Source organism: Bacillus sp. FSL W8-0519 (assembly GCF_038005585.1).
Lineage (GTDB): Bacteria > Bacillota > Bacilli > Bacillales > Bacillaceae_G > Bacillus_A > Bacillus_A paranthracis.
The window spans coordinates 596,867-712,209 of the sequence record NZ_JBBOTL010000001.1 but is presented as its reverse complement, the minus strand read 5'-3'; the positions used below and the strand labels follow the sequence as shown (position 1 = coordinate 712,209).

The window sequence follows — 115,343 nt, the reverse complement described above, 5'->3', positions numbered from 1 at the left end:
ATATAGAAAATCAAAACTTTAAATTTATTTTACTGGATATTATGATGCCAAAGATGGACGGATGGGAAACGTGTAAAAAAATCCGCTCATTTAGTAACGTTCCTATCATTATGGTAACAGCTCGTGATCAAACGGTAGATGTCGTCCAAGGATTAAAAATCGGAGCAGATGATTACGTAACGAAACCTTTCCATGAAGAAGAGCTTTTCGCGAGAATTGAAGCTGTTTTAAGGCGAACGAATCAACGGACGCAAATCCAATATCACGGCATTTTATGGGATGAGGCAAAGCATTTCGTTTCTGTCTATAACGAAGAACTTCTTCTTACACCAATTGAATTCTCTTTACTCGGATTATTTTTACGTCATGTGAACTACGTATTGAACCGTGATCAGCTCATTGAACGAATTTGGGGATTAAATACAAATACAGAAGATAGAACTGTCGATTCACATATTCGTAATTTGCGTGATAAATTACGAAAAGTAAATTTCCCTATTGATGATCATTTAAAAACTGTGTACGGAGTTGGCTATCGATGGGTTGATACTTTAGATTAAGGAGCAAAGCAATGAAGCGAATTTCTATTCAGCTCGGATTTTATTTTTTGATTGTTACACTTTTAATCGAAAGTGTTCTATTTGTCTCGCTTTATTATAGTCTTGTCAACAATAGAGTAAATGAAGAAATGACAGCTTTATTAAAGCGCGGAAATAGTCACAGAGATGTCCTTGAAAAGTATTTTGATAAGCAAACAATCTCTCATGTTGCACTAATGGAATCCGAAGCCGAAACCACTGTTGTTATTACAAATGCAAATAAGGAAGTACTAGCTAAATCCAATGAAATAAATACTACTATAAAAAAGCATATTGAAAAGATGCAAACACGGACAGATCATGACGGAGCAATTATAGAGAATCACTGGAAAACATCTAATTATATATGTACGGTTAGTCCCATCATAGTAGCTGGAAAACATGAGGGGTATGTGTATATGTTTCTTGGGACAGAATCCATTGAAAAGTTGGTGAATGGATTAACAAAACAATTCATTATCGCTGGTGCCATCACGTTTCTACTCACAGTCATTACCATTTTTCTTTTATCTCGGTTATTAACAAAACCATTGTTACACATGAAACATGCCACTGAAAAAATGAGTAAAGGAGATTTATCAGTTTCATTAACGACTACTCGAAATGATGAAATTGGTGAACTAGCATCATCTATTCAAACACTCGCAAATGATTTACATTATATGAAAACAGAGCGAAGTGAATTTCTGGCAAGTGTTGCTCATGAATTACGAACACCATTAACATACGTAAGAGGTTATGCTGACATTGCTTCAAAAGAAGCAACATCTCCTGAGCAACGTTTGCGGTATTTATCTATTATAAAAGATGAGTCTGATTACATCACAAACTTAGTTCAAGATTTGTTCTCCCTTGCACAAATGGAACAACATAACTTTTCTATTCAAGTAAAGGAAGTGCATTTACACACCTTCCTTACGCGTATATGTGAAAAAGTAAACGCCATGTATAAAGAAAGGTACATTACAGTTTCTTTCTCTTGTCCTCCTACACTGCTAGTAAACTTAGATGAACAACGATTCGAACAAGTTGTGGTGAATATTTTAAATAACGCTTATAGACATTCAAAAGAGCATTCTCATATAAACATTTCTGTTACAGAAGAACATAAAAGTATTTCCATTGCAATTGAAGATGAAGGCGAAGGTATTCCGCTTGAAGACCTCCCTCACATTTTCGACCGCTTTTATCGAGTTGATAAAGCGAGATCACGAGCTACAGGCGGAACTGGTTTAGGATTATCTATCGTGAAAGAAATTGTAGAGCTGCACGGTGGGAATATTACTGTAACGAGCGAAGTTGATCACGGATCTTGCTTTATTATTTCATTGCCATCTATACAAAAACACGACTACCATCAGTAGTCGTGTTTCTTTATCATTTTACTTTATAATATAAGTTTACAAATTGCCCAAAACGTTTCGTATCCGTTAAAGTTAAATGAATTTCTGGGTTCTTGTCTTGAAATAACGGAACTCCAGAACCTAATATATGCGGTGTAATCGTAACAACATATTCATCAATTAGATTATTCTTAAAGAACTCTCTCAGTAGACTCCCTCCACCGACCATCCATATTTTAGATCCTTCTTGCTCTTTCAACCTTTTTGTAAACTCCACTACATCTTCATTTACAAACTCCACGTGTTCGTTCGAACCTTTTTCTGAGTTAGAGAAAACATAACATTTTTTATCTACATACGGGAATGTTTCCATATGCTCTACTACATAATCGTACGTTCTTTTTCCCATGATTATCGTATCAATTGTTTCATACATTTCTGTATAACCGTTATCTCCCTCTCCTTCTGTTTCCATTAACCACTCTAAATCATCATTTTCTTTCGCAATATATCCATCTAAGCTCGCCGCAATAAATAAAACTATTTCACGTGACATATCTTTTCCTCCTTGCATCTCATCTTGATAATCATCTTGATAACATATGATGTAAACAATATACTAACAATAAAACATGACAATTTATGTCATGTTAAAAAGAAAAAAGGTGATACATTTGTCAAAAGCTAAACGCTTATTAGATATTCTTATATTTGCTTCTGCCAAAAAGACATTTACAGCGCAAGAAATAGCTGATGAATTTAATATCTCCGTTCGTACTGTCCATAGATACATTTTAGATTTAAGTGATATGGGGTTGCCCATTTACGCAGAACAAGGTCGTAACGGCGGCTATAAAGTATTAACGAATAGAGTCATTCCACCTATCTTATTTACGGAAGAAGAAGCAGTCTCCATCTTTTTTGCTTTTCAATCTTTAAGTTACTATCGAGACTTGCCTTTTAACACAGAAATCAATTCCGTTACACATAAACTGTATAGCTCCCTACAACATGATGCGAAAGTGAAAGTTGATAAAATACGTTCTTACATCGCCTTTTGGAATCCGAAGCGTACAATTGATACACCTCTTTTAAACGAAGTACTAACTGCGGCTATTGAAAATAAAAATTTACAATTTCAATATGAATCTAAATCGGGGATAAAAACAAAACATGTTCATCCTATCGGTGTATATGCTCATGACGGACTATGGTACTTACCATCCTATGACTTCAGTAGAAAAAAAGTATTACTGTATCGCGTTGATCGTATTCTTTCTATATTATCAACGGAAAAAAATGAAAGTACATTCATGAATTTAGCAGAATGGTTTGACTCTAGCTCTAACGTCGTACACATTCCTACGCAGTTACATGTTTTACTGACAAAAGAAGGTGTGCGCCAATGTAAAAGCGTGCCTTACCTTGAAGAATTCGTTGTAGTAAACGAGGACGGGACAGGATATATACATTCAACAATTGATAAAGGTGAAATAAACTTTATTATCCCTTTATTTTATAGACTTGGAAAAGATGCAAAAGTGTTAGAACCGAAAGAATTAATAGATGGTTTACGTATACGTGCGAAAGAAATTTTACATATGTATGAAGACGAAAAAAGCTGCTAGATGTAAGCAGCTTTTTAGTCTCTTTGTTACTATTGACGAATATCAATCCACCAACGATGTTTCGCATTCATATTTTCAGTGTCGCCAGTTCCTCTGTAATTGAAAGCATCCAAAAAGATTGAATCTAGTTTATCCTCATCTACAAAATAACCTAAGTTAACCTTCACCGTTTCTCCTGGTCGGATACTACCAATATTGTAGAAGCTTTTTCCATCTCCATGAGGCTCTAAATAATCAACTTCGCCTGTCATAATATTTTTTTCTGCGATTCCATCTTCTTTAGCGTAGTTCCATGCATTACCTTCAAATTTAAGCTGTTTTATAGATGGATGCATATAGATTTCTTCTGTCGACTTTTTACCAATATTTTTTACTGTTGTTTTTAAGTAAACAAACTTAGGATTAATTAATTTTGTTTCTACTAATTTATGAATTGAATCTTTACCATTTCCAAGTTTATATACATCGCGTCTATATGGTATCAATTGTCCCTCTTGATCCAAAGCTTGATTCTTGCTTAATATCTCTAGGCCAAGTTCATTAAAGTTCTCTTGTTTAAAATCTTTGATTGAATCAAAGACTTCAACTTTTTCTATCACATATTCAATTTGGCTGTTATCCATAGATATCGTTACTGGAACCTTTTGCCCTATATGAAATAGTCGTTTGCTATCCTTCTTCAAAGGAATTACCTTAGTTGTTTTACTTTCTTGGCTAAAATACTTTTTATCATAATCGCTTATATATGATGACTTTTCTTTTGACGTGGGCTCAAGTGAAATGCTCCCTAGCACATCTATCATTTGTTCTTCGTTTATATCATTTCCAATATAACTTTGTAACATAATTCCTTCTTCCTCAAAATAGAGAAAAATTACTCTATTAAACATTAAATCTTTATTACCATTTTCTCTATGAACAATTACTGCCTTCTTACCATTTATCTCTTTTTCTTCATAACTTTTCGAGTACAGAGTTGGAAAATCTGAATTCCCTCCTACTCTCCAAAGAACGAATGAAAATCCCCCCATTGCGTAGTTATCTTTAAATGAATATTTCATAGCACTATCATCAATTGCTTCCATATTTTCTGGCAATTTACCTATTTTCAACTTATACCACTTATCACTCTTTTTTGAGTCCTTGTTTGATACCGAAACATTTACTTCGTAATTTTGTTTTTGGACAATCATATTATAGACTTTCACTGCACCAAAAACGGTTGTCGGCATACCAATCAATAAGCAAGCAGCAGCGATTAACATACGATGTTTTTTACGCTTTTTCTGTGGCTTCTCGTCTTTCAGCTTCATTTCTTCCATAAACAATTTCTTTTTGCGCGTATATGTATGTGAAAATTCATGTTGTTCTTCGAGTTTATCAAAATCATCTAAAGCAATTTTTTCAGCAAGTTCATATATTTCTTTGGAGTTCTTTGAATTCGTCATGTTGTATACCTCCTATCATATTTTGGACTCTTTTTCGAGCACGCTCAAACTGCTTTCGGACATTAGCCTCCGTTATCCCCATGACGCTTGAAATTTCTTGATACGTTAAGTTATAGAAGACTTTATACTTAAACACCTGTTTGTTAGATTCATTTAACTCTTTTAACAATGCATCAATTTGAACCTCGGACATTACACGTTTTTCCCACTCTTCAATATTTTCATCTACTGCTTCTGCTGATTCTCTTTCATATTCTTCTAAAAATGTTTCATGTCGTCTATTTTTCCGGTAGCTATCAATCGCCTTATTTTTCGCAACCCTCAAAATGTATCGTTTAAGCTCTTCAGTACTCAAGCTATGGAGCTTTTCCAAGTTCTTATAAAGAGTAATAAACGTCTCTTGAACTGCATCTTCTGCCTGCTGAATATTATTTAAAATAGAATAAGCTACATAATAAATCTTTTGTTCATACAACTCATATAGCTCTTCCATCTTTTCATAATCGTTGTTTGTAACTTTCATATAATTCCTCCTCTCACTCTATATAACGAATGAGCACCATACTTTGTGACACTGCAAAATCTTTTTATAGATAAAATTTAATAATAGAATAAACAAAAGCCCAATTTCTCTATTTTAACTGAGAAATTGGGCTTTTGTTTATTAGAATTTTCCTGAAAACTTCTTTAAAACATCCCTCTTACACTTTTTCATTAAGCAGTATTTGCTCTATCGCCCCTTTTAATAAGCGCTTAGTCTCTTCAAAATTATGATTCTGCTTTTCTCCCGATTGTACCGTATAAAATTCAGCAAACGAGCGCTCTTTATATCTTGGTACGACATGCATATGGTAATGTGTTAACTCGTTAAATACTCCACCATTTTGACAAACTGTAACTCCATCTGGTTTATATAATGCCTTAATCGCTTTTGCAATAAGCTTAGAAGCATCCATAATGGATTTTGCTACAACATCATCTAATTCATCTACTTCTACAACATGCTGTTTTGGCACAATTAAAGTATGGCCTGGATAGAAAGGTTCATGATCTAAAAAACATGTTACATACTCATCTTCGTATACTCTATATATTTTTTCCTCCTCGTTTGCTAATTTACATCCTAAACAATCCATTACACTTTCTCCTCTCTCTAAAACAGAAAAACGTGAGAGCCGTATTCTCACGTTTTTCTGTTTCACTTTATTAGCTCAATCGTTTCCGTAACTTTTATACTATCTTTTACCGATTGAACAATCGTGCAATTTTTCACTGCAAGTTGCAGTGCCTTGTCCAACTTCTCTTCTGTAATGTTTTGTGCTTTAATTTTATAATGCAAATGAACACTTTCAACTGGTTTTGATAATGCTTCACTTCTACCAATTTCCGTTTCAATTGTAAACGTATCGTATGGAATACGTTTCTTTTCTAAAATTGTTCGAAAGACAATTGCACTACATCCTGCGATTGAAGAAATAAGTAATTGTAACGGTGAATACCCGTTTTCTTTTCCAATCGCTAATTGACCATACGATAAATCTGCCTCAATATCATCTTGTTTGATGGTTAGTTTCATTTGTTGTCTCCACCTTCATCGGTTTCTGCCGTTTCTTATTTATATAATAATATATGTAGCAGAAAATGATAAATGGAATACCACAATATAACGCCATTCTTTGTTCTGGAATAAACGCTAAACTAATAACAACGATACTATTTGTAATTAAAGCTAAAATAGGAACAATTGGATATAACGGTGTTTTATATTTTAAGTCCTCTAACTTTCCTCCGCCTTTTATATACTGACTTCTAAAGCGCAGTTGCGACAGGGCAATAATGATCCAACTTGAAACAGCTGATAAACCAGCTATAGATAATAAGTACATGTATACTGTATCTTCTGCAAGGAAACTTGTTAATAAAGATAAAGCAGCTACAGCAATTGTTACGACTAGCGCTGTAATTGGAATACCACGCTTATTTACTTTCTGGAAAGACTTTGGTGCCATTCCTTCATTTGCAAGTGACCATAGTATACGAGTTGCCGCATATAATCCTGAATTCGCTACAGATAGTAACGCTGTAATAATAACAAAGTTCATAATATCAGCTGCATATGGAATACCAATTTTATCAAACACAACTACGAACGGACTTTCAATTACGCCAGCTTCTTTCCAAGAAATTAATCCTACTAAAATCGTCATTGTTAAAATGAAGAATAACATAATGCGCCATACTGTATTACGGATTGCACGTGGAATTGTTTTTTCTGGATTTTCACTTTCTCCCGCTGCAATCCCGATTAACTCTGTTCCTTGGAACGAGAAGTTAACTGTAATCATTGTAAGTAATACGGCAGCTAGTCCATTCGGGAATAACCCGCCTTCGCTTACAAAGTTAGAGAAAAGAGGTGCTGCTTCTTTTCCGTCATATGATATAAATCCTAATAATGCACTACCACCAAGAACAACAAAGGCAAGAATGGTAACTACTTTAATACTAGAGAACCAAAATTCTAATTCAGCATAACTTTTCGCCGAAATTGCGTTTGAAGCATATAAAATAACACCGAATACAAGACACCATACCCAAACATCAACATTCGGAAACCATCTTTTCATCATTAAACCGATTGACGTTAATTCTAATCCTACTGTTACTGCCCAGCCAAGCCAATATAGCCAGCCGATCATAAAGCCCGTTCCTGGTCCAATAAACTTCGTCGCATACTTTTGGAAAGAACCTGAAACTGGCATCGCTACCGTTAATTCTCCAAGACAAAGCATTGTTAAATACATAATAAATCCGCCTACTAAATATGAAAGGATGGCTCCCCCTGGTCCAGCCTGATTAATGGTGTAACCTGAACCTAAGAAAAAACCAGTTCCGATTACACCACCTAGTGCGATCATAAATAAATGTCTACTCTTCATCGTACGATGTAATTTCTCATTCGTTGGTTGCTGCATCTAAATCCTCCCCCTACCAATACCCCTATATCTTGTTAAAATTTTCTGATAATAAAAATATACACGAAAGCGATTACATTTTCTATATAAAATTAAAACTTTTCTGATAAAATAATATAAAAAATTGAATTATTGCAAGATTTAGATTCTATTTAGAGGAAAATAAGGAGAAACAAGGAAAAACCCTTACATATATTGTAAGGGTTAACGAAGTTCTAACCTTCTCGATAAAATTGATAAACTATAGTTTACAATAAAGTACATACAAGCTACTACTATAAACGTTGGAATCATATAATTTACATTTTGTCCGCTAATAATTTGAGCATTATGCATAAGCTCTGGGAGTGATATAACGACTGCTAGCGCTGTATCTTTCAGCAATGAAATAAACTGACTGACAAGTGGCGGGACCATTCTTCTTAATGCTTGTGGTAAAATAATGTGCCAAAGCGCTTGCACATACGTTAATCCTGAAGATCTTGCAGCCTCAATCTGTCCTTTTTCAATAGATAATAGGCCACTTCGAACAATTTCAGATATCATTGCAGCTTCAAATATTGTTAAAGCGACAATTACGGCTGTTATAATTTCTAATTTCAAGCCTGCTTCTGGAAGTGCAAAATATGTGAAAAATATAATTAAAAGTAGTGGTAAGTTTCGAATTACTTCAACGATAACTCCTAATATTTGTGAGAAGACGGGTATTTTTGTGTACCGTACAATCCCTATTACACTACCGATAATAAAGCTAAGTACAATTGCTACGAGCGCTACCTCTAACGTTATAAGTAATCCTTTTAATAAAAACAGAATATGATCACCTGTTATTGCTCCCTTAAAATCCATTTACACCGCCTCCTTTGCTAAGCGTTTTTCTAAATAACGCACTAGCATACTGAGCGGAATTGTTAATATTAAATAAAACATCCCGACAAATATATACACATCGAACGTAACAAACGTCTTCGTTGAAATTAAATCTCCTTGATACATTAAATCAGCACCAGCAATAATTCCGAGTATAGAAGAGTTTTTTACTAAATTGAGAAATTGATTTCCTAAAGGAGGGATTACGATTTTCATCGCCTGGGGTAAAACGACATGGTACATTGCTTGCGTATACGTCAATCCTGAGGAACGTGCTGCCTCCATTTGGCCTTTCGCGACTGATAAAATACCAGCTCGAATGACTTCCGCAATAAACGCTGCAGTATATACGGTAAGCGTAACTGTTCCTGCTACAAAACCATTTAAAGTAATTCCTACTACAGGTAAAGCGAAATAAAATATAAATGCAATTAATACGAGCGGAATATTTCTTACAAATTCTACAATAGCAGCTCCCAACCAATTTAAAATACGAATCGGTGCAATACGCATTACCGCCAATACTACCCCTAAAATAAAACTGCCTATTAATGCGATTACACTAGACAACACTGTATATTTAAAACCCTCTAAATACATATCAATGTTATTCGTTAATATAGAAAAATCAGGCACATATTCTCCCCTCTTTCTTTACAAGAAGAGGATGAGTACTCTCATCCTCTCACTTTTACTATTTATCACTTTACTTCTCTGGTTTCTGCCCAATCCATTTCTCATATAATTTGTCATACTCTCCGCTTGCTTTCATGTCTTTAATTAAATTATTAATCTCTTTCGTTAAATCATCTGCACCTTTTTGCACTGCAATTCCGTACGGCTCATCCGTGAAAATTTTCCCGACAACTTCATAATTCGAATCTTGTTTTGCCATACCGTAAAGAATTGCATTATCTGTCGTTAACACATCACCTTTTCCTGCTTTTAACGCTGTAAATGCCTCACTGTAATTTTCAAATTCTAATACAGTCGCTTCCGGTGATTTTTGGCGAATGTTATTTGTCGATGTTGAACCTTTTACTGCTAACACTTTTACGCCCTTTTTCACATCATCAATACTTTTAATATCGCTTCCTTTTTTTACGAGTAACGATTGCCCTGCTTTAAAGTATACATCTGAAAAATCGACCTCTTTTTTACGTTCTTCTGTAATTGTCATCGTTGCGATAATTGCATCAATGTCACCATTTTTCAGGAGTGGAATACGCGTTTTAGACGTTACCTCTTTTAATTCTAATTTCTTTTCATCTCCAAGAATTTTTTTCGCAAGCGCCTTTGCAACATCAACATCAAATCCTTCTACCTGCCCTGTTGAAGGGTTTTTCAATCCAAATAAGTTCGTATCATTCTTCACCCCAACTACTAATTTCCCGCGCTTCTTAATTTGCTCAACAGCCCCGCCTTGCTTCGTATTCGTTTCTTTTGCCTCATCTTTTTTACTTCCGCACCCAGCAACGACAAGTACGAATAGACATGAAAATACGATTAACGTAAACAACTTTTTCATTTTAAGCATAAAACTCCTCCTTTAATGGTTTAACACTCGGCTTAAAAATAGACGCGCTCTTTCTTGTTCAGGACTCGCAAAAAATTGCGCCGGTGTTGTATCCTCAATAATCTTGCCATCATCCATAAATAAAATCCGATCGGCTACCTCCCGTGCAAATCCCATTTCATGCGTGACAACGACCATCGTCATCCCTTCTTTAGCTAGCTTTTTCATAACATCAAGTACTTCCCCGATCATCTCTGGATCAAGAGCAGACGTAGGCTCATCGAATAGCATAATTTCCGGCTGCATCGCAAGTCCTCTAGCAATTGCCACCCTTTGCTGTTGTCCACCAGATAATTGATGTGGATATACACTGGCCTTCTCCGGAATTCCTACTTTCTCTAAATAAAACATCGCCGTTTTCTCTGCTTCCTCTTTTGAAATTTTATTTACTTTAATAGGTGCTAGTGTAATATTTTGAAGAACCGTTTTATGTGGATATAAATAAAAATGTTGAAAGACCATTCCGATATTTCGGCGTAATTCATTCATATCTGTTTTCGCATTGTGTACCTCCGTATTTTGTACAATTAACTCTCCCTCTGTAATTGACTCTAACTGGTTTATACACCGAAGCAACGTGCTTTTTCCTGATCCTGAAGGCCCAACAACTACTACCACTTCACCTTTTTTCACTTGTACATTAATATCTTTTAAAACTTGAAAGTTACCATAATATTTATTTACATTACGAAACTCTATCAACATACTCCCCCCTTCCCCTAACAAAGCATGTACATTCTTTTTATATTCAAAAATAAGCAAAAAAATAACTTTGATCCTCATTTCACCCATAAAAAAAGCAAAGGGGTTTCCCCTTTGCTTTTTCATCTCTATTCCATTACGATACTTCTTCTTTCTTATCTTTTCCGTATTCATGTTCCCAGAAATCAGCATTTTTAATTCCCAATGTCCCTGGATCGAATACTGGATCTTTTCCTTCTTTCTTCTGCTTTTCATAATCCTTTAATGCAACTAATGCAGGTTTTTGTAACAATAAAATCGCAATGATATTTACCCATGCCATAATCCCTACACCGATATCACCTAAAGCCCAAGCCGTTGCTGCTGTTTTGATACAACCGTAGAATACAGCTCCTAAAAAGACAAACTTTAGTACCATAGACATCCAAGGACGGTCTTTATCACGATTTAAGTACGCGATATTCGTTTCTGCAATGTAGTAATACGCCATAATTGTTGTAAATGCAAAGAATAGTAACGAGATTGCAACGAAACCGTTTCCAAATCCAGGGAAAACAGATTCTACTGCTGCCTGTGTATATCCCGGTCCTGGCTGTGCACCATTTAATTTATTTACGATAAAGTTTTTTCCGCTTGCATCAAATACGTTATACATGCCTGTAATAATCATCATAAATGCTGTTGCTGAACAAACAAATAATGTATCAATGTAAACGGAAAACGCTTGCACTAAGCCTTGCTTAGCTGGATGTGATACTTCAGCTGCTGCCGCTGCATGTGGCCCAGTTCCTTGCCCTGCTTCATTAGAATAAATACCACGTTTTACTCCCCAAGAAATTGCTAAACCGATAATACCACCAAATGCTGCTTCTAATGCAAACGCACTTCTTATAATTAACATAAATGCTTCTGGCAGTTTTTCAATATTCATAGCGACAATAACACAAGCTACTAAAATATATCCAACAGCCATAAACGGTACGACAACTTGCGCTACGTTAACAATTCGTTTTACTCCACCGAAGATGATAAGAGCCAATACAACAACTAATAAAGCCCCTGATAGAGTAGTATTAATTCCAAAAGCTGTCTCTAAACTTACAGCAATACTATTTGCTTGCACGCCTGGTAATAAAAGCCCAGTTGCAAGGATTGTCGCTGCAACGAATACTAATGCATACCATTTAACCCCTAAACCTTTTTCAATGTAATAAGCAGGTCCACCGCGAAACTGTCCTTGATGCTTTGTCTTATAGATTTGCGCGAGTGTTGATTCTACATAAGCTGATCCTGCTCCTAAAAAGGCTACTGCCCACATCCAAAATACAGCCCCTGGTCCACCGAAGGCAACCGCTGTAGCTACCCCAGCGATATTCCCTGTCCCAACGCGCCCTGATAACGAAAGTGCTAACGCTTGGAATGAAGAAACACCAGCCTCTGATTTTTCTCCTTTAAATGTCAGCTTCACCATTTCTCCTACGTGCCTTACTTGTAAAAACCTCGTTCGAATAGAAAAATATAAACCTGCTCCTAAACATAAATAAACAAGTGCTGGACTCCAAACAATATTATTTAACCAATTTACGAAAGCTTCCAATATTCCCCCTCCTTTTTATCAAGAATATTCAGAATATATAAAAATTATAAGTGTATACCGAATCTATGACAATATTATTTTAATAAAACAAACATATTTTTGTATAAAAAAACAAAGTATATATTTGTTTTATATACTTTGTTTTGAACAGAATGTATTATATATTCACAATTGCTTCTTTTTTTATAATTCTTTCGTATAGCTCTTCTGATAACTTTCGGAAATTATCTGGCATATCTTTCCCTTTAAATTTCTTTTGGAGCGTGCCGTATAGACCTATGTCACGCAAACGTAAAAATAGTGGTAATGATTCATACCAGCTATCCGCCAGTCTGTGCTCATACTCATAGCCTTTCCGTAACACTTGTAACTGTTTACGAGCAAAGTCTGTCTTCTCTTCCGCTGTCCACGTTGTAAATAGAACAGAGTAATAAAGAACCATTGCTAAATCGTGTATAAAGTAATTATAAGCCGCATCATCAAAATCAAAGATTGTTAGCTCTTTTCCATCATAATGAAAATTACCTGGATGAATATCACCATGCATAAGGCCGAATGTTTCTCTTTCAATTGGAAGAGCCTTTATCTCATCCATTAATACAGTAGCAATCTTTTTCACTTGATCATCTTCTAATTCATTAACAATCCCACTCTCATCTTCTTCCCACGTATCACGATGATCCGTTTTAGGATAGTTCATTGTTAGACGATGCAGTTGTCCAATCGCTTTTCCCCATGCTTCAAAGTAAGCGTCTCCCCAATAAGGCGATTCCGCTCCTTTTACTTGCTCACCTTTTGCATATGTAAATAAAGAAGCGAAAAAGAAAGTTTCATCCTCTGCTCTGATGTCTTCTACAAGATTTTGAGATGCTGAATAAAGGGGGCCTGCTACCTTTGCCCCATTCTCCGCAACATATCGTAAAAAATCTAGTTCAGCCTCGACTTCTTTTTTAGAGCGATGCGACGAATGCGTTAAACGTAATACATAGTCTTCATCATTATCACCCTTCGCCTTAAAAATATAATTCTCAAAATCTCCAAGCGGCTTGTCTTCCACTGTTACATGAAACAAACTCGCTGCTCTTTTTAAAATCTCTTTCGTAAAAACACGTTCTACAGCTATTTCCATATGTATCCCTCCTATATATCTTCTTAATTCGACATAAATGTTAAAAGTACTGCTATGAAATTGAATAATGCGTGGGCAATCATAGCTGATAAAATAGAATTTGTTTTCTCATATAACCAAGCAAATACTACTCCACTTAAAAAATTCACTGGTAATGTGTTATATGTGGGAATATGAACAACAGTAAATATTATAGAACTTACAAGCACTCCACCCCATATACCATATTTATCACGAAAAAATGTATAAAAAACACCTCGATATAAAATCTCTTCATAAATTGGTGATATAACTGCTGCTCCAATTACCGCGATACAGAACGAATATATTGATTTATCATTTTGGACCGTCTCCGTTTTACTATTTTCAAAAGAAATACCCATTTTCTCCATTATCATTAATACAGCAATACTAACTACAATTAAGGTAATCAATGCTATAACTGTCCATAAAAAATCTTTCCATGAAAGTTTTCGAATTCCAATATCTTTCCAAGACAGTTGATATCTTTTTATACAAAAAAGATAAACTACAGTAGTAAATATCACCGCCATTATAAATCCCATTAATACTCCAGCATATAATGAGTTCCCTATTATCTTTAAAGCATATTCATATAAAAGAGATTCAACTGTTACTGGGACAATAAGAAATACGAAAACTAATAAATATAAAATTTCTTTCCATCCCCACATATACCTCAAAGTCACCTATATCATCCCCTATATCCTATTTTCTATAGTATAAAAGATGACGTAACGTAACTTTCAAGCTACTTTTTTAAAAATAGTCCAAGCATAAATTTCTCGCAAAAAGAACAACAAAAGAGTAAAAACCAAAAGCATATGTTTCCATCACTTCCATATATCCTCTATTCAATTCACCATACATATTAGAAGTACTGCTATGAATACTATAAAAAATCTAAAAACAAAAAAAGGTTGATTCACTAAATCAACCTTTACATTATTAAAAGTTTTATTTATCAATTGATTCTCGTATATAACATTTATTTTTATTTCTCTTCACCTTTTGTCTGCATTGAATTGAAAGTCCAATTTAATTTTAATGAATCTCCTTGAAATACATTTTGCTCTGCATTATTATCTACAAATGTGAACATTACATAGAAAGTATCATCATCACCAGAAGCAAGTCCATTTCCTTCTCGGTCTACAACACCTTTTTGTACAAGATCAGGAATACTTCCATTTTGCGTAGATACCTTTAAATCAGATAATGTAGTAGACCAAATTGGAACCTCATTTTTATCCAAATTCCACAAGAAATCAACACGGATATGATCACCAAAATCAGCATTTCCATTATCTCCTTTAGCATCGATTACACTGTAATCTGTCAGGAGTTTCACATCTCCTATTGCTAAAGTTCCTTTGTTTACTAATTGAAAACCACGCTCCATTTCATCACCTGGTTTAATATTATCGACATTAATAACAACTTCAGGATTCACACTCAAATCTAAAGTCCCCGCTGCAAAAGTGTTTTGTGACACTTCCTTATCACTAAAATACGCATATGTTCCCCCGCCAATTAAAGATAAGCCAAGTGCTGCAGTTACAACACCCATACCAAGTTTTTTCTTAATGCTCATTTCACAAGTCCCCCTATTTTTAAAGTTCAAACTACAAACCTTATTTCCATCCCACAAAATAATTTAAGCAACTACCTTGTCCCACAGCGAAAGTGAACCAACTTTAAACTAGTTACTTCATGTATCAAAACGACTATTACTTTTAAAATAACCGGTAATGTTACCGTAAATTATTACCGGTTATTTGTTAGCCAATCTCATTTCATTTACTATTCATTGTCTGATTGCATTATTTACTCTAGAGTTTTGCCCACTTATTTTTTTGGTTCTAAGCCAATAGAGCGTAAGATTTTATCTAATGTCACCGGACCTACATTTTCTTTCGGTTTCTGATTTTCTTTAGCATCTGAACTCTTTTTCAAGAAGTTTTTCTCAATAAAACGAATATCTGTTTCATCTACAACACCATCTTGATTTATATCTCCATCTTTTACAGATACTTTTCCTTTTCCATACGATAAAGCTGCTATTCTAGCATCTTGAATGTCTACCATTTTATCTCCATTTACATCACCTGCAAGGTTATCATCCATGTCAGCTCTAAAGTTTTGTCCCACTAATTCACCATCTTGCACCTTCCCTATTTTTGCTGTTAATTTACTATTTAAATGACCTGGCATTTCTACGAAAATATCATATTCTTTATCACTTACTGGGACACTATGAATTTCAAATTGCCCGTTATCACCAATCGTTCCTGTATATTTCTTTCCATCCTTGCCAACTGCGTACACTTTTGCTCCTAGTTTTGTATAGTCTTTCTTACCTAAATACCCCTCTTCATTCAAGAAAGCTTCCGGGCCAATATATCCTGTAATCGTTGAATGTTTCGAAACAATAGCAAAAGATTTATCTTTAAACGCAGGAATCTCAATGCCTTCTGATGCACCAGCTTTTGTATAAGAGAACTTCTCTACTCCAAATGCAGTTAAATCATTAAAGTATTCATCGTTCGTCATCTCGAATGTAACATCTAAAAATGGTGTATCTCCATCTAATCCTTTAAATTCTTTTCCTTCTAATGATGCCCCAACTTTCACCTTGTTTTCCCAAGCTCCTTCTTCACTTATCTTCGGATCTTCTAATTTAAGGTTCAGTCCATGTTGTTTTACATATTCCGTAAGTGCTGGATTTGGTTTCACATCTGTAAATTTAAAGAGCTGCTTGTAATAAGGAATTTCAAATGTACCTGACATAAGCTGTTTTACATTATTAAGATTCAAAGTTAACGTAATTTTCTCTCCTAATTTGATTTTATCTTTGTCATAACTTGGAACAGCGTATTCTGTCCCTTCCTTTACAAAGACGTAATCTTTATATCCAGTTGCCATATTCCCTGCAGTTGCAAGATCATATCCAAATAATTTTAAATTTAACGGCTCATTTATTTCCTCTGGAAGTACTCCAAATTTAAAATCACCATTTGCTTGAATTGTATTCAGCCAACCTGATGGAAAGGCTGAGTTTTGATAATATACAATTTGGTTCGCTTTTTGACTATACTGCAAGCCTTTTGCTTTTAATGCATCTACTGTAGAATCATAAATATTACCATGCACCCATAATGCACGTTGGCCGTCTTCTTCTTTAAACATAGAATCATTTACTTCATGTATACCAGGTTGTACATCCTTAAATTTCATTTCCGGTATAACATTATCAATGATAATGCTATCGCCTTTTGTATACGATTTTCCTTCTTTATCATATCCAACGAAGTTCAATTCGTAATCTCCATCAGGCAACATAACAGGTTTATCCCCAATTGGATGAGCTGGGTCTCCTGTGAATGGAAGTACATACCCTCCCATACCAGAAAACATCATATATTCAATATTCGGTGTTAGACTACTTGCATTAAGTGTACCAACGACTCCTAATGCCTTTCCTGTCTTTCGGTCCTTCACAACTGCATCAATAGTTTCAAGAGGACTATTTAGTTTAAATGTCAAAGGCGAACTTGGTCTCTCCATAAACGGATGGAATTTAGATGCATCTGTTGCCATTGCATCTCTCAGTAAATCTACAGACGCAATCCCTTTTTCTGTGAATTTAACTGCAAATGGTACTTGATACACTTCTTTTTCATTGTTTTTATTTGAAATATGAATATAGCCCTCATATCTACCAAATTCAGCGTTTTCTGGAATGATAATTTCAGGGCTAATTTCCTCTGATGTACTAGGAGCTACTTTAATAGAATCTGGTACATTTAGCTTCACACCATTCTTCGCTGCATCTTGCACACCTACACTTGTAGATGAAAACTCTACTTCTAATTTAAACTCTTTTCCATCAGTTTTACTGCTGTTCTTAATTAAGACTTTTCGACTATCTTTAATAGGCCCATTTTCAATTTGATTTTTATACCCAAACGCAATAGAACCTGTTTTTTCTTCAATTTCTACTTCTTCATCATCTACAACGTTTGATGTTTTATCGATAACCTCGATAGATGTATCTGCATGAACTGCACGATATGCATCAATTCGTCCAGAACCCACCTCAAATACAGAACGCTCTTCTTTTAGGTCAACTGCGGTATTCATAAGTGCTTCTTTTACTTCAAATGGACTATAGTTTGGATGTTCTTGTAAAATAAGTGCCGCTACCCCTGCAGTATGAGGAGTTGCCATAGATGTACCTGACATACGTCCATACGCTACCGGATAATTTTCTCCATCTTTTGGATCATTAATATATTCAGGAACAGTTGAGAAAATAGACACACCTGGTGCTACAATATCTGGCTTAATATCATCTGTTTTAGTTGCAGGACCACGGGAGCTGAAATCAGCCAAATGATCTCCCTCTGTTTTTATATTACTAAGTTCTCCAAATGCTAACGACACATCTCCTTGTACAGCTTTTGCTTGCAATTTCTCACCATCTACTTTTGTTAAGCGGAACGATGGAATAGATGAAGTACTTTCCCCAAGATAACTTGTAATTTCCCCATCTACATTGTTGTATACAATTACCGCCTTTGCGCCTGCTTCCTTAGCATTTTTAATTTTTTCATCAAATGTAATCTCACCACGTTGGATAAGAGCTAACTTCCCTTTTACATCTTTCCCTGTAAAATCATCTAATTTCCCAAGTCCTGCATATACAACCGATAAGGATTGTCCTTTCAAATCTTCAATCTTATCAGTAAAGCTTTTTCCAAGTAGCATCATCTTATCTACATGTACATCACCTGCATCGGCGGAAAACGTTGGAATATTCATTGCAGCGTCACTGGCTCCAACTGTAATTGGAAGTGCTGCTGCACTAGGTGATCCTATCGTACCTTCTTCCGGACCACTATTACCAGCTGCTACTACTGTAACAACACCTGCTAACATCGCATTGTTCACTGCAACAGAAGTAGGATATAAAGGATCATTAATAGACGCTCCTAGTGATAAATTGATAACATCCATATCGTCTTTCACTGCTTTATCAATCGCAGCAAGAATACCGCTTGTTTGTCCACTTCCATACGGACCTAGTACGCGATATGAATATAAATCTACATCTGGAGCAACGCCCTTCACTGCATAATCCACACTATTCTGTTTGTCTGCAGCAATTGTCCCGGCTACATGCGTACCATGGGATGTATAATATGCACTTCCCTCATAAATTTCAGGATATCCTCCAGAATTTTGCCAATCCTTATACGTTGTCTCCATTGGATCAGCATCATTATTCACAAAGTCCCATCCTTTTATTGAGTTCGGATCTACTTTACTTGGATCTTCACCTTGTTTTGCACGATATCCTTTATATGCATCTTTCAAATCCGGGTGGTTGTAATCAATACCTGTGTCCAGTACACCTACCTTAATTCCTTTACCTGTTATTTTTTCATCATGCAGCTTGTCCACACCAATTTGCGGTACACTATCTACCATTTTTGGTTCAACAGCAGTCTTAGCTGTTTCTTTCGGCAAATCAATTTTAACCTCATGATCTTCCCATACGCGCTTAACGATACCGGTACGAACTAAGTCTTCGATCATATTTGCTGGTAAAGAAATCGCTACACCATTAAAAGCATTCTTATACTCTCTTGTTATTTTTGCAGATTTTACATTTGTCCCTTTCTCTTTATTCTTTTGAAGCTGTTCAAGCTCTGCTTTAAATCCTTTATGTGATGCCTCTACCTTTTGTTCCGCATTTGAAAGAGCTATCTTTTTCCCTTTAGCCGCTTGTTTTAATACCTCAATTTTGCTAGGCGCTTGCTTAAATTCTATAATCACATTTACATTATTAGGACTTGCTGTATTGATACCTGGCGAAATAACAAAACCTGGTTTTGTATCTAACGTTTTTAAGGCATTACGTTGTTCCTTTGTAAGGCCTTTTAAGATAGCATCTGCATCATCAATTCCAGTTAAAGTAGATGTATTTACCTCTTCCGCTAATACGTTATATGGAATCCCTTGAGACAATAACATTCCAACTGTTAACGTTCCAATAAGAACCTTTCCAAATTTCCCTCGTTTCATATTGCATCTCCCCATTATTCATATTATTTTTGAAACAAATTGATTCTTACATTCCCATGTAGCATCGGAAACTCTATCAATCTTAATCTTTTGTATCATGAAAGATTCCAACACTACTACCATCCCCATACCTCATATAGCTAACCACTCACTTTACTCTTTTTATAAGAGCCCCCCATCATTTGTTTCCAACAAAAGATTTTCATGAAATGAATTATTAACAATATTAAAATGTAATTCTATTTTTATTATTTCACATTTTGATTATTCTGAAAATTAAACAAAAGGAGTATCTTTTCTCTAATTATTCTATGCCTACATAGTACAAAAGAACTATCTTGTCATTTATTCTTTGTGATACAGAATAAATCGACACGATAGTTCTTTGATAAATTTCTTATTTAATCTAGCGGAACCAATTGATTTCGAACTGCATAAATCACTGCTTGCGATCGACTTTTCACATTTAGTTTTTTAAAAATTTTATTGATGTGTATTTTAACTGTTTTATCACTAATATATAAAACTTCAGCAATTTCTTTATTACTAAGTCCTTTTACTAGTTCAAAGAGAATTTCCTTTTCACGTTCCGTCAGTTCATTTTCATTTGATTCTACTTTCATTTTTTGCTGATGATATGTAATTAATTTTTTAGTCATACGCGGATGAATAACTGAATCACCTCGATATAACATTCGAATTGCTGCTACTACCTGCTCTGATGAGGAATCCTTCAATAAATAACCATCAGCACCGGCCTGAAGTGCATCCATTAAATACTCATCATGTTCATACATTGTAAACACAAGTACTCGGCAACTCGGATAAATTTTTTTCACTAACTCTGTAGCTTCAATCCCATTTTTCCCTGGCAGGTTAATATCCATCAAAATACAATCTGGTCCGCATTCTTCTACTTTTCCCAATACTTCATCCCCAGAGCTAGCTTCTCCAACCACTTTCATATCAGATTCATCTTCTAGTATGCTCCGAATTGCATCCCGTAAAAAAGCATGATCATCTACTACTAATATTTTAATCATTTTACGCACCCCTTGTTTGTGAATCTGGAATTAACAGTGTAATTTCTGTCCCCTTTCCTATAGAACTATCAATCTGTAAAGTAGCCCCTAATTGGTCAGCTTGTTCATTCATATGTAATATACCATAATGTGGCTCATTCTTTGTTTTAACCATAGACTCAAATAGTGAAAAGCCAACTCCATTATCCTTAACCCTTAAAAGAACGTGTTCACTTTGATAACTGAGTAAAACATCAGCCTTTTTTGCTTGTGCATGTTTTACAATGTTTTGCAAACTCTCTTGTAATGTATCAAATATAACTCTTTCTTTTGAAAAACTAAGCGCACGTGCATGGCCTCTTTCATGATAGGTAATGTCTAATTCATATTCTCGTTTTAAAGATTTTATTTTACTTGCTATTGCCTGCTTAAGACCTAATTGTTGTGTCGGATATGGTTTTAAAGCATAAATAGAATAGCGAACTTCTCCTAGACTTCCTCTTAAATCTTTTATGCTTTTCTCAACTACTTGCTGCATATCTTTTGGTTTATCATGGTATTTTTTCCGTGCGGATTCTAGTTGGAATATTACCCCCGCTAATGTTTGCGCAATACCATCGTGAATTTCACGGGCAATTCTATTTCTTTCTTCTAAAATCATTCTTTTTTTCTGTTCAGAAATCAATATCCTTGTTTTAACAACGTTAGCTAATTGGTTAGAAAATGTAGCTAACGACTGTACATCTTCCGGAAAGAAACCCGCATTTCTACTTTTCCCTGCAACAAACATTCCGACTAATTCATCATTTACTATAAGAGGAAAATATACAAGTGAGCGTATAACACTATCAAATATTTCATCTCCAGGAGCCGTACCAATTTTCCAATCATTAAATACAAGATTTTTAGAAAGTTCCTCAAACGCCCTTGATATTTCTGAATCATCAGAAATATAAGAGCGCACTTTCCCATCTTTTAATAGAATACTCCAGTTCCCATCATCTTTTGTCCATATTACATATGCTTGTATGCCAAAAAAACCTTTAAGTGCTTGTTTAATATGTTTCAAGTTTCCTCCAGTTAATCCTCGACTAATTTCGGTCGTAATAAGAAATAACTCATATAATCGTTCCTTCTCCATCCTTATCCGTACAGAAAAAGAACTAATAACTGAAGCTGCTACAAGTGGAAAAAAGAAAAACAGTACTGTAATCTCGTTTATTTCCACACTATATATACTAATTAATACATGCATCAGGGCCGCATAAGAGAAACCAAAAGTTTCGCAAAGAAATACCGTTACAGTTTTTTTATACCACTGATATATTGAATATGGCTGTGGAAGAAGTATCATCAACAAATCGTAAAAACGATTGTTGAAAAAACAAAAAAACACGCAAAATAATAACAAAGATATTAAATTTTCATATAGAACTGGCATAACTATCTTATTAAGTAATAAGGACATACATTTGTTTGAAAACCATTCGGCCAAAATCAAACTAAGTGCATGCTGAGTACTATTAAATAACATTCTTTGTATCGGTGAACGACGATGCAGGTGAATAATTAGCGTTACGAATACAATAGCAGTAATAGTTATATGGATTCCAAACTGCCAACTCATAGCGTAAATGATCGGAAAAGTAAGCGAGCTAGTTCCTCTCCAAAATCTTACAGGAAAATACTCTGCAATCCCCATAAATAGTAACAACATTATTAGTATTGTTGGATGAGAAGGGATTTTAATTTCAAGTAAAGATATAGTTATAGTAACCAAACCAAGAAAAGAAATAAAATAAAGATAAGAACTAGCAATCTTTTCTCTCATAAAGATAGAATTTACATCCTTCAAAACAACCCCTTCTTTCTTTATAAAAACTTCATTTTCCCTATTATCCAATAAAAAACCGGCACTGGCAAAATGGAAGAACATCCACTAGCCAATCACCGGCTGTGTACTGTACCTAAAAAGGCAAGACACAATACTAGTATTATAAATCGTTTTTCTTAAATTTCCTATTCATCAAATGATGTAATTATGCATCCCGCTAGATTTACTCTCCTATAGTACAAAAGATATATATTAATATCGCAAATATATACGTTCTTTCCATTTCCCTACTTTTCTAAAAAATCCAAGCATAATTTTCTCACAAAAAACAAAAATTAACAGAAATAATTTCAATGTAAAGGAGATGGAAATTATGACCGAACAGAAGCACTCACAACAAGATAATAACAAAAAGCATATGTTTCCATCACTTCCGGAAAACATTAATTATATCGAAAATAAGCTCTGTCATTCAGACGATATAAAAAAATTAGATCTTCCTTTCCAAAACGGCAAAGGAACAATCTTATATATCGAATCTTTAGCAGATTTAAATTTAATTCACCAATTAGCTCTTGAGCCTTTATTAACTCGGTCGGATTTGTCTTTAGATAAAGCATTTGCCACATTAAGTATGAAGAAAGAAACAAATTTAAATTACGGTGTGCAACTTTTATTACAAGGCAAATCATTATATTTTCATGAACAAGTCGACAGTTTTTGTATTTTCGAAACAGCTTTATCTTTAAAGAGAGATATAGCAGAGCCTGATAATGAAGGCATTGTACGTGGACCACATACTGGTTTTGTAGAAGATTTAGCAACCAATTTAGCTTCCATTCGTAAACTCATAAAAAGTCCAAATATCGTCGTTAAATATTTCACACTTGGTGAAGAAATGCATACGAAAGTGGCAATTGCTTATATGCAAAACATAGCGAATGACGATTTAGTTACAGAAGTAAAAAGAAGGTTAGAAACGATTAAGACAGATGCACTTATGCCTCCAGGATATATACAAGAATTTATAGAGGATACGTCTTTCTCACCATTTCCGCAGCAATTAAATACAGAGCGTCCAGATAGAGTCGCAGCAAATTTAATGGAAGGACGAGTTGCTATTTTATCTGATGGAGATCCAACAGCGCTCATCGTTCCTGTTACATTATTCGCTTTCTATCAATCACCAGATGATTATAATAACCGCTGGATTGTCGGTTCTTTCGTCCGAATGATTCGCTTAGTGAGTTTTTTGATTGCTTTTCTCTTACCAGCTATATATATCGCAACCGTAGCCTTTCATCCTGATGTATTGCCGCTCGAACTTGTATATACAATTAAAGCTTCATTAGAGAAAGTACCACTTCCTCCTATTTTTGAAGCTCTCTTAATGGAGCTAATTTTCGAGTTATTACGGGAAGCTGGTATTCGTTTGCCGAGCAGAGTTGGACAAACAATCGGTATTGTAGGCGGTTTAGTAATTGGTGATGCAATTGTAAAAGCCGGACTCGTTTCTTACACAATGATTATCGTTGTAGCTTTAACTGCAATCTCATCTTTTCTCGTTCCATCAAACGATATGAGTTCAGCAGTTCGGATTCTTCGATTTCCATTAATGCTCCTTGCTGCCCTATTCGGATATGTAGGAATATCGTTCGGTCTCATTATAACTTTCGTTCATTTATGTCAGCTTCATTCTTTTCATACACCATATCTTTCTCCTGTTGCACCAATGCGGATTAAAGATATGAAAGATTCTTTTGTCAGACTACCAATTTGGTCATTTTGGGAACGACCACATGATCCAAAACCGAAAAAAATGCAGCGCCAACATGTAACGAGAGAGGATGAGGACGGTGACAAACACGCAAAGTAAAATTTCGTTAGTTCAATTTACCTTTTTCGTTATTCAGTGCCAAATCGGAGTAGGCATACTTTCTCTACCGAATCGCCTTCACCCGATTGCTAAAGGCGGTGGGTGGATTTCCGCGCTCATCGCCGGGCTTGCGATTCAGCTTATTATTTTACTTATGTGGCTTTTCTTAAAACGATTTCCTGATGCAGATATGTATGAAAGTGTTTGTATGCTATTTGGTAATAAGTTTGGAAAACTATTAGGTTTTGCTTATGTTTTTTACTTTACTCTTATTGGTATGACGGTTATGTTAAACGCTTGTAATGTCATTAAAGTATGGATTTTGCAAGCAACTCCTTGGTACGCAATTCTCATACTATTTACAATAGCTTGTTGCTATGTAGCTTATAATACGTTTAAAGTGATCGTCCGATTTTATGTCATGGCTTCTATTCTCATTTTTCCAATGGCCCTTTTAATTGCACTGGGGCTTACACGGGCTGATTTTTCTTACATTTTTCCAATTACAGAAGCCGGATGGTGGAATATAATTCAAGCATCCAAGGAAACAATTACAGCCATGTATGGTTTTGAAATCATTCTTATCGCTTTTCCAAAAGTAAATGGCAGTTCTGTCGCAAAACTAAAGGCAATTTCTATCGCGAATGGATTTGTAACCCTTTTTTATACTTTTACTGTTTGGATTTGCTTTATCGTATTTAGTCCAAAACAAATTGAGCTTATTCCAGAACCAGTTGCTTACTTATTACGATCCTTGCATATCGGGATTATAGACCGAACTGATTTACTATTCATACCAATTTGGATGATAACAGTTGTAGCTTCTATCGCTAGTTATTACTGCGCTGCTTCTATAGGAATTGGACATATATTCAATCTTGGTAATCATAAAAAGGCTGTCCCAATCGTTGGTATTATTGCTTTTAGTATAGCCCTATTTATCGATACACCTGAAGAATTAAAAGTGATTGCAACTTTCACAGATAAGTTCACCTATATTTTCATCGTTGTCCTCCCTCTTTTATTTCTACTTTATTCAGTAATAAGAAATAAGAAAGGAGAACAGTATGTTCAAAAAAAGAGTTAAATTACTTTTTGTATTATGCACTAGTGCATTCCTTGCTGGCTGTTGGGATCAAGAACCATTAAGGGAAGCAAGGTTAGCTTATAGTATTGGATCTGATATTACAGAAGAGAATCAACTCCAGCAAACAATTGAGCTCGTAAAAAGTTCAAGCGGCGAACAATCTTCATTCGAGAATGAAATACATTCAGCAACCGGGCATAACATAAGAGATACAAGCGATGCACTGAAAAAAAATGTGACTGGAAATATTCGTTATTTTAAATATGGTGTTCAATTACTAGGAACCAAAATTTTAAAAAAAGGTATACTACCTTATTTAGATGTCAGCTTTCGGGACCCAACAAACCCAACTGCTTTAGTAAAACTTATTGCAGTAGATGGTGAAACATCCGAGATACTAGAAAAAAAGAAAGTAGGAAATTTACTAATTGGAGATTTTCTAAAGAAAAAAGTGAAAAGCTTAGAAGATATGAGTGTATTTCCAAAAGAAACTTTAGAAACAGCTGCTACAAAAATGTTAGATCCGGGTAAAGACTTTACCCTCCCTTCTATAAAAATAAAAGGAAAAGAAGTAATTACAAACGGATTAGCTTTATTTAACAATGATAAATTGACCGGGCATTTACCTTTAAAACAATCTGTTTTATTCGTATTATTAACTGGAAAAATGGGAACAAGTGCCCGTATAACCCAAAAACTTACTAGCGATGAATCCGAGAAGACATCTGACTATTTAACAATGGAAGTGAGCAATCGGAAATTAAAACGAGACTTAAAAATAACAACAGATAAAAAAGGAAATGTTTATGCTCACATTAAGCTTCAATTAAAAGTTATAGCCCTTGAAGCTCCGAGAGATAATCTTTACAAAATGGATGAAAGAAAAAAACTAAATAAGGAACTATCCAAACAGCTCACGAAAGAAGCGAAAAAAATAACGAAAAAGTTACAAAAGGCAAATTGTGATGCTTTCGGAATTGGTAGACATCTTATCGCTTATCATCCTGACCTATGGAAGAAAAAAAATTGGAATAAAGATTATGCAAAAGTAAAATTTAAGCCTGAGGTAGAAGTAAGCATTTTGTATAGTGGTGTCTTAAAATAAAAGGTTGTATGCCACGCAGGCATACAACCTTTTATTTCGTATATCGATATACAATTGATTCATATGGTCTTAAGTCAAGGTTTGTAATATCCTTGCTGGAATCTTTATAATTCGACAGTAATACTTCTTGTTGCATTCCATCTAATTGAACGTGCGCTGGTACAGAGTACGTTATTTCCTCTCCATAGAAGTTATTGATAACAAGTAGCACTTCACTTTCTGTAGTACGAGTATATGCCCAAATTTTAGGATCATTTTCATCCAAAATAGCATATTCTCCTTCTGTAATTACATCATACGTTTTTCTAAGTTCTATTAACTCTTTATAATGATAAAATACAGACTCTTTATCTTCTAATGCCTTCTCTACGTTTATTTCTTTAAAGTTTTCAGCCACTGAAATCCAAGGTGTACTTGTTGTAAAGCCACTGTTCATCTCTTCATTCCACTGCATTGGAGTACGGGAGTTGTCACGAGATTTTTGTTTTAAAATCCCGATAATCTCTTCTTTTGATAATCCTTCTTCCAACTTTATATCATATATATTTAACGATTCCACATCACGATATTGTTCAATAGACTCAAAATTAGGATTCGTCATACCGATTTCTTCGCCTTGATAAATATAAGGCGTTCCTTGCAACATATGCATAGCCGTTGCTAACATTTTTGCAGATTCATTTCTATACTTCTCATCATTACCGAAGCGTGACACAATACGAGGCTGGTCATGATTACACCAGAATAACGCATTCCATCCCCCGCCCTTTTGCATTTCAATTTGCCAATTAGACATAATCTCTTTTAATTTAATAAAATCAAAATCAGCCTTCGTCCACTTATCACCATTCGGATAATCAACTTTTAAATGATGGAAACTAAACGTCATACTTAATTCATTACGCTCAGGGTTTGAATATTTAATACAATTATCAATTGTCGTAGATGACATTTCTCCAACTGTAATTACATCTTTCCCTTCAAAAACATTTCGGTTCATTTCTTGTAAATATTCATGAACACGTGGGCCATCTGTATAATATTTACGGCCATCGCTTGTCGCCGTACTTCCATTATCATTTAAGAACTGTTGATCTTTTGAAATTAAATTAATAACATCTAATCGGAATCCAGTTACCCCTTTATCAAGCCAAAAGCGCATCATATCATATACTTCTTCACGAAGTTTTTCATTTTCCCAGTTTAAATCTGCTTGTGTCTCATCAAATAGATGTAAATAATATTGCTCTGTCTTCTCATCATATTTCCAAGCAGACCCACCAAACTTAGATTGCCAATTATTTTTTTCATCACGCCAAATATAGTAATTACGATATGGACTATTTTTATCTTCCTTCGCTTCTTTAAACCACTTATGCTCCGTCGAACTATGATTTACAACGATATCAAGCATAATTTCAATGTTACGTGCTTTTGCTTCTTCTAAAAGCTCTTCAAACTCTTCCATCGTTCCGTAAGATGGATCAATATTGTAGTAATCACTTACATCGTATCCATTATCATTTTGTGGCGATTGGTATATCGGTGTTAACCAAATATAATCTACTCCGAGTTCTTTTAAGTAATCTAGTTTTTCTGTAACCCCTTTTATATCACCGGTTTCTTTATTGTAATAGCTATTAAAGCTCTTCGGATAAATTTGATAAACTACACTTTTATGCCAATCCTTCATGTTTAACTTCCTCCTACTTCTGTTTTACTCGTTTTGCAAATAACCACGTTAACGTAAATGGAATTACAATTGCGATAACCATTCCGACAATAAACATTGGAATCGATTTCGGAATGATAGAAATAAATGCTGGTAATCCACCAATTCCGATAGCAGGTGCTAATACACCATTTAATGTAATGAATATCGCCGCCACAGCCGATCCGATAATCGCTGCATAGAACGGGAATTTATTTCGTAAGTTTACACCAAACATAGCTGGCTCTGTAATACCGAAATATGCCGAGATTGCTGATGTCGATGCCATACTTTTATCATTTTGATTTTTAGAAATCCAGAACATCGCAAGTGCCGCACTACCTTGCGCAATGTTAGAAAGAGCAATCATCGGCCAAATGAATGTACCACCGTGTTGTGCAATTAATTGTAAATCGATAGCAATAAACATATGATGCATACCTGTAATTACAAGTGGTGCATACAATGCTCCAAATAATACTGCTCCAACTACTGGTACTGTTTCATATACACCTACTAATCCTACTGTTAATAAATCTCCAATATGACGTGTAACCGGACCAATAATCCCTAATGCTAATACACCTGTCACAACGATTGTTGTAATTGGTACAACTAATAATTGAATTGCATTTGGTACATGTTTCTTTAAAAAGATTTCTACTTTACTTAATACAAATGCTGCTACTAAAACAGGTAAAATTTGTCCTTGATATCCTACCTTCTCAATTTGGAACAGCCCTAAAATATTGAAGTACTCAATCTTTTGACCATCTAAACCAGTCGCTGCTTTTCCATAGTCCCAGGCATTTAATAAGGCCGGATGCACAAGCATTAATCCCATAACAATCCCTAGTATTGGACTACCACCAAAACGTTTTGTTGCTGACCACCCGACAAGTGCCGGTAAGAATACGAATGCTGTATTCGCCATCATATTAATTAAATCCCAAAGCCCGCCTAAGTTTGGATACACATCTAATAAATTTTTTCCATCAAAAAATAAGTCCTTTGCGCCTAATAGATTGTTAATACCCATTAATAAACCAGCTGTTACGATTGCTGGTAATATCGGCATAAATACATCTGAAAATACTTTTACAAACTTTTGAGCTGGATTTAACTTTTGGTTTCCAGAATCTTTTACATCAGCTACTGTCGCTTCCTTCATACCTGCAAGCGTTATCAATTCAGCATATACTCGATCAACATCTCCTGGACCAATTACAATTTGAAATACCCCAGCGTTATGAAACGCTCCCTTCACTAATGAAACAGACTGCAATTTATCGTTATCTATTTTACTTTCATCCTTTAAAGCGATACGGAGTCTCGTTACACAGTGCGCAGCTTGTTCAATATTGTCTTTCCCGCCAATATACTGCAACACTTCCTCTGCTGTTTTACGATAGTCTTTCCCCATATTCCCGTCCCTCTTTTCTTTTTTTGATACCGTTTACAATTACATATTAACTCGTATATATAAGTTAGTCAACACTCGTATATACGAGTTTGTCATTTTTTTATAAAAAAAGAGATGAAACATTACGTTCCATCTCCTTATTTTCTCCGCGCCACATCCGAAAAATGAAAAATATCTAAGCGGTGGCGGGATTCTGTATATTCGAACTGACTTCCATCATACAAATGCGTAAAGTTTTTCACGACAACAACATAATCTGTTCCATTTAAATCTAAATACTTTCTATCGTCCTCTGTACATGGTTGCACTTCAATTACTCTCTGTGAGTAACTAATATGAAGACCTAGTTCTTTCTCAATATATTTATAAATGGACCCCGCTGCAATCTCACTCGTTAATCCAGGAATATATTCCGATACAAAATGATTAATATCCAAAATTACTTTTTCTCCATCAATATTTCGTACGCGTTTAATATGATCTATGTCTGTTTTCTCTTTCACATTTAATAGCTTTGCAACCTCTTTTGTCGCTTTTACTTTCTCCATTTCCACGACTTCTGTAATACAATGGCGTCCTAAACGTTCATTTTCTTCTTGGAAACTTACAATACCACCAAAGTTGAATTCAATGTTTTTTCGCTTTAAAACAAAAACACCTTTTCCGTGTATTTTTTGAACATATCCACGTTCTTGTAATAAATCTACAGCTTTTCTTACAGTACCGCGGCTCGCTTCATATTGCTTCATTAATTCAGTTTCTGATGGGATTTTGCATCCCTCTTTTAATTGCCTATTATCAATAGAATTACTGATTTCTGTATAAATTTGTTCATACTTACTCATCATCTACAATAGCCCCTTGTCACCTTCTAGTTCTATATGTATTATACCATGCTACACTCTTCTGCCAATCTCTCACTTATTTTCCAGTATAGGAAAAATAAAGGTAAATATTTAATCTCTAAAACGTATTTTTATAAAAATTTTTATATTTTTCTTTTCATTCAAAAAAACATGTAGTATACTAACTTCAAAATCAGAGGAGAAAGGGAGCAAAGAACTATGCTTACTTATACAACAATTGTAGTTACATTTGCACAAAAACATCATCATCATACGTAACCCTTGAAACCTAGCGGAAAAATTACGCGTAGGTACAAGGGTTATTCCCGTTGTACCTACGCTTTGGCGAAGAGCCATGTAGGTATTTTTTATCTACATGGCTCTTTTTTTATTGCCAAAAAGCTAGTAAAAAATGATGTTTAAGCAAATATTACTACAAAGGAGTTAACAAAAATGGAAACGAAAAAATGGGGATTATGGGTTTTAACAGCTTTTGTTATCGGGAATATGGTTGGCGGTGGCGTATTTATGCTCCCAGCAAATTTAGCACAAGTATCAGGTCCAATGGGTTCTACACTTGCATGGAGTATTACAGGACTTGGCGTATTTATGATTGCACTCGTATTTGGAAATTTAGCAATCCGAAAACCAGAATTAAAAGCGGGACCACAAAGCTATGCTCAAGCGATGTTCCCTTCAAAAAAAGCGGGTAAAGTTGCAGGCTATAGTATGGCATGGGGATATTGGGCTGCGAACTGGGCTGCAACAGCATCTGTTATTATTTCCTTTGCTGGATATTTATCAACATTCTTTCCAGTTTTACAAAGTAAGCAAATTCTCTTTTCAACGAACGGATTTTCACTAGAACTTGGAAAAGGGTTAACGTTCCTCGTATGTAGCCTTATGTTATGGGGAATTCAATATATTCTTTCTCAAAATATTGATCGTGCTGGAAATATGAATCTTCTTGCTACTATTGCAAAAATTATCGGATTTACAATGTTTATTGTAATCACATTATTCATTTTCAATGCCTCTAATTTCGGAGACGGGCAAACATTTATGAATGAAGCAGGACAATCAATTTCGTTAGGTGGACAAATCAATTCAGCTGCTATTGCAACACTTTGGGCATTTATCGGTATTGAATCGGCTGTCATGCTTTCTAATCGTGCAAAATCTCAGCGCGATGTAAAAAAAGCGACTATTTTCGGATTAATTATCGCTCTTCTTATTTACATGTCAATTACTCTACTTACAATGGGCGCTCTCCCGCAAGATGCTTTAAAAGAGTCTCAAAAACCATTAGTAGACGCATTAAATTTAGCAATTGGCAATAAAGGCGCATATATAATGGCTTTACTTGCACTTGTATCTTTATTTGGATCTACAGTTGGCTGGATCGTTGTTAGTTCAGAGGTTCCTTATCAGGCAGCAAAAAATGGGCTTTTCCCTAAATTTTTCGCGAAAACAAATAAAAAAGGTAGTCCTTCAAAATCATTATTTATTACAAATGTGATGACGCAAATTTTCTTATTCTCAACGATTTCTGGTACCGTATCAGAAGCTTATAATTTCGCTATCGTTGTAGCAACATTAGCTTATTTAATTCCATACCTTGTTTCTACGCTGTACCAATTCAAATTAGTTATTACAGGAGAAACGTATGATATAATGCCTGGCTCTCGAATAAAGGACGGCATCATTACTACATTAGCATTCATATATTCTATTTGGGTTATCAAAACGGGAACTGCTGATTTAAAAACGTTCTTCTTAGGAATCGGATTGTTCGTATTAGGTCTTATTCTTTATCCTGTACTAATGAAAGACTCACAAAAAATGAATTAAAAAAGGAGAAGCTTCTGGCTTCTCTTTTTTATTAGAAGTCTATAATTAACTTTTCCTTTAACTCTGCTACAGATAAAGGTTTTGCATAATAAAATCCTTGTACATAATCACAGCCCATCGATTTTAATAAGCTTTCTTGCTCTACTGTCTCTACCCCTTCAGCAACTACTGCTAAATGTAAGCTATGGGCAATTTCAATAACAGATTTTACAATCGTTCGCTCTGGCTGTGCATGATCATAATGAAATTCACGAATAAAATTACGATCAATTTTTACTATATCCAGCGGTAGTTGTTTTAAATAATATAAGGAAGAATAACCCGTTCCGAAATCATCTAAAGCAATTAAAATACCCATATTTCTTAATTCTTGTAATGTAGCAATAATATAATCAAAATGACGAACAGCAATGCTTTCCGTTATTTCTAAAATTAAACGATTTGCAGGAAATCCAGTTCTCCTTAAAATGCTACGTACAGATAAAATAAAACGCTTTTGCATTAATTGTTGTATGGATAAATTCACAGATAACTTTAGTCCTTCTTCATACTCTGGCAATGTTTTAAACAAGCGACATGACTTTTCTAATACCCAGTCTCCTAATTTTATAATAAGTCCAGATTCTTCAGCTACTGGGATAAATTCGCTTGGTGAAATAGGTCCTTCTTCTGTCGAACAACGCGCTAAAGCTTCAATACCAGTATATTTCTTCGTTTTCAAATCAATAATAGGCTGCAGTGCCACATCTAACTCTTCATCACGAATTGCCTTTTGCAAAGCAAATTCAATTTTCATTCTACGATTTATTTTCGCACGTAACTCATCTGTAAAGAAACACGCTGCATTTCTTCCCTGTTCTTTCGCACTATACATAGCTAAATCTGAATTCTTCAATAGAGTTTCTACATCTTGTCCATCTTGCGGATATGAGCACAGTCCTAGACTAGCTGAAATGTATACTTCGTGACCTTCAAGTATAAATGGCGCCTGAAAGCATGACAACACAGATGTCGCTAGCTGCCTCATCTCATCTTGTGTATGATTTTTTGTTAACAACACAAATTCGTCGCCACCCAGCCTAGCCAGAACATCTTTCTCTCCTAGCACATAATGCAACCGTGAAGCAACTTCGCTTAAAAGTAAATCTCCTATCATATGACCTAGCGTATCGTTTACTAATTTAAAACGATCCAAATCAAAATAAATCATACCAAACTCTCTTTTATCTGCAATTAATTCGTTAACAGTCGTTATTAATTGTAAACGGTTCGGTAAACTCGTTAAAGCATCATGATACGCAAGCTCCCTATAACGACTTTCGCTTAACCGTAACCTCTGTTCTGCTTCTTTCCTACTACTAATATCATTTCGGATCGCAATAAATTGATATGGCTCTCCTTTTTCATTTAAAAATGGAACAATTGTTGTTTTAACCCAATAATATGTACCATCTTTTGCTTGATTTCGAATCTCCCCTCTCCATACTTTTCCACTCAAAATACGCTTCCATAGCATTTGAAAAAATGTTTTCGGATGATGTCCTGAATTTAAAATACGATGATCTTTCCCTATTAACTCTTCTCGTGTATATTTGGAGATTTCACAAAACTTATCATTTACATATGTAATAAGACCCTTTCGGTCTGTAATCGCAACAATTGAAGACTCATCTAATGCTAACTTTAAATCTCGCAATGAAGATTCATATAATGCATGACCTCTTTGTTCTAGCATGCGCATCTCTCCTTGCTTCCTATCTGACTAAAACACAACTTGTTTCTTTTCATAGAAATAGAGATATTTCATTTCCTAATAATCGTTCTTTACATACATCACGTTTTGAAATATGTCGATTAAAATAACATAATATTATTTGTAATAAAAAGCAATATAATACCGTTTCGATTATAAATAGTAGTTTTTGAATTATAATAACAAAATATTAACATATTTTCACCTTGATTTTGGAAGAATTTTATAAATAAATACTGTATTAAACAAAAAAGAGGATATCCTCTTTTTTTGTTTAATACGGATATGGTGTTGAATAAGTTACTGGGTACGGTGCTGGATATGGTGCTGGATATGGCGCTGGATAAGTTACTGGGTATGGTGCTGGATAGTAGCCTCCACCTGCTGCACCCGTTAATGCGCCAGCTGTAAGCCCACCTAACACACCTCCAGCAAAACTTCCAGGGAAAAATCCACCGCCCCATGAGCCGCCACCCCAGCCCCATCCACCTCCGTGATGGTGATGATGATCATGGTGATTGTGCCCACCATGGTGGTGATGTCCGCCGTTATGATGGTGCCCTCCATGATGATGATTACGATAATACAATCCGTTATTTTCTATATAATTCATATTTCCCCTCTCCTTTTCCATTTTCTCATCTTAATAGGTATTGTAAGAATAATATGGATCTTGTTGGTAACCTGTATAATAAGAATAATCCGAGTAATACGGATAACCATATCCGCCATAACCAAATCCAGGGCTGAGTAATGCACCGGCTACAAAACCTGGGAAGAAACCTCCACCAAAAAATGGTGAATGTCCAAAACCACCATGAAAACCTCCGTGACCGAAACCACCACCGTGACCAAATCCTCCAATTGGACGACCATACATTTTATTCACCTTCCTTTTCTCTTTAAAAACGTAACAATACACTGTATGTAGGACAAATGCGGAAAGTATGGGGAAATACCTACATTTTGTAAAAAACAGAAAACACTTTATAATAAAGTGAAACTTTAATCAGTGGGGGGCTTACTGCCCATTAAAGTGGGATAAAAATGTCACATTACATCCGCTATTTAGGAAGTCTATATTGAAGAAAGATTAGAGGAATTATATAGAAATGAAGAAACCTATTGTCCAATTACTATTAATATTTACAATTGTATCTATCGTTCTTTTCCTATTAAATACATCGTATATTTCGTTATATACATTTGTCGGCGTTCTCTGGTCCATCACAATTGTAGGAATTTCATTCGTTATTTTTATCGAAAATAGGTCTCCTCAAAGTACCTTAGCGTGGTTTTTAGTATTAGCACTTCTTCCCGTTGTAGGTGTACTTTTATACTCTATTTTCGGGCGTAGCCGTTGGAGAAGAAAAAAGCATCTCCACCGTTCAGAAGAACAAAGAAAATTATTCCGTGAAATATTAGAAGGAAAACGACTAGAGTTATCACTCAAAGTCCCATTAAGTGAACGCTCTACCCATTTAACAGAAGTTGTACAAAAATTTGGAGGCGGGCCTGCCGCAGATAGAACAACTACAAAACTTTTAACAAACGGAGATCAAACATTTTCAGCAATTTTGCAAGCGATCGAGCAAGCAAAACATCATATACATATTCAATACTATATTTATAAATCTGATGAGATTGGTACAAAAGTTCGGGATGCTTTAATAAACAAAGCAAAAGCTGGTGTTATTGTACGCTTCCTTTATGATGGATTAGGAAGTAATACGTTAAGAAGACGCTTTTTAAAACCTATGAAAGAAGCTGGGATTGAAATTGTTGAATTTGATCCTATTTTTTCAGCTTGGTTACTTGAAACCGTCAATTATCGTAACCACCGTAAAATCGTCATTGTAGATGGAGAAATCGGTTTTACTGGAGGACTTAACGTCGGTGATGAATATCTTGGCCGTTCAAAAAAGTTTCCCGTTTGGCGTGATAGTCATTTAAAAATCGAAGGAAAAGCGTTATATAAATTACAAGCAATTTTTCTAGAGGACTGGCTCTATGCATCTAGTGGTTTGAAAACCTATTCTTGGGATCAATTTATGAATAGACAATACTTCCCAGGTAAAGAAATTTCAAGTGCAGAAGGTGCCGTGCAAATTGTAGCAAGCGGGCCAAGCTCAGATGATAAGAGCATTCGCAATACATTATTAGCTGTTATGGGCTCGGCAAAAAAATCTATTTGGATTGCTACACCGTACTTTATTCCAGATCAAGAAACTTTAACATTATTACGTTTAAGTGCAATATCTGGCATAGATGTACGCATTTTATATCCTGGTAAAAGTGATAGTATTATTAGTGACCAAGCATCTCAGTCCTATTTCACTCCACTTTTAAAAGCTGGTGCCTCCATTTATAGTTATAAAGATGGCTTTATGCATGCAAAAATTGTACTTGTTGATGATAAAATTGCAACAATCGGAACAGCAAATATGGACGTACGCAGCTTTGAATTGAATTACGAAATTATTAGCGTACTGTATGAATCAGAAACTGTTCATGATATTAAACGTGATTTTGAAGATGACTTTAAGCATTCTACTGAAATTAAATGGAACGCTTTCCAAAAGAGAAGTATCAAAAAACGAATATTAGAGTCTTTTATGAGGCTCATTTCTCCTTTACTATAAGCAATCAATGTACTATTGATTGCTTTTTCTTTTATATTTGTCCCCTCTCCTTTTCTTTGCATACCATATTAAAACAAGTTATCATAAGATGTATTACTTTATGAAAATAATGTTAGGTGGGACATACATGTTAGAACAATTTCATATACATGCTGATTTAAAACAGCAACTTTCTACAATTCACGAAAAGAATAAACAAGAAGCTGGTGAAAATGCACATTTAATCGGTACAAAAATATATAAAGCATCTGATAATAGCATTATCGAAGATGCCATTACAGCACTTCTTCTTGGCAAAAATATTCTATTAAAAGGGCCGACTGGTAGTGGTAAAACCGTACTAGCTGAAACGCTTTCTTCTTTATTCCAAAAACCAATGCATAGCATTAACTGTTCTGTCGATTTAGATGTAGAAGGTATTTTAGGATACAACACACTACAAACGAAAGATGGCGCATCTGAAGTTACATTCGTTAACGGTCCTCTTATGAAAGCAATGAAGAACGGCCATTTCCTATATATTGATGAAATCAATATGGCAAAACCTGAAACGTTACCACTTCTTCACGGTGCATTAGATTACCGTAAAATGATTACAAATCCATTTACACAAGAAGTTGTATACGGTGATGATGAGTATCGTGTAATCGCAGCAATTAATGAAGGCTACGTTGGAACAAGTGAACTAAACGAAGCGTTAAAAAACCGTTTCGTTATTATTGAAGTTCCCTACATCCAAGGTGATACATTAAAAGAACTATTATTAGCAGAATCAAAACTAAAAGACACTGCAACAATTGAAAAGTTCGTTGCATTTGCAAGCGATCTTATGCCTTTAGCTCGTGATGGCCGCGTAAGTGAAGAAGCAGCAAGTATTCGTGGCATTATCGATGCATGTGATTTAGGTGTATATATTCCCGTTATGCGTGCAATTGAACGTAGTATTATCGCAAAATTAAACGATGAAACAGAACAAATGACTGTCCGTGAATTAGCAGAAAGTTATTTCTTTGAGGGATAATTTATGAGACAAATTTTTAGTGACAAAAAAATTGATGCGTCGCTGTTTCTACAAATGGAAAACTTAATGTATGCCCTTCTCAAAGAAGATGATGCCTACCTTGAGTATGGCTATAAAGCATACTACGACGAAATTGAAAAAAAGGTTGTCATTAGTCACTTTTGGGATGATCGAAAAGAAGAGGATACAGTAATCGGATTAAAAAGCGAAGTGTTTTTAAAAGCACTTGGTAATAAACATTACTCGGACATGACTTTAATTCGTTCTTATGCAATTGAATTGCAAGAATCACCCTTAAAAAAGTTTTTAACACAATTATTTGTTCTATTAGAAGATTTACGTGTTGAGGAAATCGTAAAAAACTTACGCCCTGGCACAAAGCATGTTTTTAAAAGAAGAAAAGAAATGTATCGCAATTACTTTAGCTCACAAAATGAAATCAATCGTGTTCGTAACTATCACGGTGATCGTCTATTTTGTCTATGCTATCTTTCATTAACGAGCGATAAATATGAAATGTTTAATAATGAATATTTCGAGCAAATTGAAGCTATTTTGCATGAAACATTCCAAGCTCGTAATACGGAAGATATTATGTATATCGTTGAGAAAATTCGCTATCGCTTAGAGGAGCTTCTTGAAAGTGATATGCTGAACAACTATTTCGGGCATGCACCGCTTTATTTATCTGTCATTGCAGATGAAAAAAACTGTCGCGTCGAAGATTTAGCAAACGATGATACGCAGCTCATAGATGACGATGAAAATAAAAACAAAATGGATGAAAGCTTCTCAACATGGCACCGTGAAAATAAAAACAATGAAAACGAGAACTTTTTACGCTTTGAATTAGAAAGCGGAACAAAAACAAATATGATGGGTGACACTGCTCGCGAATCAGAAGATGGCGACCAAGCACTTGGCTCTGTACAAGGTACTTCTCAAAAAAGTACACAATCTAACTTTGATGGTGCTGACACAAAAGAAGCAAGAGCTTCTCACGCTTCTAGTCAAAATGATGGTGCATATGGTAAATATAACACTGGCGCTTCTCATACATTTAAAGAAGCACGTAAACCAAATCCTGATGAGAAAAAGGATTACCAAGCTATCAAATCAGTCGTTAATAAAGATGTAAAAGAATTAAAGAAAATTATCGAAAAAACGATTGAAAATAAAACGAATGCAAATAGTGATAAATATTACGGAAGACTTCGTAAGAAATTCCTTCGTATTTATACTGAAAAGCAGCCTCGCATGTTTTATAAAAAAGGGCAAGAATCACAAGAGCTCGACGTTGCATTCCAACTATTAGTAGACTGCTCTGGTTCTATGTATAACAAAATGGAAGAAACGAAAAAGAGTGTGGTCCTATTCCATGAAGCGTTAAAATCTTTAAAAATCCCGCACGCTATTAGCGGATTTTGGGAAGATGCTTCTAGTGCTAAACCTGAAGATAAGCCGAACGTTATCCATGAAGTTGTAACGTATAAAAACTCAACGTTACCAAACGTTGGTCCAGAAATTATGCAGCTTCGCGAAGAAGAAGATAACCGCGATGGATATATCATTCGTATCGTTTCTGAAAAGCTTGCAAAAAGACCAGAAAAACATAAATTCTTACTTGTCTTCACAGACGGTGAACCTTCTGCGCTAGACTACCAACAAGACGGTATTTTAGATACGCATGAAGCTGTCAAACTTGCTCGTAAAAGTGGTATGGAAGTAATCGGAATTTTCATCGAAGAAGGCGAAGCGAAAGAAGCAACTTATCAATTAATGAAGAACATTTATAACCATCACTTCTTAGTTGCAAATCACGCTGAAGATTTACGTCTGAAGATTAAACCACTATTGAAAAAGTTATTACTGAAGACGATTGAATAGAAAAACAGGAGCTTTGCGCTCCTGTTTTTTCTATTCAATCACTTTGTTTCTGGTTGAAACTTATATGGAATGGCTACTTCTAATAATGAATCGAATCCTCCATCGTAGAATGGGAATCGTTCATTTGCAATTGCTCTGTCCACCCACTCCATTGCGGAAATTTCTCCTTCATCTGCTGCAACAAGTTCACCTTTTACTACATGCGCTCGAAATGTAAATAATAGCGCATGATTCCCTGGCTCTTCAAAGAATTTTTCATTAATCGCAACAAGTCCACCTGCCACAGCAGTTAAACCTGTCTCTTCTTTTACTTCCCTTACTAAAGCTTCCTCTAACGTTTCACCCTTTTCAACAGCCCCACCCGGCAATGACCAAACATTTTGTTCTACATTATGTACCATTAATATTTTATCTGTTTCTTCGTCATGTATTAGTGCGTATACGACATCAACCCTTTGCATGTTCCTTTTCTCCTTCAATTAACTCATCCATTGTAAATAAAGAATGTAGCTGTAAGCCATCTTCTAATAAGTTTTCTCTTCCCTCTTTTGTTCGTTCAATTACGCCTAAAACATGATGTACCTTCGCACCTAGTTCTCTTAAATCTTTCGTGCTTAATAATATTTGACCACCTGTCGTAATAACATCTTCAACAACACAAACATTTTTCTCAGTAATATTAACGCCTTCTGCTAACTTACATGTACCGTACTTCTTCGCTTCTTTTCTTACAAATACAACTGGTATACCCGTTTGTAAAGATAATGCTGTTGCTACTGGGATTCCTCCCATCTCTAAACCTGCCAGCACTTCTGTCTCAGGAGGAATGAGCTCTTTCAATTGCTTAGCAATTTCTACTAACAATGCTGGATTAGATTCAAATAAGTACTTATCAAAGTATTGATTTGATACTTGTCCTGATCGAAGTTTAAATGTTCCCGTTAAACGTGACGTATTGTAAATTTCCTTTGCTAACTCCCATTTCTCCATTCCCTGTCTCCCCTTTACACACAAATTAACTCATTCTATCACACTTGTAATTATTTGTATATTCCTAAAATACAAATAAAAAGAGTCGATTCCTAAGAATCGACCCTTCCTATTAATTCATCACTAACTCAGCTGTGAGCTTTTTTTTTAACTTAGCCAACATGTCCGTTGTCATTTTGTCTAAATCGTATTCTGCTTTAAAGCCCCACTCTTTCATTGCTGCTGTTGCATCAATAGAGTTTGGCCAACTATCAGCGATTGTTTGACGAGCTGGATCTACAGCGTAGTCCATTCTAAACGTCGGAATGTGTTTACGAATTGATGCTGCGATTTGCTCTGGCTCAAAGCTCATTGCTGTAATATTAAATGCATTTCTATGCACTAACTTACTTGGATCAGCTTCCATTAATGAAATGATCGCTTGTAAAGCATCTGGCATGTACATCATATCCATGTATGTTCCTTCTGCAATGTATGAGGTGTATGTGCCTTTTTTAATCGCCTCATAATAAATTTCAACTGCATAGTCAGTTGTTCCGCCTCCTGGAGGAGCTACGTAAGAAATTAAACCTGGGAAACGTACACCGCGCGTATCAACGCCAAATTTTTGATGATAATAATCACATAATAATTCCCCAGCTACTTTGTTTACCCCATACATCGTAGTAGGACGTTGAATTGTATCTTGTGGTGTATTATCTTTCGGTGTTGATGGACCGAATGCACCGATAGAACTTGGCGTGAAAAACTTACAGTTTAATTCACGAGCTGCTTCTAATGCATTTACAAGTCCGCCCATATTTAAATTCCATGCAAATAACGGATTTTTTTCTGCTGTTGCTGAAAGTAAAGCTGCTAAATGAATAATTGTATCTACTTCATTGCGCTTTGCGATATCATGTAGTTTTTGTCCATCTGTTACATCTAACGTTTCAAATGGACCAGACGTTACTACTTCACTATCTGTTTCACGAATATCTGTTGCAATAACATTTGATGCGCCGTATACATCACGAAGTTTCATTACTAGTTCAGAACCAATTTGCCCTAAAGAACCGGTTACTAGAATTTTTTTCATTTTCCCCACTCCTCATTTGCAAGCTATTCAAAAGATGTCGTTACTTAAATGATGCCCATTTCTTTCCCTACTTTTTCATACTTACGAATTGCTTCATCTAACATTTCTTTCGTATGAGCTGCTGTTGGCATATTACGAACACGTCCTGTTCCTTTAGCTACAGTTGGGAACACGATAGATTTTGCATATACGCCTTCTTCATTTAGACGTTTACTAAATTCTTGTGTTAATACTTCGTCACCAATAATACAAGGTGTAATTGGCGTTTCACTTTCTCCGATGTTAAAGCCAAGTTCTTTTAACCCTTGTTTTAAATAGCGACCATTTTCCCATAAACGATCGTGCAACTCTGTGCTTTCCATTAAGATTTCAATTGATCTCATGCAAGCTGCAGCATCAGCTGGTGTTAATGCTGTAGAGAATAAGAATGGACGTGAACGAACTTTTAACCAGTCAATTAAGTTTTGTTTCCCTGCTACATATCCACCAATTACCCCAATTGCTTTTGATAATGTACCAATTTGGAAATCAACTTTATCAGACAGACCAAAGTGCTTTACAGTTCCTGCCCCTTTACCAAGTACACCTGAACCGTGTGCATCATCTACGTATGTCATTAAATCTAATTCTTCCGCAATCTCAACAATTTCTGGTAGTTTTGCAACATCTCCATCCATTGAAAAGACACCGTCTGTAATTACCATTAATTTATTGTAAAGTCCTGATTCTTTCGCTGCGATTGCTTTTTGGCGTAAATCTTCCATATCAGAATGTTTATAAACAATAATTTTTGCTTTTGATAGACGACTACCATCAATAATAGAAGCATGGTTTAACTCGTCTGAAAGAATCGCATCATTTTTATCCATAACAGCTGAAATCGCTGCCATATTACAATTAAATCCTGATTGATAAGCAATTGCTGCTTCTGTATGTTTAAACTTTGCAATTGTTTCTTCTAATTTAATATGCAAATCTAAAGTACCGTTAATTGTACGAACCGCTCCTGCTCCAACGCCGTACTTATGAATTGCACCAATTGCAGCTTCTTGCAAACGGCTATCTGTTGCTAATCCAAGATAGTTGTTTGAAGATAAGTTAATATATTCTTTTCCGCCAATTGTAATGATCGGTCCATTTGAACTTTCGAGCGGATCAATTACGTTATAAAGCCCCTTTGATTTTAAATCCTCTAAATTTTCTTCTAAAAATTTCGCAAGTGTTTTACTAGACATCGTGAAGCCTCCCATCGTTCATGTAAGCGAATTATTGTCTTAATAGTTCTAATAATCCCTCTACTAGCTTAACACGTTTTCAGAATTTATTATAGAAAAATAGTTTAAAGTAACCGCTTACAATTCTAGATTATATATGATTCATTACAAGAAATCTATCATTTACTTTTCATATTTGGTAGAATAAAAAAAATATGTAAGGGGGCTTCAATCATGGCATTTACTGAATCTGATGTATATGATAACGAAGCGTTTTTTGAACAATATATGAAACGAAGATACCGAGAAAATAGCCCAAATGAATCACTTGAAAAACCAGCCTTCTTTCAACTCATTGGTGATGTGAAAGGAAAGAAAATTCTCGATTTAGGCTGTGGGGACGCAAAATTTGGCAAGGAATTATTAGAAAAAGACTGCCACTCTTACACCGGTATTGAAGGCTCCGAACTTATGTATGAAAAAGCTAAAAAACAACTAGAAAACAAAAATGGCGCCGTTCATTTTTTAAACCTCAAAGACTACACATACCCTCCTTCTACTTTTGATTTAGTAACATCTAGACTCGCCTTACATTATATCGAACATCTTACTATCATTTTTCAAAATGTGTACGAAACTTTAAAGACAAATGGAACCTTTACTTTTAGCGTTCAACACCCTATTATTACCTCTTCATTTGAAAGCTTGCAAACGAGCGGAAAAAGAACGAGTTGGCTTGTCGATGATTACTTTAAACTAGGCAAACGGGTTGAACCTTGGATTGATCAAGAAGTTATTAAATATCATCGTACAACGGAAGAATATTTTACACTATTACAACAAGCTGGATTTACAATTACAAATTTAAAAGAAGCTACACCAGATCAAACTTATTTTCAAAGCGCGGAAGAATATGAACGTCGTTTACGTATTCCCCTCTTTCTCTTATTCTCTTGCCGAAAATAAAAAAGACGATGATTTCCTCATCGTCTTTTTCTTTATCTCATTGCATGAGCAACTTCTTTACGTACACGTCTTCCTTTTCCATGCGGAATACAAAGTGGCGTCCCAAATAACGGATCCGTACTAATTTGACATTCCATTCGGAATACATCACGTACTAGCTTCTCATCTACTACTTCTTCTGGCTTACCTTGTGCATATATTTGTTTATCTTGAATGGCTACAATATTGTCTGCATAACGGCAGGCCAAATTTAAATCGTGTAGTACCATAACAATTGTTCTTTGTTCTGTTTCATTTAATTCGAATAATAAATCTAGCACTTCAATTTGGTGAGTCATATCTAAATAGGTAGTAGGCTCATCCAATAAAATAATATCTGTATCTTGCGCAAGCGTCATTGCAATCCAAGCACGTTGTCGTTGTCCACCTGAAAGAGCATGCACATCACGCTCAGCAAATTCTGTCATACCTGTTGCTGCAAGTGCTTTCTGTACCATTTCCTCATCTTTTTCTGACCATTGCTTCAGCCATGTTTGATACGGATAACGTCCTTGCTTTACAAGTTGCAATACTGTAAGCCCTTCTGGCGCTTGCGGTCCTTGCGGTAAAATTGCCATTTGACGAGCGATTTGCTTCGTTTGCATATTTTGAATGGCTTGATTATCTAACAAAATGTCACCAGCTGTTGGTTTTAATAATCTAGCTAGTGAACGTAATAAGGTCGATTTCCCGCAACCGTTAGAACCGATAAAGATGGTAATTTCACCTTTTGGAATTTCTAAATTCAACTCATCAATAATAATTGTTTCACCGTAAGACAACGTCAAACGTTTCGTCTCCAATGCTTTTTGCATATTCATCTTCCTTTATGAATTCCGACTTTTATAAAGTAAATAAATAAAATAAGGTGCACCAATTGCTGATGTAAATACCCCTGCTGGAATTTCAAGTGGGGTGAAAACTGTACGCCCAATTAAATCTGCAGCAAGTACTAAAATCGCACCGACAATAGCCGCAACCGGGAGTAATGCACCGTATAAAGAACCAACTAGTCTTCGTGAAATATGAGGTGCCATTAAACCGACAAATCCAATTCCACCAGCAAAGGCAACTGCTCCACCAATTAAAGCTGTACTAAGTAATAACATAAATATGCGTGACTTTGTTAAAGGAACACCAAGCCCTACCGCAATATCATCCCCTAGCTCTTGCGCATTTAAATGTCTAGCAGCTATAAATGATATTACCGTTAAAATGAGAACCCACGGCGCAAGTACCATGACGTTTTGCCAAGAAGAACCATAAACAGTGCCTGTAATCCATACATTCGCTTGACTCGCTTGGTAAATTGGCGCTAACAACATAAACAAAGTCGTTGCCGCTTTCGTTAATGCCCAAAAACCAACACCAATTAAAACAAGACTAATCGGTGATAATCCGTCATTTCTCCATGCAAATAAATATACAAAAAGTGCTACAATCGTTGCCCCAATAAAAGCTGCTAACGGCATATAATGAATGCTTACAGTTAGCGCATTATTTTTATCACTAAATATAGCTAAAAATAATACCACTGCAACACTTGCACCACCTGTAATCCCGATGATATCCGGAGAAGCAAGTGGATTTCGAACGAGCCCTTGTAAAATACATCCTGCTACAGCAAGTGCGATTCCTACAAGGATAGCAATTAAAATACGAGGCATACGAAACTTATTTACAACCATATTGGACATCGCATCGCCATTTCCAGTAATCGCTTGCCATACATCATAAGGAGCAATTTTCATGTCTCCCATACCTGCACTCGCAAAAAACAATCCTATTAAAACAACTAGTAAACTGAATAAGACGAGACAAGCTCGTTTGTACATTAAAAACGAGAGCCCGCCTTTTCCTATACGAAACGGAATATACTTCTTCATTTGCTAAGCCCTCTCTTACGTGCAATATAAATAAAGAATGGGGCCCCAATAAATGCTGTCATAACCCCTACTGGTACTTCTTGTGGCATAATGACATATCTTGCTGCGATATCAGCTAAGATCAATAGTATTGCACCTAATAAGCCGCTATACGGTACTCTCCACCTATGATCTACTCCAACAAGAAATCTGGCAAAATGCGGGGTAACAATACCAATAAACCCAATAGGACCTGCGACCGCAACTGAACCACCGGATAACAGGACAATAATAAGTAGTACGAATGATTTCATTAAAATCGTTCTTTGACCAAGTCCTTTTGCAACGTCTTCCCCCATCATCAATGTATTTACTTTCCCTGCCATCATAATAGATGCAATCCAGCCTATTAATAAATACGGGAATACTGATTGTAACATTTCTAACTTTCTTCCTTGCACAGATCCGGCAAGCCAAAATAATACTTCTTCAAGCGCCTTTTCATTTAACACAAGTAATCCTTGTGTTAATGATGAAAATAACGCACTAATTGCCACTCCTGCTAACGTTAATTTAAGAGGCGTTGTCCCCTCTTTTCCTAAAGAGCTAGAAGCAAATACAAGTACAGCTGCAATTGCTGCCCCTAAGAAGGCAATCCACGTGAAAGCTGATAATGATGTCACGGAAAAAATAACAATTGCTACAACGATGAAGAAAGCAGCACCTGAATTTAATCCAATAAAATCTGGAGAAGCAAGTGGATTCTTCGTTAAAGTTTGCATAAGACAACCTGCAATGGCTAAACTAGCACCAACACTCGCTGCAATTAATGCCCTTGGTAGACGCACATTTTGAATAATAATATGTTCATTGGACCCATTAAAATGGAAAAAAGCATCTAACGCTAATTTCCAACTCGTATTTGTATATCCGAAAATAATACTGCCCCAAATACAAGTAATGACTGCAATGATCCCAACAAATAATCCAACCCATTTTGCTCGATTTGTTTTTAATAACATGCAGCGTTTCCCCTTCAATGTATAATGATACGTTGTAAGTGTATTTCAACTTAATTCTCATTGTCAACGGAAATGAGAATTATTTTCAACCGTATGTATTGACAATCTAAAGATAAAGGCTTAATATCATGCTTGCTATTGAAAAAAATTCTCACTATGTAGGGGGTACATAATGAATTTCATGCGAAAGAAATCGTTTACAGTATTTGTATTTTTATTAGCCTTTTCACTACTTTTAAGTGCTTGTGGAAAATCAAATACGAAAGAAGAATCAAAAGAAGATACGAAAAAAGAAATGATTCCTGTGGAACATGCAATGGGTAAAACAGAAGTTCCTGCTAATCCAAAACGTGTAGTCATTTTAACAAATGAAGGTACTGAAGCTTTACTTGAATTAGGTGTTAAACCAGTTGGGGCTGTAAAATCTTGGACTGGTGATCCATGGTATCCACATATTAAAGATAAAATGAAAGATGTAAAAGTTGTTGGTGATGAAGGACAAGTGAACGTAGAAACAATCGCTTCTTTAAAACCAGACTTAATTATCGGTAACAAAATGCGTCACGAAAAAGTGTACGAGCAACTAAAAGCAATTGCACCTACTGTGTTCTCTGAAACATTACGTGGTGAATGGAAAGATAACTTCAAGTTTTATGCGAAAGCATTAAATAAAGAAAAAGAAGGCCAAAAGGTTTTAGCTGATTACGATAAACGTATGAAAGATTTAAAAGCCAAACTAGGTGATAAAGTAAATCAAGAAATCTCTATGGTTCGCTTCATGCCTGGTGATGTTCGTATTTATCATGGTGATACATTCTCTGGTGTTATTTTAAAAGAACTTGGATTTAAACGTCCTGGCGATCAAAATAAAGATGACTTCGCAGAGCGTAACGTATCTAAAGAACGTATTTCTGCAATGGATGGCGATGTATTGTTCTACTTCACATTCGATAAAGGAAATGAGAAAAAAGGCTCTGAATTAGAAAAAGAATATATCAATGATCCACTATTTAAAAATTTAAATGCAGTGAAAAATAATAAAGCATACAAAGTTGACGATGTGATTTGGAATACTGCTGGCGGTGTAATGGCTGCTAACCTACTATTAGATGATATCGAAAAACGCTTTGTTAAATAGTATTTCCCTAACCAGCTCCCCTTCTATGGAGCTGGTTATTTTTCAATTCACTTAAATGTCACATTATTTCATTTTGTATTTTTATTCCCAATATGTTATATTATAAAAGTAAATAGAATATATTTTCTCTATATCAGAATAAATATTTTAATCTAAATTTTCTGATTAATCACTATTTTATTTTCTTTTAGAATTCAATTATTACATTTGAAAACGCTTATCATCTTGTTTTCAGGGCAAAATACAGTAACGGTCGAAGTAAAATAGAACTTTTTTAGAAATTTTCTTTCTATTTCCATATAATTCTATTGACTTCTAAATATTTTGTAAATTAAAATGATTACATAAATATCCGTTATACAGGATTAGGGGGAAACAAAAATGGATGCAGCTTTAAAATTAGACAAAGCTGGAGAGCAACAATCACCAAAAAAACATCCACCAGGATTGTACTTGTTGTTCTTAACAGAAATGTGGGAAAGATTTAGTTATTATGGAATGCGTGGCCTTTTAGTTCTTTACTTAACGACTGCTGCGGTTAGTGGCGGGTTAGGATTTGATAAGGCGTTTGCAGTGCAATTATATGGTACTTTTACAGCGGCAGTATATTTCATGCCAATTATAGGTGGATGGCTAACGGATCATTATATTACAAGACGTCATGCCATTACTCTCGGCGGAATTATTATGGCAATCGGCAACTTTGTACTATTCTCAATGAATACAAAAACAGGACTATTTCTAGGATTAATACTATTAGTTATTGGTAATGGGTTCTTCAAACCAAATATTTCTACACTGTTAGGTGAATTGTATAGTGAAAATGATTCACGTCGTGACAGTGCATTTACTATCTTCTATATGGGTATTAACGTAGGTGCTTTCTTCGCTCCACTTATTTGTGGATTTTTAGCAGAAGATTTCTTTAAAACAAGCGTTGATGGCGTTATGGTTATGGGATATAAATACGGATTCTTAGCAGCTTGTATCGGTATGATTATTGGACAAATTGTTTTCAACTTATTAGCTCCTCGCTATCTTGGTACAGCAGGAACAACAGTTGTTGGTAAAAAAACAAAAAATCAACCTGCAGTCGAAAAGAAACCTTTAACAAAACAAGAAAAAAACCGCACTTGGGCAATTGTAATTTTAACTTGTTTCGTAGTATTCTTCTGGGCAGGCTTTGAACAAGCTGGTAGTTCTTTAACACTTTATACAGATAAATTTGTTGATCGTACAATTTTTGGATGGGAAATCCCAACATCTTGGTTCCAATCCGTTAATCCAGCGTTCATCGTACTACTTGCACCATTCGTATCTATGCTATGGTTAAAACTTTCTAAATCAAAGCGTGGCGATTTAAAAATACCAACAAAAATGGCATTTGGTATGATTTTACTAGGTATAGGTTACCTTGTTTTAACATTAGCGGTTCTAAAAACTGGAAGTAGTGAAGCTGATATAACTGTTAAAGCAAACTTATTATTCATCGTTATCACTTATATGTTCCATACAATTGGAGAACTATTCTTATCACCAATCGGTCTATCAATGGTAAGTGCAATTGCACCTGTTAAATTAGCATCATTACTAATGGGTGTATGGTTAGCTGGTTCAGGTATGGCTAACTGGTTAGCTGGTAAACTTGCTTCCTTTACACAATCATTAGGATACCTTGAAGTATTTGCAAGTATTGGCATTATCGTTATCGTCTTAGGACTTGTACTCCTTCTCTTCTCTAAAAAAGTTGCGAGTATGATGGAATAATACAAAAACAGACGCTTCTAAAATCAGAAGCGTCTTTTCTATTACTTCTCCTCTAAAGCCGTCACGTTCACGTGGACGCTTTCTCCAGGATTAGATACATCATACACTTGAGCAACCCCACTCTGCTCGTCACAGCTCTCAATCCATACTGGTACACCTTCATATGTAACGTCGATTCTACTTGAAGAAGATAAAATTTGTTTCACACGTTTTACATCCATTCTACTATCCCTCCTTTGACTTATTACACTCCTTTCTATCTTTTCTTTTCCTTTTAGAATATATTCCATATAGCAACATTTTAATGGTTAGCCTTTTTTCCTTACATATTAACATTCTTTCTCATATCACCTTCTAACAAATAAAAAAAGACGTAGGTCCCACACGTCTTTTTCCATAATATTCAAATTTTAAGAAAATAATGTTTTTACAACTTCACTTACTTTATCATTATGAATTTGATAATACACTTCTAATCCTCGTCTTTCAAAGCGTACTACTTTATTTTGTTTTAATTTTGTTAAATGTTGCGAAACTGTTGATTGTGGAATTTCTAGCACTTCCTGTAATTGTGTTACATTACATGTTCCACGTTGCATTAGTTCCATTACTAGACGTAGACGTAACGGATGCGCTAACGCTCTTAACATTTGTACATCTTCTTCTGAAATATGACATTCGAATTGATTTTGGCTCATAAAGTTCCCCTCATTTTCGTTTTTATTTTCTTTTTATTTATTTATATATCTGTTCTTATATTTCCTGTTACGACATAACTTTATCAACCTATAAAGCTGAAAAATTTTTCCACCTTTATCAGGAAAGAATTCAGGAAAAATTCCTTGCTGATTTTGAATATTATACTATATGATATAACGAAAAAGCAAAAGTAAGGACTATGAATACTTTGCTTACAAACGTTGTTTTATCAAGCTTTTTGTTATATTTTCACCTCATTGCAACGTACAGTAATTATATTGTAAAATACCGTCTATAATTGATAACCTATCGTAACGTTTTGGGGTTATATTTAACCTCTTTGTTATGCTAAAAGGAATTTTCAGTAAAAAGAGATATCATAACATTAAATTTTAACTTATTGCTTTTTAATTAATATTCAATCGCTTGAACTATGATGGAACACTTCCTATTAAGTACATTTACTGTCCCACCCCTGACTTGATCAAATAGGACAAACGGTACATTCTGCAGCTCTATATTCGATACAAAGACGGTCTCTACTATAGAGCTGTAGTATCAATAATGTATAAACAACTACAAGAAAAGAATATGCAAATAATTTATCTCACCCACTCGAATAGATTTGAGTGGGCTTTTTGTCGACTTTATGAACAAAGCAGTTCTTTTAACACTATTATGGAATAATTATACTTTTTTACGTTGACAATAGTGTTGAAGGAGAATATACTAAGCATGTAAGTTGATTGTGAATAGTTTCACAAATAATGTGAATTTCTTCACATATAATAGATAGGAGTTGTCATTATTATGAGTACTTGGACACAAATTTATGACCCATTAAACAATATTTGGTTATCTGCTCTAATCGCAGCACTTCCAATTTTTTGCTTCATCATTTGTTTAATGGGACTGAAAATGAAAAGTTATATCGCTGGTCTTTACAGTGTGATTGTCGCTATTATTCTTGCTATATTCGTTTATAAAATGCCAGCAACAGTAGCTGTAGCATCTGCCGGATTCGGTATTTTATCTGGATTTTATCCAATTTGTACTATTGTTATCGCAGCAATTTTCCTTTACAAATTAACTGTTAAAACAGAGCAATTCAACATCATTCGTGATAGCATTTCAAGCATTACAAATGATCAACGCTTACAAGTATTATTAATTGCTTATTCTTTCGGTGCTTTCTTAGAAGGCGCAGCTGGTCTAGGGGTTCCAGTTGCTATTACAGCTGCACTACTTGTAGGTATGGGCTTTAACCCATTAAAAGCAGCAGGTATTTGTTTAGTAGCAAACATCGCTGGTGGTGCTATGGGTGCTATGGGTATCCCAGTTACAGTACCAGCACAATTAACTGAACTTGATGCATTAACTATCGGTCGTCAAACTGTTCTTATTCTACCATTCATTAGTATTGTATTACCTTTCTTACTTGTTTCAATGGTCGATGGAATTAAAGGTATTAAAGAAACTTGGCAAGGTATTCTTGTAAGTGGTATTTCTTTCGCAATTACTCAGTTCGTTGTAACTTACTTCTTAGGTGCAGAACTTACTAATATTTTCGCAGCCGTTGTAAGTATGATCTCTCTTGCATTATTCTTACGTGTTTGGCAGCCAAAATCTTCTACTAAAGAAGAAAAACAAGAAGAAAAAGAATCTCATACATTCAATCAAATTTTATATGCTTGGTCTCCATTCGTATTCTTAACTGCATTCGTAACAATCTTTAATTTAAAACCAATTAAAGCGTTATTTGCTCCGGATGGTGCACTAGCAAACTTAGTATTTAACATTCAATTCCCTGGTCTTCATAATGCTGTTATGAAAACTACACCAATTACAAAAGCTGATACACCTTTCGCAGCTGTTTTCAAATTTGATGTATTCTCATCTACAACTACTGCAATTGTATTAGCAATTATCGTTTCACTTATCGTGTACCGCGTTAAAGGTAAAATGGTTAAAGAATTAATGGTTGAAACAATGAAAGAGCTAAAAGCTCCAGTATATACAATCTGTAGCGTTATCGCGTTAGCTTACGTAGAAAACTACTCTGGTATGTCATCTACACTTGGACTTGCATTCTCTTCTACTGGTAATGCATTCCCAATTCTTTCTCCAATCTTAGGATGGATCGGCGTATTCATTACAGGATCAGTAGTATCAAGTGGTTCATTATTCGCACCGCTTCAAGCAGTAACTGCAGATCAATTAAACATCGTTCCTTCTACTCTTGTTGCCTTAAACGTAGTAGGTGGTACAATGGCAAAAATGGTTTCACCTCAATCTGTAGCAGTTGCTTGTGCAGCAGTTGGACTAGTTGGTAAAGAATCTGCCTTATTTAAAACAGCAATGAAATACAGTCTAATCTTCTTAGCTATCATTAGCTTACTTCAATTAAACGCTGTATTTAATATCTTTTAAAATAAAACACCGATCCAAATGGATCGGTGTTTTTTACATTACATCTTCTTATTCTTTAGTAAAGAAGCTCCAGCAATTTCAGGATGCGTCATTTCGAATGGATCTAAAATAATATCCAATTCTTCTTCTGTCAGTACACCATGTTCTAAACATAACTCCCGAACAGATTTTCCTGTTTCAATTGCTTCACGTGCAATACGTGATGCTGCTTCATAACCAATATGAGGGTTAACTGCTGTAATAATTCCAACACTTTTCTCAACATATTGTTTCAGCAGTTCTTCATTTGCTGTAATTCCTTTAATACAATATTCACGGAATACACGGAATCCGTTATTCATAATACTAATAGATTGAATTAAATTAAATACAAGCACAGGCTCCATTACGTTGAGCTCCAGTTGTCCTGCTTCTGACGCTAAGCAAATTGTATGATCATTACCAATTACTTGGAAAGCGACTTGATTAATTACTTCTGCCATAACAGGATTTACTTTACCTGGCATAATAGATGAACCTGGCTGACGAGCTGGTAATTGAATTTCCGCCAATCCAACACGTGGACCAGATGCCATAATACGAAGGTCGTTCGCAATTTTAGACATATTCATCATACATACTTTTAACGCTGCAGATACTTCTGTGTATGCATCTGTATTTTGCGTTGCATCAACTAAATGCTCTGCACCAACAAGTGGGAATCCGCTAAATGTTCGTAAGTGTTTAACCACTTGTTCAATGTAGGTAGGGTTTGCATTTAATCCCGTACCAACAGCTGTCGCCCCCATATTCACTTCATATAAATGTTGGCGAGATTGTTTAATTCTTTTTATATCACGCGCAAGCACTCTGCTATACGCTTCAAATTCTTGTCCAAGACGAATCGGAACAGCATCTTGTAAATGCGTACGTCCCATTTTAATGACGTGATCGAACTCGTTTGCTTTTGCACGGAAAGCAGCATGAAGTTCTTCCATTGTAATAAGAAGTTCTTCTAACATCATAAGAGTTGCAATATGAATTCCCGTTGGGAACGCATCATTCGTTGACTGAGCCATGTTTACATGCGTATTTGGGCTAATTTTTGCATACTCGCCTTTTTCATATCCCATACGTTCTAACGCTCGATTAGCAATTACTTCGTTTGTATTCATATTAATAGAAGTTCCAGCACCGCCCTGAATTGGATCTACGATAAATTGATCATGGAATTTCCCATCAACAATTTCTTGCGCTGCCTCCGCAATTTCATGTCCAATGTCTTTCGCCAAGTAACCAGTATCGATATTTGCAAGTGCCGCCGCTTTTTTCACAATTGCCATTGCCGTAATGAGTGACGGATGGATGCGATATCCTGTAATCGGGAAGTTTTCTACCGCACGTAATGTTTGTACACCGTAATAAGCTCTACTTGGTACTTCCTTTTCACCTAAAAAATCTTTTTCTATACGTATATCCTTCGTTGCTATCATTTTCATCACCTATACTTTTCATTCTAAATCCCTATTTAAAAAATTCGCCCTCTAAAAATACGAGTATCATTCAGAAGAATTTTTCAGTGTCCACCTTCACTATATAGTACCTTTTTTGAAAGCGCAAACATTTAATTTTCTATATATACCTTTTATAGAAAATCATTCTTCTCCCTTCTTTATTTCCACTCGTTTAATTTGATGCATATCTTTTTCCAGAACTTTAAAAGAAAAGCCGTGTTTTTCAATAATATCTCCTTCAGCAACGATTTGCTTTTGTACCATAATCCATCCACCAATTGTATCTACATCATCAGCGATTAAGTGTATGCCAAATAAATCATTTACTTCACTAATAAGCACTTTCCCCTCTACAATTTTACACCCTTCACTTATATGCTCTATAGGCGGGTGTTCATCTTCATCGTATTCATCTCGAATTTCCCCAACAATTTCTTCTAAAATATCTTCTAATGTAACAATCCCAGCTGTACCACCATATTCATCATACAACACAGCTAATGGAATGTGTTTTCTTTGCATTTGTAATAGTAAATCATGAATTGGAATATTTTCTAGCACTTCAATGACCGGCCTTGTATATGGCATAATCGAGCACTCCTCGTCCCGATTACCATCCATATAACGAATAAATAAATCCTTTACATTAACCATTCCAATGATTTCATCTTTATCTTCACCAAATACAGGATACCTCGTATATTTTTCTTGTGCGATTATTTTAATATGTGTTTCAAATGGTTCGTCCTCATATAAACCTACAACTTCCGTACGAGGCACCATAATTTCCTTTGCCACTCTATTATCAAATTCAAAAATATTATTTACATATTTAAATTCCCTTTGATTAATCTCTCCGCTCTCATAACTCTCAGATAAGATTAATCGTAATTCTTCTTCCGAATGAGCAACTTCATGTTCAGAAGCCGGATGTAATCCGAATAACCCTGTTACAAGCCTTGCTGAACCATTTAAAGCCCAAATAAACGGATACATTACTCGGTAAAAATAAATAAGTGGTTTCGATAATAATAAACTAACTTGCTCTGCTCTTTGTATGGCGAACGTCTTAGGAGCAAGTTCACCAATAACAACATGTAAAAACGTAATAACTGCAAAAGCAATAATAAATGAAACGGTACTTGCAATTGCAGAAGATAGGTGTAGTTTTAAAAACAACGGCTCTAGTAAATGTTTTATAGTCGGCTCGCCTAACCACCCAAGCCCTAAAGCGGTAATGGTAATACCTAACTGACATGCTGATAAATATTCATCTAAATTTGAAGTTACTTTTTTTGCTGCCAATGCTCCTCGTCGTTTCTCACTAACGAGTTGGTCAATACGACTGCTACGCACCTTAATAATTGCAAACTCAACAGCTACAAAAAAACCTGTTAATGCAATAAGAATGACTACCATCAGTAATTTTAAAATATCCACATATATCCTTTAGCTTTCTTAGCTAAAGTGACACCTCCTTTAAAAAAGAAGTTTCACTTTAGTTTCTTCATTTACTCAAAAGCAACCCTATATAAAATTCACCAATTTCAAACCTCATACAATTCTAAAGGTAAACCATCCGGATCTTGGAAAAAAACAAATTTTTTCCCGGTTATCTCATCAATACGTATCGCCTCAGTTTCAACACCACATTGACTTAAATGTTGCACGGCTTCTTCTATATTTGTAACAGCAAATGCTAAATGCCTAAGTCCAGACGCTTCTGGAAAACTCGGGCGCTCAGGCGGACTTGGGAATGAAAATAATTCAATTTGATACTCTCCCCCTACACATAAATCTAACTTATAAGAATCTCGTTCCTTTCTATATACCTCATTTACCTCTTCAAAACCTAATATCCTAGTATAAAAATCTTTTGACACATCATAATTTGAACAAATAATTGCAACGTGGTGTACTCTACATATATTCATACTCTCTCTATTCCTTTCTTTACCAAAGATGCATATTCTCCCTTGAAATGAAAAACATATATAGCAGAATATCTCTTTTAGGGGGCTTACTATGAAATTTATTACCTTTTTCTTAGGACTTATCGTCGTCTTCTTCCTTGCTTATATCGCTAGTAACAATAAGAAGCATATTAAATTTAAACCTATTTTCATCATGCTTCTTATACAGTTAATTTTAACCTATTTATTATTGAATACAGAAATCGGTCTCATACTTATTCGGTTCATCTCCAGTTTGTTTACAAAGCTACTCGAGTATGCTGCTGATGGTATAAACTTCGTATTTGGCGGCCTTGCCAATAAAGGTGAAATGCCCTTTTTCCTTACTGTCTTATTACCAATTGTCTTCATTTCCGTCTTAATTGGTATACTACAACATTTCAAAATACTACCATTTTTCATTCGTTGGATCGGTTACTTCCTTAGCAAAATAAATGGTCTTGGGAAATTAGAGTCTTACAATGCTATCGCATCTGCCATTGTCGGCCAATCAGAAGTTTTTATTACGGTCAAAAAACAATTAGCTCAAATTCCAAAACACCGTCTTTATACACTTTGTGCATCTGCCATGTCAACTGTATCTATGTCTATCGTAGGTGCCTATATGACAATGATCGAACCTAAATATGTAGTAACCGCACTCGTTCTCAATTTATTTAGCGGCTTTATTATCGTACTTATCATTAACCCTTACGACGTGAGGGATGACGAAGATATTTTAGAACTAAAAGGCGAAAAGCAAAGCTTTTTTGAAATGCTTGGAGAGTACATTCTAGATGGCTTTCGAGTAGCTATCGTTGTCGGTGCTATGCTTATCGGATTCGTCGCATTAATGAGCTGCATTAATGATCTATTCCTCATTATATTCGGCATTACTTTCCAGCAATTAATCGGCTACGTCTTTGCACCAATTGCGTTTCTTATCGGTGTACCAAGTTCTGAAATTGTCGCGGCTGGTAGCATTATGGCAACGAAGCTTGTAACGAATGAATTTGTAGCAATGATGGATCTTAGTAAAATTTCTAATAGCCTTTCTCCTCGTACAGTTGGTATTATTTCTGTCTTCCTCGTCTCTTTTGCCAACTTTTCTTCTATCGGCATTATTTCAGGTGCGGTAAAAGGATTAAACGAAGAACAAGGAAACGTCGTTGCCAGATTTGGCCTTAAATTACTATACGGAGCGACTCTCGTTAGCATTTTATCTGCAATTATCGTAAGCATTATGTTGTAATTAGGTAAAATTTTATCATTTTCTTATCCCTATCTTTTGTATACAATAACGAATAGATGTCTTTATAAATAATCAAGACATCTATTTTTTATACATGTACAATCGCTTTTATTTAGCGTACAATATTTTTTATGTGTTTAAATGCGCTTCTAGATGTATATACTTTGATAGTTTTAAAGGAGAAAAAATGATGAAATCCGATATGCACAAAGATACTCGAGCCAAAAAGGGACGCTCAAAGAAAAAACGTCTACTTTGGTTCCTTCTTATTCCATTACTGATTATAGCACTTGGAGCAGGAGGCTACTCCTTCCATATATACAGTAAAGCAAAATCAATTCTAAGTAATGCCTATTCTGAACTTGGCCGCGGAGACAAATCCAGCAAACGTGAAAAAGCCGTTAAACCTATGACTGACAACATTTCCGTACTTATTATGGGTGTTGATGAAAGTGATATTAGGGACAAAAATTATGGGAAAGCAACTCGTACAGATGCACTATTACTTGCAACCATTAATAAAAACGATAAATCTGTTAAGCTTGTCAGTATTCCACGTGATTCACGTGTCTATATTAAATCACGTGATAAATACGATAAAATTACACATGCGCACGTATTCGGTGGTGTAGACAGCACGATTGATACAGTTGAGAAATTTTTAGATGTTCCAGTTGATTACTATGTAAAATTCAACTTTAAATCCTTTATCAAAATTGTTGATTCCCTTGGTGGCATTACTGTAGATGTTCCAGTGGAGTTCACAGAACAAAATAGTAAAGATGAAGCAGATGCAATTCACCTTAAAAAGGGACGTCAACATTTAAATGGAGAAGAAGCACTGGCACTAGCGAGAACTCGTCATATCGATAGTGATTATATGCGCGGTCAACGACAACAGCTTGTTTTAGAAGCTATTGCTGAAAAGGCATTATCTCTGAATTCCATTAATAAAATCGGTGGTTTATTAGACGCTGTTGATAAAGACTTAAAAACAAATTTAACTTTTGATGATATGATGACAATTGCGAAAAATTCAATGGGTTCAAACTTAAAAATGGACAAATTGCAAGTAGAAGGTACTGATAAATATATAGGTGGTATTTATTATTACGTTCCAAACGAAAAAAGCGTCGATAATATTTCGACAACACTACAAGAACATCTCGGTGTTACGAATAAAAATGAACATAAAAAATTATAATAAAAAGGCTGCTAGAACTTTCTAGACAGCCTTTTTATTATAATTTTCAACATATTTCTCGTACACATTGTGACAAAAAGAGACAATTATTACAACAGTGTAACATATTTTATAAAAACATTACACACACAGTGAAAATAATAGTATACTAGTACGTACATAATGTTATTTTCATCATTTTTATACAAAAAATGTAATACATATATTTATACAAAAATTTCTGGGGGGAAATAAATGAAGCTAAGTAAAATACTGATCGGTTCTGCAATTGCTGGAGGCATATTACTTTGTGTTGGCGGTGTTGGCGGATATCAATATGTATCCAAACTAAATAATCAATTAGATACTACTGCATTACCCAATACTACATTTGAAGGTATTTCTCTCGATGGAAAAAATAAAAAAGATATTCAAGCTATTATTAATCAAAAAATCACTGAATTAGATCAAAAATCACTTACGTACATATTCCAAAACGATAAACAAACTTACACATGGAAAGATTTAGGGATAAATTATAAAGAAAAAGATATTATCGACAAAATCTTTAAAGAACAAGAAGGCAACGCAATAAATCGTTACAAAATGCGGAAACAAGCTGAGAACGGCGAATTAAAACGTGACTATAAATTAACACCTCAATTAAATACAACTGCTTATGAAAGCTTTATGAAGGATAAATATAATGAAACATTAAAAAATCCTGTTAATGCAGAATTAAGTATTGAAGGCACTACAGTAAATATTAGCCAGAGCCAAAATGGAGAAAAAATCGATAAAGAAAAGTTAACTGATTTAACGCGGCAAGCCATTACTTCTGGCACATCTGACGTTACATTACCCGTTACACTATTAAAGCCTGAACGTTCTACAGAAGATATACAGAAAATGGGGATTAAAGAAGTAATTGCTGAATATTCAACTCCAATGGCTGGCCGTAATGGGAATCAATCCTTTAACGTAAATAAGTCAGCTAATACTTTAAGTGGAGTGATTGTCGCACCTGATGAAACATTTAGTTTTAATGGCCGCGTTGGCGTAACGGATGCTGCTCATGGTTATAAATCCGCAGCTGTATATTCACAAGGGAAAGTTATACAAAGTGCAGGCGGAGGCGTTTGCCAAGTGAGTAGTACTTTATATAGCGCAGCTTTAAGAGCAGATTTAGGAATTGTTTCTCGAAGCAACCATTCTATGCCCGTAAATTATTTACCACTTGGGCAAGATGCAGCAGTAGCAGATTATGGTCCAGATTTAAAATTTAAAAATAATACAGGCAATCATATTTATATTCAAGCATTTTCAAATGGAGGTAGTATTACTACACGTATTTTCGGCACAAATACTGGTAAAAATGTTGAAGTTTCTTCTCAAGTAATTAGTAGGACTAATGATAAAATAACAGCAGTTACATATAAAAAAGTTACACAAAACGGTGAAGTAATATCTAATGGACAAATTTCAAAAAGCGTATATAAAAGCGCTCCAAAACAATAAGACACTATCAAACAAAAAAATTTCAAAAACAAAAAAGGCGTGATCTACTCACGCCTTTTTCTTTTGCAATAATAATAAAAAGGTTGCAAGATGGTCTTTCGTTTCTTCTAACGACCACATACGATTTCCTTGCTTCGCAGCTAGTACGCACGCCTCTTCCCAAGCATCCTTTTTCTTCATATATAATAATTCATCGCGTAATTTCAAAACAATTTCTTCGTCTTCTTGCTCTATAAACTCTTCCATCACGCCTACTATTTCATCTTCATGGATACTTAACGTACAATACGATTTGAAAAAATATTGTAATGTCGTATACATATTTACTCCCCCTTCTTATTTATCAGATGGATAAGAAGTAATGATCTTATATCCTAAATCCCCTGACTTATCTCTCGCTAAAACAGTAACAGTTTTGACTAACTTGTCTTTTACATTCATATTTTTCTTTATTACCGTTTTTCCAACCGGGAATGAATGTGTTGTATTTAATACGAGACGAGCCTCTTTAGAATTTTTTAACCAATCTTGAATTTCCTTATCATGCTGCTTCAAACTATCTTTTACAGCTTTCGTTGCCGTTTCCTTGTCATAGTATGTACTTGCTGCTGATACTTTATCTGTCTTCAAGCGATTCTTCAAATCTTCTTCTGATTTGCCTACATGTCTTTCAATCGTATGACCATTTTTAGGTGGCCCTTCCATTTCGTCTAAAATATTATCACTAATTTTTTCTACTGATGTCGATTGATTCCCTGTTTGTTTCTCTGTTTTTTGTTCTTTTCCTGCACATCCACTTAAGATCAGTATTAATGCCAATAAACTACTCAAGAAAAGACTACTTATTCGTTTCATCATATCACCTCTTTCATGATTATTATCGTAACTTCACTAAAAGTCAATTTCACACTGAAAAAACATACAACATTTTTAAATTCCTCATCTATTTTGCCAAATTACCACCCGTTTTTCATAAAACCGCTATTTTCGCCCTTACATAAATATACCCCTATGTTTTTATGATTATTTCCCGAGTTAAACCTCCCTATAAAACCATCTATTAACCTTTTAAATAAAGGTTTTATTTGTATTTTTTTAAAAATTAAAATATACCCCTTATTTCATATACCTAATACCCATATGAGGTATAATAATGGTGTTTTTTAACGTTTTTCTACATTATGTAAATTTGTACTTGCCTACACAATGGAAATATGGTGTAATGCAAAAAAAGATAAAGGATTTTAAACAATGGCTGAAACAATTCAAAACTTCTTAACAGACTATTATTCAATCGCAATTCCACTTAGTATCTTAATCAACATAGTCATTAGCCTTTTAGGTGTTATCCCTAGTATTTTTTTGACCGCTATTAACATACAGCTCTTTGGTGTAACAAACGGAACCCTTATTTCGATCGCAGGTGAGGCCTTAGGGGCTATTATCTCGTTTTATATTTATCGTATAGGCCTTCAGAAATTCACTCACAGCAAAGTAAATAAGTATCCAAAGGTAGAACGCCTACTTTATGTAGAAGGTAGAGAGGCCTTTCTACTCGTCCTATCGTTCCGCCTCATTCCTTTCATTCCGTCTAGTATCGTGACTTTATTTGCAGCTCTAGGCAAAATGTCATTACTATCCTTCAGTATTGCCAGTACAATAGGTAAAATACCGGCATTATTAATCGAGGTATATTCTGCTTATCATGTCATGAACGGAACAAATGAAGCGAAGTGGATTGTAACAATCGCGGGCGCTATTGGATTGTTTTATTTGTGGAAAAAATGGAGAAAAAAATAAAGAAGGAGCCTATGCTCCTTCTTTATTTTTGAGGTATTTTATTAATAGCTATCCTTTAGATCGTTAGTTAATACCAACAGCACTAAATGATTGCTTAACTGCATTTACTTCAGCAGAGTTCGCACCATATAAATCAGCTGCAGCTTGTACTGCACCAGCACGCGCTTGACTAAATGTAGTAGATTGCGTGAAATATTGTGTGTTTGCACGGTAATAAATTGCACCTAGCTTATCTTTACCAATACCAGTTACAGTTACACCGTAATGCGTACCGCCATTTGCTAATAAATAAGCTTGTTTGTTAATAATACCACTGTTCGTATGAACCCCACCGTTATCACTAGTACCAGTGTAACGCTTAGAATAATGATCTGGATCACCATATTTCGTTGGATCACTCATAGAGCGAAGCGCATCTCCTGCTTTACCAGGCGTATAAATATCTTCACCAATTTCCCAATCTGGGTTACGGTTATCATAGAATTCTACTAAAGTACCAAAAACATCTGAAATAGCTTCATTTAATGCCCCTGATTCATTTTGATAGATTAAATCTGAGCTATACTCTGTAACAGCATGCGTTAATTCATGGCCAATTACATCAATTCCACCAGACAATGAAGTGAATGTTACACCATCACCATCTCCGTATACCATTTGAGAGCCATTCCAGAACGCATTATTATATCTACTTCCATAATGAACTGTTGATTTTAATGGCGCTCCTGCATCATTAATAGAGTTTCTATTAAAAGTAGCTTTATAGTAATCATATGTTTTACCCGCATAGTAATGAGCATCTACCGCTGCTGCATCATACGCTGCATTGAAAACATTATCTGCATCTACCCATAATGTTCCTGGCAATGTAGTACGATTTTTCGCATCATATGTGAAAATCGTTGCTCCGCGCGTATTATCTTGTAAGTAGTAAGATGAGCCAGATAACGTTGTATTAAGCGACTTCGTATCTCCTAATACACCTTTACCAGTACCCACTGCATTTGTTCCTGTTACAGGCTTTACAGCTGGTTTCGCTTCCTGTTTAGGTGCCTCTTGCTTAACTGGTGATTTATCTTCATTTGCTACATGATCAAGTTTATTATATTTATTTAACACTTTACCGCTGTCTGCTTCAATGAAATAGTAGTAGTTTCCTGGACTCGGGTCTAAGAAGTTTAAATTTACAACGTATGCATATGTTGTTTCTTCACCGTTTTGATATACATATAAGTCCGCTTTTGGTTCTACCTCATATTTAGGTGTAATCCCTAAATCTTTTTGCGCAATTTCAATTGCTTTTGCGCCTTCGATCTTATTTTTATTTTTCAATTTTTCTTTTTTGTCTAAATCAGGCGCAACTGTTCCAGACAATACTTTTAAAGAACCATCTTTACTTACGTGAGCTACTTGCGTAGACCCCCATACAGGTACTCCTTCATATACTTGTTGCAAACGTAATACTGTTGAATCAGTTACAGCATCTTTCTTCACTTGTTTCACTTTGAAAGAATCTTGCGCACTCTTTTCCCCTAACTTGTAATCACCTTTTGCTGCGTTTAAGTAATCAAACACAACAGATTCTGCTTTCTTACCAGTTGCCCCAGTTAGATCCCCAGAAACAAACTCCGGTGACTGTACTGTCTCATTGTACTTCTTCGTAGAGAGCACATTTTTAGAATCTGCAAATGCAGAGCCTGTCCCTCCGAACGTTGTAACTGCCATTCCTGTCGCTAACACTAATGCTAAACTTTTCTTTTTCATGAACCTTCCCCCTAATAAATTATTTTTTGAAAAAGAGTAGTTTCATATTAGCATTATGTTTCCACTATTAATATACTAAAAATTCAATTAATTTTTTTCTCAAGTTTTGTAGAATTTTGAGGAACAAATATTGAAAAACCCCTTTCCGGTTGGAAAGGGGGTTTCAATTATGAATTAATTTGTTGAACTGTTTTAGCTTCTTGACCAAGAGTATCTGGCTTCCATGCATACTGAATATCCAATACCACCGCCGCAATCGCCATAACTACAAATGTTCCTGCAATTAACTTTTTCATATTATTTCTCCTCCTTACTCTTCTAATAAATTTATCGCTAACTTATAGTAGCGATTACTTTCTTTAAAATCTGAACATTCTTCTAAGTATTCAGCTAGTTCTAAGTATATTTTCTTTAAATCTTTTATATTTTCCTCTGCTTTAAAGAAAGGAACTACTTCTATTTCTAGAAATTTTTTATAAACATCCCTTTCTTCAAAATGCTTGTATCGTAAACTTAATAATAAATATAGCATCCCTTTATATCTATCATCTTTTCTTGCAGCAATGATGCCTTTTTCAATCCATTTAGCCGCTTCCTCGATTTCTCCTAATTGAATACACTGTAACGAAAGCTCATACATAGCATCAATATAGTTCATATCCTCTTCTTTTTTATACTTTAGGCATTCTATATAGTACTCTTTTGCCTTAGTATAATTTTTTTGACGATAATACAGGTAACCAATATTATTCAAAGCAATAGATAGAATATTATCTTTATCAGCAAAAGAAGTCGCTTCCCTTATGATATGATTATAAATTTCCATAGCTTCGTTATATTGTTTTTTTCTAGTGTAACTAAAAGCAATTAAAAACTTGCAATTAATTATATTTCTGAATTTATATTCACTTTTAAAGCCTTCTAATGCCACGTTAGCAAAGTATAATGTCATGTGGTCTATTTCCATCTGACTATAAGTTAGCGCTAAATTATAATATATTCCTGTTTCATAATAACCTAACTCTTTCGCCATCGCTTCTGTCTTTAACAAGTATTCCAATGCCTGTGTATATTTGTACTGCACAGAATATAACAATGCCTTATTATACGTATATAACATCTTCTGGAAAGGTGAGTATTTCTTATACACCTTTTTCAACTTATCCAATTCTTCCTCTACAGCAGGTAAATCTCGCTTCATCATTAAATACCGCGTATAAAGTAACTTATAATAATTTATAATTTCAAAATCCAAAACATGCTTCATTTCACCTTGTAATTCTTCATATATGCGTTCTACTTGTGGCTTGTCCAAATGAACTAATGCATTTAACCATTCATCCAGCTTCCCCTTCACATCTTCTTCTACATCTCTCAAATCCGTCACGGCAATTTCTAATCTTGCGCAGAGCAATTGTAGAATCTCTTCTGATGCTTCGATTTTTCCATTTTCGATTTTACTTAAGTATGAGACAGAACAAATGCCCTGACATAATTCTTCTTGTGTCATTTTTTGCTGTAGCCGTTTGTAAAAGACTTGTTTGCCTATTTTTTCTAATGTTTGTTGCATTGTCCTCCTCCATTCTCATTTACCCCCATTACTTTAATAATACATAAAATCTTGAGAAATATAAATTGATAAATGTTAATTTTCTAAAAAATATGCAATATTTCATTTTTTTCCCTCTTGACTATACTTTCATATCTATTCTTTGCTACGATCCGTGAAAAATTGGTATACTATAACCAAATTATGGAGGTGTTTTCGCGATGACTTATTATAAAGACGATAGCTATGCCTTACATACAGATTTATATCAAATTAATATGGCTTATACATATTGGAAAGATGGTATTCATAACCGCCGCTCGGTGTTTGATTTATACTTTCGAAAACTTCCATTCGAGAACGGTTATGCTGTTTTTGCTGGCCTTGAAAAAATTGTAGAGTACATAGAAAACTTCAGCTTTACCGAAAGCGATATCGCTTATTTAGCAGAATTACAATTTGAAGAAGAATTTCTTCAGTATTTACAAAATATGAAATTCACTGGGACGATTCGAAGTATGCAAGAAGGTGAAGTTGTCTTTAATAACGAGCCTTTATTACGTGTCGATGCACCGCTCGGCGAAGCACAAATTATTGAAACCGCCCTGTTAAACATTGTGAATTACCAAACATTAATTGCAACGAAAGCAGCTCGTATGAAGCACGCTGCAAATAACGATGAACTTTTAGAGTTCGGCACAAGACGTGCCCACGAGTTCGATGCAGCCCTTTGGGGTACACGTGCTGCCTTTATCGGTGGTTTCTCATCTACGAGTAACGTACGGGCTGGAAAACGCTTTGGGATACCTGTAGCCGGCACACATGCGCACTCTTTTGTTCAAGCTTATCGCGATGAATATGTTGCTTTTAAGAAATACGCTGAAACTCATAAAAAGTGTGTCTTTCTCGTTGATACATATGACACATTAAAATCTGGTGTTCCAAATGCAATTCGCGTGGCAAAAGAGTTCGGGGATCGCATCGATTTTTATGGCATTCGCCTCGATAGTGGTGATATGGCTTATTTATCTAAAAAGGCAAGAAAACTACTAGATGAAGCCGGGTTTACAAATACAAAAATTATTGCTTCTAGCGATTTAGATGAATACACCATTATGCATTTAAAATCTCAAGGAGCAAAAATTGATGTATGGGGCGTTGGAACAAAATTGATTACGTCCTTTGAGCAACCAGCATTAGGGGCTGTTTATAAACTCGTTGCGATTGAAGATACTGATGGAAAGTTAAATGATACAATTAAAATTTCATCTAACCCGGAAAAAATCACTACTCCAGGACTAAAACGAATTTATCGCATTATCAACCGAGTTAATGATCATGCAGAAGGCGATTATATTGCATTAGATTGTGAAGAACCAGGAAAAGAAGAACGCTTAAAAATGTTTCACCCTGTTCACACGTATATAAGTAAATTTGTAACAAACTTTGAAGCGCGCGAACTGCATAAAGACATTTTCGTTAACGGTGAAAGAACATATGAACTACCTGACATATTGGATATTCAAAAATACAATGAACAGAGTCTCGCGTTATTTTGGGAAGAGTATATGCGAACTTTAAATCCTGAAGAGTACCCTGTCGATTTAAGTCAAGAATGCTGGGATCATAAAATGAATTACATTCAAACTGTTCGAGAACAAGTTGAAAAAAATATACAAAAATAAAACAGAGAAGCTGCTCCTTCTCTGTTTTCTTCAATGCTATATATCTTTGTAAAAAATATATTAAAATAACAAGATAAATATTTTTTATTTGTAAATTTTAATATTACGTTATTTATTTCTAAAATAATATTTGTTATTATTTTATTGAGTCAATTTCAACAGAATAACCTAAAAAAGAGGACGCAGGTTGCGTCCTCTTTTTTATCCCGCATTAACGGGCAGCAAGACCCCCAAAATTCAGCAAAAGCAAGGGCGTTAGATGGGGGATCAACTGTCCGTAAAAGCCCGATTGGTGAAGGCTAATAATCAGCGGGGGATGAAGCCCCCCACTGATTAAAGTTTCACTTTATAAATCTTTCACTCGTAGTACACGCATTGCATTTAAAACTGCCAGTAGTGTCACACCAACATCTGAGAAAACCGCTTCCCACATTGTTGCAATACCGAAAGCACCAAGTAGTAAAACTAATCCTTTTACCCCTAATGCAAAGATAATATTTTGCCATACAATGCGTCTTGTACGTTTTGCAATGTTTACAGCTGTTGCAATTTTTGAAGGCTCATCAGTCATAATAACGATATCTGCCGCTTCAATTGCTGCATCTGATCCTAAACCACCCATTGCAATACCAACATCGGCTCTTGCTAATACCGGTGTATCATTAATACCATCACCAACGAAAGCAACTTTTTCTTTTCCATGCTTCGCTGCATCAATTTTTTCAATCTCTTCTACTTTTTGTTGCGGTAATAGTTCTGCGTGAACTTCATCTAAACCTAATTCTTTACCAACAGCTTCACCAACTGGTTTTGCATCACCAGTTAACATGACTGTCTTCTTAATACCTAGTTCTTTTAACTTTTGAATTGCTTGTTTTGAATCTTCTTTTACCTCATCAGAGATAACAATATAACCTGCATATTTTCCATCTACAGCAACGTGAACCAATGTACCTACTGTTTCTGGTTGCTTAAATGTAATGTTCTCTTTTCTCATTAATTTAGCATTACCTGCAAAAATTTCTTTTCCTTGTACTTTTACGACTGTACCGTGACCAGAAATTTCGTTATAATCATCGATTATTTTTTCATCAACTGATTTTCCATATGCATTTCGAATCGATTGTGCAATTGGGTGGTTAGAATACACTTCAGCAAATGCTGCATACTCTAATAATTCTTCATTTGTAATACCTTCGCTCGGTTCCATTTTTGTAACTTTGAAGACACCTTTTGTTAATGTGCCTGTTTTATCAAAAACAATATATTTCACATCATTTAAAGCTTCTAAATAGTTACTCCCTTTTACTAACACACCACTTTTAGATGCACCACCGATACCTCCAAAGAATCCAAGAGGAATAGATACAACTAACGCACATGGACAAGAGATTACTAGGAACACTAACGCTCTATAAATCCAATCCGAGAATGTAGCTCCTTCTAAAATAAGTGGTGGAATAAACGCCATGATCGCTGCTGTAATTACTACAACTGGAGTGTAGTAACGCGCGAACTTCGTAATAAAGTTTTCTGTTGGCGCTTTTTTACTGCTTGCATTTTGAACTAAATCTAAAATTTTTGATACAGTTGATTCACCAAATTCTTTTGTAACTTCAATTGTTAATACACCATTTTGGTTCACAAAACCACTTAATACATCATTTCCAATTTCAACTTCACGTGGTACAGATTCACCAGTCAATGCTGAAGTATCTACCATTGATGTTCCTTCAATTACTTTTCCGTCTAACGGTACTTTCTCACCAGGTTTCACGATAATATAATCGCCGATTTGTACATCTTCTGGTGATACTTGTTTCGTTTCATTTCCAATCTTTACATTCGCGTAATCAGGACGAATATCCATTAATGAAGTAATTGATTTCCGAGAACGGTTTACCGCAATACTTTGGAATAGTTCTCCTACTTGATAGAATAACATTACTGCAACCGCTTCTGGGTATTGTTGAATTGCGAAAGCTCCTAGTGTTGCAATTGCCATTAAGAAGTTCTCATCAAACACTTGGCCACGAGTTATGTTTCTTACTGCTCTCCAAACGATATCTCCACCAATTAATACATACGCAAGGACGAATAACGGAATTGTGATCATTTGTGGTAAGCCAGCTAATGCAGCAATTGCTGTCAAAATTCCGCCAACCACTAATCGTCCTACCATTTTTTTCACATTTGCTTCTCCATGATCGTGACTATGTCCATGGTCATGACCACCCTTTTCTTCACGAACAACTTTCACATCTGGTTCTAACTTTTGAACGACATTTGTTATATTGGCTACAGTCGTTTCTAATTCTCTTTTATTCGCTACTTCAACTCGTAATTTCTTTGATACGAAATCAACAGTTGCTGCTGAAACCGTCGGCATTTCCTTAACTTTATTTTCAATCTTCATCGCACAATTTGCGCAATCTAAACCTTCTAATATAAACACTTCTTTTGCCATTTTTGTGTTTTTTTCTTCTTGCACTTTAATGTGCGGTTCTAATTTTGTAACGAGTTGTTTTGCTTCTGTAACAACTTCGCTTTCTTTATTTTGCGCTGTTTCTAAAACCATTGTTTTTGTCGCGAAATTTACAGAGCAAGAATTTACTCCTTCTATATTCCCAACGCCTTTTTCAATTTTCATTGCACAGTTTGCACAATCTAAACCTTCTAACATCAGTTTCTTTTTCACTAATGCTTCAGCCATCGTTCTCCCTCCTCGCGTTCTATTTATTCTTCCTCGTTTACGTGTTCAAACGCTTGCTCGAAGATATGAATTACGTGTTGGTCAGCTAACGAATAATAAACGACCTTTCCTTCTTTACGATTCTTTACAAGTTTCGCTTGCTTTAACACACGAAGCTGATGTGAAATAGATGATTGTGTCATTCCTAATAAATACGCTAAATCACAAACACACATTTCAGCTTCAAATAACGCATGTAATATTCTTGTACGTGTACGATCGCCTAATACTTTAAATAATTCTGCTACTTTACTTAAACTTTCATCCGTTGGAATTGTTTGTTTTACTTGATCAACAACTTCTTCATGAATTATCGTTTGAGAACATGTCTCTTGTGGTGTTTCTACTTTATTTCCAGCCATTATAGCTCACCTCTTTATTTGAACATATGAACAATCATTCATATATCTTATACCTTTATTATATGAGCGTCCATTCATATGTGTCAATGAAATCTCATACATTTTTTTGAACATTTCGTTCACATTTTAAAAAGATCTACACATATTTTCCGCATCCATTACATTCTCATACAAAAAAGAATATACACTTTACACAAAAGAAAAAGCCTTGCGCGTTCCCTAGACGCACAAGGCTTACTATACTTATATCCCTTTTAACTAAGCTTTTAATTAGCTTGTTCTAAATTATCCTGCGAACTTCCATCGTCTTTTAAATGACTATGTTTTTTCGAATAAACAAAGTATACAACTACTCCAATTGCTAACCAAATACCGAAGTAGATCCATGTTGTTAATGGTAGGTTAAACATTAAGAATAGACAACATGCGATTGAAATAAGCGGTAGCGTTGGTACAAGTGGTACCACAAAGCCACGTTTTAAGTTCGGATGTGTTTTACGAAGAATAATAACTGACACACCTACCATCGCAAATGTTAACAATGCTCCAATATTCGCTAAATTCGACAATTCTTTTAAATCGATAAATCCAGCAATTAAAGCACTACCAATACCCGTTAACCAAGTTGAGAATACTGGTGCTTCTGTTTTCTTATTAATTTTCGCAAATGATTTTGGTAATAAACCGTCACGGCTCATCGCGAAGAATACACGTGTCGTTGCATAAATGTAAGCAAAGATTACAGCCATAATACCAATTACAGCTCCAACTGCGATTACACCCGCTACTTTATCTTGTCCTACAACTTCTAATACATATGCCATAGCTTCTGGTACATCTAATTCTTTATAAGAAACCATACCTGTCATAACGAGACATACTACAACATAAATAATTGTACAAATAACTAATGAAGCAATAATACCAATCGGTAAATCACGTTGTGGATTTTTTACTTCTTCAGCAGAAGTTGCTAATGCATCAAATCCTAAGAAAGCAAAGAATACTGCTGCTCCGCCGGCAAAGATTCCGCTAATACCGTATGGTGCAAATGGTGTCCAGTTTTCTGGTTGTACGTAAAACGCACCAACTGCAATGAATAAAATAACAATACCAATTTTAATTAATACCATTATGTTATTCACACGCTTACTTTCTTTCGTACCTCTTGATAGTAACCAAGTTAAAACTAATGTAATGACTACTGCTGGTAAATTCACGATCCCACCTTGTGATGGAATCTTTAACAACTCTGTTGGAATTTCTAATCCGAATCCACTCACTAAGTTATTAAAATAACCTGTCCATCCACCAGCTACTGCGGCAGTTGTTACGACATATACAGATAGTAATGTCCATCCCATTAGATGGGCAATAAACTCACCAATTGTCGCATATGAATATGTGTACACACTACCTGAAACCGGAAGTGTAGATGCAACTTCTGCATAACACAACGCTGCAAATCCACAAACAATCGCTGCAATCATGAATGAAAAGATAACTGCTGGACCAGCATCTCTTGCTGCTACTAATCCTGTTAATACTAGTACTCCTGTACCAATTATCGCACCAATCCCTAGCATTGTTAGGTCAAATGCCCCTAGCGTTTTCGTTAAAGTTTTACTTTTACTTTCCCCTAACAATTGCGTAACGGATTTCTTTTTAAATAGGTTGGCCACGATGTATGCCCCCTTTTGCCAAGAAGAGCTAAGAGATATTCACTCTTAGCTCTTATCATGTTGGTTTATATATTGTTCGATTTTGTTTTGTATAATGCTTGTATTAGCAAGATACTGTTTCTGCTTCTAATAATTCTTTAGCACCTTTGTACTCTACACCGTGAGCTTCTGCAACTGCTTCGAATGTTACATAGCCATCTAATGTGTTAATACCTTTTAGTAATGCAGAGTTGCCTAAGCAAGCTTCTTTGTAGCCTTTGTTAGCAATTTGTACTGCGTATGGTACTGTTACGTTTGTTAATGCAAGAGTTGATGTACGTGGAACCGCACCTGGCATGTTTGCAACTGCATAATGAACAACGCCGTGTTTTTCGTAAGTTGGGTTATCATGAGTTGTAATACGGTCAGTTGTTTCGAAAATACCACCTTGGTCAATCGCGATATCTACAACAACAGAACCTGGTTCCATTGATTTAATCATTTCTTCTGTTACAAGTTTTGGCGCTTTTGCACCTGGGATTAATACTGCACCGATTACAAGATCAGACTCTTTTACAGCTTCTGCAATATTGTACGGATTAGACATTAAAGTTTTTACTTGGTTTCCGAAAATGTCATCTAATTGACGAAGACGTTCTGCACTTAAGTCGATGATTGTTACATCCGCACCTAGTCCAACTGCAATTTTAGCAGCATTTGTACCAGCTTGTCCACCACCGATGATTGTTACTTTACCACGTTTAACCCCTGGAACACCTGCAAGTAAAATTCCTTTACCGCCTTTGTTCTTCTCAAGGAATTGTGCACCAATTTGTGCAGCCATACGACCAGCTACTTCACTCATAGGTGCAAGTAATGGTAGAGAACGGTTTTCTAATTGTACTGTTTCATATGCAATAGAAACAACTTTCTTTTCGATTAATGCTTTTGTTAATTCTGGTTCTGGAGCTAAGTGTAAGTATGTGAATAAAATTAAACCTTCGCTGAAGTGTTTGTATTCGCTTTCAATTGGTTCCTTAACTTTCATAACCATTTCCATGTTCCAAGCTTCTTCAGCTGTATCAACAATTTTCGCTCCCGCTTCAACATACTGAGCATCTGTGAAACCAGATCCTAAACCTGCACCCTTTTGAATGAATACTTCGTGATTGTTACGAATTAAATGTACAACACCTGCTGGTGTCATTGCCACACGGTTTTCGTTGTTTTTAATTTCTGCTGGTACCCCAATACGCATAATGAAATGCCCCCTTATAATTAACAGAAAAAAGAAAGTCTTTTTTCTTTTTGTAATAATTAATAACTTATGTCCTTATTCTAGCATAACTTAAAAGTTATGAAAACGCTAACATACCATATTTTTAAAGTTTATATATTTAGAATAGTGTAAATATATAAAACATTGATTCTATTAGCCTCGTTGTTCCATCTCATTATCTATCACTCTATTTTTATTATACTCCTTTAAAATAAGCAGCAATCATTTATTATTCGACAATAATGTAACAATGTAAGAAATACCAATGATGCCGTATACATATACAGTTATAAGTTTAAACAATACTTTAGGGATATATTCTTTCCCTAAAAAAACAGCTGCTAGCATTTAACTAGCAGCTGGATAACTTATAAATAACTTGGAAAATAAATCATCTGTTGTTTCCGTAATTTTATCAAACAGATCACTTTCTTCCTCTTCTTGCTCTTTTAACATCTTAATTGTTTCACGTGCCGATTCAGGATAATCGGTAATGATACCATCTACGTTCAATTTATAATATCCCTTTAAACTTTCCATATCATTTACCGTCCATACGTAAATTGGTTTATTTAACTTCCTTGCTTCTTTTACTAATTTCTTATTTAACATGTATTCTTCCGCTACATAAAAATCAGCCTTTACATTCTTTAAGTGAGCTCTACTTGCATATAATATATATCCTACTTTTATATTTGGATTTGCACGCTTAAACTCTTTTATAAGCGGATAATGTAACGTTTGAATAACACATTGCTTCTCAAATTCATTATCTTTAATCGTTTTTAATACTTTGTTTACAAAGTCTTTTTCGCCCCCATGAAGCTTCACTTCAATATTGAGTTTGATTTTACCCTTTGCCAACTTAATGATTTCATCCAGCGTACTGATTTGTCCTGAAAAACCATCTTGACTAAGGGTAAGCTGCCTTAACTCTTCCATCGTTAAATCCGAAACATGAACGTTAGCATTGGCAAGACGTTTCAACTTCAAATCATGTATAACTGCTAGTTCACCGTCTTTTGTTTGTAATACATCTATTTCAGCGTAGTCTGCTTTCGCATCAATAGCTCCCTGCACAGCTTCTTTCGTATTTTCTACACCTTTTGAAATATAACCGCGATGAGCCATAATAATCGGTTCTTTATATGTGTTTGTAATAAAGGTCACAATGAAAGCAACAACCATTCCCGCCGTAATAATTCCTACAATATATACACCAATAAATTTCCAACGATGTTTTTGGAAGAAACATTTATCTGCCTTCGTCTTTGAATAATCTAATCCTTCTTCTAATAAAACATCTTCGACTGGAACCTTTTGTAAATACAATCTTGTTAACGCCATAATATAGAACGGCGTCATAATAAAGCTAAATAGATACAATGTACTTGTTAGGAAAACTGAAATAGTTGACTCTGCTAGTAGTGCAAATGTCCCTTCTGGGTTTGTAAATTCATATACTCCCCACAGACAAAGTAAATAAACTCCTACACATAAAAGAAAAACAATTCCTACAGATATGAAAAAACCTACTAAAAAGAACAAAACTTTAAAGAAGCTTTCTTTTACTAAGTTTGCGCTTTTGCGTGCTGCCGTACGGAACGGCTTCTCCTCTAAAACGATAATAGGTAAAACAAAAATCCAACGAAGGTTCAAATAGGCAACTACAGCAAAGAAAGTATAATATCCAACTTGCCCCATTGTTGTCTTAAATAGTTCACCTGTAATAAAATTAGGAATTTGAATTTCAGGAATCAATGCAGATTTATATCCCATACTTAATAGTGGTAATAGTACAACTGCATACAAAACAAAGCCAGGTAAGCAATATGTAAACAGAGAAGGTAAATACGTTACTGTTTTATATAAAATCGGACGTAATCTCACCTTTTGCCTTTTATGAGCGAAGTACGAAATGATAATAAGTACTGCAAACTCTGTAAAGATCAGGAACAATGCCAATATAGATAAAATTACGATCGCCAAAATCCCGTATGGTGTTTTCAAAAATGCTAATAACTCATCATTTGTTGCGTTTGCATACCCACCAAAGTACAACAACTTATTGAAAATAATACCGAAAAGCGGGATAAACACAATCGCTGCTAACAATTTATAAGCAAGTTGGAATGTTAACACATTCCAAAAGGCAAATCTAACAGTTTGAAAGGAATGTCTCATTACTCCTGGTATAGATAGTCTTTTACGGTGTTGCATATATTCCTCCACATTCTAAAACGATATTTGAGATGGATTCCACATTTCCATTTCTAACCCATCCCTTTAATAATAATATATTCCGCTTAACATGAACACTCTTATACATACAATGAAAAAAGTGATGGCTACTTCCCATCACTTTTCACTTACTCTATTTTTTCTCTAACCCTTGTCCAAATGCTTTCAAGAAGCTAAATCCGAATGTGATGGCTCTATTGATATCTGGATCTTTTAACACTTTAAAGAAGTCCATCACTTTTGTTTTTTTACCACTCTTTAATTCATCTGTTGCAAATTGCAATCCAGTGACTAAACTCGATGTGATTTGCTTTGTTACTTCTGGGTCAACTGAGGACAGTGCTTCCCCCGCCCCCATCATGTTGTTAAGTGCATTTTTAACTGGTTCACGATTTAATTGCTCCACAGCGATTTTTGAAACATCTTCCTTAGCAGCAAGTAAACTAATCGCCGCATCTAATATTCCAGCCTTCTGTAACTGCGCTAACAGCTGCATCGTTTCTTCTACTGCTTCACGATTATTAGATAGCTCATTTAGAAGTTCATCTGCTACTTGCTGTTTCTGTTCTTCCTCTGTTACAACTTTCTTTTTAATTAAAGTAATCTCTTTCGCCACTATCTCCGCCCCCTAGTCCACGAGTGATACGTATTGTTTTCTTTGCCATTTTTGCTCGATTTCAACACCATTTTGCGGATTACGCTTTTTATCTCGCGGGTTTGAAGATGGTAACGGACGATTTCCTTTTTCACGTAATACACGCATTTTCACCATCGTTTGTTTGTACGCCGGTGTACACGTATAAAGGTCTGTTGCCGTCCCAGTTAAAATATTGATCGCTTCTTCATTTATCGTTGCATGCATCGGTAAGTATAGCTCTTTCCCCGTTACACGCTCAGTAATAAGCGCTTGTACTTTAATTTTGCCAAATGGTGATGCTAATTCTACAAGACCACCATCTTTCACATTGCGCTCTATAGCAAGCTCAGGTGAAATTTCAACGAACACTTCAGATACTTTAGATAAAATACCAGCCGACTTATTCGTCATATTCCCTTCATGGAAATGTTCTAGCATACGTCCATTATTTAAAAGTAAATCATACTCATCTGGCGCTACAACTGGTGGTATCCATTCATCTAATGATAAACGAGCTAGTTTATCTGGGAAGTTAAATCCGTCTACATATAATAGCGGTGTATCACTACCATCATGACTACCCCAACATAAACTATTCCATCCTTCTAGACGATCGTACGTTGCTTGAGAGTATAACGGTGCAAGCGATGCGATTTCGTCCATAATTTCACTTGGACTTTCGTAATTCCAATCCCCGCCGAGTGCACGAGCAACTTTTTGTAAAATCCACCAATCTGGTTTTGAATCACCTAGTGGTTTTAATACTTCATATAATCTTTGAATACGTCGCTCTGTATTCGTAAACGTTCCTTCTTTTTCTAAGCTTGGTGCCGCTGGTAAAATAACATCAGCAAAACGAGCTGTTTTTGATAAGAACATATCTTGAACAACGAGGAAGTCTAAATTCGCTAAAATATGTTGCACATGGTTCGCATTGGAATCGACTAAAGCCATTTCTTCCCCCATGACATACATACCACGTAGTTTTCCTTCTTCTGCCGCAAGTAACATTGCGATATTATTTAATCCTGGTGCTTTCGGAATCGTTGTGCCGTATGCTTTTTCAAACTTAGCACGAAGCGTATCATCCGATACTGCTTGATAACCTGGAAGCCAGTTTGGTAATGTCGCCATATCACAAGCACCTTGTACATTATTATGACCTCGTAATGGATATGCGCCTGCACCAGGACGACGATAGTTCCCCGTAACAAGCAGTAAATTGGAAATGGCAGCAGATGTTGTACTTCCTCCTGTATTTTGCGTTACACCCATTCCCCAAAGTATACAAGTTCCATCTGCTTCATATACCATACGAGCCATTTCTTTCAGGTTTTCTTTCGAAATTCCCGTAATTTCTTCTGTATAATCAAGCGTATACTTTTCTAACATTGTGCTATATTCATCAAAGTTCTTCACATTTTCAGCTATGAACTTTTTATCATGCCAATCTTGATCAATAATATATTTCGTAATACCAGCAAGCCATACGTAATCTGTACCTTGACGCGGATGAATAAATAAATCCGCACGCTCTGCCATTTCATGTTTACGAAGATCTGCTACAATCAGTTTTTGCTCGTGTAATTTATGAGCACGTTTTACACGCGTCGCGAGTACAGGATGTCCTTCTGTTGGATTCGCACCAACGATAATGACAAGGCCTGCTTCAGCTATATCTTTCACTGTTCCAGCATCGCCGCCCATACCGACGGTTTTAAATAAACCATCTGTTGCTGGAGATTGGCAATAACGCGAGCAGTTATCTACATTATTTGTTCCATATATTTGACGAGCTAGTTTTTGCATAAGATAATTTTCTTCATTCGTTACTTTCGAAGAAGAAATAAATCCAAATGCATCGCTGCCGTATTCTGATTTAATATGTTGCATGTTAGAAGCCAAAACTTCTAACGCTTCTTCCCATGAAGCTTCAACAAACATATCTCCTTGGCGAATTAATGGCTTCGTAATGCGATCTTCACTATTTACAAAGTCCCATCCAAATTTACCTTTTACACATGTGGAAATGCCATTAACCGGTGCATCAGAAACAGGTTGCACTTTTAATATATGGCGATCTTTCGTCCATACTTCGAATGAACAACCGACACCACAAAATGTACAAACTGTTTTTGTTTTATTCACTTTCGTCTTACGCATCGCAGCCTCTACTTCTGAAACTGCTAAAATACTACTATATCCAGGCTCTACATCCTTTACAAAATCAATCATCGGATCTAACACATCTGATTTTAATCCTGTCATGAATCCAGCTTCACCTAACATTGATTTTTCCATTAACGCATTACATGGACATACTGTTACACACTGCCCACAACTTACACAAGATGAGTCATTTATACTTACACCATGATCCCATATAACACGCGGACGATCTAAGCTCCAGTCTATCGATATCGTTTCATTAACCTGTAGGTTTTGACATACTTCTACACACTGTCCACAAGCAATACATTGATTTGGATCATACCGATAAAACGGATGTGACATATCCACTTCACAAGCACTTACTTTCGGCTCATACGGATATTTCTGTTCTTCAATTCCCATCATATGTACTGTATTATGAACCTTACAATTACCGTTATTGTTATCACATACGGTACAATACAATAAATGATTCTCTAATATTCGATCCATCGCCTCAGTCTGCGCCTCTTTCGCACGCTGTGACTGTCTTTCAATATGCATACCATTCTCTATTTGCGTTGAACAAGCACGCATTAACTTCCCATCTACTTCTACAATACACGTATCACAAGTTTGAATTGGATCTACTTCTGGTACATGACAAATTTGAGGATGTTCCAAATTACTCTCGTTAAATAATTGTAGTATCGTCTTTTCACCTGATGCTGAAAATTCTTTACCATCTACGGTTACACGGACTGTCTGTTCTGCCATAGTTTCCCCTCTCCTTACAACCAACTGTACAACACACTTGTGAATCCGTTTTCACAAATGAATTACTGTACATATTTTTGAAACGCCCTGCCTAAATACTTTTCTTATGAAGTCGATTCTAGATGTTTATAAGGTATCACTACGAAAGCTTGAAAATTTCACTATTCTACATTTCTATTATATCGTATATATACAATAATAACCAAAATAATCTGATACCTTCCTTCTAATAGATGTTTTTATTTTTTCAATGTTTTATGATGAATGTGGGAGAAAATACATATAAAAGGGGAATTTCATATGGGACCTACGCAAGAGAGTTATACAATTGTACGCTATCACTCTGGTACATTTTCAAAACAAACTGATGAGATTGTTACAGAATCTCCTATTACTATTAAATTGAATGGTGAAGAATATGTAACAGTCGTATGTACACCAAATTATATTGAAGATATGGTAATTGGTTTTTTAATTTCTGAGGGGATTATTTCTTCCTATAAAGATATTGAAGAACTATGGGTTCAAAAAGATAACGGAATTGTCCATGTAACATCATCAAAAATAAATCCGCTCTATCAAAATTTATATAATAAACGATACATCACTTCCTGCTGCGGAAAAGGTAGACAAGGTTTTATTTTCGCTAACGATGCAGCAAAAGCAAAAGATTTACATGATATACATATAAAAATTACTCCTGAAGAATGCTTTTACTTAATGAATACTTTACAACAATCTTCTACTACCTTTCGCCAAACCGGCGGTGTTCACAATACCGCGCTATGTGATCGAAACAATATCCTCCTATCAAGAATGGATATTGGAAGACATAATGCATTAGATAAAATATATGGACATTGTTTACGCAACGATATATCTGTTAAAGGAAAAATTATTGCATTTAGCGGGCGTATTTCATCCGAAATTTTACTCAAAGTTTCAAAAATCGGATGTGAAATTGTTCTATCTAAATCCGCTCCAACAAAATTAGCATTGCAACTCGCTCACGATTTAGGCATTACAGTCGTAGGATTTATTAGAAATGACTCTTGTAATATTTACACGCATCCACATCGAATTGATGGTTATCAATCGAATAACTAAAATAACTCCTCAATCGAGGAGTTATTTTAGTTATAAAAATGTAATATATTAAACACTTGAATAGTTAATAAAGTTAATATATAATTTCATTACATATTAAAAAACAAAACATTGTAGCATATATCTTTTCATTCTTTTACAAATTAAAAGAGACTGCTCACAAAACACATACACAATCTTATAAAAGGTTCACTTTATTTGAAATCGACCAAGGAGGTTACAACGATGGAAATTCGCTTATTAACGACAGAGGACGCAGAAATATATTTAAAAGTTTGTATGGAAGGTTTAACGAAGAACCCGGAAGCTTTTAGCTCTTCTTATGAAGATGTTCTTAAACATGAGGATCCTGTAGCTGCTATGGCAAAACGATTAAGCAATCCGGATAAGTATACTCTAGGTGTCTTCAAAGATAACGATTTAATCGGCATTGCTACTTTAGAAACAAAGCCTTTCATTAAACAAGAACATAAAGCAAAAATCGGTTCCGTTTTTGTTTCCCCTAAAGCACGTGGCCTTGGAGCAGGACGAGCTCTTATTAAAGCAATTATTGAAAATGCCGATAAATTACATGTAGAACAACTTATGCTCGATGTTGTAGTTGGTAACGATGCAGCAAAAAAATTATATGAGTCATTAGGTTTCCAAACTTATGGCGTACAAGAGCGTTCATTAAAACATAACGGTCAATATTGGGACGAAGAACATATGGTTCTATTCTTAAATGATTAATACTTCAATCTAGTTTTCCAAAAGCATCTTTTTATTAAGAAAGATGCTTTTTTCATTACAACAATGTAATCTTCATGTCACCTTTATCGATCGTACCAAACCTTTCCATTCATTATACTAAAAATATAAAGTGAAACTTTACTCAGTGGGGAACTACATCCCACGCTGATCGCATGTACTTGATATGTAGAGGAGAATGTGACATGAAACAAAACAAACGAGCTATGCTTTTAATATTTACTACAGCAATTGTAACTTCTGGATTAGCAATTTTACCTTGGTTTATTATATAAAAATACTCCCCCTAACAACGAAAAAAGCTTATTGCTTCTTAAGAAGCAATAAGCTTTTTTTATATTATAAAATCCCCAAAATTTTATTTACACAACTTATAATAATAACCATAGATACGGCAACGCACATGACAACCGTATTACGATCTTGCTTTTCTTTTTTTGAAATTTCTTCTTTTGGATTCATGTGTATGATCTCCTTTTAAAAAAAGTGTGAGATAGGAAATTTTTCTTATCCGATGCGAGGTGAATACGAAAACCCTCTCTATCTCACATACACAATAGAATGGAATTGTCATTTTATAAATAAAATGACATGACGTTATGTCGCAACATAGGGTATTTTGTGTCGCTACGTTTTCTATTATAAAAAATAGTTGTGCAAAACTAGTGCATTTTTTATGTCAATTACTCTGAGCGAGAAATCACTCTTCCACTCAATCACATAAAAAGAGTTTTTTATCATTTTCATGTAAACTATACAAGTAGAATGAACAGTTTGGGGTGCACAAGATTATGGTGAAAATTTTATTAGTAGACGATGAAGAACGTATGTTACGATTATTAGATCTGTTCTTAAGTCCTCGTGGCTATTTTTGTATGAAAGCTACCTCTGGCCTTGAAGCACTAAAGTTAATAGAACAAAAAGACTTCGATATTGTTTTGTTAGATGTAATGATGCCAAATATGGATGGATGGGATACTTGCTATCAAATCCGTCAAATTTCCAACGTTCCAATCATTATGCTAACAGCTCGTAATCAAAATTACGATATGGTAAAAGGCCTTACGATCGGCGCAGATGACTATATTACAAAACCATTTGATGAGCATGTATTAGTTGCACGAATTGAGGCTATATTACGCCGTACAAAGAAAGATGGATTTGTTAGCTTCAATGGTATTGAGTGGGATAAAACGAAACATACTGTCACAGTGTATGATGAAAAAATCTCACTGACTCCTATCGAATTTTCGTTACTTGGACTATTTTTACAAAATACAAACCGTGCTTATAGCCGAGATGATTTAATCGAAAAAATTTGGGGTTATGAAACAGACATTGAATATAGAACAATCGATTCACATATTCGCAATATCCGTGATAAATTACGTAAAAAAGGATTTCCAGTTGAAAATTACTTAGAAACTGTTTATAAGGTCGGATATAAATGGAAAAGTGAATAATTACTTCGGTCAGTGGAAACTAGTATACCACTGACCCTTTATTATGAATAAGGTATGGTGAGAAAATGAGTAAACTTTCACTTAAAATCGGGACATACTTTTTAATATTAGCTTTATGCATTGAAACAATTGCTTTCGTATCTTTTTACAAAAGTATTTCTAAAATGCGCATTGAAGAGGAAACACTCGCTCTTTTAGAAAAAGGTAATCGCTATAGTAACAAAATTACACAACGCGCAAAGTGGAGTACATTTGCTAAAGAAAAGAAACACGGCGAACGCGCTGAATACAATAAAAATCCTAAGCGTCCTATATACCCAGAATTCGATATCGCTGATGAGGCTGAACACTTAGTTGAATCAGAATCAATTGCTAACTCTGATATAGCTATCATTATAACGGACAATAATGGAAAAATTATTTCCACTTCAGAACCTGTAACAAAAGCAATGCAAAAACAGCTTACATGTAAAACAGAACCTATTCCAGCAAACGGATTGGTTGTCGAAAAGAACTGGAAAAAATCAAAATTCATCACAACTGTAAGCTCACTTAATACAGCAGAGTTTCAAGGAAAGTTATATATGTTACTAAAAACATCTTTCTTAGAAAATATGTTACTTAAACTCATGAACCAATTTCTTATCATTAGTGTTTTGACTGTTATTTTAACGACTATTTCTGTCTTTGTTTTTTCTCGTGTTATTACAGAACCGCTTATAAAAATGAAGAGGGCAACAGAAAAAATGTCAAAATTAAATAAGCCAATTCAATTAGGTATTAAACGGAATGATGAACTTGGAAGCTTAGCAAAAACGATTGAAGATTTGTCCAGTGAACTAACTTATATGAAAAAAGAACGCAATGAATTTCTTGCTAGTGTCGCCCATGAACTATTAACTCCATTGACCTATATGAAAGGTTATGCGAAAGTAGCAAAGAGAGACACTTTAACGAAAGAAGAGCGAGAAGAATACTTGCAAATCATCGAGGATGAAACAGATAGTGTAACTGACCTCGTCCAAGATTTATTTATGCTCGTACAATTAGAACAACACCAGTTTGTTATAAAAAAACAAAAAGTACTTCTTAGACCATTTTTAGAACGAATGGTTGAAAAAACAAAAACAACATTAACAAATAAACAAATGCAACTTCATGTATATTGCAAAGATGATTTAGAAGTTTGCATAGACGAAAGACGTATGGAACAAGTTATGTTAAATTTATTACACAATGCTTATCAACACTCACTAGAAAACACTACTATTACGATACGCGTACTCGCTGAAACAAATTCTTTTACAATAAGTGTACAAGATGAAGGTGAAGGTATTCCTGAAGAAGATATTCCGCATATTTTCGATCGTTTTTATCGTGTTGATAAATCTAGAACGAGAGCTACTGGGGGAAAAGGTATCGGGCTAGCTGTTGCTAAAGAAATTGTGGAATTGCATAACGGTGCCATTCTAGTAACAAGCAAATTAGGGGTAGGAACTACCTTTATAATTGAGCTACCTTTTGAATAATATGTGTGTGAAAACACCAGTAATAGTAAAAACTACTGGTGTTATTTTGTTCATAAAATCAGCTTATATAAGCTAAGCTTTTGAAATTATTCTTATTTCAATATAAAATAAAGATACATTTGTCAAAGATTTGGAGGGTGATATAATTGGATATCCATGTATTAACAAAAGATGAAGCGGAAATTTACTTAGAACTTCGTGTAGAAGGTTTAAAGCAAAACCCTGAAGCTTTCAGCTCTTCTTATGAAGATATTATTAATAAAGAGTGTGCGATTGAATATAAAGCACAAAAATTAGCACAAGATGAAAACTATACGCTAGGCGCATTCAAAGATGGAAAATTAATCGGGGTTGCAACACTGGAAACGAAACCATATGTAAAACAAGAACATAAAGCTAAAATCGGTTCTGTATATGTATCTCCAAAAGCACGCGGACTTGGAGCAGGGAAAGCACTTATTAAAGAATGTCTTGAGCTTGCTAAATCTTTAGAGGTGGAACAAGTTATGCTTGATGTTGTTGTTGGCAACGATGGAGCAAAAAAACTTTATGAATCATTAGGATTTAAAACATTCGGTGTACAAGAACGTTCATTAAAATATAACGGACAATATTGGGACGAAGAGCATATGGTCTTATTCTTAGACGAAAATAAATAATAAAAAACATCCTCTCATGTATGAGGATGTTTTTTTACTTTTTTCTAAACCACGCTGTATTTAATAGTTGAATCGCTTTCGCAATTTCTTCTTCTGATAAGATCGCAAACCCAAGTAAAACGACATTTTCAGGTGCAGTACCGTCTTTATAGTACGTAGAAACAGGATATATTTTAATACTATATTTTGCAGCTTCTTGAATGAGTTCTTCTTCTCGCATTCCATTATGTACTTTTAATAAAATGTGTAATCCCGAATCTTCTCCTATCACTTCAACATGATTAGAGAAATACTTCTCTATTTCAAAAACAAGTCGATCCCTCTTTTTCCGGTAGACGACACGCATTTTATGAATATGTTTTTCCCAATAACCTTCATGTAAAAACTTTCTAATCACTTCTTGATCCATTCTTGAAACACTTTGTGTATAAAATAAATATTCTTTTTGATACTTTTTAATTAAATTCTTCGGTAATACTATATAGCTCATCCGTAATGAGGGCAACAAAGCTTTTGATAACGTCCCCATATAAATAACTTTCCCATCTGTATCTAACCCTTGTAGTGCCGGAATTGGCTTTCCTGAATAACGAAATTCACTATCGTAATCATCTTCAATAATATACCTATCTTCTTCTTTCTTTGCCCATTGTAAAAGCTGCGTCCTTCTCGTAATAGGCATAATCATTCCATATGGAAACTGATGAGAAGGAGTTACAAATACAACATTTGCAGTGCTATTTTCTAAATCTGCCATACAAATTCCGTCCCTATCTAAAGACAACATTTGAACCTTCTTTTCTCCCTGTTCAAAAACGACCATTTTCCTATGGTACCCTGGATTTTCAACAGCGTAATTACTTCCCTTCAACAATTGAAAAAGTAACTTCACTAATATTTGTGTTCCCGCACCTAATACAATTTGACTAGCTGAACAACGTACACCTCTAGATTCATACAAATAGTTCGCAATTTCCTCTCGTAAGCTTAATTCTCCTTGAGGGTGTCCAAGAAAAAGTAAACCATTATTACGCGGCTGCCATACATCATTTATAAGCTTGCGGTACATAGTGAATGGAAAAGTTTTTGTATCAACCCCTGTTTGTGTGAAATCAAATGTATAGTTCTCCTCCCGAAACGATACTTCTTCTACTTTCGCTTCGCTTCCTTCTACATCCATCATTTGTTCAAATTTACATACAAAATAACCTTTTCTTGATATCGACTCAATGTAACCTTCTGCAAGTAATTGCTCGTAAGCCGCTTCTATTGTATTCTTACTCACTTGTAAATAGCTCGCCAACTTTCTCTTTGCAGGTAATTTTGTAAAAGCGGAAATCGTTCCATCCTTAATCTCTTTTTTTATATACTCATACAATTGCACGTACAATGCCTTTTTACTATTCATATTTAAATTAGGCGTTAATTCTAACATAATATCTGACCCCTTAATAAAACTAAAATCTGATACTTTTTACAGTACCAGAAGTTATATATAATTCCTTTTATCATGTCACACATAAAAAATCAAATACTCGAGAGGAGATGCATGATTATGAACAATAGTAGACGGATTGGACTCATTATGATTATTACAGGAGCTACCTTATGGGGATTATCTGGCCCGATGATTCAGTGGCTATTTCAACATACTAACGTATCATCAATTGATTTTTTAACAATTCGCTTGTTGCTTGCGGGATTATTTATTTTATCTTTTTTACTTATAAAGAAACAAAACATATTTCAAATTTGGAAACACTCTAGACATTCTATACAACTTATTATTTTCTCTATTCTCGGCATGCTCGGTGCGCAATATGCCTTTATCGAAACAGTTCATATTAGTAATGCGGTCACAGCGACATTATTTCAATTTCTAGGTCCTGTTTTTATTACCATTTATGTCGCATTTGGACAAAGAAAATTCCCTGCTTCTATGCAACTACTCGCAATTATTACTGCACTAACGGGAACGTACTTTATTATTACAAACGGTTCAATTGAAAATATTGTTTTATCGAAAGAAGCCATTATTTTTGGCCTATTAACAGCAATTGGATTTGCATTTTATACCCTCCATCCAGCTTCTCTTATTAAAGAATGCGGAACAACCATAGTAATTGGCTGGGGGATGCTAATCGGCGGCATCGCCCTGCTTATTTTTAATCGCTCGTTTGGATGGAGTCAACTTTCACAAACCTTTACACCAAAAACTTTTTCTACGCTTATCCTTATCATTATAAGTGGCACTCTTTCTTTCCTTCTTTATATCGGTAGTCTGAAATATTTAGCAGCAACAGAAACGAGCATTTTATCTAGCATTGAACCACTTGTAGCAGCTATCGTTTCAATCGCTTGGCTAAATGAATCATTTGGAGCGTATCAATTACTAGGCGGCGTATGTATCGTTCTTTCTGTTATTTTCTTAACGATGCCTCAAAAAGAACGAGAACCAACCTTTTCAACTGAACAAATATAAAAAATGTCAAAAGAGGTCGTACAAAACTTACGACCTCTTTTTATACTTTAAAGGAATTGTCCCTCTTTCTGGCAAATACAATTACACTAACATTAAAAATTAGGAGTGTGACACCATGAAAAAAATTGGAACTATGCTACTTTTCTCCTTTCTCATCACTGGATGCTCGCAATTGCAGCCTGATTCAGAAGCACCTAAAAAAGAAGCTATCGCCACGTCATCCACCCAAGTTAATGCACCTTCCTTCTTTCATCTTAGCGTTTTAAAAGATGTAAATTGGGAAGAAACACCCTCCTTCATACAAGAAAAAACACCTTTAAAAGGTATCGAAGAAAAAATCGCAATGGCTGATAGCCCTATTATTGCAAATGAAAAAAATGAAATGATGTGGTACTTTTTAGATCCTGAAATGCCAACTGGAAAACTATCTATTATTGCACTAAAACAAGGATCAGTAACCCCAACACCCGTACTCTTTCAACAAGAAACTTCTAAACCAACTTGGACTACTTCAAATACAATTGATTCTACTACAACCGAACTCCCACTCACTATGTCACTACCTTCATCTGGATTATGGGTATTAAATATATACGTGAATGAAAAATATTATGATCAGTTTGTAATCAATGCCACAGAAAATAAATAAAAGGAAGGAGGCTGTTTCAGCCTCCTTCCTTTTATTTACCCATCTTATATGTAACTAATCGCCTGACTCCCCATTTGCACCCATGCCTTTTCAAAACTTTCTCTCGGTACTTTTACATCTAAACTATCACTTAGAGGATCTCGAATATATACAAATTCCTTATCATATCCAATAAGTACTACACAATGTTCATTATACGTAATAGAAACATCTCCACTATTTGTTTCCCATGTAGTAAATTCATCTTTATCTAATGGCGCAAATGTTGCATTCGTAATCATGACTACCGGTTGTCCTGATTTTACACTCTTATAAAGCTCTTCTATACTCTTCCCTGTTAAGTCCACAGCTTTGTTAGGTAAATACTTTTTCGCTAATTGAAAAAGTGGTCCATGATATACACCATATCCTGATTCAGAAAAGGTATAAATATTTCCTACAAATCCTTCATTCGGATTCCCACGTACACCATCGTTCATAAAATCAACTTTCTTTATTTCGTTTGCTAATTTCATCTTATCCACTGTAATACCTGCGTATTGTAACATCATCGCTAAGCTCGTCACTTCACAGCCTCTATCTAACTCTGGTAACTGCTGAATGAAAGGTACATTTGATAAAATGACCTTTTCATCACGATTAAACTCTACTTGTTTTCCACTTTTCATATTGAAGAATGTTAATTTCTCCACATACTTTGTAATTCCATTTGTATAGATCCCCCATACTGCTATAACGAGTAAAGCCATACCTATATACCACTTAAACTTCCGTATCACTTTCACGCCCTTTTTAGTTCGTTAAATAAGAATAAAACGCGTCCGCATCCGTTCGAATCACTGGTACAAAATTTAGTTCTTTTCCTTTTTCAGGCTGATCCTTTTTTATTTTTTCTGCTAATTCTTGAACGTTCCTATTCGTTTTATCCATATTAAGCTCATCTGCCATTTGTAACACTTTTTGTTCATTAATTTCGCTTAATACTTGATATATATCTTTCCCATACAAATCGATATGATATTCTTTTGCTTCTTCCTGTACTTTTTGTTCGTATACTTCTTGCGCTAACACTTCTATCTCTTTTCCTTTTGGTGAAATACCTAACTTGCCTGCTTCCTCTCTTACTTTCGTTCCATAGATTTCTTCTGCAATGTCCTCTATTTCTTTTCCATTTGTCGAAATACCTAATTTATCCGCTTCATCGTTAATTTTAATCGTATTAATTTGAGTAATCAAATTTACAATTGATGTATTTTCTATTGATATGCCTAGCTTTAACGCTTCTTGCTTCACTTTTGTTTCATAGATTTCTTCTGAAAGAGTTCCAACATCTTTTCCTTCAATCGAAATTCCTAACTGTTCTGCTTCTCTTCCTACTTCCGTCTCATGGATTTCTTTTTCTAGCGTAATTTGTTCTTTCCCTGCCGTTTCAATCCCTAAATTCTCCGCCTTTTCTTCTGTATGCACAGCATGTATCTTTCCATTGTTTAATTGTTCTTTGCTGCGCTGTGTGTAATCTGTCTTTCCTTTTGATGTTTCAGAAGGAGAGGCACCCCCTAATATACTTAAACTCATTACTCCAATAGTGAATACCATCATCATTTTCTTTTTCAAAATTAATTCCTCCCTCTTACACTTTCTTTTCCATCATTCCCTATTCATAATCGAAATAACATTATGATCGATATAATCTACTCAAATACCTTTTTATAATCGCTTCTTTTTATAGGGCGAACTTTTCTGTATATAATACATGTTAAAAATAGTTTCTTAACTTTCCCTTAAAAAAAGACGACCTTGTAAAAACAAGATCGTCTTCTCACTTATATTCTTTGGTGTTTAGGGAAAATCACTTCAAAACAAGTGCCCTCTTCCCATTTGCTCTCTACTGATATTTTTCCGTAATGTTTTTCTACAATCCAATTTGCGATTGAAAGACCTAATCCAGCTCCTTCTGACGTACTTCTTGCTTTATCCCCTTGATAAAAACGATCAAATAATTTCGGAATATCTTCTTCTTTCACTCCTATCCCGTCATCTTTCACCTGTATACGAATTGAACTACTCGTTTGCGTGCAATTGATTTGAATCTGCCCGCCTTCGTTCGTATACTTCATCGCATTATCTAACAGTATGACCATCATTTGATGAATCCGCTCTCTATCACCCATAAAAGATACGCCACGTTCTACTTTTAGTATCATTTCTTTTTCTTGATAAGAAGCAATCTCCTTATATGGAGCTACTATTTCCTCTAACAATTTATCGAGTTCAAATGTTTTCTTATCCATCTCAATTTGATTAGAATCAGAACGTGCTAGCAATAATAAATTACTAACGAGTTTTGATAACCGCCTACATTCTTTTGAAATTGTAGAAATATCCATCGCTTTTTCTTCTATCGTAGCGGATGGTGACTGGAATAAAACATCTGTTTTTGATTGAATAACTGCAAGCGGTGTCCTTAGTTCATGTGACGCATCAGAAACGAATTGCTGCTGTTTTTCCCATGAATTTTGAATGGGTACGAGTGCCCTGCCAGCTAAGAAAAAGCCGATACCGATTGCACATAAACTTCCTACGCTACAACCTATCACAAGAATTAAAAATAAAGTATGTAACATTTCTTTTTCAGCTGTTATATCCCTTGCAATTTGAACTATTTTTGCATCTTTTTGAAATGAAAATATTCTAAAATATTGTCCTTGTACTTCTACATCTTGCAAAGTTCCTAATTTCTTTGGAGAAAACTTTTCCAAATTGTCTTCAAAAATAAAACGACGTTTGCCGTTTTCAATATCTATCTCCACCGTGTTTCCAAGCCAAGTTAACTCCATTATCCTTGGATCCCCAATTGGAGGATATCCTCTAATTTTTTTAGGTAGTTTTTTATCATCTGCATTCTTTCTATGTTGAACGGCTTTTTCTATCGATTCATTTACTCCACTATAAATACGCTTATATGTGTAAGAATAAATGATACTACCTAATACGCCTATCAAAATGATAAATACTAATGAATTCAATATAGTCAATCGAATACGCGTCTTCTGAAACATACTTCCCTTTTTCATTGTTCTTTTAATATATATCCAATACCTCGAACAGTTTGAATATCTTTCTGATAACCGAATGGCTCTAATTTTTTACGTAAATGATGTACATACACTTCTACAATTGCCACTGTCGTATCTGAATCAAATCCCCAAACACGATCAAAAATTTGTTCCCTCATTAAAATCTTTCCGCTATTTTGAATAAGATACTCTAGAAGCTCATATTGTTTTAATGTTAGCTTCATACTTTGTCCATCTACTTGAACATCTTTATCTTTTCCGAACAGTTCAATCCCTTTATATCGAATAGTCTGCTTTGTTGTTAAACTACCACTTCTGCGTAGTAAAGCACGAATTCTCGCTTTTAATTCAGGGGCCTGAAATGGCTTAACGATATAGTCATCTCCACCAAAGTCCAATCCCTTCACCCGATCTTCTAAAGAATCTCTCGCTGTTAAAAACAGGACTGGTGTTTCAATCTTTTCATCACGTATTCTTTGAATTACTTCAAAACCATCCATCTCTGGCATCATCACATCAAGCAAAATTGCATCATATATATTTTGTAACGCTAGAAATAACCCCTCTTCTCCATTCAATGCTGTATCTACTTCAAATTCATCACGCAAAATTTGTACGATAGACTCTAATAACGAAGCATTATCTTCTACTACGAGTAAGCGCATATTCTCACCTTCCACCATATCGTTCGATTCTATTTATAATCACATTCCTGCTTTTCCTAACAAAAGAATATCATTATATTCTGTAACTTCATTTTTAATTCGTTCTTTCTACACTTTTTCTTGATACAGAATTTTAAAGATTAATTATAAAGACTCTTTCTTAAATTTAGCTTAATAAAAAATTGAAAGAAATAAGATTTCCCTTATCTCTTTCAATTTTTTACTACATATACCTTTTTACTTGGCAATTCCAAACAATTTAGCTGACCACCATACACAGCCCCGCCATCAATTCCAATAATTCGATTACTACCAAAATACACGCCACAATTCTCACTACCGTGAAGCATTTTTGTTTCCGTATGGCCAAATACAACAACCTTTTCGCCACTATATCCATTATGAAACTCATTACGGATCCACATTAACGTATATGGTTCACATTCAGAAACTCGTTTCATAGGCTCAACACCAGCATGTACAAATATGTACTCTTCTGTTTCAATGTAATGATCTAATTCTTGAATAAACTTTACATGATCTTCTAAAACATGCGATTGTAAAATTGGTTTTTGGAAGTCTTCCTCATTAACTACAATATCTTCTTCTACAAATCCATAGCTATATAATGTCTTATCTCCACCATTCCTTTTTACCCAATGGTTCCATGAACGTTCCTCATCAGTCGTTAACGCCTTAATCATCATATCTTCATGATTTCCCTTTAGAACGAGGGCTCCATCTTCTTTTAACTCTTTTACCCTTTCAATTACTGCACGTGCATTTGGACCACGATCTACATAATCCCCTAATAAAATTAGTTGATCCTTTTTTGCATCGTATTGAGCTTCTTCTAATAACTGTTCGAACTTTTTTATTTCGCCATGAATATCACTAATAACAAGAATTCTTTTCATATTATCACCCCTCTTTCTAATTATAATTCAAAACGACAGAAACTTCAGAATTGTATTTTAAAACCGTATTTATTACAGATACAACGATTATCCTTACAACAATGTAAGTCTCTTGTCATTCAATTCGATAGTTGCGATTGCTATATTTCCTTATACTAAAAGTAAGAAATGAAACAAAAAACAAGGAGAGATGAGATATGAAAAAAGTGATGGAAGTTATGGTAGCAGTGGCAGAGGTTTTCGTAAATGGCAAACAAGTTGCAATGGAGTTAAACAAATAATGAAAAGGACAAGATTCATTCTAGACCCTTTACTCATATAAAAGAGATAAGACTTCTTCATTTTTTTGATCCCTTATCTCCTAAAGAAAGCCGTATCCTTTTTCGGATACGGCTTTCTCTTATTTTTGACTCGTACGAGCTGAAATGCTAATTGCTCTATCTGTCGCTTTGGCAGCTTCATCTAACGCTTCTTTACTATTCTTCCCGTCATACATTGCTTCTAATGCTTTTACAACTGCATCTCGTGATTCTGGGAATACACTAATTAAAGCACCTTGTGTTGCTGGAGATTGTTTCGTCGCTTGCAATTGATCTACGGTTACTTTCAACTGTGGATATTTTTCATATTGCTCTTTTACTAATGGTTCATTATATGCATCCGGATTAATAGAGAAATAACCTGTTGCAGTATGCCATTTTGCTTGTACGTCTGGCTTCGTTAAATATTTCATAAAGTCCCAAGCACCTTGTTGTGTTTCTTCTGAAACCATATTCGTCATCCATAATGATGCTCCTCCAATAACAACACCATTTTGTTTCGAATCCTCTGGATATGGAATATATGAAACGCCTACATTAAACTTAGATGCATCAATTAAGTCGCGAACACCAGCTGAAGAATCTAAATACATAGCAACTTGTCCAGACTGGAACGCGGCACGAATATCATCCCAACTTGCTCCATACTTTCCTAGTGCACCAGCTTTATTTAACTCATCTAGCATCCCAAATACTTTCTGTCCTTCTTTACCGTTAAATACAGCTTTCTTTGCAGCATCTTTACGACCATTTTCATTATCTACATATAAAGCGCCTTGTGTCGCTAACAATTCCTCAAAGAACCAACCATAATTCAGCATTGAAAATCCATATTGTTTTACATTTCCGCCTTCTTTAATCGTTAACTTTTTCGCTGCTTCTTGCAATTCCGCATATGTTTTTGGAGCTTTCTCTGGATCTAAGCCCGCCTTTGCAAAAGCATCTTTATTATAAATTAATACTGGTGTAGATGAATTAAATGGCATAGAATACATTTTTCCATCAACTGAATAATAATTTGTAATTGCTTTTTCCAGCTTTGAAGTATCGTACTTATCTTTTTTTATCCAACTATCAATTGGCGTAATCTTTTTACTATCAATCATATATTTTGTTGTAATTTCACTCGACTGAACAAGAGCTGGCGCTTCTTTCGTAGCAGACATCGTTTTAAATTTCGTTAAAGACTCTTCATATGTCCCTTGGAACTCTGCCTTTATCTCATATTTATTTTGTGACTTATTATAGTCTGCAACAAGCCCATCTAGTACACCTTGTGTTTTTCCACCCATCGCATGCCAAAAACGAATTACCGTTTTATCACCATTTTTTTCAACTGGTGCTACTTTTGCCTGTGCTTCAGGTTTTCCCTCTGTTTTACTATTTGAACAAGCAGCACTAGATAATGCCATTGTTGCTACCATTAATAGAGCAGCACCTTTTTTAACTAGACTCATTTTAATCTCACCTTCTCTTAGTTATTTAATTGCACCTTTTGTTAATCCTTGTTGTAATTGCTTTTGTCCTAAAAATAATAGAATCAATGTTGGTATAACGATAACCGTAACGCCAGCCATTACGCTTCCCCAATCAGTTGCAACTTCTTGAGATTGAAGCTGCTTCACACCAATTTGAACTGTTCTTACCTTTTCATCAGTGGTCACTAAAAGTGGCCATAAGTACATATTCCATGTTGTTAAAAAACTATATACGCCAAGCGTAATAAAACTCGTTTTACAATACGGAATTACAACGCTGAACAAAAATCTTACATTTCCAATCCCTTCAATAAAAGCAGCTTCTTTCAGTTCATTCGGAAGTGTCATAAAATGTTGGCGTAACAAGAAAATACCGAAAGCTGTTGCAAAAAACGGCACTGTCATCCCAGCGAAACTATTGATCCAGCCAAAGTTTTGAATCGTTAAAAAGTTAGGTACCATCGTCGCTTCCCACGGAATAAGCATCGTTGAAATAAACAGGAAAAAAATAAGATTTCTTCCCTTAAACTGAAGAAAGACAAAAGCATACGCCGCTAAGCTTGACACGATAAGTTGTCCAATCATAACAACTGTCGATACAACTAAGCTGTTATATAAATATGTAAAAAGTGGTACTTTTTGAAAAATATTAATGAAATTATCAAAAGTAAATTGAGTTGGAAATATCCTTCTCATTTGAATATCGTCTGGTGTCATAAAGCTTATTAAAAACGCATACAGCACAGGAAAAAATACCATTACTGCACTAATTATGAGCAGCATGTATAGCAGGAAATTTTGTTTCCACTGTTTAACGATCATTTATAATGCACCTTTCTCTCAGCAAACTTAAATTGAAGTAATGTAGCAATGAAAATGAAAACAAATAGTACCATCGCTTGTGCACTTGCTGTCCCAAATTGATGATTCACAAATGCCTCTTTATAAATCGAATATACAATTAAATTTGTTGCATCATTTGGTCCACCGTGCGTTAAAATATCAATCTGTCCAAAGCTTTGGAACGCACTAATTAACGTTACTGTCACGATAAAGAATAAAGTTGGTGATAGCATCGGTAATGTAACACGACGAAGCTTATATAAATAGCTAGCACCATCTATAGATGCACTCTCATATAAAGACGTATCAATATTTTGTAAACCACCTAATATAACTAAAAATGCAAATCCTGTATTCACCCAAACCGTTGTAACTGATACAGAGAATAGTGCCCAGTCCGGACTCGTTAACCATGCAATTGCAGGAAAATTCATAGAAGCTAATATATTATTGAATAACCCGACACTTGGATGAAATAAAAATAACCAAATCACCGCACTAGCAGCTACTGATATTCCCATTGTCGAAGAAAACAGAACTCGAAATAACCCAATACCTCTTACCTTTCCGTTTGCAATCAATGCAAGAAATAAAGCGAGTATAATACTCGTAGGCACTGTATATACAACAAATAATAAAGTTGACTTTATGCTTTTGTAGAAAGCAGGATCAGAAAATAAGTATTGATAATTTTCTAAGCCAACGAAAAGATTAGCTTCTCCGTGTATATCTGTTAAATAAAAGCTATAGTAAATCGTCCTAAATAATGGATAAAAAAGAAAAATCGAGAACAATAAAATAGATGGCGCTAAAAATAATAATCCTATTCTTAAATCTTTCGTTCTACTCCATAAATTCTTCTTTTTTGCCACCTTTGCTTGGGCTGGTAACTTGCCTACTTCAATCATTATTTCGCCACCACTTTCAACTCTTCTTCAGCTACCACTTTTAATCGTTCATTCGTATTTTGATGAAAGAAGCATAACTTATCTTGTGAGAATAATAATTTTACTTTGTCACCTTTGTTCAGGATTAGCTGTCCAATGACTTTTGCACTCCAAGTTGTTCCATTTATTGCGAAGTTTAATATAGATTCGTTGCCTAATACTTCTACAGATTGTAGCGTAACTTCTTGTCCTTCCTCAGACAGGGCAATATGCTCAGGACGCATGCCTATGCGAATTATTCCTTCCGGTAATTGCTTTAACTGTCCAATAGATAACGGAATTTGCAATTGCCCTATATGTAATACACCTTTTTCTTTGTTTACTTCTCCATCATTTATATTCATCGAAGGAGACCCTATAAAACTTGCAACAAATTCATTTGCTGGTTCGTTATAGATGTCAAGCGGTGTTCCAACTTGCTGTATGCTTCCTTTATTTAAAACCATGATGCGATCTCCCATAGTCATCGCCTCTATTTGATCATGAGTAACGTAAATCATTGTAATTCCTAAACGCTGCTGAATTTCTCTAATTTCAATTCTCATTTGCGCACGTAATTTCGCGTCTAAATTCGAAAGTGGTTCATCCATTAAACAAATCGGTGCTTGGCTCACAATCGCTCTAGCAAGCGCAACACGCTGTCTTTGTCCACCTGATAATTGACCTGGTTTCATTTTCACATACTCTTTCAGCCCTACCATTTCAATAGCTTCCATTAATCTCTTTTGCCGCTCTTCTTTTTGTACTTTCCTTACCTTAAGTCCAAATAAAATATTTTCTTCTACAGATAAGTGTGGGTATAGTGCATAATTTTGAAATACCATTGATAGATTACGATCTTTCGGCTCTAAATCATTTGCAACACGTTCATTAATAATTAAATCCCCCGAAGAAATTTCTTCTAGGCCAGCGATCATTCGTAATAATGTGCTTTTCCCACATCCTGAAGGCCCAACTAAAACAAAAAACTCACCCTTTTTAATGTGAACCGATACCCCCTTAACCGCTGTCTCTTCTGCATTTTTATATACCTTTGAAACATTTTTCAATTCAATCACAAAGTTGCACTCCTTTTTTCTTCTTGTATCCATACTTCATAATGACTCGTTGAAATTGCACTTGCGCCTGCACGAATAGCAATTTCCGCATCTTCTCGTGTTTGAATCAGTCCGCCTGCAATGATAGGAAATTCTATTTCCTCTGCTAACTGCTTAATAATGGAAGGCATAATACCAGGCATAATCTCTACTGCATTCGGTTTAGTCGTTTTACAATTTTCAATTGATTTTGTAAGAGATAAAGTATCGACAATAAAAATACGTTGGATCGTTTTTAATCCAATTTTATTGGCATTTCGAATTGTCGATCCTTTTGTTGAAATAATACCTTGTGCTCCGATAACGTCTTGAATATACAAAAGTGCTTCCTCTGTATTCGTATTTAAACCTTGTATAAAATCACAATGAAGAAAGACATCATGTCCATGTTTCTGTAATTCATATACACGCTCTGGTAACTCCAGCATTGAACCCGTCATAAGAAAAACTGTTTTCGTTAATTTTTTGTATGTGTTGTATCCTTTCCAATCCTTTATCATCGCAATATAAGGTTCTTTAAACATTCATTCCACCTAGCTTTTCTGTTTTTATCCAAACTAAAAACACCTACTTACATAGAACACCTTTCTCCTTATTTGAACTCTAGGGAATAGAGCACACCTAAGAAAGTGGCACGTTATATGTAAGCGGGTGTTCTCAAATGTTCTCTACCCTAGTTATTTTGTTACCTTTACTATAGTATGCATTTATTAAGTCAGTTTTGATAGATTGTTAATTAGCTGTTAATCGAATGTTAATATTCACCATATTTTCTTAACATTAATCTAGATATACGAATAACCCCAAACAGCAAACAACTATCTTTAAAATTCAAGTAATATGCAAATTCATTCCATAGTTAATCAATTTTAGTTTTCTCGCAACTTCTTGTGAGGCATAATTATCCCAAGAAGTACTATAAAGTGAAATGCGGTTTTCTTCTTGTATTGATATCGCCCAGGCTGTAACAAAATCAGTACCATACCCATTCTCCGCTAAAGTTTCCACACTCGCCTCAGCAGCTACAGGTGTACTCCTAGCACTGCAACATATAGAAACTACCTTTTCATTTTTTACAATTGCAAAGTAAGGTTGCCTCCAATCCATCTGTTCTATTAGATTAGGAAAATTTTCTCGCAAAAGCTCTTTATTCTTCTCTGTTATCTGTATTGTTCTAGTTGGCTTATGTAAATTATTAGAGAACATGAAAGCAGGGCCCATCCAAATATTTTTTACTGTTCTTTCTTCATTTAATACATGGATAATCTTTGCTATCTCTATATGATTTGAAGGTTCTCGAATTAATTTCTCAATCTTACCTACCGTTTCATCATCCAGATCACAATGATATCTCGTTATACTCCCTTCACGAGTTCTGCCAAGAAAACAGCGTGGTGCTTTCGGATTTCCTTGTTCATTTACATATTTCATTTTTTCCTACTTGATTATGAACAAATAAAACCTCTACCTGAATTGCTATTAAATCAAGTTCTGAGAGCCTCATTTATATTCTCCTTAGTTACTCCATATACCATTCATAATCTATTTTTCATGCCCAAAACAAAAATCCCATTTACATACACATTACTGAATCCATCATACTCAATGACTTCTTCATTCTGTCTATCTAAATGGGATTATTTCATACTTGTTATTCTACCGGTTGCGGTTGTGGCTGTACTACTTCATTCGCTCCAGCTACCCTCAACATATTTGCAATATCTTTAAAACCTCTTTTTTCAGCATATTGCAGTGGCGTAATATTTTCCTTATTGGCCATATTTACATCTGCCCCGTGGTCAATAAGCATTTGAATTACTTTCTTGTGATTTTCACTACCATTTCCTAATACAATTGCTTCTACTAAAGCTGTTCCACCACGAGCATTTTTATAATTGACATCAATATCTGTATGCTCTAACAATTCTTTTACGACCTCTACATGGCCACGCTCAGATGCAGAAATAAGTGCTGTTCCACCTGACTTAGTCGTTTCTTTCGTATTAACTCCTGCATTAATTAATACTTTTACAATATCCGTATATCCTTCTCTACTCGCATAAAGAAGTGGATTACTTTGTTTCTCATCTTTAATTTCAATATTAGCACCTGCACCAATTAATGCTTTCACTGTCTCTACATGATTTTGGTACGTTGCTGCAAGGACAGGTGTTTCTCCGTTGTCACCTTCTACATTTATATTCGCTCCATCTTGAATCAACTTCATAGCTGTTTCTGTGTCTCCAAGAGTGGCAGAAAGTAGCAACTGTTTGTCCATTAAATTTATACTTTTTTCTTCTTTAGATTCTTCCTGTTCTTTATGCTTCTCTTGTTTCTTTTCGTTTTTCACATGAACCGGTTTCGATTCTGGCTCTTCTTGCTTATCGCAAGCCACTACCGTCATTAAAAGTCCTAATAACATACATAATAAAATTTTTTGTTTTCTCACAACTACAGCTCCTATGAAAGATAATGTTTTCTTAACCATTCCTCCATCACATACAATAACTCTTCTTGAGTACATTTATCCATAAGCACTTTATATTCCTTCTTTAATTGGATTATCTTAAACTTATATGATGTTTCTCAACCTATTGGAATGATACGCCTGATGGCCTCATCATTAGCATTATGAAGCAATTAGTTTAGCACGTTTTCACCGCATTTGTATACATTTCTAAAAAGTACATACATGGTTGCTTTAGGTCACTACATTCCATTGTAACCGTTCTTCTAAAAATTTTACACCTTTTCTATATTTGCACCTGAATAATACTAGAAAAAGACAACTATGCAGTTGTCTTTTTCTAGTATTAATGATGCCCACCGTGATTTCCCTTTTTCGTGTTCCCCATCATTTCTTTATTCATTTCCCATTTATGCTCTGCTAGCTCTTTATACGAGAGAACTTTCCCCTTATAGTTAGATACAAAGCTCTTTGCATCTTTTTTGTTTTTAAATGAAATGACATTATAAGCCATTGGTGTTGTAATTGTTTTATCATATACATAAGTAGCGTCTTCTAACGAAACCCAATCTTTCGAATCATAATCTCGAACAAATTTTTCTTTCGTCTTTTCACCTGGATTAATCTCCATCCATTTATACATACAACCGATATCATCAAACTTTAATGCTTTTCCATTTTCTAAAATGATTTCTGTTGCAAATTGATTATCCATTACCCCAATTTGGCAAATATCACACTTATCATGCTTCTCATCAATTGCCACAGCCTCTGCTTGTTTCTTACCACATCCTACAATTGTAAAGACAAAGAATAAGCATATAGCAAGCATCACATACTTTGTTCTCATTGTATTTCCTCCCTAACCGTATCTTCTACAAGGAGCATATCAAAAACTTGTGTGCGATTTGTGAAAAAATGATGTGTCTTTTGTAATATATGGAACAAAAAAGATGTGTAGTCCTCTCTACACACCTCTCATCATTCACAACCTGTAATTACTAAATCATCTTCTATTTTAATTAATAATGTATCTGTATGAATTTGCTGCCCAACAACTACATTTACTAATCTTATATTTCCACTGATGCCGACTGCAACCTTTTCAAGTTCACCGTTATTTTTTCGGATCATCATTAATTTTTCCCACTCATATACGTAAGAAGATTCATTAACAAAAATCTCTTCTACTTTTCCTTCATAAGAACTACAAATCTCTTCCATTCTTGTTTTCATATAAAATCTACTCCCTATTTCACACTTCAATATTGTCATCTTATTCTACCATTCTTATGGAGAGCAGCTTACTTTTTAAAAATTCAAATTAACTCCCGTGAACAAAATGACCAAAATAAAAATTATGCTTCTAATGATGTTATTTTTCAAATTATTTACCATTCAAATAGATGCTTTTATGATAAACAAAAAACCTTTTTCTGAATTTTTATTTTATTTTGAAAGCGCAATCATTTTTGAGGGGGAGATTACATGTTAGCACTACTTGGATTTGCAATGGTATTTGTCTTTATGTTTTTAATTATGACAAAACGTATGTCAGCACTAGTAGCATTAATATTAATTCCAATTACGTTCGCATTAATTGGAGGATTTTATGCAAACATGGGACCTATGATGTTAGAGGGCATTCAAAAACTAGCACCTACTGGTATTATGCTTATGTTTGCTATTTTATATTTTGGAATTATGATTGATAGCGGTTTATTTGATCCTGTCATTAGTAGGATTTTGAAATTTGTAAAAGGAGATCCTTTAAAAATTGTTGTTGGTACAGCGATTCTTACAATTATCGTTTCATTAGATGGGGATGGAACGACAACGTATATGATTACTGTTTCCGCAATGTACCCACTATATAAACGCCTTGGAATGAATCCACTTATATTAGCTGGGGTTGTTATGTTAGGTGCAGGCGTGACAAATCTTACACCGTGGGGTGGACCGACAGCTCGTGTTATGAGTGCACTTGGACTAGACGCATCAGAGCTCTTTACACCACTTATACCAGGAATGATTGCTGGTGCACTTTGGGTAGTTTTCGTTGCTTACTATCTTGGAAAAAAAGAAAGAAAACGTTTAGGAATTATGGATATACAATATTTAAAACAAATGCAAACAACAGATGAGCAAGCTGCAACAGTAGAAGCTGCTGTTCATAAGCGCCCTAAACTTCTATGGATTAACTTTTTATTAACTGCTACCTTACTTGTCTGTCTTATACTAGAAGTTATGCCATTACCTGTTTTATTTACAATCGCTTTCGCTATTGCTGTTATGATTAACTATCCGAACTTAGAGCAACAGAAAGAGCGTATTGCTTCTCACGCAGGAAACGTATTAGCAGTTGTTTCTCTCGTATTTGCCGCTGGGATTTTCACTGGAATTTTATCAGGAACAAAAATGGTAGATGCAATGGCTAAAAGTGTAGTAACTCTTATACCAGATGCTCTTGGCCCACAATTACCAATTATTACAGCACTTCTTAGTATGCCATTCACATTCTTCATGTCCAATGATGCATTTTACTTCGGTGTACTACCTATTTTAACGAAAGCTGCTGCTACCTATGGAATTAGTGCAGCTGAAATGGGACGCGCTTCCTTACTCGGGCAACCTGTTCACTTATTAAGCCCTCTTGTTGCATCCACTTATTTATTAGTTGGGATGGCAAAGGTTGATTTTGGTGAACATCAACGTTTTACTTTATTGTGGGCAGTTGGAACGACAATGGTCATGTTGATTACTGGAATTTTAATTGGGGTTATTCCAATATAAAATAAAAAAACAGTAGCGGACATATATCCTCTACTGTTTTTTATTATGAAGGAATAAGAAAATATCTTCTTTCTGGTCTCCCAACACTCCCATATATAAGCTCCGCATGAACTTTCTTTCCTGATATTAAATATTCTAAATAACGCCTCGCTGTCGATCTGCTTACTCCGACCATTGAGCTTAGCACTTCCGCAGTAATACCTTCTTCATTCACTGTTAACATATGCTTTTTTATTTTTGCTAAAGTTAAGGGGTCTATACCTTTCGGGGCATATTCTATTTCATTTCCCTTTACGCCTCTTTGAGACCATAGATGTTCTATTTGTTCGATAGATAATTGGTTATTTTTCTTTAACTGCACAAGCTTTTTTTGGTAATTTTCCAAACTTGCTTTAAATCGATCAAACATAAGTGGCTTTACGATATAATCTGTTACTCCACCTCGCAGGGCGTGCCTCACTACATCTGTTTCCGATGCAGCTGTAATCATAATAATATCTGTATCATGTAAATTATGTCTAATATATGTGACAAGTTCCGTTCCTTGCATATCAGGTAAGTACACGTCTAATAAAACGAGCTGTGGCTTCACAAGATCTAGCCATTCTTTCGCTTGTTCCCCAGTCGTCGCTGTTCCAATTACTTTAAATCCCTCAATCTTTTCAGTAAAACGACGATGAATGTCTGCAATTCGAATATCATCTTCTACAATCAATACTTCAATCTCCTCACCCATTACAATTCGCCTCTCTCTTTTGGTAATGCAATAATAAACAATGCACCACCTAAATCCCCTTTTTCGATTGCGATACTTCCATTTAAATCTTCTACTAACTCTTTCACCTTTGCTAATCCATATCCTCGCTTCTCGCCTTCTTTCGTCGAGAAGCCTTTATAGAATATGCTAGTAATGACCTCATCATGAATCCCTTGTCCTGAGTCTTCCACTTCAATGACTATTTCTTCTCCGATATCAGTTACAAACATTCTTACTTTCTTATCATGTTCTTCATTTCTTTCAATCGCTTCAAATGCATTCGTAATTAAATTTCCTAAAATAGAAACGACATAATTACTCTCAATATGCGGGCTTAATTTGTCTAAGCTACTCTCTCTATCTAGCATAAAATCAATCTTCAACTCTCTTGCTCTATTATAGAATCCAATTAAAATCCCACCTAACCATGGATTTTGAATTCGTTTCATAATAAATTGAACAAAATCTTGATATACCGCTGTTTCCTTATGAATAAGCTCCAAAGCATCTTCATATAATTCTAGCTGGATAAGACCTGAAAGCGTATACAACAAATTGTTATATTCATGCGTTTGCGCTCGTAATGCCTCTGTATATTGCTTCGTCTGAGATAATTCTGCTGTTAACTGATCCATTTCAGATTTCAAACGTAAGCTCGATACAACGCCAGTTACTTTATTCTTTACTTTAATGGGTAGACGGTTCGCAATAACAGCCTGCCCTTTTATATTTAATTGGCGGTCAAACTGTTCTTCACCAGTTTGAAGTACATCTAATATCGTTGAATTAGGAATTATATCTAAAATAAATTCTCCAATAATATTTCGTTGTTCATCTAGCGAAAGAATATCATAGGCTGCTTGATTAACTAAACTAATTATGCCATGTTGATCAATGACAATAATCCCCTCACGTACAGATTGAATCACTGTACTATGCTCTTCATATAAAGATGAAATTTCTTCTGGCTCCATCCCAAACATCATTCTTTTTATACTGCCAGCTAAATATATAGAGCCGATTACTCCAATTAATAAGCCTATTATTGTAATCCAAAACACACGCTTTCCATACACTTCTACCGCTCCATGAATATCATCCATTGAAAATCCAACAGATACCACACCAATGATTTCATTTTCCTGATTATGGATTGGAACTTTTCCACGTAATGAAGGGCCTAATGATCCAGTTGCTTTCGAAACGTAAGATTTCCCTTCTAATAAAACTCCTTTGTTATCTCCGCCAACCATTGCTTCTCCTATTTTATCTTTCCTAGGATGTGCATAACGAATCCCTTCTTTATTTCCAACTACAATAAAATCAGCATCTGTATCAATTCGAATTTTTTCCGCAATCGGTTGAATAATAGAAGCTGGATTTTCTGTTTGAAAAGCTTCCTTGATTTCTGGTATAGCAGCAACTGTTTTCGCAACATGCAAAGCTCTTTTGCCAATTTGCTCTTCTACCGTTTCAGATAATATGTAATAAAATAAATAACTCGTTAGCATAAGTACAACAAGAATAAGTGTACTAATAGTTAATGTGATTCTCGGTTGGAGTTTTAATTTTTTAAATTTCAAAACCATTCCCCTAACATGATTAAAGATAGAATTTAAAGAATATACAGTCTCTTTAATTATACTTAATCATAACACGGTTACTCTATATTTCTTTCTTTTTCTCTTCATAAAAAAGAAACGAAGTAAAATTATTACCTCGTTTCTTAACAATCATTATTACACTTTAAACTTACCAATCATCTCCTGTAATTCTTCTGCCATTTGTGATAAATGAACTGCTGCTGCATTGATTTCATCTACTGAAGCTAATTGTTCTTCTGAAGAACCAGCAATATTTTGAACGCTTGCTGCATTTTCTTCAATCGTAGCTGCAATTTCATTAATTGATGCACTAACTTGTTTTGCATCTACTGTCATTTGCTTCGCTACTTCTACCATGTTATCAATTTGTACAACTGTATCATCCGTAGATTTCAGTATTTCAGCAAAGCTTTGCTTCGTTTCATTTGCAACTACAAGCCCTGATTGTACTTCTGTCCCAACTTGCTTCATAGAACTTACCGTTTCCTTGATATCAAATTGGATCTCTTTCACTAGTTTTCCAATTTCCGTAGAAGACTGTCCTGATTGCTCAGCTAATTTTCGTACTTCATCTGCTACAATTGCAAATCCTCTTCCTTGCTCTCCAGCTCTTGCAGCCTCAATTGCCGCATTTAACGCTAATAAATTGGTCTGCTCTGCAATATGTTGAATCACCTCAAGAATTGCTCCAATTTGTTTTGATTTATCATCTAACAAAACAATAACTTTATCTGATTGTGAAACAGACTCATGGATTAATTGCATTTGATTCACAGTTTGTTCAACTAACTTTCCACCATCTTCAGCCTTTTTCTTCGTATACATAGATGCTGTAGATACTAATGAAGAACTATCTGCAACACGCTGAATTCCTTCTGTAACTTCTTCTAATAATGTTGCGCCTTCTTCAACCTCTTTCGTTTGTATTTCAGCCCCACTCGACACTTGCTCTATTGCTTGTGTAATTTGTTCCGTCGCTTCACTTGTCTGCTTCATACTAGCTGTTAATTCTTCTGAAGATGCCGCCACGTGACTTGCTGAAGTATTTATATTGGAAATGACCTGATGTAATGATGCCGCCATCTCGTTAAAACTTTCTCCTAACTGTCCAATTTCATCTTTAGAATGAACTGTAATTGTTTCTGTTAAATCGCCTTCACTAATCTTTTTCGATGATATAACAAGTTGTTTTAACGGACTAATGATAGAAGCAATTATGAAGTAAATTAAAATCCCACCAATTATTAATGAAATACCAATAACAGTTAGCGTTTTATAGAAAATAGGATTAGCTGCTTCAATAATTTCTTTTGAAGGCATAATTCCTGCTATTTTCCATCCAGTCTGCTTATTTGTTATAAAGGTAATATTGCGATCATCACCATCGAGTTTGAATTTAAAATCACCTGTTTCCTGTTTGTACAATTCCTTCTCCAGTTTTTCTTCTATTTTGTCACCCGGTTTCATCGTCGGATGTGCTATTACATGTTTAGATTGGTCGAAGATTGCTACATATCCTTTTTTGCCGATATTGACCATTTTTGAAGTATTTACAATATCATTAATAATTAAATCAATACCGAGAACACCGCTCTTATCCTCATTTTGTTTTGCTATTGTAATAACAATATTCCCTGTTGTACTTGACTTATATGGGGCTGTGATAACCACTTCTCCGCTTTTTTTCGCTGCTTCTTTATACCAATCTCTTTCGGTAGGATTATACCCATCTGGCATTTGAATAGACGGTGATTGAATAAATTGTCCCGTACTAGACCCCGTATAAATTGCTTCTATTTCTGGATGTAATTTATTATATTCTTCTAATTTATTTTGCACATTTTGAAGCTGATCAGTTCCGTAACTTACTCCACTAAATAACTTTGTAAAATATACTGCGTCTACCTTTTTACTGTCTATCTCTTTATTAATAACATTATTTAAAATCTTTACGTTATCTTCCGCTGATTGTAAAATTGTTTCATTAAAATTTGTCTTTGCTTGCTGATAGGACGTCCAACCAATTACAATACTTGGAAGAATCAAAACAATAACAAATGACACAAGTAACTTTGCTTTTAAACTACTTCTTCTTAATTTCCCTTGAAACATATCTCTACCCCTCCATACCGTTTTAAATGTAATTGTTTTACATTTAATTTCTTTATATAAATTATACGATTAAAACGTATCAACTCTTTATCTCTTTTTCTATTAAAGAATTAATACATACCTTTTTCATTCTATATAAATTAAATAATTAAAACAATATATTAAAATGTAAATTATTCGAACAATTCACAGAAGAACCTCTAGTATCTTACTTACTAGAGGTTCCACCCACTATACTATTCTTTATCTTTTTCTACTTCTTTTTTCTCATCTTCTACTACTGATACAACAGGTTTATCGTTTGATAATTGTTGTACTGCTCCTTTTCCAGCAAATCCTTCTAATAACTCTTTTAAATCAATGCCAGAAGAAGCTTTTAATGTTTCTTGCATCGTTGCCATTAAATCAGTCGCATAACCTGCAACTTTTCCGGCGCCGCTATTTTTACCACCGCCGCCTGTATCGACAACTGTAATTTTATCAATGTTACTAAGTGGGCTTGCAACTTCCTTCGCATAACTTGGAAGCATTTTAAGTACCATATCCATAATTGCCGCTTGGCCATATAACTCAAATGCCTCTGCAATTTTTTGTTTCGCTTCTGCTTCTGCTAAACCTTTTAACCTAATAACATCTGCTTCCGCCGTACCTTGTGCTTTTTGTACTTCCGCTTTCGCTTGACCTTGCGCTTTTTCGATTTCCGCCTTCGCTAAACCTTCCACACGTACTTCTTCCGCACGAGCTCTCGCTTCAGCTTCAATCTTATATTGATCCGCATCTGCCTTTTTCATTTGTTTTACTTTTTCTGCTTCCGCTGATTGCTCAACAGCATAACGATCTGCATCTGCTTTTTTCTTTACTTCTGCATCGTATTGCTTTTCACGACGCGCAATCTCTTTTTCTTCTAATTCAATTTGTTTCTCACGCTCAATGATTTTAACGCGCATTTGCTCTTCTGTAACACCTTGTTGTGCTTTCGCTTGTTGTAATTCGTAAGAAAGATCTGCATCTGCACGAGCTTGTTCTTGCTCTCTCTTATAAGATTGTACTTTTAATTCTTTATGTTTTTCAGCTTCAGCGATTTGGGCATCACGTTGGTATTCAGCCTCTTTCGCTTCTTTCTCAGCACGAGCTTTTTCAATACGCGCTTCCTTTTCACGCTCTGCATTTGCAATTGTTGCATCACGCTTAACCGTCGCAATTTGCGGCTGACCAAGTGCATCTAAATAACCGTTCTTATCCATAATTTCTTTAATTGTAAAGGAAACGATACGAAGACCCATTTTCTTTAAATCTGTAGAAGCTACTTCATGCACCTTTTGAGCAAATTGCTCTCTATTACTATACGCATCTTCTACTGTCATAGAAGATAAAATCGCACGTAAATGACCTTCTAAAACTTCTTTCGCTTCTACTTTTAACTCTTCTGTTTCTTTTCCTAAATATTGCTCAGCTGCTGTCGATACTTCTTCAATTGTAGAACCTACTTTAATAATAGAAACACCATTTACTGTAACTGGAACACCTTGCTTCGTATACGTATCGCGTGTACCCACTTCTAACTTGTAATTTAGTAAGCTTAAAGGTTCTGCTCTTTGCATGATTGGCACTACGAATGTACCGCCACCGCGAATAATCTTAATCTTCTTTCCATCATCAGTGGTCACTACATTTTTCCCACCACCAAGCCAGTTCCCTGTAACAATTAACGCTTCATCTGGTCCAACTGTTCGATACTTCGTAATGAATACTAAAATGAGTAGAATTAAAATTGCGAGTAAAACTCCACCAATAATTAATGGAATCGTCATGTGAATTCCCCCTTATAATTTTGGTTTTTTTAAAGAATAAGCGATGTTTTGTACAAGCAAAACACCATCTTGGACTCCCTCGATAATAACTTCAGTTCCTTGTGAAATATCTTTTTTCCCAATTGTTTTAGCTGGAATCGCATTACTTCCAAATTGGGAGGAGATTAATACTTCACCAAATCCTTCTGTAGGAATTGTCGTAATGACTTCTCCCTTGCAACCAATGAATTCATCCATACGTTGCACAGTATTTTGTTCTGCTTCTGCAATCGGTTTTAAAATTAATATTTTCATTATGAATACACCAATAAAGGATATAGCAAATGCAGCCACGAAAATAAGAATACTATTAAAGGAAAATAAATATTCTCCTATATAACTAAGTCCACATAACATAGCGAAAAAACTAAGTAATAAAGTAACAACGGATACAGATCCGCCTCCAAAACTAAATATGGATTCAAATATATCCCCAAAAAAGATATAAATCACAGTGAGTATAGTAGCAATAATAAATCCGTATAAATAAATTGCCTCAAGTGGATAACCAAACAAAACCATTTCTTATCCCCCTCTCTTAAACAATCCCTTTTTTGTTATGTGTATGCCCCACCTCTTTCAAAGATTATTGTTCTTAATTTTCAGTTATTTACTCTTTAAAGAAAAGCCTGCAGTACAGGCCTCTAAAAAAGAACAGGAGAAGCCTATTGTGACAGGCTCCTCCTAGAAAATAACCGATATATTATATATCTATATAATATACTATTTTCCACAAAAAGTAAAGTTAAACATACATTGGAAAAGCACTTATTTTACTGATAATTCGTATGTTCCATCGCCATTATCATATTTATATACATACAAGTAATATTTACCTGGTTTTGCATTAAAGTTTGCCTCTATATGATTGCCATTTGCTTGACCGTAAGCAGCATAATTTTGTATATCTGATTCATGGTGAAGTACCCATGTCATCCCGATTCCATACTCATTTAAAACGGAAATATCAATATTTTTCGCTGATGCTACATTAAATGTATAAACATCAGTGTGATCCCCGCCGATAAGGCTACCTTTTATCGTAGTGTTTAGTCCAATACGATTTGCTTCCTCTGGGCGATTATTTGGTTCTGGTTCTGTTAAACTTCCATCTTTAACCGTAACCGTTGTTTCGCTTTTGCTCTCTTTTCCTTTATCATCTTTTACTATTAACGCTACTTTATATGAACCTTCTCTTTCATATACATGTACCGGATTTACTTCTGCACTTGTGCTTCCATCTCCAAAGTCCCATAAATAAGAAACGATTTTTCCATCTTCATCTTTTGAGCCGTCACTTTTAAATTGAATCCCTTCTTTTACAAGTCCATTATAAGGGCCATTTATATTAACTGTTGGAGCTTTATTTTCTCCGTCATCTTTTGCGATACCGTGGAAGACTACATCATATTCAAATTGATTTGAGCTATTTATACGGTAATTGACGAAGTATGCTGTAACAGTTTTGTAGCCACTCCATTCTTTTTGCGCAAGTTGTTCTAAAGCTTCGTTTACTTTCTTACTCATTGCGTTCCAATCTTCTGATTCACCTTTTGTTACACTACCTGTATACGTACCTTCTAATGTAAATGTATTAAAGAATTGGGAGCTATGTTTTGTCATTTTTGCATCTCTCATCGGCAACATTTCAGTTATTTCTTTCTCTACTGCTGTTAATGATTTTGGGGCATGTTCAGCTAAATAATCATCTGCTACTGCCGGTACATTATATTTATCTTGATTATCGATTAGCTGCTGCATATACTCTTGATACTCTTTATTTAACTTAGGATCTTTACTTAGATTTTCACGATATGCATCATAATTTTTCACGTCATTCGCACGAATCAAATCTTGAATTTTATCAAATGTTTCAAACTGATGCGTATATAAGTAAGACTGCAATGCGAACGAGTAATTATAGAAATCCCAAGAACCGTATTTAGCAAATAATGTACGCTCTGCTGTATAACGGCTTGCAGGATCAGATGATAATCCACTAATGATGCTCTTTCTCGGCACTACATTATTTGTTCGAGTAGACCCTGCGAAAAACTCTGCATTGCCTTCTTGGAACCAAGTTAACCTTTCATTTTGATACATATCTCCTCTTCCGAATAAACCTGGCACTTCATATCTCCCTTGAAGATAATGAGTAAACTCATGACGGAATAACTCTTCTAAACTATAAATGCTTTGTTCTGGCGTGCGCTCATATGTAAAGAATGTTCCTGTTTCTTCAATATAAATTCCACCGTTGTTCGTTTCATATCCATACAGTTGTCTATTTAATTGGTACTCTTCTGGGCTGTTATAAATTACGATCGTTAATATATCATCTGCATTGCCCGGCTCTAACGCTTTATCATTCCCAATTACACGATGATACTGTGCTTTTACTTCCTTTGCAGCCCAGTATAGTCTCTTAATTTTTTCTTCCGATACTTTATCTCCTGTTTTAAATACGATAGATCCATCATCAAATGTATACGTTTTTGGTAAGTACTGCTCTTTTCCTTCTTTACGTATTTTCTCTAAATCTACTGTATTCCCGCTATAATCTTTTCCATTATAATTTGTTGTAATTTGTTCTACTGCGACAAAGTACGGCTCACTTAAGCGCGGATACATATGCATTGCCTGTGTCACAACTTCTAAACCTTTATTTGGATTGCTATGAAACTTCCCTAAACGACTTGCAAAGTAAATTCCATTATTAACGAGCCACTTATTTTCTGGTGTTACTTCATTTAGAAGAGCAATACGATTTATTTCATTAATAAACCCATCTACTTTTCCATACCACATCGTTTCATTCGCTTCTTTACGAGCCTCAATTAAGTAAGACTGTATATCATAGTCAATCCCTTGCATAATATCGTATATTGCTTGTCCCTTCATTCGATCATTTACATACGTATTAAAATTATCATTATATTGCTTTAAAATATTCGATGCGTATTGAACTGTTTCAACATCGCTTGAAGCGTTACTAATCAATTTACCGTATGCAGATACGACTGTATCTTGTTCAGCTGTACCAAGCTTAAAGTTTGGATTTTTTGCGATTGCTTTTAAAGCAGGTAAACATTTGTCCTGGAAGCTTCTTTCATTTAATTCACTTAATTCATTATTATAAAATGCCAAATAAAAAGCTGAACGTAACACTTCCGTAAACGTTTGAATTCCTTTTGAATCATCTTTCGTAAATGTACTACCTCGATGAGCTAATTCATCTATAACGACTTGCATTTTCCCTTTATCTTTATAAAAGGACTTTGCATCTTCATTAAACTGGAATAAGTCTGTAATTTGATGCCACTTAATACTGCCTAACGTTTCAACTAATTCTTGATCATTCATCTTGTTTAAATCAGCCATTGAATAGCTTTCTTTAACTTGCTTTACTGTCGCTTTGTTCGTAATAGATGCTGGTCGTTGTGAAAAGTCTCCTACTTTTAACCGTTCTTGAAACGATAATGTTTCCTCCGCTTTAGAAACGTGTCCAATCTCATCTACCGGCTTTTCAATTCCTACTGGTTTCGAATGCAATACATTATATGGCACCTTTTCTTCTGCTGATGCATGAGTTTGAATTGCCCCCAGCGATAGAGCCATTGTACTAATGCTAAGCATCACTTTATTGATCTTTGATTTCTTGTTCATATCCTTGCCCCCTATTTTAATATTCCATCCAAGAATTTAACATAAAATCTAGATACAACAATATAAAATGCAATATTTCATATTATTTCTTCTTACATTTTGTACATATCGTGAACAATCTCCCCACTATCTAGCCGCCAATAGTTATGAATCTTTAGCGATTAAACAGTCCTTTTACACACGTTAAAAATCGAATTTTTTGACAATTGACCCTTTAATTGTTATGATTAATATAATTGTTAACTTTATTAAACAAGGGTGGGATTCTATGATAAAAAAAGAAAACAGTGTATTTTATATCTCCATCTTGCTAACAACATTATTCATCATATGGGGAATTACCCCGGCAAGTTGGATACAAGGCTATGATTTACAAAGCGTTACATCTTCTTTAAACTCATTTATCCTCAATAAATTTGGATGGTTTTACTCTCTACTTATGACTGCAATGATTATTTTAGCCGCTTATTTAGCATTTTCTAAGTACGGTTCTATTCGTCTTGGTAAAGATGGAGAAAAACCAAAGTATAGTTATCCATCTTGGCTATCCATGTTATTTGGGGCAGGAATGGGAATTGGACTCCTCTTTTATGGAATCGCTGAACCGATTTCACACTTTACAGATCCACTAACAGGAAAAGCAGGTACAGAGGAAAGCGCCAAGCTCGCTATGCAATATTCATTTTTCCACTGGGGTCTCTTTCCATGGTCACTATACGCAATGGTTGCTTTAACAATTGCATATTTCACATTCCGCAAACAAAAAGGTAGCACAATTGGGGCTACAGTTACTCCATTATTTAATCGATCGAAAAATTCTCCTATCGGAAAAACAGTCGATATTTTAGCTGTTTTAGCCACAGTATTTGGGATTGTGCCATCTGTTGGGATTGGTGCTCAACAAATTGCTGGAGGATTAAGCTATTTATTCCCTTCTATTCATAACACTTTACTTACACAGCTCGTACTTATCGCTATCTTCGCTGTTTTATATTTAACAAGTGCACAAACAGGCTTAGATCGTGGGATTAAATATTTGAGTAACTTAAATTTCTCTCTTGCAGGTATATTACTCGTCTCCTTCTTACTTTTAGGACCAACTGTATTTATTATGAAATATTTCACATCTACACTCGGTTCTTATATTGGAGCTTTACCTAGTATGGGATTAAATTTAGGAGCATTTAATGAAAAATCTTCTTCTTGGATAGAAAACTGGACTATTTTCTATTGGGGATGGTGGATCTCTTGGTCCCCATTCGTCGGTACATTCATCGCCCGTATTTCTAAAGGACGCACAATAAAAGAATTTATTTTTGGAGTTGTATTAGTCCCAACTCTCATCTGCACATTTTGGTTTGCAGTATTTGGCGGTACCGCTATCCATATGGAAATGTTCCAATCGCTTGGTATAGCTGATGAAATCGCAAAAAATGGTACAGAGATTGGATTATTTGCTGTTATTTCACATCTACCGTTCTCTACATTTTTAACAATTATCGGGTTAATTTTAGTAGCCACATTTTTCGTTACTTCTGCTGACTCGGCAACCTTTGTCGTTTCTATGCAAACGAGTAACGGAAGCTTATCACCAAAAAATAGTTTAAAACTTATATGGGGATTAACAATCGCGATTATTGCAGCTATTTTATTACAAGCTGGAGGATTAAATGCACTGCAAATTGCAGCGATCATCGCAGCACTACCATTTTCTATCGTAGTCGTCCTTATGGTTACTTCACTCTTTAAAGAGCTACGAAAAGAAGATGTTAATTTGCAAACGAAAGAAGTTCCGCAAAAAATAAAAAAGGTTATGTAGCGATTGGCACCTCAAATTATTTCTAAATCCATGATAAATGAGGAAAAAAGTAAATTAAAAAACCCCATTCGTATGAAATATAATTTTCATACGAATGGGGTTTTTTACTCTATTATATAGTGTTGTAAACATGCCTTCTCCTCAAAACCTACTTTCTTGTACAACTTCATCGCACGATCATAATTCGTATTCAAACATAGTTCTATCTCTCTCATCCCTTGGAAGGAGAAAATATATTGAATTGAAGCTTGTAATAACCGCTCTCCGACACCTTTTCCATTTATCTCCTTCTAAAAAAGACATCATCATAAGCATATTTCAAAATGAAATCGCCATGATAATGTCTTCTTAAAAATTCATATAATCATATTACGTTATAATAAAATAAAACGTTTTTTATTTCTTAAATAATCTCTTTCTAAATACAAACATACTCAATGCTGAAAGAACTAACGCTATGCCTGAAAGTAATATTGATGTATTCTCTTGTCCACCTGTTGCTCCTAATGATTTCTTACTTTCTTCTTGCTTATTAACAACTGGTTTATTTTCTTTCACAACTTGATTATTCACATTTTGTTCTTGGACTACTGTGGATTGATTTACTGCGTCTTTTGAACCTTCAATTTCTTTTCCTGTTCCTTTTATCTCAGCTTTCGCCCCTTCAACTCCTGTTGTTGGCTCGTCCACTTCTTCTTTTACCTCTTCAACTTCTTTTATTGGCTCTTTTACTTCCTCTTGCTCTTCTTCAACTTCTTTTATCGTTTCTTTCACTTCTTCTTTTGTTTCTTCAACTTCTTTTTCCGGCTCTTTTACTTCTTCTTTCGGTATTAATTTTTCTACTATATTCTGCATGACGATGCCACTATATAATATGCCCGTCTCATAATGATCTGCATCCAAGTCAAATTCATATATTTTTTCTCCTAGAGTACTCCAAATGATTCCCTCATCAGTAAGCATTCCACCTGCACTCTTTAACGTAATCTTTTCAAT

97 protein-coding genes and 3 pseudogenes (2 of these 100 running past the window's edge) are annotated in these 115,343 nt (G+C 35.0%); 28 read left to right on the top strand and 72 right to left on the bottom strand.

Annotation, left to right across the window (positions count from 1 at the left end; translation table 11 throughout):
• Both NST14_RS03690 and NST14_RS03685 read left to right on the top strand, forming a co-directional pair.
• A protein-coding gene (locus NST14_RS03690) for a response regulator transcription factor (RefSeq protein WP_000565459.1) crosses the window boundary here: on the top strand, positions 1 to 560 show its 3' portion. It extends 118 nt beyond the left edge of the window; the window shows 560 of its 678 coding nt (coding positions 119-678); the start codon falls outside the window, past its left edge; the stop codon is at positions 558 to 560.
• 11 nt (positions 561 to 571) lie between these two features.
• Positions 572 to 1,963, top strand: a complete 1,392-nt coding sequence (locus tag NST14_RS03685; RefSeq protein WP_000822577.1) for a sensor histidine kinase — start codon at positions 572 to 574, stop codon at positions 1,961 to 1,963.
• Positions 1,964 to 1,976: 13 nt separating this feature from the next.
• Here NST14_RS03685 and NST14_RS03680 read toward each other — a convergent pair whose 3' ends face one another.
• A complete protein-coding gene (locus NST14_RS03680) occupies positions 1,977 to 2,498 on the bottom strand; it encodes a dihydrofolate reductase family protein (RefSeq protein ID WP_000085793.1) in 522 nt (173 codons plus the stop codon).
• Between the two features lie 76 nt (positions 2,499 to 2,574).
• Here NST14_RS03680 and NST14_RS03675 point away from each other — a divergent pair, with 76 nt between their 5' ends.
• Complete coding sequence (locus NST14_RS03675; protein WP_001996681.1) at positions 2,575 to 3,570, top strand: helix-turn-helix transcriptional regulator; 996 nt, start codon at positions 2,575 to 2,577, stop codon at positions 3,568 to 3,570.
• Positions 3,571 to 3,599: 29 nt separating this feature from the next.
• Here NST14_RS03675 and NST14_RS03670 read toward each other — a convergent pair whose 3' ends face one another.
• From NST14_RS03670 to NST14_RS03595, 16 genes are all read right to left on the bottom strand, one after another.
• Positions 3,600 to 5,018 carry an ECF-type sigma factor negative effector gene (locus NST14_RS03670; RefSeq protein ID WP_000185094.1) on the bottom strand — a complete coding sequence of 473 codons (1,419 nt, stop codon included), beginning with the start codon at positions 5,016 to 5,018 and terminating at the stop codon, positions 3,600 to 3,602.
• Entirely contained in the window at positions 4,984 to 5,541 is a 558-nt protein-coding gene (locus NST14_RS03665) for an RNA polymerase sigma factor (protein ID WP_000869279.1), read from the bottom strand. Before NST14_RS03665 ends, NST14_RS03670 begins: the two co-directional genes overlap by 35 nt.
• Positions 5,542 to 5,719: 178 nt before the next feature.
• Positions 5,720 to 6,154 (bottom strand): HIT family protein, encoded by a 435-nt coding sequence (locus tag NST14_RS03660; RefSeq protein ID WP_095842532.1) that lies wholly within the window; start codon positions 6,152 to 6,154, stop codon positions 5,720 to 5,722.
• A 62-nt stretch (positions 6,155 to 6,216) separates the two neighbouring features.
• Positions 6,217 to 6,594, bottom strand: a complete 378-nt coding sequence (locus NST14_RS03655; RefSeq protein ID WP_046198908.1) for an OsmC family protein — start codon at positions 6,592 to 6,594, stop codon at positions 6,217 to 6,219.
• Positions 6,569 to 7,990, bottom strand: a complete 1,422-nt coding sequence (locus NST14_RS03650) for an amino acid permease (RefSeq protein ID WP_001187115.1) — start codon at positions 7,988 to 7,990, stop codon at positions 6,569 to 6,571. The genes NST14_RS03655 and NST14_RS03650 overlap by 26 nt, the downstream gene beginning before the upstream one ends.
• A 204-nt stretch (positions 7,991 to 8,194) precedes the next feature.
• A complete protein-coding gene (locus NST14_RS03645; protein ID WP_000345989.1) occupies positions 8,195 to 8,839 on the bottom strand; it encodes an amino acid ABC transporter permease in 645 nt (214 codons plus the stop codon).
• The gene (locus NST14_RS03640; protein WP_001112657.1) at positions 8,840 to 9,496 is read right to left on the bottom strand and encodes an amino acid ABC transporter permease; all 657 of its coding nucleotides are present in this window, start codon (positions 9,494 to 9,496) and stop codon (positions 8,840 to 8,842) included.
• A 70-nt stretch (positions 9,497 to 9,566) separates the two neighbouring features.
• Positions 9,567 to 10,397 carry a glutamine ABC transporter substrate-binding protein GlnH gene (glnH, locus tag NST14_RS03635; protein WP_000916479.1) on the bottom strand — a complete coding sequence of 277 codons (831 nt, stop codon included), beginning with the start codon at positions 10,395 to 10,397 and terminating at the stop codon, positions 9,567 to 9,569.
• A gap of 12 nt (positions 10,398 to 10,409) precedes the next feature.
• On the bottom strand, positions 10,410 to 11,138 hold the full coding sequence (locus NST14_RS03630) for an amino acid ABC transporter ATP-binding protein (protein WP_073541560.1): 729 nt from the start codon (positions 11,136 to 11,138) through the stop codon (positions 10,410 to 10,412).
• Positions 11,139 to 11,274: 136 nt separating this feature from the next.
• Positions 11,275 to 12,735 carry an alanine/glycine:cation symporter family protein gene (locus NST14_RS03625; RefSeq protein WP_073541553.1) on the bottom strand — a complete coding sequence of 487 codons (1,461 nt, stop codon included), beginning with the start codon at positions 12,733 to 12,735 and terminating at the stop codon, positions 11,275 to 11,277.
• A 157-nt stretch (positions 12,736 to 12,892) separates the two neighbouring features.
• Positions 12,893 to 13,864, bottom strand: a complete 972-nt coding sequence (locus NST14_RS03620) for a phosphotransferase enzyme family protein (protein WP_098487510.1) — start codon at positions 13,862 to 13,864, stop codon at positions 12,893 to 12,895.
• A gap of 23 nt (positions 13,865 to 13,887) precedes the next feature.
• Positions 13,888 to 14,574 (bottom strand): CPBP family intramembrane glutamic endopeptidase, encoded by a 687-nt coding sequence (locus NST14_RS03615; protein WP_002163753.1) that lies wholly within the window; start codon positions 14,572 to 14,574, stop codon positions 13,888 to 13,890.
• 305 nt (positions 14,575 to 14,879) lie between these two features.
• The gene (locus NST14_RS03610; RefSeq protein WP_000023363.1) at positions 14,880 to 15,479 is read right to left on the bottom strand and encodes a TasA family protein; all 600 of its coding nucleotides are present in this window, start codon (positions 15,477 to 15,479) and stop codon (positions 14,880 to 14,882) included.
• Positions 15,480 to 15,733: 254 nt separating this feature from the next.
• Positions 15,734 to 19,975: a S8 family serine peptidase gene (locus tag NST14_RS03605; RefSeq protein ID WP_000820244.1), complete on the bottom strand. Its 4,242-nt coding sequence runs from the start codon at positions 19,973 to 19,975 to the stop codon at positions 15,734 to 15,736.
• A 401-nt stretch (positions 19,976 to 20,376) separates the two neighbouring features.
• Positions 20,377 to 21,018, bottom strand: a complete 642-nt coding sequence (locus NST14_RS03600) for a response regulator (RefSeq protein WP_000590668.1) — start codon at positions 21,016 to 21,018, stop codon at positions 20,377 to 20,379.
• A 1-nt stretch (position 21,019) separates the two neighbouring features.
• The gene (locus NST14_RS03595; RefSeq protein WP_002163754.1) at positions 21,020 to 22,852 is read right to left on the bottom strand and encodes a GAF domain-containing sensor histidine kinase; all 1,833 of its coding nucleotides are present in this window, start codon (positions 22,850 to 22,852) and stop codon (positions 21,020 to 21,022) included.
• A gap of 352 nt (positions 22,853 to 23,204) precedes the next feature.
• Between NST14_RS03595 and gerKA the strand changes: the two genes are divergently transcribed.
• The 3 genes from gerKA to gerKC are packed head-to-tail and all read left to right on the top strand — an operon-like array spanning position 23,205 to position 26,899.
• Complete coding sequence (gerKA, locus tag NST14_RS03590; protein WP_098487509.1) at positions 23,205 to 24,707, top strand: spore germination protein GerKA; 1,503 nt, start codon at positions 23,205 to 23,207, stop codon at positions 24,705 to 24,707.
• The gene (locus tag NST14_RS03585; protein WP_000185777.1) at positions 24,688 to 25,794 is read left to right on the top strand and encodes a GerAB/ArcD/ProY family transporter; all 1,107 of its coding nucleotides are present in this window, start codon (positions 24,688 to 24,690) and stop codon (positions 25,792 to 25,794) included. Before gerKA ends, NST14_RS03585 begins: the two co-directional genes overlap by 20 nt.
• Positions 25,775 to 26,899 carry a spore germination protein GerKC gene (gene gerKC, locus NST14_RS03580; protein ID WP_000474039.1) on the top strand — a complete coding sequence of 375 codons (1,125 nt, stop codon included), beginning with the start codon at positions 25,775 to 25,777 and terminating at the stop codon, positions 26,897 to 26,899. The genes NST14_RS03585 and gerKC overlap by 20 nt, the downstream gene beginning before the upstream one ends.
• A gap of 31 nt (positions 26,900 to 26,930) precedes the next feature.
• Here the strand turns inward: gerKC and treC are convergent, their stop codons facing one another.
• The 3 genes from treC to treR form a co-directional block, all read right to left on the bottom strand.
• Entirely contained in the window at positions 26,931 to 28,592 is a 1,662-nt protein-coding gene (treC, locus tag NST14_RS03575; protein WP_000656099.1) for an alpha,alpha-phosphotrehalase, read from the bottom strand.
• 13 nt (positions 28,593 to 28,605) lie between these two features.
• Positions 28,606 to 30,033, bottom strand: a complete 1,428-nt coding sequence (gene treP / locus NST14_RS03570; RefSeq protein WP_000513946.1) for a PTS system trehalose-specific EIIBC component — start codon at positions 30,031 to 30,033, stop codon at positions 28,606 to 28,608.
• Between the two features lie 137 nt (positions 30,034 to 30,170).
• Entirely contained in the window at positions 30,171 to 30,881 is a 711-nt protein-coding gene (gene treR / locus NST14_RS03565) for a trehalose operon repressor (RefSeq protein WP_000987250.1), read from the bottom strand.
• A gap of 450 nt (positions 30,882 to 31,331) precedes the next feature.
• Here treR and NST14_RS03560 point away from each other — a divergent pair, with 450 nt between their 5' ends.
• Positions 31,332 to 32,729, top strand: coding sequence for an amino acid permease (locus tag NST14_RS03560; protein ID WP_000448454.1), 1,398 nt, complete (start codon positions 31,332 to 31,334; stop codon positions 32,727 to 32,729).
• A 31-nt stretch (positions 32,730 to 32,760) separates the two neighbouring features.
• Here the strand turns inward: NST14_RS03560 and NST14_RS03555 are convergent, their stop codons facing one another.
• The 3 genes from NST14_RS03555 to NST14_RS03545 all read right to left on the bottom strand — a co-directional run bounded on the left by NST14_RS03555 (position 32,761) and on the right by NST14_RS03545 (position 35,362).
• Entirely contained in the window at positions 32,761 to 34,464 is a 1,704-nt protein-coding gene (locus NST14_RS03555) for a putative bifunctional diguanylate cyclase/phosphodiesterase (protein WP_000893367.1), read from the bottom strand.
• A 292-nt stretch (positions 34,465 to 34,756) separates the two neighbouring features.
• Positions 34,757 to 35,095 (bottom strand): cobalt transporter, encoded by a 339-nt coding sequence (locus tag NST14_RS03550; protein WP_101218390.1) that lies wholly within the window; start codon positions 35,093 to 35,095, stop codon positions 34,757 to 34,759.
• A gap of 30 nt (positions 35,096 to 35,125) precedes the next feature.
• Positions 35,126 to 35,362 carry a hypothetical protein gene (locus NST14_RS03545; protein WP_000274352.1) on the bottom strand — a complete coding sequence of 79 codons (237 nt, stop codon included), beginning with the start codon at positions 35,360 to 35,362 and terminating at the stop codon, positions 35,126 to 35,128.
• A 232-nt stretch (positions 35,363 to 35,594) separates the two neighbouring features.
• Here NST14_RS03545 and NST14_RS03540 point away from each other — a divergent pair, with 232 nt between their 5' ends.
• The 3 genes from NST14_RS03540 to NST14_RS03530 all read left to right on the top strand — a co-directional run bounded on the left by NST14_RS03540 (position 35,595) and on the right by NST14_RS03530 (position 40,032).
• Positions 35,595 to 37,124 (top strand): cardiolipin synthase, encoded by a 1,530-nt coding sequence (locus NST14_RS03540; RefSeq protein WP_000743044.1) that lies wholly within the window; start codon positions 35,595 to 35,597, stop codon positions 37,122 to 37,124.
• Positions 37,125 to 37,251: 127 nt separating this feature from the next.
• A complete protein-coding gene (locus NST14_RS03535; protein WP_000892977.1) occupies positions 37,252 to 38,145 on the top strand; it encodes an ATP-binding protein in 894 nt (297 codons plus the stop codon).
• A gap of 3 nt (positions 38,146 to 38,148) precedes the next feature.
• The gene (locus NST14_RS03530) at positions 38,149 to 40,032 is read left to right on the top strand and encodes a vWA domain-containing protein (RefSeq protein ID WP_001248871.1); all 1,884 of its coding nucleotides are present in this window, start codon (positions 38,149 to 38,151) and stop codon (positions 40,030 to 40,032) included.
• Between the two features lie 38 nt (positions 40,033 to 40,070).
• On the opposite strand, the gene NST14_RS03525 is transcribed toward NST14_RS03530, so the two are convergent.
• The 4 genes from NST14_RS03525 to NST14_RS03510 form a co-directional block, all read right to left on the bottom strand.
• Positions 40,071 to 40,493, bottom strand: coding sequence for an NUDIX hydrolase (locus tag NST14_RS03525; RefSeq protein ID WP_001189954.1), 423 nt, complete (start codon positions 40,491 to 40,493; stop codon positions 40,071 to 40,073).
• Entirely contained in the window at positions 40,480 to 41,022 is a 543-nt protein-coding gene (gene pyrE / locus NST14_RS03520) for an orotate phosphoribosyltransferase (RefSeq protein WP_000417029.1), read from the bottom strand. Before pyrE ends, NST14_RS03525 begins: the two co-directional genes overlap by 14 nt.
• A 112-nt stretch (positions 41,023 to 41,134) precedes the next feature.
• Positions 41,135 to 42,100, bottom strand: a complete 966-nt coding sequence (locus NST14_RS03515; protein WP_229143113.1) for an L-threonine 3-dehydrogenase — start codon at positions 42,098 to 42,100, stop codon at positions 41,135 to 41,137.
• A 44-nt stretch (positions 42,101 to 42,144) separates the two neighbouring features.
• Positions 42,145 to 43,335, bottom strand: a complete 1,191-nt coding sequence (locus NST14_RS03510) for a glycine C-acetyltransferase (RefSeq protein WP_000095906.1) — start codon at positions 43,333 to 43,335, stop codon at positions 42,145 to 42,147.
• Positions 43,336 to 43,548: 213 nt separating this feature from the next.
• Between NST14_RS03510 and NST14_RS03505 the strand changes: the two genes are divergently transcribed.
• Positions 43,549 to 44,280 (top strand): class I SAM-dependent DNA methyltransferase, encoded by a 732-nt coding sequence (locus NST14_RS03505; protein WP_061185382.1) that lies wholly within the window; start codon positions 43,549 to 43,551, stop codon positions 44,278 to 44,280.
• Between the two features lie 32 nt (positions 44,281 to 44,312).
• Here NST14_RS03505 and NST14_RS03500 read toward each other — a convergent pair whose 3' ends face one another.
• Genes NST14_RS03500 through NST14_RS03490 form a run of 3 tightly spaced genes read right to left on the bottom strand, consistent with a single transcriptional unit; the run spans position 44,313 to position 47,206 of the window.
• Entirely contained in the window at positions 44,313 to 45,134 is an 822-nt protein-coding gene (locus tag NST14_RS03500) for an ABC transporter ATP-binding protein (RefSeq protein WP_061131300.1), read from the bottom strand.
• Positions 45,135 to 45,146: 12 nt separating this feature from the next.
• A complete protein-coding gene (locus NST14_RS03495) occupies positions 45,147 to 46,205 on the bottom strand; it encodes a FecCD family ABC transporter permease (protein ID WP_000760066.1) in 1,059 nt (352 codons plus the stop codon).
• The gene (locus NST14_RS03490; RefSeq protein WP_000925237.1) at positions 46,202 to 47,206 is read right to left on the bottom strand and encodes a FecCD family ABC transporter permease; all 1,005 of its coding nucleotides are present in this window, start codon (positions 47,204 to 47,206) and stop codon (positions 46,202 to 46,204) included. Before NST14_RS03490 ends, NST14_RS03495 begins: the two co-directional genes overlap by 4 nt.
• A gap of 172 nt (positions 47,207 to 47,378) precedes the next feature.
• Between NST14_RS03490 and NST14_RS03485 the strand changes: the two genes are divergently transcribed.
• Positions 47,379 to 48,344 (top strand): ABC transporter substrate-binding protein, encoded by a 966-nt coding sequence (locus tag NST14_RS03485; protein ID WP_001010263.1) that lies wholly within the window; start codon positions 47,379 to 47,381, stop codon positions 48,342 to 48,344.
• A gap of 381 nt (positions 48,345 to 48,725) precedes the next feature.
• The gene (locus NST14_RS03480; RefSeq protein WP_000338322.1) at positions 48,726 to 50,111 is read left to right on the top strand and encodes a peptide MFS transporter; all 1,386 of its coding nucleotides are present in this window, start codon (positions 48,726 to 48,728) and stop codon (positions 50,109 to 50,111) included.
• Between the two features lie 41 nt (positions 50,112 to 50,152).
• Here NST14_RS03480 and NST14_RS03475 read toward each other — a convergent pair whose 3' ends face one another.
• Positions 50,153 to 50,332 carry an acid-soluble spore protein H gene (locus tag NST14_RS03475; RefSeq protein WP_000382683.1) on the bottom strand — a complete coding sequence of 60 codons (180 nt, stop codon included), beginning with the start codon at positions 50,330 to 50,332 and terminating at the stop codon, positions 50,153 to 50,155.
• A gap of 189 nt (positions 50,333 to 50,521) precedes the next feature.
• Positions 50,522 to 50,809, bottom strand: a complete 288-nt coding sequence (locus NST14_RS03470) for an ArsR/SmtB family transcription factor (RefSeq protein ID WP_000081427.1) — start codon at positions 50,807 to 50,809, stop codon at positions 50,522 to 50,524.
• Between the two features lie 811 nt (positions 50,810 to 51,620).
• On the opposite strand from NST14_RS03470, the gene NST14_RS03465 reads away from it, so the two are divergent.
• Positions 51,621 to 53,240: an L-lactate permease gene (locus tag NST14_RS03465; protein ID WP_000109110.1), complete on the top strand. Its 1,620-nt coding sequence runs from the start codon at positions 51,621 to 51,623 to the stop codon at positions 53,238 to 53,240.
• Positions 53,241 to 53,278: 38 nt separating this feature from the next.
• Here the strand turns inward: NST14_RS03465 and aspA are convergent, their stop codons facing one another.
• From aspA to gloA2, 3 genes are all read right to left on the bottom strand, one after another.
• Complete coding sequence (aspA, locus tag NST14_RS03460) at positions 53,279 to 54,712, bottom strand: aspartate ammonia-lyase (RefSeq protein ID WP_000562151.1); 1,434 nt, start codon at positions 54,710 to 54,712, stop codon at positions 53,279 to 53,281.
• A gap of 162 nt (positions 54,713 to 54,874) precedes the next feature.
• Positions 54,875 to 56,173 (bottom strand): hemolysin family protein, encoded by a 1,299-nt coding sequence (locus NST14_RS03455; RefSeq protein ID WP_000353305.1) that lies wholly within the window; start codon positions 56,171 to 56,173, stop codon positions 54,875 to 54,877.
• Positions 56,174 to 56,280: 107 nt separating this feature from the next.
• Positions 56,281 to 56,667, bottom strand: a complete 387-nt coding sequence (gene gloA2, locus NST14_RS03450) for an SMU1112c/YaeR family gloxylase I-like metalloprotein (protein ID WP_001017666.1) — start codon at positions 56,665 to 56,667, stop codon at positions 56,281 to 56,283.
• A 91-nt stretch (positions 56,668 to 56,758) separates the two neighbouring features.
• On the opposite strand from gloA2, the gene NST14_RS03445 reads away from it, so the two are divergent.
• The 3 genes from NST14_RS03445 to NST14_RS03435 all read left to right on the top strand — a co-directional run bounded on the left by NST14_RS03445 (position 56,759) and on the right by NST14_RS03435 (position 60,638).
• Positions 56,759 to 57,937, top strand: a complete 1,179-nt coding sequence (locus tag NST14_RS03445) for a NupC/NupG family nucleoside CNT transporter (RefSeq protein ID WP_000668837.1) — start codon at positions 56,759 to 56,761, stop codon at positions 57,935 to 57,937.
• 190 nt (positions 57,938 to 58,127) lie between these two features.
• Positions 58,128 to 59,141 (top strand): LCP family protein, encoded by a 1,014-nt coding sequence (locus NST14_RS03440; protein WP_000834032.1) that lies wholly within the window; start codon positions 58,128 to 58,130, stop codon positions 59,139 to 59,141.
• Between the two features lie 234 nt (positions 59,142 to 59,375).
• Positions 59,376 to 60,638 carry a VanW family protein gene (locus tag NST14_RS03435; RefSeq protein ID WP_000777346.1) on the top strand — a complete coding sequence of 421 codons (1,263 nt, stop codon included), beginning with the start codon at positions 59,376 to 59,378 and terminating at the stop codon, positions 60,636 to 60,638.
• A 48-nt stretch (positions 60,639 to 60,686) separates the two neighbouring features.
• On the opposite strand, the gene NST14_RS03430 is transcribed toward NST14_RS03435, so the two are convergent.
• Entirely contained in the window at positions 60,687 to 60,959 is a 273-nt protein-coding gene (locus NST14_RS03430) for a hypothetical protein (RefSeq protein ID WP_000288788.1), read from the bottom strand.
• A gap of 15 nt (positions 60,960 to 60,974) precedes the next feature.
• On the bottom strand, positions 60,975 to 61,493 hold the full coding sequence (locus NST14_RS03425) for an RNase A-like domain-containing lipoprotein (RefSeq protein WP_000822707.1): 519 nt from the start codon (positions 61,491 to 61,493) through the stop codon (positions 60,975 to 60,977).
• A 396-nt stretch (positions 61,494 to 61,889) separates the two neighbouring features.
• Between NST14_RS03425 and NST14_RS03420 the strand changes: the two genes are divergently transcribed.
• Positions 61,890 to 62,438 carry a TVP38/TMEM64 family protein gene (locus NST14_RS03420; RefSeq protein ID WP_000852211.1) on the top strand — a complete coding sequence of 183 codons (549 nt, stop codon included), beginning with the start codon at positions 61,890 to 61,892 and terminating at the stop codon, positions 62,436 to 62,438.
• A gap of 63 nt (positions 62,439 to 62,501) precedes the next feature.
• Here the strand turns inward: NST14_RS03420 and NST14_RS03415 are convergent, their stop codons facing one another.
• The 3 genes from NST14_RS03415 to NST14_RS03405 all read right to left on the bottom strand — a co-directional run bounded on the left by NST14_RS03415 (position 62,502) and on the right by NST14_RS03405 (position 65,772).
• Positions 62,502 to 64,202: a M4 family metallopeptidase gene (locus tag NST14_RS03415; RefSeq protein ID WP_000730398.1), complete on the bottom strand. Its 1,701-nt coding sequence runs from the start codon at positions 64,200 to 64,202 to the stop codon at positions 62,502 to 62,504.
• 167 nt (positions 64,203 to 64,369) lie between these two features.
• Positions 64,370 to 64,498, bottom strand: a complete 129-nt coding sequence (locus NST14_RS03410) for an NprX family peptide pheromone (protein ID WP_000733137.1) — start codon at positions 64,496 to 64,498, stop codon at positions 64,370 to 64,372.
• A 14-nt stretch (positions 64,499 to 64,512) separates the two neighbouring features.
• Entirely contained in the window at positions 64,513 to 65,772 is a 1,260-nt protein-coding gene (locus NST14_RS03405) for a helix-turn-helix transcriptional regulator (protein WP_001187930.1), read from the bottom strand.
• Positions 65,773 to 65,972: 200 nt separating this feature from the next.
• Between NST14_RS03405 and NST14_RS03400 the strand changes: the two genes are divergently transcribed.
• Positions 65,973 to 67,436, top strand: coding sequence for a nicotinate phosphoribosyltransferase (locus tag NST14_RS03400; RefSeq protein ID WP_000222900.1), 1,464 nt, complete (start codon positions 65,973 to 65,975; stop codon positions 67,434 to 67,436).
• A gap of 346 nt (positions 67,437 to 67,782) precedes the next feature.
• Here the strand turns inward: NST14_RS03400 and NST14_RS03395 are convergent, their stop codons facing one another.
• The 7 genes from NST14_RS03395 to fdhF all read right to left on the bottom strand — a co-directional run bounded on the left by NST14_RS03395 (position 67,783) and on the right by fdhF (position 79,296).
• Positions 67,783 to 70,149, bottom strand: coding sequence for a heavy metal translocating P-type ATPase (locus tag NST14_RS03395; RefSeq protein WP_229131416.1), 2,367 nt, complete (start codon positions 70,147 to 70,149; stop codon positions 67,783 to 67,785).
• A gap of 23 nt (positions 70,150 to 70,172) precedes the next feature.
• Positions 70,173 to 70,550: an ArsR/SmtB family transcription factor gene (locus NST14_RS03390; protein ID WP_000918377.1), complete on the bottom strand. Its 378-nt coding sequence runs from the start codon at positions 70,548 to 70,550 to the stop codon at positions 70,173 to 70,175.
• Between the two features lie 266 nt (positions 70,551 to 70,816).
• Positions 70,817 to 72,232 (bottom strand): amino acid permease, encoded by a 1,416-nt coding sequence (locus tag NST14_RS03385; RefSeq protein WP_001284879.1) that lies wholly within the window; start codon positions 72,230 to 72,232, stop codon positions 70,817 to 70,819.
• Positions 72,233 to 72,335: 103 nt separating this feature from the next.
• Positions 72,336 to 73,469 carry an alanine dehydrogenase gene (gene ald, locus NST14_RS03380; RefSeq protein ID WP_001219742.1) on the bottom strand — a complete coding sequence of 378 codons (1,134 nt, stop codon included), beginning with the start codon at positions 73,467 to 73,469 and terminating at the stop codon, positions 72,336 to 72,338.
• Positions 73,470 to 73,838: 369 nt separating this feature from the next.
• Positions 73,839 to 75,710 carry a glycerophosphoryl diester phosphodiesterase membrane domain-containing protein gene (locus NST14_RS03375; RefSeq protein ID WP_001164743.1) on the bottom strand — a complete coding sequence of 624 codons (1,872 nt, stop codon included), beginning with the start codon at positions 75,708 to 75,710 and terminating at the stop codon, positions 73,839 to 73,841.
• A 154-nt stretch (positions 75,711 to 75,864) separates the two neighbouring features.
• Entirely contained in the window at positions 75,865 to 76,347 is a 483-nt protein-coding gene (locus NST14_RS03370) for a DUF1641 domain-containing protein (protein ID WP_001040528.1), read from the bottom strand.
• Between the two features lie 12 nt (positions 76,348 to 76,359).
• Positions 76,360 to 79,296 (bottom strand): formate dehydrogenase subunit alpha, encoded by a 2,937-nt coding sequence (gene fdhF, locus NST14_RS03365; RefSeq protein WP_229143114.1) that lies wholly within the window; start codon positions 79,294 to 79,296, stop codon positions 76,360 to 76,362.
• 300 nt (positions 79,297 to 79,596) lie between these two features.
• On the opposite strand from fdhF, the gene fdhD reads away from it, so the two are divergent.
• Entirely contained in the window at positions 79,597 to 80,403 is an 807-nt protein-coding gene (gene fdhD, locus NST14_RS03360) for a formate dehydrogenase accessory sulfurtransferase FdhD (protein ID WP_000529212.1), read from the top strand.
• Between the two features lie 225 nt (positions 80,404 to 80,628).
• Positions 80,629 to 81,135 (top strand): GNAT family N-acetyltransferase, encoded by a 507-nt coding sequence (locus tag NST14_RS03355; RefSeq protein ID WP_000405875.1) that lies wholly within the window; start codon positions 80,629 to 80,631, stop codon positions 81,133 to 81,135.
• Between the two features lie 357 nt (positions 81,136 to 81,492).
• Here the strand turns inward: NST14_RS03355 and NST14_RS03350 are convergent, their stop codons facing one another.
• A complete protein-coding gene (locus tag NST14_RS03350) occupies positions 81,493 to 81,615 on the bottom strand; it encodes a hypothetical protein (protein ID WP_001068392.1) in 123 nt (40 codons plus the stop codon).
• A gap of 329 nt (positions 81,616 to 81,944) precedes the next feature.
• On the opposite strand from NST14_RS03350, the gene NST14_RS03345 reads away from it, so the two are divergent.
• From NST14_RS03345 to NST14_RS03335, 3 genes are all read left to right on the top strand, one after another.
• Positions 81,945 to 82,616 carry a response regulator transcription factor gene (locus NST14_RS03345; RefSeq protein WP_000238954.1) on the top strand — a complete coding sequence of 224 codons (672 nt, stop codon included), beginning with the start codon at positions 81,945 to 81,947 and terminating at the stop codon, positions 82,614 to 82,616.
• Positions 82,617 to 82,681: 65 nt separating this feature from the next.
• Positions 82,682 to 84,145, top strand: coding sequence for a sensor histidine kinase (locus NST14_RS03340; RefSeq protein WP_000041002.1), 1,464 nt, complete (start codon positions 82,682 to 82,684; stop codon positions 84,143 to 84,145).
• Positions 84,146 to 84,291: 146 nt separating this feature from the next.
• Entirely contained in the window at positions 84,292 to 84,804 is a 513-nt protein-coding gene (locus NST14_RS03335) for a GNAT family N-acetyltransferase (RefSeq protein WP_000351212.1), read from the top strand.
• Between the two features lie 34 nt (positions 84,805 to 84,838).
• On the opposite strand, the gene pdxR is transcribed toward NST14_RS03335, so the two are convergent.
• Entirely contained in the window at positions 84,839 to 86,239 is a 1,401-nt protein-coding gene (gene pdxR, locus NST14_RS03330) for a MocR-like pyridoxine biosynthesis transcription factor PdxR (protein ID WP_000891904.1), read from the bottom strand.
• 120 nt (positions 86,240 to 86,359) lie between these two features.
• Between pdxR and NST14_RS03325 the strand changes: the two genes are divergently transcribed.
• Entirely contained in the window at positions 86,360 to 87,286 is a 927-nt protein-coding gene (locus NST14_RS03325) for a DMT family transporter (protein ID WP_001066057.1), read from the top strand.
• A gap of 115 nt (positions 87,287 to 87,401) precedes the next feature.
• Complete coding sequence (locus NST14_RS03320; protein ID WP_000719664.1) at positions 87,402 to 87,935, top strand: DUF4871 domain-containing protein; 534 nt, start codon at positions 87,402 to 87,404, stop codon at positions 87,933 to 87,935.
• A 44-nt stretch (positions 87,936 to 87,979) separates the two neighbouring features.
• On the opposite strand, the gene NST14_RS03315 is transcribed toward NST14_RS03320, so the two are convergent.
• The 14 genes and pseudogenes from NST14_RS03315 to NST14_RS03250 all read right to left on the bottom strand — a co-directional run bounded on the left by NST14_RS03315 (position 87,980) and on the right by NST14_RS03250 (position 100,982).
• Positions 87,980 to 88,714, bottom strand: a complete 735-nt coding sequence (locus NST14_RS03315; protein ID WP_002163756.1) for a C39 family peptidase — start codon at positions 88,712 to 88,714, stop codon at positions 87,980 to 87,982.
• Positions 88,715 to 88,727: 13 nt separating this feature from the next.
• Positions 88,728 to 89,549, bottom strand: a complete 822-nt coding sequence (locus NST14_RS03310) for a hypothetical protein (protein WP_000728570.1) — start codon at positions 89,547 to 89,549, stop codon at positions 88,728 to 88,730.
• A 209-nt stretch (positions 89,550 to 89,758) separates the two neighbouring features.
• Positions 89,759 to 91,009, bottom strand: coding sequence for a sensor histidine kinase (locus NST14_RS03305; protein ID WP_098487502.1), 1,251 nt, complete (start codon positions 91,007 to 91,009; stop codon positions 89,759 to 89,761).
• On the bottom strand, positions 91,006 to 91,677 hold the full coding sequence (locus tag NST14_RS03300) for a response regulator transcription factor (protein ID WP_048558074.1): 672 nt from the start codon (positions 91,675 to 91,677) through the stop codon (positions 91,006 to 91,008). The genes NST14_RS03305 and NST14_RS03300 overlap by 4 nt, the downstream gene beginning before the upstream one ends.
• 212 nt (positions 91,678 to 91,889) lie before the next feature.
• Positions 91,890 to 92,594, bottom strand: a complete 705-nt coding sequence (locus NST14_RS03295) for a metallophosphoesterase family protein (RefSeq protein ID WP_048558075.1) — start codon at positions 92,592 to 92,594, stop codon at positions 91,890 to 91,892.
• 400 nt (positions 92,595 to 92,994) lie between these two features.
• Positions 92,995 to 94,371, bottom strand: a complete 1,377-nt coding sequence (locus tag NST14_RS03290; RefSeq protein WP_000060596.1) for an ABC transporter substrate-binding protein — start codon at positions 94,369 to 94,371, stop codon at positions 92,995 to 92,997.
• 21 nt (positions 94,372 to 94,392) lie between these two features.
• Complete coding sequence (locus NST14_RS03285) at positions 94,393 to 95,214, bottom strand: carbohydrate ABC transporter permease (RefSeq protein WP_000635931.1); 822 nt, start codon at positions 95,212 to 95,214, stop codon at positions 94,393 to 94,395.
• Positions 95,211 to 96,143 (bottom strand): carbohydrate ABC transporter permease, encoded by a 933-nt coding sequence (locus tag NST14_RS03280; protein ID WP_073536205.1) that lies wholly within the window; start codon positions 96,141 to 96,143, stop codon positions 95,211 to 95,213. The genes NST14_RS03285 and NST14_RS03280 overlap by 4 nt, the downstream gene beginning before the upstream one ends.
• A complete protein-coding gene (locus NST14_RS03275) occupies positions 96,143 to 97,240 on the bottom strand; it encodes an ABC transporter ATP-binding protein (RefSeq protein ID WP_000571386.1) in 1,098 nt (365 codons plus the stop codon). Before NST14_RS03275 ends, NST14_RS03280 begins: the two co-directional genes overlap by 1 nt.
• Positions 97,237 to 97,803 (bottom strand): glycerol-3-phosphate responsive antiterminator, encoded by a 567-nt coding sequence (locus tag NST14_RS03270; RefSeq protein ID WP_229143115.1) that lies wholly within the window; start codon positions 97,801 to 97,803, stop codon positions 97,237 to 97,239. Before NST14_RS03270 ends, NST14_RS03275 begins: the two co-directional genes overlap by 4 nt.
• A 307-nt stretch (positions 97,804 to 98,110) precedes the next feature.
• Positions 98,111 to 98,783, bottom strand: a pseudogene (locus NST14_RS03265) (GNAT family N-acetyltransferase).
• A 147-nt stretch (positions 98,784 to 98,930) separates the two neighbouring features.
• Positions 98,931 to 99,803, bottom strand: coding sequence for an ankyrin repeat domain-containing protein (locus NST14_RS03260; RefSeq protein ID WP_002163759.1), 873 nt, complete (start codon positions 99,801 to 99,803; stop codon positions 98,931 to 98,933).
• Positions 99,804 to 100,092: 289 nt separating this feature from the next.
• On the bottom strand, positions 100,093 to 100,596 hold the full coding sequence (locus tag NST14_RS03255) for a nitrous oxide reductase accessory protein NosL (protein ID WP_001259405.1): 504 nt from the start codon (positions 100,594 to 100,596) through the stop codon (positions 100,093 to 100,095).
• A gap of 131 nt (positions 100,597 to 100,727) precedes the next feature.
• Positions 100,728 to 100,982, bottom strand: coding sequence for a hypothetical protein (locus NST14_RS03250; protein WP_000857644.1), 255 nt, complete (start codon positions 100,980 to 100,982; stop codon positions 100,728 to 100,730).
• Between the two features lie 252 nt (positions 100,983 to 101,234).
• Between NST14_RS03250 and NST14_RS03245 the strand changes: the two genes are divergently transcribed.
• Complete coding sequence (locus tag NST14_RS03245; RefSeq protein WP_000880454.1) at positions 101,235 to 102,539, top strand: CitMHS family transporter; 1,305 nt, start codon at positions 101,235 to 101,237, stop codon at positions 102,537 to 102,539.
• Between the two features lie 43 nt (positions 102,540 to 102,582).
• Here the strand turns inward: NST14_RS03245 and NST14_RS03240 are convergent, their stop codons facing one another.
• The 7 genes and pseudogenes from NST14_RS03240 to colA form a co-directional block, all read right to left on the bottom strand.
• Positions 102,583 to 103,275, bottom strand: a complete 693-nt coding sequence (locus NST14_RS03240) for a response regulator (protein WP_000503450.1) — start codon at positions 103,273 to 103,275, stop codon at positions 102,583 to 102,585.
• Entirely contained in the window at positions 103,275 to 104,885 is a 1,611-nt protein-coding gene (locus NST14_RS03235; protein ID WP_073536204.1) for an ATP-binding protein, read from the bottom strand. The genes NST14_RS03240 and NST14_RS03235 overlap by 1 nt, the downstream gene beginning before the upstream one ends.
• A 150-nt stretch (positions 104,886 to 105,035) precedes the next feature.
• Positions 105,036 to 105,896 (bottom strand): methyl-accepting chemotaxis protein, encoded by an 861-nt coding sequence (locus NST14_RS31005; RefSeq protein WP_370647195.1) that lies wholly within the window; start codon positions 105,894 to 105,896, stop codon positions 105,036 to 105,038.
• 78 nt (positions 105,897 to 105,974) lie between these two features.
• Positions 105,975 to 107,012, bottom strand: a pseudogene (locus NST14_RS31000) (HAMP domain-containing protein); the annotation flags it as partial.
• A gap of 236 nt (positions 107,013 to 107,248) precedes the next feature.
• Positions 107,249 to 108,823, bottom strand: a complete 1,575-nt coding sequence (locus NST14_RS03225; RefSeq protein ID WP_000155027.1) for a flotillin family protein — start codon at positions 108,821 to 108,823, stop codon at positions 107,249 to 107,251.
• Between the two features lie 12 nt (positions 108,824 to 108,835).
• Positions 108,836 to 109,384 carry an NfeD family protein gene (locus NST14_RS03220; protein ID WP_229143117.1) on the bottom strand — a complete coding sequence of 183 codons (549 nt, stop codon included), beginning with the start codon at positions 109,382 to 109,384 and terminating at the stop codon, positions 108,836 to 108,838.
• A 246-nt stretch (positions 109,385 to 109,630) separates the two neighbouring features.
• Entirely contained in the window at positions 109,631 to 112,528 is a 2,898-nt protein-coding gene (gene colA, locus NST14_RS03215) for a collagenase ColA (protein WP_229143118.1), read from the bottom strand.
• Positions 112,529 to 112,796: 268 nt separating this feature from the next.
• Between colA and opuD the strand changes: the two genes are divergently transcribed.
• A complete protein-coding gene (gene opuD, locus NST14_RS03210) occupies positions 112,797 to 114,347 on the top strand; it encodes a glycine betaine transporter OpuD (RefSeq protein WP_000591587.1) in 1,551 nt (516 codons plus the stop codon).
• A gap of 104 nt (positions 114,348 to 114,451) precedes the next feature.
• Here the strand turns inward: opuD and NST14_RS03205 are convergent.
• Together NST14_RS03205 and NST14_RS03200 are read right to left on the bottom strand one after the other, a co-directional pair.
• A pseudogene (locus tag NST14_RS03205) lies at positions 114,452 to 114,622 on the bottom strand (GNAT family N-acetyltransferase); the annotation flags it as partial.
• Positions 114,623 to 114,743: 121 nt separating this feature from the next.
• On the bottom strand, positions 114,744 to 115,343 hold the final stretch of the coding sequence (locus NST14_RS03200; protein WP_229143119.1) for an NEAT domain-containing protein. Its footprint extends 2,172 nt past the window's final position; the window shows 600 of its 2,772 coding nt (coding positions 2,173-2,772); the start codon falls outside the window, past its right edge; it ends in the stop codon at positions 114,744 to 114,746.

Bases quoted from the DNA above. Each gene is read 5' to 3' on its own strand.
- fdhF (WP_229143114.1), bottom strand. From the start codon at position 79,296: ATGGCAGAACAGACAGTCCGTGTAACCGTAGATGGTAAAGAATTTTCA.
- NST14_RS03440 (WP_000834032.1), top strand. From the start codon at position 58,128: ATGAAATCCGATATGCACAAAGATACTCGAGCCAAAAAGGGACGCTCA.
- NST14_RS03375 (WP_001164743.1), bottom strand. From the start codon at position 75,710: ATGCAACACCGTAAAAGACTATCTATACCAGGAGTAATGAGACATTCC.
- NST14_RS03555 (WP_000893367.1), bottom strand. From the start codon at position 34,464: ATGCTAGAACAAAGAGGTCATGCATTATATGAATCTTCATTGCGAGAT.
- NST14_RS03650 (WP_001187115.1), bottom strand. From the start codon at position 7,990: ATGCAGCAACCAACGAATGAGAAATTACATCGTACGATGAAGAGTAGA.
- NST14_RS03255 (WP_001259405.1), bottom strand. From the start codon at position 100,596: ATGAGAACAAAGTATGTGATGCTTGCTATATGCTTATTCTTTGTCTTT.
- NST14_RS03675 (WP_001996681.1), top strand. From the start codon at position 2,575: ATGACAATTTATGTCATGTTAAAAAGAAAAAAGGTGATACATTTGTCA.
- NST14_RS03430 (WP_000288788.1), bottom strand. From the start codon at position 60,959: ATGTATACGACATTACAATATTTTTTCAAATCGTATTGTACGTTAAGT.
- NST14_RS03525 (WP_001189954.1), bottom strand. From the start codon at position 40,493: ATGCAAAGGGTTGATGTCGTATACGCACTAATACATGACGAAGAAACA.
- NST14_RS03305 (WP_098487502.1), bottom strand. From the start codon at position 91,009: ATGAAAAAGGGAAGTATGTTTCAGAAGACGCGTATTCGATTGACTATA.
- NST14_RS03550 (WP_101218390.1), bottom strand. From the start codon at position 35,095: ATGAATTATATAGAAAATAACGGATTGTATTATCGTAATCATCATCAT.
- NST14_RS03355 (WP_000405875.1), top strand. From the start codon at position 80,629: ATGGAAATTCGCTTATTAACGACAGAGGACGCAGAAATATATTTAAAA.
- NST14_RS03260 (WP_002163759.1), bottom strand. From the start codon at position 99,803: ATGTACTCAAGAAGAGTTATTGTATGTGATGGAGGAATGGTTAAGAAA.
- NST14_RS03490 (WP_000925237.1), bottom strand. From the start codon at position 47,206: ATGTTATTAAAAACAAATCGAGCAAAATGGGTTGGATTATTTGTTGGG.
- gloA2 (WP_001017666.1), bottom strand. From the start codon at position 56,667: ATGAATATATGTAGAGTACACCACGTTGCAATTATTTGTTCAAATTAT.
- colA (WP_229143118.1), bottom strand. From the start codon at position 112,528: ATGAACAAGAAATCAAAGATCAATAAAGTGATGCTTAGCATTAGTACA.
- NST14_RS03295 (WP_048558075.1), bottom strand. From the start codon at position 92,594: ATGAAAAGAATTCTTGTTATTAGTGATATTCATGGCGAAATAAAAAAG.
- NST14_RS03470 (WP_000081427.1), bottom strand. From the start codon at position 50,809: ATGAGCCAAAATCAATTCGAATGTCATATTTCAGAAGAAGATGTACAA.
- NST14_RS03345 (WP_000238954.1), top strand. From the start codon at position 81,945: ATGGTGAAAATTTTATTAGTAGACGATGAAGAACGTATGTTACGATTA.
- NST14_RS03545 (WP_000274352.1), bottom strand. From the start codon at position 35,362: ATGTATGGTCGTCCAATTGGAGGATTTGGTCACGGTGGTGGTTTCGGT.
- NST14_RS03665 (WP_000869279.1), bottom strand. From the start codon at position 5,541: ATGAAAGTTACAAACAACGATTATGAAAAGATGGAAGAGCTATATGAG.
- aspA (WP_000562151.1), bottom strand. From the start codon at position 54,712: ATGATAGCAACGAAGGATATACGTATAGAAAAAGATTTTTTAGGTGAA.
- NST14_RS03605 (WP_000820244.1), bottom strand. From the start codon at position 19,975: ATGAAACGAGGGAAATTTGGAAAGGTTCTTATTGGAACGTTAACAGTT.
- NST14_RS03245 (WP_000880454.1), top strand. From the start codon at position 101,235: ATGTTAGCACTACTTGGATTTGCAATGGTATTTGTCTTTATGTTTTTA.
- fdhD (WP_000529212.1), top strand. From the start codon at position 79,597: ATGGGACCTACGCAAGAGAGTTATACAATTGTACGCTATCACTCTGGT.
- NST14_RS03300 (WP_048558074.1), bottom strand. From the start codon at position 91,677: ATGCGCTTACTCGTAGTAGAAGATAATGCTTCGTTATTAGAGTCTATC.
- NST14_RS03500 (WP_061131300.1), bottom strand. From the start codon at position 45,134: ATGCAAAAAGCATTGGAGACGAAACGTTTGACGTTGTCTTACGGTGAA.
- NST14_RS03225 (WP_000155027.1), bottom strand. From the start codon at position 108,823: ATGACGATTCCATTAATTATTGGTGGAGTTTTACTCGCAATTTTAATT.
- NST14_RS03620 (WP_098487510.1), bottom strand. From the start codon at position 13,864: ATGGAAATAGCTGTAGAACGTGTTTTTACGAAAGAGATTTTAAAAAGA.
- NST14_RS03405 (WP_001187930.1), bottom strand. From the start codon at position 65,772: ATGCAACAAACATTAGAAAAAATAGGCAAACAAGTCTTTTACAAACGG.
- NST14_RS03540 (WP_000743044.1), top strand. From the start codon at position 35,595: ATGAAGAAACCTATTGTCCAATTACTATTAATATTTACAATTGTATCT.
- NST14_RS03325 (WP_001066057.1), top strand. From the start codon at position 86,360: ATGAACAATAGTAGACGGATTGGACTCATTATGATTATTACAGGAGCT.
- NST14_RS03280 (WP_073536205.1), bottom strand. From the start codon at position 96,143: ATGATTGAAGTAGGCAAGTTACCAGCCCAAGCAAAGGTGGCAAAAAAG.
- NST14_RS03515 (WP_229143113.1), bottom strand. From the start codon at position 42,100: ATGAAAAAAATTCTAGTAACCGGTTCTTTAGGGCAAATTGGTTCTGAA.
- NST14_RS03495 (WP_000760066.1), bottom strand. From the start codon at position 46,205: ATGAAGAAGTATATTCCGTTTCGTATAGGAAAAGGCGGGCTCTCGTTT.
- NST14_RS03670 (WP_000185094.1), bottom strand. From the start codon at position 5,018: ATGACGAATTCAAAGAACTCCAAAGAAATATATGAACTTGCTGAAAAA.
- pyrE (WP_000417029.1), bottom strand. From the start codon at position 41,022: ATGGAGAAATGGGAGTTAGCAAAGGAAATTTACAATACGTCACGTTTA.
- NST14_RS03350 (WP_001068392.1), bottom strand. From the start codon at position 81,615: ATGAATCCAAAAGAAGAAATTTCAAAAAAAGAAAAGCAAGATCGTAAT.
- NST14_RS03290 (WP_000060596.1), bottom strand. From the start codon at position 94,371: ATGAGTCTAGTTAAAAAAGGTGCTGCTCTATTAATGGTAGCAACAATG.
- NST14_RS03685 (WP_000822577.1), top strand. From the start codon at position 572: ATGAAGCGAATTTCTATTCAGCTCGGATTTTATTTTTTGATTGTTACA.
- pdxR (WP_000891904.1), bottom strand. From the start codon at position 86,239: ATGTTAGAATTAACGCCTAATTTAAATATGAATAGTAAAAAGGCATTG.
- NST14_RS03660 (WP_095842532.1), bottom strand. From the start codon at position 6,154: ATGGATTGTTTAGGATGTAAATTAGCAAACGAGGAGGAAAAAATATAT.
- NST14_RS03340 (WP_000041002.1), top strand. From the start codon at position 82,682: ATGAGTAAACTTTCACTTAAAATCGGGACATACTTTTTAATATTAGCT.
- NST14_RS03510 (WP_000095906.1), bottom strand. From the start codon at position 43,335: ATGTCTAGTAAAACACTTGCGAAATTTTTAGAAGAAAATTTAGAGGAT.
- NST14_RS03270 (WP_229143115.1), bottom strand. From the start codon at position 97,803: ATGTTTAAAGAACCTTATATTGCGATGATAAAGGATTGGAAAGGATAC.
- NST14_RS03535 (WP_000892977.1), top strand. From the start codon at position 37,252: ATGTTAGAACAATTTCATATACATGCTGATTTAAAACAGCAACTTTCT.
- NST14_RS03655 (WP_046198908.1), bottom strand. From the start codon at position 6,594: ATGAAACTAACCATCAAACAAGATGATATTGAGGCAGATTTATCGTAT.
- NST14_RS03395 (WP_229131416.1), bottom strand. From the start codon at position 70,149: ATGGCTGAAGCATTAGTGAAAAAGAAACTGATGTTAGAAGGTTTAGAT.
- NST14_RS03645 (WP_000345989.1), bottom strand. From the start codon at position 8,839: ATGGATTTTAAGGGAGCAATAACAGGTGATCATATTCTGTTTTTATTA.
- gerKA (WP_098487509.1), top strand. From the start codon at position 23,205: ATGACCGAACAGAAGCACTCACAACAAGATAATAACAAAAAGCATATG.
- NST14_RS03425 (WP_000822707.1), bottom strand. From the start codon at position 61,493: ATGAAACGAATAAGTAGTCTTTTCTTGAGTAGTTTATTGGCATTAATA.
- NST14_RS03560 (WP_000448454.1), top strand. From the start codon at position 31,332: ATGGAAACGAAAAAATGGGGATTATGGGTTTTAACAGCTTTTGTTATC.
- NST14_RS03240 (WP_000503450.1), bottom strand. From the start codon at position 103,275: ATGGGTGAGGAGATTGAAGTATTGATTGTAGAAGATGATATTCGAATT.
- NST14_RS03680 (WP_000085793.1), bottom strand. From the start codon at position 2,498: ATGTCACGTGAAATAGTTTTATTTATTGCGGCGAGCTTAGATGGATAT.
- NST14_RS03400 (WP_000222900.1), top strand. From the start codon at position 65,973: ATGACTTATTATAAAGACGATAGCTATGCCTTACATACAGATTTATAT.
- NST14_RS03475 (WP_000382683.1), bottom strand. From the start codon at position 50,332: ATGGATGTAAAACGTGTGAAACAAATTTTATCTTCTTCAAGTAGAATC.
- glnH (WP_000916479.1), bottom strand. From the start codon at position 10,397: ATGCTTAAAATGAAAAAGTTGTTTACGTTAATCGTATTTTCATGTCTA.
- NST14_RS03320 (WP_000719664.1), top strand. From the start codon at position 87,402: ATGAAAAAAATTGGAACTATGCTACTTTTCTCCTTTCTCATCACTGGA.
- NST14_RS03235 (WP_073536204.1), bottom strand. From the start codon at position 104,885: ATGGTTTTGAAATTTAAAAAATTAAAACTCCAACCGAGAATCACATTA.
- NST14_RS03465 (WP_000109110.1), top strand. From the start codon at position 51,621: ATGAGTACTTGGACACAAATTTATGACCCATTAAACAATATTTGGTTA.
- NST14_RS03530 (WP_001248871.1), top strand. From the start codon at position 38,149: ATGAGACAAATTTTTAGTGACAAAAAAATTGATGCGTCGCTGTTTCTA.
- opuD (WP_000591587.1), top strand. From the start codon at position 112,797: ATGATAAAAAAAGAAAACAGTGTATTTTATATCTCCATCTTGCTAACA.
- NST14_RS03435 (WP_000777346.1), top strand. From the start codon at position 59,376: ATGAAGCTAAGTAAAATACTGATCGGTTCTGCAATTGCTGGAGGCATA.
- gerKC (WP_000474039.1), top strand. From the start codon at position 25,775: ATGTTCAAAAAAAGAGTTAAATTACTTTTTGTATTATGCACTAGTGCA.
- NST14_RS03410 (WP_000733137.1), bottom strand. From the start codon at position 64,498: ATGAAAAAGTTAATTGCAGGAACATTTGTAGTTATGGCGATTGCGGCG.
- treR (WP_000987250.1), bottom strand. From the start codon at position 30,881: ATGATGAGTAAGTATGAACAAATTTATACAGAAATCAGTAATTCTATT.
- NST14_RS03390 (WP_000918377.1), bottom strand. From the start codon at position 70,550: ATGGCTGGAAATAAAGTAGAAACACCACAAGAGACATGTTCTCAAACG.
- NST14_RS03600 (WP_000590668.1), bottom strand. From the start codon at position 21,018: ATGATTAAAATATTAGTAGTAGATGATCATGCTTTTTTACGGGATGCA.
- NST14_RS03415 (WP_000730398.1), bottom strand. From the start codon at position 64,202: ATGAAAAAGAAAAGTTTAGCATTAGTGTTAGCGACAGGAATGGCAGTT.
- treP (WP_000513946.1), bottom strand. From the start codon at position 30,033: ATGGGGAAAGACTATCGTAAAACAGCAGAGGAAGTGTTGCAGTATATT.
- NST14_RS03610 (WP_000023363.1), bottom strand. From the start codon at position 15,479: ATGAGCATTAAGAAAAAACTTGGTATGGGTGTTGTAACTGCAGCACTT.
- NST14_RS03505 (WP_061185382.1), top strand. From the start codon at position 43,549: ATGGCATTTACTGAATCTGATGTATATGATAACGAAGCGTTTTTTGAA.
- NST14_RS03285 (WP_000635931.1), bottom strand. From the start codon at position 95,214: ATGATCGTTAAACAGTGGAAACAAAATTTCCTGCTATACATGCTGCTC.
- NST14_RS03480 (WP_000338322.1), top strand. From the start codon at position 48,726: ATGGATGCAGCTTTAAAATTAGACAAAGCTGGAGAGCAACAATCACCA.
- ald (WP_001219742.1), bottom strand. From the start codon at position 73,469: ATGCGTATTGGGGTACCAGCAGAAATTAAAAACAACGAAAACCGTGTG.
- NST14_RS03485 (WP_001010263.1), top strand. From the start codon at position 47,379: ATGAATTTCATGCGAAAGAAATCGTTTACAGTATTTGTATTTTTATTA.
- treC (WP_000656099.1), bottom strand. From the start codon at position 28,592: ATGAAGGATTGGCATAAAAGTGTAGTTTATCAAATTTATCCGAAGAGC.
- NST14_RS03250 (WP_000857644.1), bottom strand. From the start codon at position 100,982: ATGAAAACAAGAATGGAAGAGATTTGTAGTTCTTATGAAGGAAAAGTA.
- NST14_RS31005 (WP_370647195.1), bottom strand. From the start codon at position 105,896: ATGAAGCAGACAAGTGAAGCGACGGAACAAATTACACAAGCAATAGAG.
- NST14_RS03220 (WP_229143117.1), bottom strand. From the start codon at position 109,384: ATGGTTTTGTTTGGTTATCCACTTGAGGCAATTTATTTATACGGATTT.
- NST14_RS03420 (WP_000852211.1), top strand. From the start codon at position 61,890: ATGGCTGAAACAATTCAAAACTTCTTAACAGACTATTATTCAATCGCA.
- NST14_RS03445 (WP_000668837.1), top strand. From the start codon at position 56,759: ATGAAATTTATTACCTTTTTCTTAGGACTTATCGTCGTCTTCTTCCTT.